Below are 115076 nucleotides of genomic sequence, written 5' to 3'. Positions count from 1 at the left end.
GCCCACTGGTTCGGCACCGTGCCTGCCGTGGTCATGGGCGGGATCGGCACGCTGGTGGTGACGGGGACGTGGATCAAGTTGTTTCCGACGCTGGCGAATCGGGCCCGGATGCATGTGCCGGTGGAAGAGACGAAGGTTTGAGTTCATCGGCAAAATCGGCAGGCCAAACACACATCAGATGAAAATGTGCGGTACATAGATACCGCACTGAGTGTAATGTATCGCCTTACACTCGCCCCATGATCAAATCCTTTCAGCACAAAGGCCTTCGCGGCTTCTATGAAACAGGTTCGACTCGCGGGATTCGTGCCGACCACGCAAAACGGCTATCGCGCATGCTGCAGTTCATGGATCGCGCTACGCTTCCCGGGGATCTGGATCTTCCGGGATGGCGTTTGCATTCATTGAAAGGTGAGCTGAACGAATACTGGTCGCTGAGCGTTTCAGGCAACTGGCGAGTGATCTTTCGTTTTGTCGGCTCGGATATCGAATTGGTCGATTATCTGGACTACCACTGACAGGAGGCAGGCTCATGCCCATGCACAACCCGCCACACCCCGGCGAAACACTGTTGATGGATGTTCTGCCCGATTTGGGCATCAGTGTTACCGAACTGGCACGGCATCTGGGTTTTGCGCGCCCACATCTTTCCCGTGTATTGCACGGTCATGCGCCGATCAGCCCGGATCTGGCTGTACGCCTGGAGCGTGCGGGCATTGGTAAGGCTCGCGTTTGGCTGGGTGTTCAAACTGATTACGATCTGTGGCAAGCAGAACATCGCGAGCAGCCGCCAATTCAACCGATCGCTGCACACGCCTGATCGACTCAGACCAACAACTCCCCCGCCACTTTCGCCCTGAGTGCCTTGCCCCCCAGTTGTTCAACCAGCGCCAAGGCGAATTCCAGCACCGCGCCAGAACCTTGCCCGGTGATGCAGTTGCCGTCGACCACTACCGGTTGATCAACAAACGTACAGCCCGACAGTTGATGACTGGCGCTGGGCAGACAGGTCATGCGGCGTTGGCGCAGCACGCCAGCAGCTTGCAGGGCGACGGACGGGGATTCGGCGATGGCGGCGAACAGGCGTCCGGCGCTGGATTGATCCTTAAGTATTTGTTGCAGAGGTTGGTGTGCGGCCAAGTGTTGGGCACCGACGGCGCCGCCGGGTAAAGCGATCAGGTCGAAGGTTTGCGCCAGTACATCGACGAGCATCCCGTCGGCGGTCAGGCGGGTGCCGCGCGCGCAGGTGAGCATGCGCCGGCCTTCGATGCTGGCCGCGACGACTTCGATGCCGGCACGGCGTAGCACGTCGATGAGGGTCACGCTTTGCAGATCATCGATGCCCTCGGCGAGGGTAATCAGGGCTCTAAAGGTCATAGGCTGTGTCCGCTGGGTGATCCTTTAAGCGTAGTCAGCTTCGCCTGGATCGCGCAGCGCCAGCCGTTACTTGATGTAAAGCTGCGTTGAAACCTTGTTGCCCGGCGCGTTAATAGACGTGTTGCTGTAGGTGAACGTGCCTTCCTGCTTGCCATCCAGATCAAAGATGTACAGCGTGCCGACGATCTTCGACGCGGCGCCGGTGCATTGCGTGAGGTTGCCGTTGCCGTAGGCGCAGACCTGGGTTTTCATTCCGTCCAGTTCGAAACCGTCCAGCGCGGCATTGGGAACGCGGCCGTAACCCATTTCCAGCACATACACCTTGATGTTGGCACCGCCGTGGTCGCAGGCCGTCTTGTCCTGCCCATCAGAAATATTTTCGATGCCGCAGGCCGCCGACTGCACCTTGAGCACCTGGACACTGGTCAACGGTGGCGCCGATGCCGCCATAACGGCTGGCACACTGGCCATAAACGTGCAAAACAACCCCAACGATCGAACGAAATTGCGCTTGACGCCCATCATGCCCCTCCCCCCAAAACAGGCGCGCAGTATGGCTCACTTCGCCTGACTGCAAAACATCGCCGACGATCGCAGCCAATCCCCCATGCTGCTGGTATGATGCGCGGCTTTTTCCGGCCCATCACAATTTCTCAGGCGCTTGCGACGGTCTGTGCTTTGCTGTTGAGGTCGATACATTCACGGCGCTACGCGCGCCACGGGGAGCAGACATGCTGGAAAGGCTGTTTCAACTCAAGGCACACAACACCAACGTGCGCACCGAGATTCTGGCGGGCATCACGACTTTCTTGGCCATGGCCTACATTCTGTTCGTCAACCCGAGCATTCTCGGCGAGACCGGCATGGACAAGGGTGCGGTGTTCGTCGCCACCTGTCTGGCCGCCGCGATCGGTTCGACGGTCATGGGCCTGATCGCCAACTACCCGATCGCCCTCGCACCGGGCATGGGCCTGAACGCTTTCTTCACCTACACCGTTGTTCTGCACATGGGCCACACGTGGCAAGTGGCGCTGGGCGCGGTGTTCATTTCGGCGGTGCTGTTCTTCCTGCTGTCGATCTTCCGCATCCGTGAATGGATCATCAACAGCATCCCGCTGCCGCTGCGCTCGGCGATTGCCGCCGGCATCGGCCTGTTCCTGGCGCTGATCGCCCTGCACAACGCCGGCATCGTGGTCAGCAACCCGGCGACCATGGTCGGCCTCGGTGACCTGAAACAACCGGCACCGATTCTCGCGACCCTCGGCTTCGCCCTGATCGTTGCCCTCGAAGCGCTGAAAGTGCGCGGTGCGGTGCTGATCGGCATTCTCGCGGTGACCATCACCTCCATCGTGATGGGCTTCACCCCGTTCGGCGGCGTGACGTCGATGCCACCTTCGCTGGCGCCGACCTTCCTGCAACTGGACATCAAAGGCGCACTGGACATCGGTCTGGTCAGCGTGATTTTCGCCTTCCTGTTCGTCGACCTGTTCGACAACTCCGGCACCCTGATCGGCGTCGCCAAGCGCGCCGGCCTGATGGGCAAGGACGGCCACATGCCGAAAATGGGTCGCGCACTGATCGCCGACAGCACCGCGGCCATGGCCGGTTCGCTGCTGGGTACGTCGACCACCACCAGCTACATCGAATCCGCCGCCGGCGTCAGTGCTGGCGGCCGTACCGGTTTGACCGCCATCGTTGTGGCGATTCTGTTCCTGCTGGCGCTGTTCTTTTCGCCTCTGGCAGCCAGCGTTCCGGCGTTCGCCACTGCACCAGCACTGCTGTTCGTCGCCGTGTTGATGACTTCGGGCCTGGCGGAAATAGACTGGGACGACATCACCGTCGCCGCGCCGGTTGTGGTGACCGCGCTGGCCATGCCGTTCACTTACTCGATCGCCAACGGCATCGCCTTCGGTTTCATCTCCTGGACGGTGATCAAGTTGCTGTCCGGTCGCGCCCGTGAGCTGAACCCGGCGCTGGTGATTCTGTCGATTCTGTTCGTGATCAAGTTGGGTTGGTTCAACGCATGACATTTGATTCCCAGGCTTACGCCGAGCAACTCGAAGCCAAGGTCACGCGCTTGCGTGACCTGCTGGCGCCGTTCGATGCCCCCGAGCCGACCGTGTTTGACTCGCCGCTGCAGAACTTCCGTCTGCGCGCCGAATTCCGCCTGTGGCGCGAGGGCGGCGATCGGCATTACGCAATGTTCGCTCAGGACGACAAACGCACGCCGATCCTGATCGAAGAATTCCCGATCGCCAGCCTGCGCATCAATCAGTTGATGCCGCAGCTGAAAGCGGCGTGGCAGGCCAGTTCGGCGCTGAGCCACAAGTTGTTTCAGGTCGAGTTTCTGACCACGCTGTCCGGCGATGCGATGATCACCCTGTGCTATCACCGTCCGCTGGACGAGCACTGGCACGCGGCGGCGACCAAACTGGCGGCGGATCTCGGCGTCAGCATCATCGGTCGCTCGAAAGGCAAACGCGAAGTGCTCGGCCTCGATTACGTGGTCGAGAAACTCGAAGTCGGCGGTCGCACCTTCAGCTATCGCCAACCGGAAGGCGCGTTCACCCAGCCGAACGGCACCGTGAACCAGAAGATGCTCAACTGGGCATACGAAGCGCTCGGTGATCGCACTGACGACTTGCTGGAGTTGTACTGCGGCAACGGCAACTTCACCCTGCCGCTCGCCACCCGCGTGCGCAAAGTGCTGGCCACCGAAATCAGCAAGACCTCGGTCAACGCGGCACTGAGCAACCTCAGCGAAAACGCTGTGGATAACGTCACCCTCGTGCGTTTGTCCGCCGAAGAACTGACCGAAGCGCTCAACGAAGTGCGCCCGTTCCGTCGCCTGCAGGGCATCGAGCTGAAGAGCTACGAGTTCGGCAGTGTCTTCGTCGACCCGCCACGCGCCGGCATGGATCCGGACACCTGCGAACTGACCCGGCGTTTCGACAACATCCTCTACATCTCCTGCAACCCGGAAACCCTGGCGGCGAACATCGCCCAGTTGCACGACACGCACCGCATCACCCAGTGCGCGTTGTTCGACCAGTTCCCGTGGACGCACCACATGGAATCGGGTGTGTTACTGACCCGGCGCTGAGTGCGAATGCCAGATACAAAAAAGCCGTCGTGATTGACGGCTTTTTTGTGGGTGTTTACAACGCGGGATCGGCCTTGCGTGGTCGCCCGCCCTTTTTGCCATTCGCTCGAGCAGCTTCGGACTTTGCAGCACTGCTTTGACGACCGTTACGCGATGCAACCACCGACGCAGCCATCTTCATGAGTGACGGGCTCGCTGAAATCATCCCGGCAATGGAAACGTCAAGGTCTTTGCCCTCATGGCAAAGCGCAGTGCCTGCGAACCCGACTGTCAGCCCCTCGTAATCGCCTGCATCAAACCCGTCAAACTCTGGATACTGGTTCACCGGAAGCAACACACCACTGCCATCCTCAAAACGGATGACCAGAGATGATTCTTCAAAGGTTACGGAGACCGCCTGCAAGCTACTCGCCCGGCGTGCCTCCCCTTGCAGGATGGCGGCGTCGATCATCTCCTCCGTCAGGGGGCGACGTGTGGATGGCTTAGCTTTGACGACTTTCATAGATCGATTTCCACTCCTTCCAATGCGCCTATCAATGTCAGAAGAGTTTTGCCCTCGTCTGGCAGATAACGCGCTGATCCCACTCTGTATGTCGCGTCAGTGACGAGTTTCATCCCCAGCACTTCGTTTGAATGGCTGTCCCACAATTGATTGTCGAGACAGACAGTTTGCAATCTTGACCACCAGATCCCGCGTGCTCGTCGCAGATGAGCAGGCTGCTCAAGAGATCGACACAAGCCTTCCAGCACGGTTAACGGTGGTCGACGAGAAAGCGGAACGACGTCCCAAAGCTCAATATCGTTGTGCCAGAAACTGAACTGGAATCGGGCACTCCAACTGCCCGCATTCACATGAACGTGCGGTGGGCAATGCTCATCTCGCAGCATGATGACAATCGACAATCCTTTGTAGCTGCACACCTTCATGCTAACCCATCCGTTAGGTTAATAAGTTTCAGGATTCGAGATTCCTTTCAAATCCGACGACTGGTGATCGGCACATGACGTTTCACCTCTTTTCAGGCTAGCGTCGGAACGGGTCATGAGCCGGTCAATCTCCGGTAAAAAACGTAAGCAAAGCTGTCGTCATATCTCGATCAATATTGCTTCTGTGCGATCACCGAACATAAAACGCCACGTGCATTTTTGTTCAATTGACCATGGTAACCATCTAGTACATTTTATCTCCACAGGCCGAATCCTATGGCCAAAGCCAAAAACAATAAGTGGAGTTACCCCTCATGCCCCCTATCGTTCTGGTGCTCAACGGCCCGAACCTGAACCTGCTTGGCACCCGCGAGCCGGCGACTTATGGTCACGAAACCCTGGCGGATATTTCGGCACTGTGCGGTCGTGCGGCTGAAGAATTCGGCCTGGCCGTGGAGTTTCGCCAGACCAATCACGAAGGCGAATTGCTCGACTGGATTCACGCGGCGCGCGGTCGTTGCGCCGGGATCGTGATCAACCCGGCAGCGTGGACGCACACGTCGGTGGCGATTCGTGATGCGCTGGTGGCCAGTGAATTGCCGGTGATCGAAGTGCATCTGTCCAACGTCCACGCCCGCGAACCGTTTCGTCATCACTCGTTTGTCTCGGCGATTGCCACGGCGGTGATGGCCGGGTTCGGCAGTCATGGCTATCGCCTGGCGCTGGAACATTTCAGTCAGCGGCTGAAGGGGTGAATCGCATGTCGCACTCCAACGTAATTCTCGCCGGGTTGATCGGTGCCGGTATTCAGGCTTCGCGCACACCGGCGCTGCATGAGCACGAAGGCGATGCGCAGGGCATGCGTTATCTGTATCGATTGATCGATCTCGATCAATTGCAAATGGACAGCACCGCCCTGCCCGATCTGCTGCTGGCAGCTGAGCGGATGAACTACACCGGGCTGAACATTACTTTTCCGTGCAAGCAGGCGATTATTCCGCTGCTCGATGAGTTGTCGCCGGAAGCGCGAGGCATTGGTGCGGTGAATACCGTGGTGCTGAGGGACGGCAAGCGCGTCGGTCACAACACCGATTGTCTGGGTTTCGCCGAGGGTTTTCGCCGTGGTTTGCAGGACGCTGCCCGCGAACGTGTCGTCCAGATGGGCGCAGGTGGTGCGGGCGCGGCAGTGGCCCACGCGTTATTGAGCGAAGGCGTGCAGCAACTGAGTATTTTCGACGTCGACAGTGAGCGTGCGGAAAGTCTGGCGAACAATCTGAATCAGCATTTCGGCTTCGGTCGTGCGGTGGCGGGTCGAGATTTGCCGAGTACGCTGAATCTGGCTGATGGTCTGGTCAACACCACGCCGATGGGCATGGCTAAACTGCCGGGCATGCCAGTGCCAGTCGAGTTGCTGCGCAAGGAATTGTGGGTGGCGGAGATTGTGTATTTCCCGCTGGAAACCGAGCTGCTGCGCAATGCTCGCGCATTGGGTTGCCGCACGTTGGATGGCGGCAACATGGCGGTGTTTCAGGCAGTGAAGGCGTTTGAATTGTTCAGCGGCGTGGTGCCGGATGCGCAGCGGATGCTGGCGCATTTTCAAAGCATGAATGGTTGAACTCTTTCCCCTGTGGGAGCGGGCTTGCTCGCGAAAGCGGTGTATCAGTCAGCAGATGTATGACTGACCGGACGCTTTCGCGAGCAAGCCCGCTCCCACAAGGGAACTGCGTCAGGCTTGCAGGTAGCGCAGCACCGATTCGCAAATCATCTCGCGATGACGCTGCTTGATGCTTTCATCCGGCAGGTCGATCTGGAAGATCTCGCCAAACGTGTGCCGGTTCGAGACGCGATAGAAGCAGAACGAACTGATCAACAAATGCACATCCAGCGCATCCAGCCCCGCACGGAACACACCTTCATCAGCACCGCGACGCAGAATCTCGCCGAGCGAATCGAGGATGGTGTTGTTCATCGCCTTGATCGCATCGGAACGCTTCACGAATTCAGCGTTGTGGATATTTTCGATGCTGACGATGCGCACGAAATCGACGTTGCGATCGTGGTGATCGAAGGTGAATTCGACCAATCGTCGAATCGCCACCTCTGGCGGCAACTCGGCCAGATGCAGGCGGTTTTCGGTGTTGCGAATATCGCCGTAAAGCTTCTCCAGCACCTCGACGTACAACTGCTCCTTACTGCCGAAGTAGTAATAGATCATGCGTTTGGAGGTGTGGATGCGCTCGGCGATCGCGTCGACGCGAGCACCGGACAAACCTTGCTGGACGAACTCGACGATCGCCTCCTGCAGGATGTTCTCGCGGGTCTTTTCCGGGTTGTTTTTGCGACTCTTGCGCGGCTCTACGACGGGCACGACAGTAGCTGCGGAAAGTTCTGAATTTATCGTCATTGCGGGCTCACGGCCATCACTGCACAGGCGGCGATTATGGGCCGCGCCGCACAGTGAAGGAAGCCGCGCGAGCCGTGTTTAATCCCGCGTTTACGAATTTCCTACAACTTCGCCTGGCGAACGGCGCCGCTGCGTGATTTGGCCATCGCCGCCAAACGCACCGCGACATTCGCTGCGCCGTAACCGGCATAACCGTTTTTGCGCTGGATGATCTCGAAAAAGAAGCGCCCTTCGAACGGCTCGGTGTAGACGTGAAACAGCTCGCCGCCCTGCGCGTCACGGTCATAAAGCACGTTGTAATACGCCAGCTCGCTGAGGAATTCATCGTCAAAATCGAAGCGTGCGGCGAGGTCGTCGTAATAGTTGAGCGGAATATCCAACAGCGGCACACCGGCCTCTTTGGCGCGACTGACTTCGGCGAAGATGTCGTCACAATCGAAGGCGATGTGATGCACACCGGAACCGCGATAACTCGACAGCGCATGAGAGATCGCGGTGTTGCGGTTCTCTGAAATATTCAGCGGCAAGCGGATCGAGCTGTCGCGACTGCGCAGTGCGCGGCTCTTCACCAGCCCGTACGGGTCGGGCAGCACCACTTCATCGTCCGCTTCGAAATCCAGCAGGCTCTTGTAGAACAGCACCCAACTGTCGAGGCTGTCGGCCGGCAGCGCCATGGCCATGTGGTCGATGCGCTTGAGGCCGCCACGGGCCGGCGCGTCGGCCAGCAGATTGAAATCGGTGCCGTAGACATCGGCCTGTTCATCGACCAGATAAATCAGGCTGCCATCCGGCGCGCGCACAGCCGCCAGTTCCAGTTCGTTGGGGCCGACCAGTCCGCGATAGGGCTGACCTTTGTAAGCCACGGCACGGGCCAAAGCACTGGCGCTATCCTTGACCCGCACGGCGGTGGCACACAGCGACGGGCCGTGGGCCTCGAAAAAACTGTGGGCGAAAGAGTAAGGCTCGGAGTTGAGAATCAGGTTGATATCGCCCTGACGCAGCAGGCTCACGCTCTTGGAGCGGTGCTGCCCGGCCTTGACGAAACCCAAGCGCTCCAGCCAGTTCGACAGCTTGGCACCGAGGCTTTCATCGACGGCAAACTCGAGAAACTCGATGCCGTTGTACTCGCTGGCCTGCGGCGTTTCAAAGAGGATTTCGCGGTTGGCCACAGGCGTCGCTTCCTGCTCCAGACGCTGGCGAGTCTTCTCCTCCAGGTACAGCAGCGAACGCAAACCGTCAGCGGCATTGGCCCGTGGCGGCGCGGCGCGGAAGCCGTCGTTGAAAATTTCCAGCGACAGCGGCCCGGTGTAACCGCTCTGGATGATCGGCGCGAGGAAGCCCGGTAGATCAAATTCGCCCTGCCCCGGGAAGCAGCGGAAATGCCGGCTCCACTCCAGCACATCCATCTGCAGAATCGGCGCGTCGGCCATTTGCACGAAGAAGATTTTGTCGCCGGGGATGTCAGCGATGGCGCGCGGATCGCCCTTCAGCGACAAGGTGTGAAAGCTGTCGAGCAGCACGCCGAGGCTCGGATGATCGGCCTGACGCACGATGTCCCAGACCTGTTGATAAGTATTGACGTGACGGCCCCAGGCCAGCGCTTCGTAACCAATGCGCAAGCCGCGCGCGCCGGCGTGTTCCGCCAGCAAGCGCAGGTCATCGACTAGAATTTGTTGATCGCCGACGCTGTCCGCCGAGGCGTTGCTGCAGACCAGCACCAGGTCGGTGCCGAGTTCCTGCATCAGGTCGAACTTGCGTTCGGCGCGCTCAAGATTGCGCGCCAGGCGATCGCGGCGGCAGCCTTCGAAATCGCGGAACGGCTGAAACAGGGTGATGGCGATGCCGAGATCGGCGCACATCTGTTTAATTTCGCGCGGACTGCCGTCGTAGTACAGGAGGTCGTTTTCGAAGATCTCCACCCCGTCGAACCCGGCGGCGGCAATGGCTTCGAGTTTTTCCGGCAGGGTGCCGCTCAAGGAAACGGTGGCAATGGAACGCTGCATGTTTCAACTCCCGGACTGCGCCGCTTGATCTTTACTGTAGGAGCTGCCGAAGGCTGCGATCGTTTGATCTTTATTCGTGGAAAGCAAAATCAACAGATCGCAGCCTTCGGCAGCTCCTACATGGGATGGGTTTTTATAGTGGGGAAATTATTGGCTGCATTGAACGCGGCAGCAATTTAAAGTGTACTACCCGGTTAGTTTTGCGTGCGATTATCGAACACAATGGCGGTTTGGCGAATTGACGATTTTTCGTCCACTGCCCACCATCGACCGCACATTGAGTCCGGATATGAACCACCGGTCGCAGCGTGCAAAGAAAAAAAGCACACCAAATAAAAAATCCAAAAACGGGTGGAACACATGATTCCTTCACAGACTTCCCGCATGGCTCCGGCCATGAGCACTGCCTCAGGTGGCATCGGCGACAAGATCCGCGGCGCCATGGCGGTCGGCAAAACCCGCTGGGGCATGCTGGCGCTGGTGTTTTTCGCCACCACCCTGAACTACATCGACCGCGCCGCCCTCGGCGTCATGCAGCCAATCCTCGCCAAGGAAATGAGCTGGACGGCGATGGATTACGCCAACATCAACTTCTGGTTTCAGGTCGGCTACGCGATCGGTTTCGTCCTGCAAGGTCGACTGATCGACCGGGTCGGCGTCAAACGCGTGTTCTTCTGCGCCGTGCTGCTCTGGAGCCTGGCCACCGGCGCCCACGGTCTGGCGACATCGGCGGTCGGTTTCATGGTCTGCCGATTTATCCTCGGCCTCACCGAAGCAGCTAACTACCCCGCCTGTGTGAAAACCACACGCCTGTGGTTCCCCGCTGGCGAACGTGCAGTCGCCACTGGCATCTTCAACGCCGGCACCAACGTCGGCGCGATGTTCACGCCAATGTTGCTGCCGCTGGTTCTCCACGTCTGGGGCTGGCAAGCCGCGTTCCTGTGCATGTCGGCGCTGGGCGGCATCTGGTTGCTGTTCTGGGGTTTGAAGTATTTCAACCCGGAAGATCACCCGAGCGTTAAGCAATCCGAACTGGACTACATCCAGCAGGAAGTCGAACCGGAACAGGCCCGCGTACCGTTCTCGAGAATCCTGCGGATGCGCGGCACCTGGGCGTTCGCCATTGCTTATGCGCTGACCGCGCCGGTGTTCTGGTTCTACCTGTACTGGCTGCCGCCGTTTCTCAATCAGCAATACAACCTGGGCATCAATGTCACCCAGATGGGGATTCCGCTGATCATCATCTACGTGACCGCTGACTTCGGCAGCGTCGGTGGCGGGATTCTGTCTTCGTTCCTGATCGGTCGCGGGATGAACTCGATCAAGGCGCGGCTGCTGTCGATGTTGCTGTTCGCCTGCTGCATCATCGGCGTGGTCATGGCGGCTGGCTCGGCCAATCTGTGGGTCGCGGTGGCGGCGATTTCTCTGGCGATCGGTGCGCATCAGGCGTGGACGGCGAACATCTGGAGCCTGGTGATGGACTACACGCCCAAGCACATGATGAGCACGGTGTTCGGTTTCGGCGGCATGTGCGCGGCGATCGGCGGGATGTTCATGACCCAGATCGTCGGCCACATCCTGACCGTGACCAACAACAACTACACCGTGTTGTTTACCCTGATTCCGGCGATGTATTTCCTTGCGCTGACGTGGATGTACTTCATGGCCCCGCGCAAGATCCCGACCGTCACCGAATAAATTCCTGTAGGAGCTGCGGCACGCTGCGATCTTTTGATCTTGATGTTGAAGATCAAAAGATCGCAGCCTCGTTTCACTCGTCAGCTCCTACAGGGGTTTGTGTTTCCGGCTTTGTTGCCACGCTGCTGCCAGTCCGCTGCAGCAGATCACCGCGATACCGATGATCGTCAATACACTCGGCGTGTGATTGAACAGCAGCCAGCCCAACAACCCCGCAAACACGATCTGGCAATACCCGAACGGCGCCAGCAGCGCCGGCGCGGCATGGCGGAACGCCTGGGTCAGGAACAAATGCGCGGTCATCCCGCAACTGCCCAGCGCCAGCATCAACCCGGCGTGGGTCAGCGTCGGCACCTGCCAGAAGAACGGCACCAGCGCACTCATCACCAACGTGTTGCACAACCCGGCGAAGAAGTTGCTGGTGGTCGGACTGTCGATCTCCGCGAGCTTGCGGGTGAGTAATTGATAGAAGCAGAAAAACAGCGCCGAGCAGAACGGCAACAGCACCGCCGGCGTGAACAGTTCACCGCCCGGGTGGACGATGATCAGCACGCCGATAAAGCCGCAAATGACGGCGATCCATTGGCCGCGTGTCACTCGTTCTTTGAGCAGCGGCACCGACAACGCCGTGACCAACACCGGTGCAAGAAAGTTGACCGCCGTGGCTTCCGCCAATGGGATGTACAGCAGCGCCGTGGTGAAAAACAGGCTAGTGCCGAGTAGGCAAAGTGCTCGAACCAACTGCCATAACGGCTTCTTGGTACGTAGGACGCGCAGCCCGGACTGCGGCAGAAAAATTCCCGCCATCAGTAAGGTGTGCACCAAATAACGCGCCCACACCACCATCACGATCGGATAGAAACCGGAGAGGTATTTCGACAGCGCGTCGTGGCTGGAGAACAGGAAAGTCGCCACGACAATCAGCAAGATCCCTTTGAAGGGTTGGTTGACACCGGAGAGCGGGGTGCTGACGGTCATTGGGTTTCCTTGTGTTGCCAAAAAAGATCAAAAGCTTCGCGGGCAAGCCTTGCTCCCACACGGTTTGCGTAAACCCCGTAGGAGCAAAGCTTGCTCGCGAACAGGTGCGCAGCACCGCTTACAGCCGCGCCAACAATTCCCGAGTCTTGTTGATCGCCATCTTCGCCCGATCCAATCCACTCACGCCCTGCTCCAGCAGTTTAACCGTAGGAATTTCCAGGCTCAGTGGGATATTAGCCGGCAGCGCTTTCAGCAACCCGAGCAAATCGCAATCACCCTCGCCGGGAAACCGTCGCTCGTTGCGCGCCTGACGCAAGATCTCGGCCATGTCTGACGGCCTCGGCCCTGCGACATCACATAACTGCGCATAACGCAGTCGCGACGATGGCACCTTCGCAAGATCCTCAAGCTTTGACGCCGAACGATCAAAGTGGAAGGCATCGACCAACACCGCAGCATTTTCCCGACTAGCGTTTTCCACAATCCGCAGCGCTTGCTCAAGGTTGCGCGCATCCGTCCAAGGCATGAACTCCAGATGCGGATGCAACCCGAGCGGCGCCGCCAAATCGCACAACGCGGCAAAGTTATCCGTGAGTCGCTGCTCGTCAGGATCGTTACCGGCGACGAGCAATTCAGTCGCACCAAACTCCGCGCCGACCGTAAGAAGCTTCTCGAAATCGGCAACAACGGTCTGCGGTTTCAGACGGAGGATTTCCACGTCGAGCACGCGGATGCCAGTGTCGCGCAATCGCTCCATCGTCCTACGCCGCAAATCGTTATCGGCTACCAGTGGGAAGTGATATTCCTCGGGCGTTGCCGGTTCCAGACGCAATCCGACATGGCTGTATCCGGCGCGAGCAGCGACTTCGACCATTTGCGGTGGCGACAACTCCAGCACGGTCAGGCTGGCCAGGGAGAGAATACGTTCGCTCATGTTCACGCCTCGATCAGTGCAGGGGCGCAAGCCCGGCCAGTGGCGGCGGCTTCGCGAATGGCTTCGATCAGCGCGAGGGTGCGTGCGGCATCAGCAGCACTGACCAACGGCTCGACTTCGCGCCGAGCCACGCGGACGAAATGCTCTAACTGCAAGCGTAAAGCTTCCTCACCGCTGTAGGACTCTTCCACACTCAACAACGGTTCATGCCAACCGGCATCCACCTGATCGGCGGCGTAATGCCAACGTTTGAGCTGCGGAATGCTCAACGCCCCGGCGGTACCCGCCAGCAGATAACACGGTTGATCCGCCTGACGCGGATACGCCGGGTTTTCACCGGAGGCCAGCTCCCAACTCCACGGTGCCGCCACCGCATCGGAGCCGCTCAACGTGCCCAGTGTGCCGGCGGCAAACTGCAGCAACACCGCCGCGCTGTCCTCGTTGGCGAAACCGCGCACCGAGTTGTCGGTGAACGCTTGCACCGAACGCACTTCACCGCACAGGTGACGCAACAAATCGAGGTCGTGAATCAGGTTGGTCAGCAACATCCCCGCCCCCGCCTCACGGCGCCACGGGATCTCGAAATAGCTGTCCGGTTTACGTACCTGAAACAGCGCAGTGACCGTGGTCAAACGCCCGAGCGCACCGCTTTGCACCAGCTCATGAGCGCGGACGATCAGCGGATTGTGGCGTCGATGATGGCCGACCAACACCGGCACGCCGCTGCGTTTAACCGCCGCGACCAGATCGCGCACTTCATCCAGATGCACGCCGACAGGCTTTTCCAGCAGCACCGGCACACCCGTCGCCAGACAATCGAGCGCCGTGCTGACATGTTGGTTGTTCGGATTGGCGACGATGACTGCGTCTGGCTTGATCTGATCAAGCATCTGACGGTGATCGGCGAAATGTCTGACACCCCACTCAGCCGCAAGAGTGGCGGCTTGCGGCCCGGGATCAGCCACTGCACACAGGCAGGCTTCGCTGAGGGTTTGCAGGTGCCGGTAATGTTGCTGACCCATATTGCCAGCGCCGATCAGAGCGATTCGAAGGGACGAATTCAAGGCGCGATCCTTTTGTGATTGTTGTCGGAAAAAACACTCCAGCAACAATTTAGAACCAAGTTCCAGAATCAAACACCCATCAACCTCAAAACCGTGCGAACACCGCACCCTTTCTGAATCACCAAAATCCAAATGTGGGAGCGGGCTTGCTCGCGAAAGCGGAGGGTCAGCCAACATCTATTTAGACTGACGCACCGCCTTCGCGAGCAAGCCCGCTCCACAGGGGATCTGTGTGTATTCCGATTACATGAACAATTCAGAGGCTAGGCTTGCCGCTGATAATTCTTCAGCAAACTTCAACAACAACGGCGCCAACTCATGCAACCGCGCCCCCGGCATCCGCGCACTCGGCCCGGCAATACTGAGCACGCCAATCACCCGACCATCCGCCGGATGTTTCACCACCGCCGCAATTGCCGACGTACCGACCGCCGAGCTTTCCTCGACCCACGCATACCCTTGCTCACGCGCCAGACGCAGGCGCTCCAACAACTCAATATTAGAGCGCGGCGCATTCGGCCCGATACCCACCGGCACCTCCGCCGCTTGCCGCTCAACCAGTGACAACGCCTCGGCATCGCTCATGCACGCCAGCCACGCATGCCCGGAAGCGGTGTAAAACAACGGCGCATCGCGGCCCATGTCCGGGTCATAACGCAGACCGGTACGCGCACCCTGCGCCTTGGCAATCCAGGTTTGCCGCTCGCCATCGATCACACCGAGACGCACCAGTTCGCCGGTTTCCTGCGCCAGCCGATCCAGCACGGGCTGAACAATATCGGCGCCACTGCTCGACAGGTATTGAAAGCCCATCGCGACCAGTTTGGTCGACAGGTGATAGCGCAAGGTCTCAGGATTCTGCCGCACGTAACCAAGACGAATCAGCTCGGCGAGCAAGCGGTGAGTCGCGCTTTTCGGGATGTCCAATTGCTCGGCAAGCGTCTGCATCGGCAGCCCGCGCGGATCACTGGTGAGGCTTTCCAGCACGCTGAAAACCCGTTCAATCTGACTGCCGGCCATAGGGAAATCCAAATGAAATTTCGCCGATTCTAGAAGACAACAGCGGTAAAGCGAAATCTGGAACCGGCTGTTCGATAACCGCCCGATTTGTCGTATCGAGGCTTGTAGGCCGACGGCAGCAATGGTTATTTTCTGGAATCGAATTCCAAAAACAATTCTGCGCTGGAGCCTTGTTTGATGCCTGCCGAACTTCCCGCTATCGACTGCGACGTTTTGATCGTCGGCTCCGGCGCCGCCGGATTGTCGGCAGCCGTCACTGCTGCGTGGCATGGCCTGAAGGTCATCGTCGTCGAAAAGGATTCGGTATTCGGCGGCGCCACCGCATGGTCGGGTGGCTGGGCGTGGGTGCCGTGCAATCCGCTGGCCCGACGCGCCGGCATCATCGAAGACGTCGAACAACCGCGCACCTATTTGCGCCATGAACTGGGCGAGCATTTTGACCCGGCGATGATCGATGCCTTCCTCGAAGCCGGGCCAAATATGGTCGCGTTTTTCGAGCAACACACCGCGCTGCAATTCGCCGACGGCAACGCGATTGCCGACATCCATGGCGACACCCCGGGCGCGGGCACCGGCGGGCGCTCAGTGATTGCCGCGCCCTACAACGGGCGCAAGGTCGGACGCTTGCTCAAGCGACTTCGTACGACCATGCGCGAAACGTCCTTCATGGGCATGCCGATCATGGCGGGCGCGGATCTCTCGGCATTCCTCAATCTGACCCGCTCATTGAAAGCCGCATGGCACGTGACGCGACGTTTCACCCGGCACCTGTTTGACCTCGCGACGCATGGCCGCGCGCTGCAACTGGTCAATGGCGTGGCACTGGTCGCGCGACTGGCGAAATCGGCCGAAGACCTTGGCGTGTTGCTGTGGGAATCGGCGCCGGTGACTGAGTTGCTGCGTGACGAAAACCGCGTTTGCGGTGCAGTGATCAACAGCAGCAAAGGCCCGATCCGCATCCACGCACGCAAAGCCGTGGTACTCGCAGCAGGTGGTTTCGCCAACGACATCGAACGGCGCAAAGCCCTGTTCCCGCGCACTCCCACCGGCCACGAACATTGGGCGTTGCCGCCGCTAGCCGTGAATGGTGATGGCTTGCGGCTGGGCGAAAGCGTCGGCGCGCGGGTCAACACCGACGTTGCGTCCCCCGTCGCGTGGGCACCCGTCTCGCAAGTGCCTCATTCCGACGGCAGCATCGGCCATTTCCCACACATCATCGAGCGCGGCAAACCCGGCATCATCGGCGTACTCAGCAACGGCCAGCGTTTCGTCAATGAAGCGAATGGTTACTTCGACTACGTCAGCGCCATGGTTAACGCGGCGCCACCAGGTGAAGAAGTCGCCTCATGGCTGATCTGCACCCACGCCTTTCAGCGCCGCTATGGCCTCGGCATGTCACGGCCGTTTCCGGTCCCGTTGTCAGAATTTATCCGCAGTGGTTATCTGAAAACCGGTAACACCGTTGAGGAATTAGCCAACGCTTGCGCCATCGACTCGAGCGGTTTGCGCCAAACCCTCGACGACTACAACCGCCATGCCCACAACGGCGAAGACCCGCAATTCGGGCGCGGCGCAACGCCCTACAACCGCAAACAGGGCGATCCGGCGAACCTTCCTAACCCCTGCGTTGCCCCAATAGAAACCGGCCCGTTCTACGCCGTGAAAGTACAACCGGGATGCTTCGGCACTTTTGCCGGGCTCAAGGTCAACCCACACGCGCAAGTGCTCGACGCCAACCAACACCCTATCGCCGGGCTCTACGCAGCGGGCGGCGACATGGCCAGCATCATGGGCGGCCACTACCCGGCGGGCGGAATCAACCTCGGCCCGGCGCTGACGTTCGGCTACATCGCCGCTCGCCACATCGCCGGCATCACTGCTTTCGAACAGGAGATCGACCATGCAGCACATCGTTAATGCCCAGGGTTTGAACATGCCGAAACTCGGTCTCGGCACGTGGCCGATGCTCGGCGACGAATGCACCCAGGCCGTGGAGCAAGCGCTGGAACTCGGTTATCGACACATCGACACGGCTGCGGCCTACAACAATGAGGACGCGGTCGGACAAGCCTTGTCGAATACGCCGACACCGCGCGAGCAGATTCACGTCACCACCAAGGTCTGGTGGGATCAGCTGCAACCCGACGCCATGCGCCACTCCCTGGATCGCAGCCTCAAGGCCTTGCGCAGCGACTACGTCGACCTGTTCATGCTGCACTGGCCCACCACCGATTGGGACTTGCCGCGCACCCTCGAGACGTTGGCCTCGTTCAAGGAACAAGGGCTGGCGCGCAATATCGGTGTGGCGAATTTTCCGCTGCCGCTGCTGCGCACAGTGGTCGAGGAATACGGCATCGATCTGTCAGCCATTCAGGTCGAGTACCACGTCCTGCTCGGACAAAACGCCCTGCTCGACTACGCTCGCCAACACAATCTGGCGCTGACAGCCTACACACCGCTGGCGCGTAACAAGGTTTCACACATTGCCGAGATCCAGCAGATCGCCGCCAAGCATGGCGTGCTGCCGACGCAGGTCGCGCTGAAATGGCTGCTCGATCAAGTCAACGTTGCAGCGATTCCCAAGGCGAGCAGCAAAGCCAATCAACTGGCCAATCTCGCGGCACTTGAGGTCAATCTCGACGATGAAGACCGGGCGCTGATTGCCAGTCTGTCGAAGCGCGAACGTCAGGTCAGTCCGGACTTCGCGCCGGTGTGGGACGCGTTTGATCAGTGAGTAGGAAAACAGCGTTTGCCCGGTTCGAGACGCCAGTTGCAGGATCGGTCTTACGCGCTCTTACACATCTGCCCTGCACAACCTGAGCTGTGCGGTTATTCATAGGCGAGGCGAAAACGCCCCATCAACCTATGAGAGACCGCACCATGCTATGGAACAAGGCAAGACGCAGCGACAACGTCAACGACACGCGAGAGGGCAAGGACGCCCGCACACTGACAGGGAAAAAACTCGGCGCCGGGCTGGCCGCCGCCGCACTGACAGGCGTGGCGCTCTATTCGAGCTACAACACCGCGCCGCAGACGCCTGCTTCAGAGGTTTCCATCAGTCAGGAGATCGCGCCGGTCGACGACCCCCAACTCAAATTCATCGAATCGATACTCGGCGACACCGAAGACACCTGGAAACAGGTATTTGCCAATACCGGGCAACACTACCCGGCGCCCACATTGACCCTGTTCAGCGATGGCATCGCGTCGGGCTGCGGCTTTGCCAGTGCGTCAAGCGGCCCCTTTTATTGCCCCACCAACCAAAACATCTACATGGATCCGGCGTTCTTCGAACAAATGGCCGAGCGCTTTTCGGTGGTCGGTGACTTCGCTCAGGCTTACATCCTCGCCCACGAAGTCGGCCACCACGTGCAAATTGCCCTGGGTATGTCCGCACCGTTTGAAAGCGCGTTGTCCGCCAGTCAGCCTGTGACCGGCGACTCAGGACTGGAGGTGCGCGCCGAACTGCAGGCCGATTGTCTGGCCGGGGTCTGGGCTCACCATGCGCAACAACGCCATGCGTGGCTGGAACCGGGCGATATTGACGAAGCACTGAATGCTGCCAGCGTGCTCGGCGATGATGCGCTGCAACGTGCGCGAAACCAGACAGTACGTCCCGAGACCTTCAGCCACGGCACATCACAACAGCGCAGTGCCTGGTTCAGCGCAGGATTCGATAGCGGCCGCGTCGAAGCGTGCGATACCTTCAACGCCGCGCAGTTGTAAGCTTGGCGATATCGGCATCTGCTTTAGAACCGGCGTCGATCACGATGGTCTGACGACCGGACTGGCGCCACCGTCGTGCACCAGCAACACTCATCACCACGTACAACAGAGGATTCCCACATGCTATGGAAAAAAGGCCGACGCAGTGACAACGTCGTCGACGCCCGGGGTGATGATGCAGGCGGTGGCGGTGGCGGCATGCGCTTTGGTGGCGGCAAAGGTCTGAGCCTGGGGGCGATTCTGCTGATCGTCGGGATCGGCTGGATCACCGGGCAGGATCCGATGCAGATCCTCGGCCAGCTCGCCGGGCAATCGAGCCCGCAGACCGCACCGACTTCGCAGACCCGTCAGGCGCCGCCGGCCAACGATGAGCAGGCTGAATTCGTCCGCTCGATCCTCGGTGATACCGAAGACACCTGGGGTTCGATTTTCCAGCAGGCCGGTCGCCAATATAAGGATCCGACCCTGGTGCTGTTCAGCAACCGGGTCAATTCGGCGTGCGGTCTGGCCACCTCCGCCACCGGCCCGTTCTATTGCCCGGCCGACCAGAAGGTCTATCTGGACATGGCGTTCTTCCAGGAAATGTCGCAACGCTTCAAGGCGGCCGGCGATTTCGCTCAGGCCTACGTGATTGCGCACGAAGTCGGACACCATGTGCAGACGCTTCTCGGCGTCTCGGCGAAAATTCAGACAGCGCGCCAGCAAGGTCGGCAGATGGAAGGCGACGGCGGTTTGCTGGTGCGTCAGGAATTGCAGGCCGATTGCCTCGCCGGTGTCTGGGCTTACAACGCGCAAAAACGTCTGAACTGGCTGGAACCGGGCGACATCGAAGAAGCCTTGAACGCGGCTAACGCCATCGGTGATGATCGCCTGCAACAACAGGGTCAGGGCCGTGTGGTGCCGGACTCGTTTACCCACGGCACGTCGGCGCAAAGGGTGCGCTGGTTTAAAACCGGATTCGCGCAGGGCCAGGTCGGCCAGTGCGACACCTTCGCGGCGAAAAACCTGTAAATGCATAAATGGCTTTTGGCGTTACTGATCGTTGGCAGCACCGCGCACGCCGCAGGTGTCGATGCGATCAGCCCCGGTCGCTTGCAACTCAAGGCCGGGGAAATGGCGGTGGGCATTGGCCCGGCGCCGGAAAAAATCGAGCGTGTGCTGATCGTCATTCATGGCCGTTTGCGCAACGCCGAGACCTATCGCAAAAGTGCCGAAAGCGCCGCCGAACTGGCCGGACAGACCGCACACACGCTGGTGATCGCCCCGCAGTTTCTCAATGAAAGCGATGTCGCCCTGTACTCGTTGCCCGCCACGCTGCTGCGTTGGCAAGGCAATGAATGGATGGGCGGCGGCTTATCCACAGGGCCGAATCCGTTGAGTTCCTACGCGGCACTGGATGAAATCGTCGCGCGTATCACCGATCGCAAACAGTTTCCCGACGTGAAGCAGATCGTGATTTTCGGCCACTCCGGCGGCGGCCAGGTGGTGCAGCGCTATGCCCTTCTGGCCAAGGATCAACCGGCGCTGAAGGCCAACGGCATTCGTCTGCGTTATGTGGTGGCGAATCCGTCGTCGTATGCGTATTTCAATGAACAGCGGCCGGCGGCGTTCGATCACGCCAAGTGCCCGGGTTTCAATCGCTGGAAATATGGGCTGGCAGACATGCCGGTGTACGCCGGTGGGCAAACGCCGCTGCAGCTTGAAAGCAGTTACGTCAAACGCGAGGTGATTTATATGCTGGGCCAGCAGGATATTGATCCGCAGCACCCGGCGCTGGACAAGAGTTGCGCGGCGGAAGCGCAGGGTGCGTACCGTCTTGAGCGTGGGAAATCTTACTTCGGCTATTTGCTACGCCGACACCCGGAAGGGATCAATCAGCGGCTGGTTGAAGTGCCGGGGGTTGGGCATAACGGCGATGGGATGCTGACGTCGCCGGAGGGGCAGAAAGCCCTGTTTGAGCCGTGAGTTTTGGGGTGGCGGGTCTGGCCTCTTCGCGAGCAAGCCCGCTCCCACACTAGATCTTCAGTGCACAGAGATTTTGTGCATTACACAGATCCAATGTGGGAGCGAGCTTGCTCGCGAAAGCGTCCTTTCAGACAGCAAAAATCTCAGACCAAAAGCATCCGCCGCAACTCAACACAATCGCGCGCATGCCAATCCGCCAACTCCGGCCACGGGTTATCCGGCAAATTCACCAACACCGTCCGCGCCCCTGCTGCTCTCCCGCAATCCAGATCAAACCGGTAATCACCGACCATCACCATCTCGCTGGCCGGCACGTCCCAGGCGTCTGCCAGTTTCAGCAACCCACCCGGGTGCGGCTTAGGCGGCGCTTCGTCGCGGCCCAAAACGTCTTCGACAGCAAAGCAGTCAGCCAGGCCAATCGCTTCCAGCGTCACATGCGCCAGCTCCCGCGCATTGCGGGTCAGAATGCCGAGGCGATAACCGCGCGCATGCAGATCACGCACCAGCTCAACCGCGCCGGTGGCCGGGGTCGAACCCAGCGCCAGATCGCGTTCATGCTCCAACAACCACGCGTGTTTCGCCGCCGCTTCATCCGCCGGTAGCGCCGCAAGATGCGTGAGGATGTCGTCCTCCGGCGGAATCGCCAGCGCCACGCGAATCGCCGCAAAATCATGCACGGCCACGGTCAGCGTGCCGTCCATGTCGAACACCCAGTGCTTCACCTCTTTCAGGCTCATGCCCAATCCTTGCGATGACGAATCAAGCCTTCCTGCGTCACCGAAGCGACCAGTTGGCCGGCGCGGTTGTACACGCTGCCACGGGAGAAACCACGGGAATTGCCGGCCCACGGGCTGTCCATCGCGTAGAGCAGCCAGTCATCGGCACGCAGATCATTGTGGAACCACAACGCGTGATCGAGGCTGGCGACCTGCATGTCTTTCTGCCAGACCGATTTGCCGTGGGGCAGCATCGAAGTGGTCAGCAGACCGAAGTCGGACGCGTAGGCCAGCAAATATTTGTGCAGCGCCGGAATATCGGCCAACGCACCGTCAGCACGGAACCACACGTACTTCACCGGATCGGCCGGTTGCGGGTTGTACGGGTCTTTTTCGGTGACCGGGCGCACTTCGATCGGTTTCGGGCACAGCAGCTTTTCACGCATGTGCTCGGGGATCAGTTGCGCACGTTGCTGGAACAATTCCAGTTCCGACGGCAAATTTTCCGGGCCGACCACAACCGGCATCTGGCTCTGGTGTTGAAAACCTTCTTCGTCGTACTGAAACGACGCGCTGCAGGTGAAAATCGGATGGCCCTTCTGGATCGCGGTCACCCGGCGCGTACTGAAACTGCCGCCGTCACGCACGCGATCAACCGAATACACCACCGGCAACTTGGCGTCGCCCGGACGCAGGAAATAACCGTGCATCGAATGCACGTGACGCGCTTCTTCAACCGTCTGACTGGCCGCCGACAACGACTGACCGAGCACCTGACCACCGAACAACTGACGGAAACCCAAGTCCTGGCTGCGGCCACGGAAGAGGTTTTCTTCGATCGGTTCCAGGGTCAGCAGGTCGACCAGATCTTCCAACACTTGGCTCATTCAGACTCTCCTCACACAAAGCAATGCCGTGCAGTCTTGGCTGCGACGGTCGATTCAGGTTCTGGCGCGAGCCACTATCGCGCCATTGTAAACGTCTGTGTCTGCTTATCCATGCAAGGTTTCCAGCCACTGCTCCCGCGTGATGCGGTACAGCACGTGGCGGCGCAGCGGATGATCGACGGCGAGCTTGGGGTGATCGAAATCATCGTCAGGGGCGTGATGCATGCCAATCGCCTGCATGACTTTCTCCGACGGCAGATTGATTTGCGCGGTGAACGAGACGATTTCTTTCAGGGCCATCCGGTCAAAGCCGCAGCGCAGAGCCGTCCACGCCGCTTCGCTGGCATAGCCCAGCCCCCAATGTTCCTTGGCCAGACGCCAGCCGATTTCCACCGCCGGAGTAAACGGCGCGTCGAAACCGACCACGCCGAGCCCGGTGAAACCGATAAATTCGCCACTGTCCTTGCGCTCTAGCGCCCACAAGCCGAAACCGTGTTCGGCAAAATGCCCGCGAATCCGCCCGATCAGCGAGGCGCTTTCCAGTCGGCTCAACGCTGCCGGAAAATAACGCATGACTTGAGGATCGGCACACATCGCCGCAAATGCCGGCAAATCTTCGTCCTGCCACTGGCGCATCAACAAGCGTGCGCTTTGCAGTTCCAGTATCGGCTCCATCGTGCCCCTCCGTTTCCATGCCGCAAGTCTACATCGCTGGTAGGATCCTTCACTCTTTCCGACATTTCCTACATGAATACGCCATGCCACTGCCGCTGATCTACCACGAAGACTACAGCCCCGAGTTTCCGGCGGATCACCGCTTTCCGATGGACAAGTTTCGTTTGCTGCGCGATCACCTGGTCGACAGCGGGCTGACCCGCGATGCCGATCTGCTGCGCCCGGACATCTGCCCCAACGATATCCTCGCCCTCGCCCATGACCGTGCGTATATCGAACGCTACATGAGCGGCGAGTTGTCCCGCGAAGACCAACGGCGTCTCGGCCTGCCGTGGAACGACGCCTTGGCGCGACGCACGGTGCGCGCGGTTGGCGGTTCGATTCTGGCGGCGGAAAAGGCCTTGGAGCATGGTTTGGCTTGTCATCTGGCTGGCGGCACGCATCACGCGCACTACGATTACCCGGCGGGTTTCTGCATCTTCAATGACCTGGCGATCATCAGCCATTACCTGCTGCAAAGTGGCCGGGTGAATCGCGTGCTGATCTTCGATTGCGACGTGCATCAGGGCGACGGCACGGCACGGATTCTTCACGACACGCCGGAGGCGATTACCGTTTCCCTGCACTGCGAGAAGAATTTTCCTGCACGCAAAGCGGAAAGTGACTGGGACATACCGCTGCCGAAAGGCATGGGCGATGCCGACTATTTGAAAGTGGTCGATGACACGCTCAACTATTTGCTGCCGCTGTATCAACCGGATCTGGTGCTGTACGACGCCGGTGTCGATGTGCACAAGGACGACGCCCTCGGTTATTTGCAACTGACCGACGCAGGCGTCGCCGCCCGTGATGAAAGTGTGATGCGCCATTGCCTGGGTCGCGACATTCCGGTGATGGGCGTGATTGGTGGCGGCTACAGCAAGGATCGCCACGCCCTCGCCCGCCGCCACGGCATCCTCCATCACAGCGCGCAACGAGTCTGGCAGTCACACGGTTGTCATTGAGCTGTGCTGCGTTACCCACAATCGCTGTGGAACTGCCTGTGGATAACCTGCGTGAAAGGGCCTACAGGCCATACCGCCCAAGGCCTACAGCGCACTGATCATTTTTCAACCAACATTCTGAGCCAACACTATCCTGTAGGAGTGAGCCTGCTCGCGATAGCGTCAGCACCTTCAACATTAACTTGGCTGACACACCGCTATCGCGAGCAGGCTCACTCCTACAAAAGAGCTGCGCTGTTAGAATGCGCGCCTTATCCCGCCATACCGCAGCGCACGCCATGACCCAGAATTCCGCCTCCTCCCCCGCTCACGTCGCCATCATCGGCGGTGGCCCCGCCGGCCTGATGGCCGCCGAAGTGCTGAGCCAGGCCGGAATCCGCGTCGATCTTTACGACGGCATGCCCTCGGTGGGCCGCAAATTCCTGCTCGCCGGCGTCGGCGGCATGAACATTACCCACTCCGAAGCCTACCCGGCGTTCCTCTCGCGCTACGCCGAACGCGCACCGCAAATCGCCCCGCTGCTGCGCAACTTCGACGCCGACGCGTTGTGCACATGGATTCACGATCTGGGCATCGAAACCTTTATCGGCAGTTCCGGCCGCGTGTTCCCCACCGACATGAAAGCCGCGCCACTACTTCGCGCCTGGCTCAAACGCCTGCGCGACAGCGGCGTGGTTATCCACACCCGCCATCGCTGGCTCGGTTGGGATGAACACGGCGCACTGCGCATCGACAGCCCCGAAGGCGAAATCACCGTCAACCCCGACGCTACCCTGCTCGCCCTCGGCGGCGGCAGCTGGTCGCGCCTCGGTTCCGACGGTGCATGGATGCTGGCGCTGGAGCAACGCGGTGTAGGACTTGCGCCGTTGCAGCCGAGTAATTGTGGCTTTGAGGTGCAGGCCTGGAGCGAATTGATGGTCAGCAAATTCGCCGGCGCGCCGTTGAAAAATATCGCCATTGGTTTGAACGACGACATTCCGCGCTTGGGCGAATGCGTGATCACTGCGACCGGGATTGAGGGCAGTTTGATTTACGCGCTGTCGGCGCCGATTCGTGAGGCGATCAATCAATACGGCGCGGCGGTTATCCACATCGATCTGCTGCCCGGCCGGCCTGTGGATAAATTGCAGGCGGCGTTGAGCAAACCACGCGGTTCGCGCTCGATGGCCAAGCATCTGCACAGTCAGGTCGGAATTGATGGGGTGAAAGCGGCGTTGCTGCGGGAGCTGACGGATGCGGCGACTTTCGCTGATCCGGCGTTGTTGGCGCGGGCGATCAAGGCGTTGCCGCTGACGCTGGTGAAAACGCGGCCGTTGGACGAAGCGATCAGCAGTGCGGGCGGCGTGACGTTTGAGGCGATGGATGAGCGTTTGATGCTCAAGGCGTTGCCGGGGGTTTTCTGCGCGGGGGAGATGCTCGATTGGGAAGCGCCAACGGGTGGGTATTTGCTGACAGGGTGTTTTGCCAGCGGGCGAGCGGCAGGGTTGGGGATACTGCAATGGCTCAAACACCCCCTACCTCTGTAGGAGCTGACGAGTGAAACGAGGCTGCGATCTTTTGATCTTCAAAAGCAAGATCAAAAGATCGCAGCGTGCCGCAGCTCCTACAGGAGCTACGGTTTACGCTTACGCGGCCCAGTGTTAAACACCGGCACCTTACGCACAGGCTTGACCGAAGGCTCCGGCGCCTGCGTCTCGCCGCTGTCCACCCACTTGCCCAGATTACGCTTGCCGCCACCGCCAGAAGCTTTCGGCTTCTTCGGTTTTTTCGGCTTCTTGATCACCTGACCGCTGGCATCGGTGTCCGGCACGCGGTGCTCAGGTTCGAAATCCGGCTCGTTCTGACGCTTCAAGGTCTGGCGCGTGAGCATTTCAATCGCCGACAACATGTTCACTTCATCCGCGCACACCAGCGAGATCGCCTCACCGGTCGCACCTGCACGGCCAGTCCGGCCAATACGGTGGATGTAATCCTCAGCCACAATTGGCAGATCGAAATTGATCACCAATGGCAAATCTTCAATATCCAGACCCCGCGCAGCAACGTCGGTCGCGACCAGAATCTGCACTTCACTGAGCTTGAACCGATCCAGTGCACGCTGACGGGTCGCCTGCGGCTTGTCGCCGTGGATACCGTCGGCGTTCACACCGAGGCCCTGAAGTTTTTCCACCAGCGCATCAACGCCGTTGCGGGTCTTGGCGAACACCAGCACCTGCTTCCACTTGTTCTTGCGCATCAGGTGCACGAACAGTTCGGCCTTGCGCTTCTTGTCGACCGTGACGATCCACTGCTTGACGGTGTTGGCGGCGACATTGCGCGGGCTGACTTCAACGGTCAGCGGATCGTCGAGCATCTGCCCGGCGAGCAGGCGGATGTCGTCGGAGAAGGTCGCGGAGAACAGCAGCGTCTGACGCTTCTTCGGCAGTGCGCGGTAGATGTTCGACAGTTCTTCGGAGAAGCCTAGGTCGAGCATGCGATCGGCTTCGTCGAGCACCAGGGTTTGCAGCTGATTGAATTTCAGCGCCTTCTGACGGAACAGGTCGAGCAGACGGCCCGGCGTCGCCACCAGCAGGTCAACACCGCCGCGCAGCTTCATCATTTGCGGATTGATGCTGACGCCGCCGTACACCGCGTACGTGCGCAGCGGCAGGTTTTCGGCGTACTGGCGCACGGCTTCGTGAACCTGCTCGGCCAGCTCGCGGGTCGGCACCAGAATCAGTGCGCGCACCGAGTTGGCGGCGACTTTCGGCCCTTCCATGGCCAGCAACTGCAGCAGTGGCAAGGCGAAACCGGCGGTTTTGCCGGTGCCGGTCTGGGCCGCTGCCATCAGGTCACGACCGGCCAGCACGGCCGGAATGGCTTGCGCCTGAACCGGCGTCGGGGTCTGGTAGCCGAGCTTCTCGAGGGAGCGCAGCAAGGGTTCGATCAGGCCAAGGGTGGCGAAAGTCATGGAAGTACCGTAGGAAAAAATAACGCAGGCATGCAATGCCGCGCAGTTTACCCTAATTCGTACGCGTTTCTGTGGGAACGGCTGTCGGCGCCACGACTGGCGGCTGCACCGGACGACGCCACTGCGGCAGACCAATCAGCACCACGGCGCTGATGATCACCAGCATCGCCAGCGCTTCTTCGATGCCGATGGTCTCGCCGACAAACACGATCCCGAGCAACACCGCCACCGCAGGGTTGACGTAGGCATAACTGGTCGCCGCCGCCGGACGCACGTGCTTGAGCAGGTACATATAAGAATTGAAGGCGATGATCGAGCCGAAGAAAATCAAGTACGCCAGCGCCAGCCAGCCTTCCATCGGCGGCACGGCTTGCAGGCGTTCACCGGTCATCGCGCTACCGATCAGCAGCACCACGCCGCCGACCAACATCTCCACTGCACTGGCCATCGCGCCCTGCGGCAACGGCAAATGTCTGCTCCACACCGAACCGAACGCCCAGGTCGCCGCCGCAAAAATCAGCAACGCCGCGCCCAGCGGACTCGATTGCAGGTTGGAGCCCATGTTGAGCATGGCGATGCCGATAATCCCCAACGCGACCCCGGCCCATTCCAGACGCGTATTGCGTGCGCCCCAGAAATAACCAAACAGCAACGTGAACAACGGCACCGTCGCCACCGCCAATGCCGCCACGCCCGAAGCCACACCGGTGTGTTCGGCCACACTCACCGCGCCGTTACCAAAACTGAGCAACAAAATCCCGATGATCCCCGCCGCTTTCCACTGCGCCCACGTCGGCGCCGGCGCCCCACGCCAACGCAGGAACGCGTACATCAACGTGCCCGCAATCACGAAGCGCACACCACCGAGCATCAACGGCGGCCAGTATTCAACGCCGATGCGGATCACCAGATAGGTCGATCCCCAAATCACGTACAGCGCAAAAAAAGCGGCGATCAACGGTAGGGAAAAACGGCGCAGGGCGGACATGAGCAGCTCGACAGTCAGAGTCTTGGGATTGGATATTCTAGAAAGGCTGGCGGGCAAAAATAAGTTACAAAACCAGCGAAACACGCCAGTACACTTTTCAGAAGCCGACACCGAATAAATGTGGGAGCGGGCTTGCTCGCGAATGCGGTGGGTCAGTCACAAAAAAGTTAATGACACACCGCATTCGCGAGCAAGCCCGCTCCCACAGGGGTTGCGTGTTGGGCTGGGGGTTAGCGATAGCGCAGCAGGTGTTCGCTGACTTTCGCGGCGGGGACTTTCTGCAGTTTGCACAGTAGGTCGTGCGATAGCTCGCGCACGCCATGCTTGCCGCGCAATTCTTCAGCCAGATGGGCCATCAGGTTGGCCGCCATCTCGGCATCGGCCATGGCCCGGTGAGCCTGGCCCGTGTGCGGCAGGCGCGCGAAGGTGGTGAGCGTGCCGAGCTTGTGATTCGGCGCTGCCGGCATCAAGCGTCGGGCCAGCAGTAACGAGCAGGCAAAATTCTGCAACCGCGTGCGCTTGATTCGCCCCAGTTCGAAGTCCCAGAACTTCTGGTCAAACGAGGCGTTGTGCGCCACCAGCGGCGTGCAGCCGACAAACTCGTTGACCTCGTTCATCACCTGCTCAGCCGGCGGTGCGGTGCGCAGCATGGCGTTGCTGATGCCGGTCAGTTGTTCGATAAACGCGGGGACGCGTACTCCGGCGTTCATCAGGCTCTGGTAACGCTCGACGATGCGGCCGTTTTCCAGCATGACCACGGCGATTTCCGTGGCGCGACAGCTGCTGTTCGGCGAGAGGCCGGTGGTTTCAAAGTCGATGACTGCAATGCGTTCCAAACCGGGTTCAACTCCGTTCAAATCAATTCTTGAGCAACAGTGCGCCTTCGATCGGCACGTAACGGCTGGCGGCGCGGATCAGCGAATTGGCGGTCAGGCCGGGCACACCATAGGCGACCGCTTGCACGCCGTGTTTGCTGATGATGCGTTCGAGCAGCATGTCGAAATCGCCGTCACCCGAGGCCAGGACGATTTCGTCGACGTGGTCGGCGGCGTCCATGATGTCGAGGGTGATGCCGACGTCCCAGTCGCCTTTGGCCGAGCCGTCGCTGCGCTGGATGTAAGGCTTGAGCTTCACGGTGAAGCCGAGGTTGCGCAGGATCTGCTGGAACTGCTGTTGTTTGCTGTCGCCACGGTCGATCGCGTAGGCATAGGCCTCGACGATCTGCCCGTCCTTGCTGATATCGGCCCACAGCGCGGCATAGTTGAAATGGCAACCATAGGCCTGACGCACGGTGTAGTAGAGGTTCTGCACGTCGGCGAACACTGCGATTTTTTTCACCGGAGTTCCTGTGGGCGCGCAAGCGCACGAAGCGGGATCAGGCGCGGGGCCCGAAAAAGGCGCTCAGTATGCCAGCCAAGAGGAAGGTTCAGCGAATAATCACCGGCAGGCGCCGAGGTGCTACTGACGAGTGGTGAATGTGGTGAGGGGATTTTTCCCCGATGGGCTGTGGAGCAGTCCCAAAAACTGGGGCCGCTCCGCTGCCCAACGGGGCGGTGCGACGTTTCGCTAAATCCCCTCGCCACAGAGTTAGCGTGAAGTTTAGAGATGGGTCAGACGAAGGAATCGTCATCATCGAAGAACGATGAGCTGTCGTCGTTGCTGTAGTCGGTGTCGGTGAATCCGCCCTGATCGTTGCCGGCCATGCGCTGATCATCGCCCCAGCCGTTGTTGCTCTGGTCGGCCACCTGCGCCGGCTCTTCCTTGATCACTTCAACGATTTCTTCCGGCTGCTGGTTGTGATGGAACAAGCTGCTGATGCCTTGCGCCAGCATCACGCCACCCGCCACACCGGCGGCGGTTTTCATGGCGCCGCCGAGGAAGCTGCTGCCGGCCGCCGGCGCCGCTTGTTGCGCGTAGTTTGGTGGTGGTGCACCGACATTCTGTTGTGGCGCGGGCGCCGCATAATTCTGCTGCGGTGCCGGTTCGCGCCAGCCGCCAGTCGACGATGGGGCTGCACTCTGGGTCGGCGCCGGACGCGGGCTGCCACCAAAGATACTCGACAGAAAACCACCGCCACCGCTCGAAGCAGGCGCAGCACTCTGCGCCTTGGCCGATTGCAATTCAGCCTGCAAACGCTGGACTTGCTGGGTCAGTTGCTTGTTCTGCTCATCAAGGCTCTTCAGCGCAGCCTCTTGCACCAGAATCGCCTGGGTCATGAAATAACCTGCCGCCGGTTGGCGTGTCAGGTGATCCTTGATCCGCGTCTCGGCCTGGGCGTCGCGCGGGGCTGCCTCCGTTTCGGCCTGTTGCAGCCGGGAAAACAGTCCATCGATCAGGGTTTGCTCTTCGCTGTTCATGGCGACCTCGTAGATTGCCGGGGATAACGTTGCCCTCGTCCACGGTGGACAAGGTGCTCTCCTGTAATGGAGACAGTGACAGGATGTTTCAACGACCTTTACCGAATGTTTACGTTTGTGTCGCCCCGCGCCGCATCGGTTAAAGTGAGCCACTGTTTTCGACCTGCGATACCGACTGATGAATGCCTTCGAAGTGCTGCGCGACTCCCTGTATTTCTTCAAACGCCATTTGGCCAGCATCGTGCAGCTGTGCCTGCCGTTGGTGATCTTCGAAGCGCTGCTGCAACAAGTGGTCGATCACAACACCGACCCGGACAGTTTCTCCTCGGTCAGCGTGGTCGTCGGCCTGCTGGTGTATCCGCTGTACACCGCAGCCCTGATTTTGTTTCTCGATGCGCGCACCCGTGGCGAGTCGCCGCGCACCCTGGATCTGCTAGCGATGTCGGCGCGTCTGTGGCCGCGTTTCGCCCTGCTCACGGCACTCAACACCTTGCTGATCCTGCTCGGCCTGTCGCTGTATTTCCTGCCGGGCCTGATGTTGATGGTGATGCTCGCGTTCGGCGAGTACCTGCTGGTGCTGCGCGGCCTCGGCCCGTTGCAGGCGATGAAGGAAAGTCTGCGCCTGACCCGTGGGCATTTCTGGCGGATTCTGTTGTGCATTCTCTGTGTCATGACACCGCTGTGGCTGCTCAAAGGCGCGACGCTGGCGGTGTATCCGGAGCCGCAGAACCCGGCGATCGCCGTGTTGATCGACAGCGCTCACAGCTTCCTGCAACTGTTCACCAGTGTGGTCTTGTTCCGGCTTTTCATGCTGATCAGCGAATCGCCTGACAAAAGTGACAGAGCGGTCTGACACGGCAGCCCTTGGGCTTCGCGCCTGCCGTCAGGTATGCTCGGGGCCACTTTCTGTAACGCTATAAGCCGAGCCATGACCCGCCTACTGCGCTACACCGTTGCGCTTGCCCTGCTCGCCCTCGTCCTTGTCGGCGGGCTGATCTACAGCTTGACCTGGCGCCCCGACGCCCGCGAAACCTTGCCGGTCAGTTGCACCGGAACGCCGCCGACGCTGGTGCCGGGCCAGGCCCTGAAAGTCATGACCTGGAATGTGCAATACCTGGCCGGCAAGCGTTACGTGTTCTGGAATGATCTGGCGCAAGGCAACGATGAAGCGCCGACCACGGAAGACATGGCCTTCAGCCTCGACGAAGTGGCGCGGGTGATCCGCGACGAACAGCCCGATGTGGTGCTGTTGCAGGAACTCGATGACGGCGCCAAGGCCAGCGACTACCAGAACCAGCTCAAGCTGTTGCAGGAGCGCGTTTCCGATCTGTACCCGTGCAGCGCCCATGCCTTTGACTGGAAGGCCGATTTCGTCCCCGATCCGCACATCTTTGGCAGCGTTGGCCGGCAACTGGCAACCCTCAGCCGCTACCGCATCGAACACGCCGAACGCCTGCAACTGCCGGTGGCCCCGGCCAATTTCATCAGCCGTCAGTTTCAACCGAAAGATGCCTTGCTCGCGACCAAACTGCCGCTCAGCGATGGCGGGCAACTGACGGTGTTCAACACCCATCTGGAACGCGCCAGCCAACCGGACGACACCTTGCAGGCGCAGGTGACAGCGATGACCAAGGTGCTCGACAAGTACGAAAGTCAGGGTTTGCCGTGGGTCATCGGCGGCGACTTCAATCTGTTGCCGCTCGGACAATACCGGCGCCTGCCCGCCGAACAACGCACGCCCTACTCCGCCGACAGCGAACTGCATCTGCTGTGGGACAAGTACCCGATGATCCCGAATAACAATGAAGCCAGCGGCATCGACCGCGCGCAGTGGCTGACCCACTACCCCAACGACCCCGGCCTGAGTGGCCCGGATCGCACGGTCGATTACCTGTTCTACAGCCCGAAAATCAAACGGGTGGAAGCGACGGTGCGGCAGGACGATACGTTGCGCATCTCCGACCACCTGCCAGTAATCGCCCGCTTCCTGCTCCCTGCCACTCCATAAATCATTGGCACACTACAGATCCCTGTGGGAGCGGGCTTGCTCGCGAAGACGGTGGATCAGTCACACAAAAGTTGAATGACACACCGCATTCGCGAGCAAGCCCGCTCCCACAGGGGGACGTGTTGAATTGGTGATCAATGCACTTCTTCGAGGTCGTCATGCAGCAACCCGAAGATCTGCCGTTTCATGTCGATAAACGAGCGCTCCATCACCATGTCCAGTGAACGCGGGCGTTCGATCGGCACGTCGAGAATCTGTTTGATCCGCCCCGGTTTCGCGCCCATCACATAGACCCGGTCGCCGAGCAAAATCGCCTCATCGATGTCATGGGTGACGAACAACACAGTCTTCTTCGTGTTGCCCCAGACCCGCAGCAACAACTGCTGCATCTGCAAGCGCGTCTGGCTGTCCAGCGCACCAAACGGTTCATCCATCAACAGAATCTGCGGATCATTGGCCAGTGCACGGGCAATCGCCACGCGCTGCATCATCCCGCCTGACAGCTGTTTGGCGTAGTTGTCGGCGAACCCGGCGAGACCGACTTCGTTGACGTAGTAATCAACAATCTCCTTGCGCCGCGCCGCCGGCATGCCGCGACGTTTCAACCCGAACTCGACGTTCTGCCGCACCGTCAGCCACGGGAACAGCGTGTAACTCTGAAAGACCATCCCACGATCGGCGCCTGGCCCCTGCACTTGCTGGCCGCCAACATAGATTTCGCCGGAGGTCGGTTCGGCCAGGCCTGCGGTCAAATACAGCAGGCTGGATTTACCGCAACCCGATGGCCCGACCAGCACCGCAAACTGCTGATCCGGCACTTCGAACGAGACCTCTTCCAGCGCGCTAAATGTGCCGCCGTCGGGCTTCTTGTAACGCAGGCTGACCTTGTCCACCTGCAAACGCGGCGCGGCTTGCGCAGGGGTGGCAACGGGTTCGATAAAACGATGATTGGCAGCAGTCACTGAGCCCATGCGGCAACCCTCAGTCGGAGAAAACGGAACAGTTGATCGGTGACCAGACCGAGCAGGCCGATGATCGCGATGGCGAGGAAAATCACGTCCACCTGAAAACCGCGCATGGCTTTCAGGCTCAAGTAACCCAAACCGCTGGACGCAGCGACCAGTTCAGCCACCACCAGATACGTCCAGGCCCAACCCATGGTCACGCGCAAAGTGTCGAGCACACCCGGCACCGAGGCCGGGGCGATCACATGCAACACCGCATCGCGGCGGCTGGAGCCCAAGGTGTAGGACGCGTTGATCAGATCCTTGGAAATGCCCTTCGACACATCAGCGATCATCACCAGTTGCTGAAAGAACACGCCGAAAATAATCACCGAAACCCGCTGCTCCAGACCGATGCCGATCCACAAAATAAACAGCGGCACAAACGAGGTCACCGGCAGGTAACGAATGAAGTTCACCAGCGGCTCAAGGAATGCCTGAACGATACGGAAGCTGCCCATCAGCAACCCCAACGGCACCGCCACCAACGACGACACGATGAAGCCGACCATCACCACTTCGACACTCGCCCACACATGTGTGCCGAGCGTGCCGTCGCGGCTCAGGCGCACGGCGGCTTCAACCACCGCGCCCGGTGTCGGCAAAAACATTCCCGGCACGATGCCGCCATAAGAAAGTCCGGCCCATAGACCGACCAACAACACCCAGGCCAGAGCGCTGGCGCTCCACACCACTTGCACCGGCAATGCGGTTTTCGGCGTGAGGCTGCGGCTCAGCCACGAATTGCGCTTGAACATTGCAGGCCTCCTAGAGCGGGGTGACGAAGCGGTTGTCGACCAGCTCGTCGTTGCTGACGTTGTACGGTTTGCCCTGCAATTCGCTGGCGGTTTCGTTGGCCAGTTTGATCAGCGGCGCGCTGTCGCCCGGTTTGCCCGGTGAGCCGAGCAGTTTCTCGCTCATCGCCTGATCGTAGAAACGCACGCCTTGCGCAGCGGCGGCCAGTTCCTTCGGATCGGAGAGGTAGCCGCCGACGCCTTTGGCCATGATTTTGTAGGCGTCCTCCGGATGATCCTTGGTGTATTGCACGGCTTTGTACAAACCGGCGACCAGCGCCTTGACGTCTTCCGGTTGCTTGTCGATCACGCTGCAATTGAGCGCGACCACATCGACGATCACGCCGGGGGTGCTGCTGCTGTCGATCAGCACCTTGCCCTGCTGCTTGTCGCGCACCATCGACAGGTGCGGTTCCCAGGTCACGGCGGCGGGCACGCGACCGGCGATGAACGCGGTGGCGGCATCGTCAGCGGTCATGTTCTGCACGGTGATGTCGCTCATGCTCATGCCGTTCTTTTTCAGCAGGTACGAGAGCCAGAACTGCGAGGTCGAACCTTCGTTGACCGCCACGGATTTGCCCTTGAGTTCTTGCAGGCTCTTCACGTCTTTGCCGACCAGCACGCCGTCGCCGCCATGGCTGTCATCCAGTGCCGCGACCGCTTTGAAGCAAAACTGCGGACGGTACTTGAGCACTTCATCGATGGTCGACGCCGAACCGGACAATTGCCCGGACGCTTGCGCGGCCATGTACATCGACGCCTCTTCGACCACTGGCAATTCGACGGTCAACCCGTTCTCCTTGAAGTAGCCCAGATCCTGAGCCAGATAAAGCGTGCCGTAACCGACCCACGTGGTATGGCCGATGGACAGGGTGCCGGCCTGCGCACTGGTTGCGACCGTAGCGGCAAGGGCGGTGATTGCCAGAGGGTGAGTGAGACGGAGACACAAGGACTTGATCATGGAGCACTCCCGACGCTGTTGATTTAGTTTTGTCATGGGCAGTACGGTCGCCGGCCGTTGTGCAGTTGCCACCGTTGGTCTCTCGCGGACGCTTGGGCAGACAACATTCGGCTGGCGGGCAAGATCGATGGTGGCCCATGTGCGCGGTGAGGAAAATCAGGAAATTGTTGGCTGCAAATGATGAAAAAACTGGGTAGTGCGCACTGCCAAGGGGCGGTGTTGGCGGGGATGCTCAAAGGGGGTGCAGATCGGGGATTTTCGGTGGCTGACCCACCGCATTCGCGAGCAGACTCGCTCCCACAATGATCTCGAGCGAACCCTGGATTTGTAGACGCCACTGAACCTGTAGGAGTGAGCCTGCTCGCGATGGCGGGGTGTCAGACACAGATGTATTAACTGAAAGACAGCTATCGCGAGCAGGCTCACTCCTACAGGGGATCTTCGGTGTGACATAGATCCCGTGTGGGAGCGAGCCTGCTCGCGAAGGGGTCGACTCGGTATCAGCGCAACTGAAACCAGGTGGTTTTCAGTTGGGTGTACTTATCGAAGGAATGCGGCGACAAATCGCGACCAAACCCCGACTGTTTACCGCCGCCAAACGGCACCGTCACATCCAGCGCATCAACGGTATTCACCGACACCGTGCCCGCGCGCAACTGCCGCGCCACGCGATGTGCGCGGTTGAGGTCATCCGTCCACAACGAAGCAGCCAATCCGTAAACACTGTCATTGGCCAAGCGCAGCGCCTCTTCCTCAGTGTCAAACGGCACCACCGCCAACACCGGGCCAAACACCTCTTCACGAAACAGCGGCATATCCGCCGTCACACCGGTAAAAATCGTCGGCTCAATAAAATTGTCCGACCCGTTAAACCGCCGCTGCTGCCCGCCACAAATCCGCGTCGCCCCAGACTGCTCGGCACTGCGAATAAAACCCATAATGCTCGCCGTCTGCTTGCTATCGACAATCGCCCCCGCGCTGCTCTGCGGATCCAGCGGATCGCCCGGCAACCAACGTTCAGCCTGCGCTTTCAGCCGTTCAACAAACTCATCATGAATCGAACGCTCCACCAGCAACCGCGAGTTGGCCGAGCAGACTTCGCCCTGATTGAAGAAGATCCCGAACGCGGCTTTTTCCGCCGCCAGATCGAGATCCTGGCAATCGGCGAACACCAGATTGGCGCTCTTGCCGCCGCACTCCAGCCACACCTGCTTGAGGTTCGACTGCGCGGAATATTCCATGAAATATTTGCCGACCTGGGTCGAGCCGGTGAACACCAGACAATCGACGTCCGCGTGCAAACCCAACGCCCTGCCAGTCTGCTCGCCAAGACCCGGCAACACGTTGAGCACACCCGCCGGCAACCCTGCTTCCAGCGCCAGCTCACCCAGACGCAACGCCGAAAACGGCGACTGCTCCGCCGGTTTTAAGATCACCGAATTACCCGCCGCCAACGCCGGGGCGAGTTTCCACGCGGCCATGTCCAACGGGAAATTCCACGGCACTACCGCCGCAACCACACCGAGCGCCTCGCGAGTAATCGTTGCCAATACATTCGGCCCACTGGGCGCGACTTGGTCGTAGAGCTTGTCGATGGCTTCGGCGTACCAACGGAACACCCCGGCGGCGCCCGGCACGTCGATGTTGTAGGCGTCCATCACCGGTTTGCCCATGTTCAGCGAGTCGAGCAAGGCCAGTTCTTCGCGATGGGTCATCAGCAAATCCGCCAAGCGCAGCAACACTTGCTTGCGCTCGGCAGGCGGGCGTTGCGACCAGGTGCCCGCCTCAAACACTTGCCGCGCATTGCGCACGGCTGCGTCGACATCCTCCTCGCCACACGCAGCAACATTCGCCAGGCACTGCCCGGTCGCCGGATTGATTGCGGCGAAGGTCTGCCCCGACTGCGCGGCGCAATGTTGGCCGTCGATCACGGCTTGATCGGGAAAATTCAACGCAACGGCACGGCGCTGCCACTCTGCAAGCTCGAACACGACGGATGCTCCTGAGACGTTATTGTGAATCGATGGTCGCTCAGGCCCGTGCGGGCTAAAAATAGTAAAAATATCTTCGCAGGCAATAAAAACACTGGGCAATGACTTCCCCCAATCGCTGCGCAGGTGGCTATGGTTGAAGGATAAAAACATCGTCGCGCCATGGACGTGGCGGCGCACAAATTGCTTTGAAGTCGAGTCCGCTCGTCCTGAGGTTTGCCGTGGCCGCCTACAATTTGCGTCAGTTGAAATACTTCATCACCACCGTCGAATGCGGCAGCGTTGCCGAAGCCTCGCGCAAGCTGTACATCGCGCAACCGGCGATTTCCACCGCGATCAAAGGTCTGGAAGACAGCTTCGGCGTGCAACTGCTGATCCGTCATCACGCCCAAGGCGTGTCACTGACGCCCAGCGGCGCGCGGTTTTTCCGCAAGGCACAAGAACTGCTGCGCATGGCCAAGGAGTTCGAACAGAACGCACTGGCCGACAACGACATTGTCGCGGGACAAATCGATATCGGCTGCTTCGAAACCGTCGCGCCGCTGTACCTGCCGCAATTGATCGCCGGGTTTTCCGCACTGTATCCGGGAGTGAAAATCCGCATTCGTGATGGTGAGCAGCAAGAGCTGGTGCAAGGTCTGACCGCCGGTGCGTTTGATCTGGCCATCCTCTACGAACACGACCTCGATGCGACTATTCAGACCGAGCCGTTGATGCCGGCGCAACGGCCTTACGCGCTGCTGCCCGCCGACCACCGCTTCGCCGAATACAAACAGGTTTCGCTGAGGGATTTATGCCTGGAACCGATGATTTTACTGGATGTACAACCGAGTCGAACCTACTTCGTCAGCCTGTTTGAAGAGTTGGGTCTGACGCCGCGCATCGAATTCAGCTCGCCGTCGATCGAGATGGTGCGCGGGATGGTCGGTCAGGGGTTTGGTTTTTCGATTCTGGTGACCAAACCTCACTCCGAATGCACCTACGATGGCAAGAAAGTGGTGTGCGTGGAGATTGCCGAGGACGTCACCGGGTCGGGTCTGGTGGCCGCGTGGCTCAAGCGTGGGCAACTGACTAAACCGGCGCAGTTGTTTGCCGATTATTGCCGCGAACACCTGACGGCCAAAGCCGCGGGCTGAAGCCCCAAGCCCGCGCGGACTTCAAGTGCGGCGCTTGACTACGCGACGGTGGCAATCCGCCGGGCTCAGCACCTTGCCCGCCCTGGAACGCACAGCAATGGTCTCGACCGGCTCCGCGTGATCATTGTCCAGAAGCACTGAATAGCTCTCGCCCTTGCTGAACAAGTAACGCTCCCCCCACTGACGCATGCTGATCACGATGGGAAACACCGCACGCCCCATCTCGGTCAGCACGTATTCCTTGTAGGCCGTGCCGTCGGAAGCGGGCTGGATGTCGAACACACCCAGCTCGACCAGCCTCTTGAGTTTCACCGTGAGGATGTTCTTCGCCAGGCCCAGACGCTTCTGGAATTCACTGAAGCGACGCACATCATCAAACGCGTCACGGATGATCATCAACACCCAGCGATCGCCGATAGCCTCAAGCGTGCGGGCCACAGGACATTCGCTTTGTGCCAGTAGCTGCTGTCTGGCCATGTTTCTCCAATTTAAGGGAAGTGCGTTGCAAAAGAGTTCTAACGTCAGACAAAAATATTTTGAAAAACTAGTTGTAGATTAAAACCAGTTTTGCTAAAAATCAACGCATCGGTTTCGTTTAGAAACCAGTTATTCCCAAGGATGGAATGATGTCGCTGAACCCTCAAAAGCCTTCGAAGATGGACGTCGAAGCCGAAAACACGGGCGCCGGAGCCGCCGCTTGCGCGCCTTTACAGAGTCCAGATCGTGCCGGTTTAAGTCGTTACCAGACATTTCTCTTCGCCATTACCTGCGCCATGGCCGTGGCCAACGTCTACTTCGCTCAACCGTTGCTGGAGTCGATGGCTGCCAGCCTTTCGGTCGCTCCGAGCACGATTGGTATCGTGGTCACAGCGACACAGGCTGGTTACGCAGTGGGTCTGTTGTTCATCGTGCCGCTGGGCGACTTGCTCAACCGAAAAGGCCTGATCCTCACGCAGATGTTGCTGAGTGCCGTGGCGCTGTGTGCGGTCGGGCTGGCTCAGGACTGGGGCATGCTGCTCGGCGCGATGGTGCTGGTCGGTTTGATGGCGGTTGTGGTGCAAGTGGTGGTCGCCTACACCGCGACTCTCGCCAGCCCGGATCAACGTGGTCAGGCCATCGGCACCGTGACCAGCGGTGTGGTGCTGGGCATTCTGCTCGCGCGCTTCGTTTCTGGCGCAGTAGCTGACCTCGCCGGCTGGCGCGGCGTCTACTTCGTGTCGGCGGCCTTGATGGTCGGCATGGCGCTGGTGCTGTATCGAACGATGCCGGCCTCGACCACGCCGCCCACCAAAGGCAGCTACTGGCGCCTGCTCGGCTCGGTGTTCCAGTTATATCTCAGCGAACCCACGCTGCGCGTCCGCGGCACGTTTGCTCTGCTGATCTTCGCCGCCTTCAGCGTGTTGTGACCGCCATGGTCTTGCCACTGAGCGCGCCGCCATTGTCACTTTCACACACGCAGATCGGTCTGTTCGGTCTGGCCGGCGTGGCGGGTGCGCTGGCGGCGGCACGCGCCGGACGTCTGGCCGACCAGGGTCTGGGCAATCGCACCACCGGCATTGCCCTGGCACTGTTGACGCTGTCCTGGTTGCCGACTGCATTTGTTGAAAGCTCGTTGCTCGCCATGGTGGTCGGTGTGGTGCTGCTGGACTTCGCCGTGCAAGCGGTACACGTGACCAACCAGAGCCTGATTTTTGCCGCACGGCCCGACGCGCAAAGCCGTCTGGTGGGCGCCTATATGTGTTTCTACTCGGTGGGCAGTGGTGCCGGTGCAATTGCAGCCACTTACACCTATGCGCATTGGGGCTGGGTGGCTGTTTGTATATTAGGTGCAACTTTCAGCGGCATTGCTTTGCTCTACTGGATGTACCTGACGCTGAGCTCTCGATAACCATTCCATCGTCACCAGCAAGAGTTGGCCATCAGCCGACATCGCCCAATCTGCTGACCCGCTGTTCACCCACCACTATCAAGGCAGATCATTCATGAGACCACTGCACGTCGTATTGGCTGTACTGATTACGGCAATCTGGGGCGTCAATTTCTCGGTGATCAAGCTGGGACTGACCACCGTAGATCCCTTCACCCTCGCGGGGATTCGCTTCAGCCTTTGTGCGTTACCGGCGATCTTTTTCATCCGCAAACCGAATGTGCCGTGGCGCTACATCATCGGTTACGGACTGGTGTTCGGCATCGGCCTGTGGGGCATCGTCAACCTCGGTATCAAGGCCGGGCTGTCGGCGGGGATTGCTTCGCTGATCCTGCAATTCAGCGCCTTCTTCACTCTCCTCCTCGGTGGTTGGGTGTTCAAGGAAGCGCTGACGCGTTTTCAGGTGCTGGGCATGCTGATCGCGCTCGGCGGTTTGCTGTGCATCATCCTGATCAGCGACGGCTCGGTGAGTCTGCCCGGCGTGCTGCTAGTACTGCTGGGTGCCGTGTCGTGGAGCATCGCCAATATCATCAACAAAAAGGCCAGCACCAAGGAGGTTTTTGCTTTCCTCGTCTGGTTCAGCGCCTTCGCGCCGATTCCGTTATTCGCCCTCGACTACGCGGTTAACGGCAGCGCCGGCTACACCACGTTCGTCAGTCAGGTTGATACGACCGCTGTGCTGTCGATCCTGTTTCAGGTTTACCCCAACACGCTATTCGCCTACTGGATCTGGAACTCGTTGCTCAAGACTTATCCGGTATCGACCGTCGCGCCGCTGTCGTTGCTGGTACCCATCTTCGGCATGCTCGGTTCGGTGGCGATCTTTCACGAAAGCGTGCCGGCGAGCAAAGTCCTCGCAGTGGTTCTGATCGTGCTCGGCCTGGCCGTCGGCCTCTATGGGCAGCGTATTTTCAATGCCATACGGACTAAGTACCGCGCGGCTTCGCCCGCGCAGTAGCCTCCGCCACCAACGGATCATCCGGCCAGTAATGCTTCGGATACCGCCCCTTCAAATCCTTCTTCACCTCGGCATAAGTGCTGCGCCAGAAGTTGGCGAGATCCTGCGTCACCTGCACCGGACGTCTTGCTGGCGACAGCAGATGCAACTTGACCACCTGGCGCCCGCCGGCGATCCGTGGCGTATCGGCGAGCCCGAACAACTCCTGCAAACGCACCGCAAGAATTGGCGGAGACTCGCTGTAGTCCAGCCGAATCGACGACCCCGACGGCACGCTCAGATGATGCGGCGCCAGCTCGTCAAGCTTCTGCGGCAGCGGCCACGGCAGCAGATTACGCACGATGCTCGACAGATCCAGATTGGCAAAATGGCTGAGCCGCGAGACCTTGCCCAGATAAGGCATCAGCCAATCTTCGAGGGTGTTGAGCAAGGTTGCATCGCTGACGTCCGGCCACTGACTGTCGTTCTGATTAGTCAGATCAAGTTGCCGCAACAGCGCCACTCGCGCCTGCCACTGACGCAGCTCCGGCGTCCACGGCAGCAGCTCCAGACCTTTGCGTCGCACCAGATTCACCAGCGCCTGACTGCGCGCATTTTCGTCGAGACCGGTCAGCGGTTCACGGCTGAGAATCAGCTCGCCGACCTTGCGCTGACGCTCGGCGCGCAGCACGCCTTCGCGCTCGTCCCAGTCGAGTTGATCGACGTTGCGCACTTGTTCGGCGAGCACGGAATCGAACAGCGCCGGATCAAAATCCGCTGCCAGATAAATACGTTCTTCACGCTGGCCCTGCCGGCTGCCGAGGTCGGCGATGACGATCCACGGTTCTTTCATCAGGCTGTCGGCTTCCGCAAACAGCGCCGCACGACCATTGGCCAGACGATATTCGGCGCCACCGGCACGCCGTTGTTGCGCGACGCGATCGGGATAGGCCAGCGCCAGCAACGCACCGAGCCAGCGTGGATGATCGGGATCGCTGACCGGCTCACTCGCCTTGCCACGCAGATATCCACGATATTGCCGCGCCAGTTGCCGGGCACGCTGCACACCGCCCTGCGCACCACGCGCAGCGCGTTCTTCGCCGGACAGCAACACCAGACGACTGTGCAAATCCGCGCCGGCACCGCGCAAGATATCGCGCTCGCCGAGCAACGCGGCGACATCGCACGCCATGTTCGCCAGCCCCAATGCCTGACCGCGCAACAACAAATGACCGATGCGCGGATGCGCCGGTAACTCAGCCATGGCCTGACCGTGGGTCGTCAGCGCCTCGCCTTCCAGCGCGCCGAGCCGCTGCAACAAATCCTGCGCCTGTGCATAAGCTGCCGCTGGCGGAACGTCGAGCCACACCAGTTCGCCCGGCGTCACGCCCCAACGTCCCAGTTGCAGCGCGAGGCTGGCGAGATCCGCCGAAAGAATTTCCGCACTGCCATAAGCGGCGAACTGTTCGTGCTGATCCTGCGACCACAAGCGATAACAAACGCCCGGTTCCAGACGCCCTGCCCGGCCCGCACGCTGAGTGGCGCTGGCCTTGGAAATCCGCTGAGTGTCGAGCCGGGTCATGCCGCTGCCCGGATCGAAACGCGGCACCCGCGCCAGCCCGGCATCGATCACCACGCGCACGCCGTTGATGGTCAGACTCGTTTCGGCAATGTTGGTCGCCAGCACCACTTTGCGCTGACCGGGCGGCGCCGGATCGATCGCCGCGCGTTGCGCATTGAGGTCGAGTTCGCCATGCAACGGGCAGAGCAACACATCGCTGCGCTCACCCATCGCGTCGACCAATTGTTGATGCACGCGACGGATTTCCGCCTGCCCTGGCAGGAACACCAAGACACTGCCGGTTTCATCGTGCAGCGCTTCGAGCACGGTTTGCGTAACGCGCTGATCAATGTATTCGCCGGGCTGAAACGGCCGGCCCCAGCGCATCGTCACCGGGTACATGCGGCCTTCGCTGCGCAGGATCGGCGCGTCATCGAGCAACCCGGCCAGGCGCTCGCCTTCGAGGGTGGCCGACATCAGCAGAATCTTCAGCGGCTGTTCAGCTCGAAATAGCTCGCGACCGTTCAGACTCAAGGCCAGCGCCAGGTCGGCATCAAGACTGCGTTCGTGGAATTCGTCGAAGATCAGCAGGCCGACGCCTTCCAGCGCAGGATCATCTTGCAAACGCCGGGTGAGAATGCCTTCGGTGACCACTTCGATACGCGTATTGGGGCCAACCTTGCTGTCGAGACGAATGCGATAACCGACGGTTTCCCCGACCTTCTCGCCCAACTCGCTGGCCAGCCGTTCTGCGGCTGCACGCGCGGCGAGGCGGCGCGGTTCGAGCATCAGAATGGTCTGCCCGGCCAGCCACGCTTCATTGAGCAACGCCAACGGCACGCGGGTGGTTTTACCGGCGCCGGGCGGTGCTTGGAGCACGGCTTCATGGCGAGTCGCCAAGGCTTCACGCAGGGCGGGTAAAACTTCATCAATCGGCAAAGAATTCATGCTGGCTCACCAGGGCGTGCCCACAGTAAATTGCGAGTCGCGTTAAAGCTGTGAGCGTGCCAGGCAAGGCGCGGGACGCAGGTAAGGGTCGTTTCCTTGCCAAGTCTCGCAACGCAGCATGGCGCGCTCACAGCTTTAGCCCGGAGGGCCGAACCCCGACAGGATTCATTAGCCTTCACGCGGTGTCGATCTGGAGAAAACAACTTCAATCCTCAACGTATTTCGGTAGGGGTGAGACGAGGCCGCAATTTACTGTGGGCACGCCCTGCCAGGCCGAGTATAACGGCGAACTGCAAGGCGTTCGTCAGGGTCTTAACTTCACTCGACGACTCTTCGTTCTTAGATCAATCAGGAGATTTCCCATGCGCTTACCTTTTCGCCTGATCGGCGGTGTACTGGTCGCCACCCTGCTCACGCAAATCACGGCGTGCGGTTCGATTTTCTACCCGGATCGTCGCGGTCAGATTGACGGCAAAGTCGACCCGGCGATTGCCGTGCTCGATGCCGTGGGCCTGCTCTTCTACATCATCCCGGGCCTGATCGCGTTTGCCGTCGACTTCGCCACTGGCGCGATTTATTTCGAACCGGGCCACACCGCGCAGATCGATCCGGCCAAACTCAAACAAGCCATCGGCCCGGACGGTCAGGTCGATAACCACAAGTTGCAGGCTATTCTCGAAAGCGAGCTGGGCAAGGACTTCCCTCTGGATGACCCGCGCCTGATTCAACACAAGGGCAGCACGCAGCAACTGGCGATGTTCGGCCTGCAACCTGCCGCTTAAAAAGGAAACGCAATGACCTCCAGCCCCGAACACGCTCGCCTGCTACGGCTGGCGACCCGCGCCTCGGTGGCGGTCGCCTGCATGCTGATCGTCGCCAAAGCCATCGCCTGGTGGCTAAGCGGTTCGGTGGCCATGCTCGCCGGGCTCACCGACTCGGCGCTGGATGGCATCACCTCGATGCTCAACCTGCTGGCGGTGCATTACGCACTGCGTCCGGCGGATGACGATCACCGTTATGGCCACGGCAAGGCAGAGTCGCTGGCGGGCATGGCGCAGGCGCTGTTCATCGGTGGCAGTGCGGTGTTGATTGCGTTTCAGGCGTACGAACGACTGCACGATCCGCAGCCGCTTGGCGCGCCATGGCTGAGCATCGGCGTGATTGTGTTTTCGCTGCTGCTGACGGCGGCGCTGCTGGTGTTGCAGCATCGGGTGATCAAGCAGACTGGCTCTAATGCCGTGCGCGCGGATTCGCTGCACTATCGTTCGGACATGTTGCTCAACGGCAGCATTCTGATTGCGCTGATTTTGGCCGGGTTTGGTTTTGATCAACTGGATGCGTGGTTCGGTCTGGGGATCGCTGCGTACATTCTGTGGAGCGCGATCCAGATCGCCCGGGAAAGTTTTTCGGTGTTGATGGATGAAGAGCTGCCGGCGGACGTCAGTCAGCACATGCTCGAACTGGCGTGCAGCGTGCCGGGGGTATTGGGTGCGCATGACTTGCGCACGCGGATCTCCGGCAACCATTGGTTTGTGCAGTTGCACCTGGAATTGCCGGGAGAGTTGACGCTGTCAGTGGCACACGGCATCAGCGATCAAGCCGCCGATGCCATCCACCAAGCCTACCCGCGCGCCGAAGTGCTGGTGCACGCCGATCCGATAAAAGCAGCGACAAGTCGCGAGCCGCAAGCTTCAAGCTTGTAGCTCGAAACGTGCAGCTCGCAGCTGCTTTTACTGAACCTGATAACCGCGACTGCTCAGGCAATTGCCCTGAGCTTGTCGGTACGCCTGAACCACTTCGGGCGCCGGTTGATAGGTCGCGGTGCGCGGGTCGAAACCGCTTTGCTGCACTGCGTACTGATAGCACTGATAACCGTCCTGCTGCACTTGCTCCGGCGACTGACCGTTGGCCGGATAGGCTTCGACGTCATAGCCTTGGGATTGCGGTTGCGGCTGTTGCTGCACGGGCGGCTCGACCACCACGTAATCCTGCGTCGCTTCTTGATAGGCGTAGTAGGAACCGGCGGCGAGAAACAGTAGCGAACCACCGATCCACACTTCTCGCGAATAGTCCGGCAAGTACTGAATGCGGATCCCGCGCGGTGGTTGCACGACGATGTAGCGCGGGCCTTGCGGGCGGTACCAGTAGCCACCGGAATAGAAATAATCCTGCCCGCGATACGGCACGCGATAGTCGCGATCCGGGAAGCGGTCGATCACATGCCCCGGCCGATATTGCGGGCCCGGCCCCCAACCGTTGCCATGCCCGTCCGGACGTCCCGGCCAGCGATTGTCGTTGGGCCGGTAGTCATTGGGCCGGTTGTTGGTCTGCCAATGTTGGTTGTTATTGTTGTAACCATTTTGCGAACGCTCGTCGCGGTAGTAACCCTGACGCGGTTCCTGAGTCTGGCGCACGGTGTCGGGCCGCGACTGGATCGGCAAACTGTTGGCCGGCATTTGTGGCGGCGGTGGCGGCTGACGCACCGGGTTGGGGTTATAGCCAGGCCGATTCTGGTCATGGTTTTGCCATTGGCCATTGTTATTGTGCGGCTGGCCGTTGTGTTCGAACTGACGGCTGTTGTCGCCACGAATGACTTCGTTGTTCTGCGGGCGCGGTTGATTCTGCGGCGGCTGATTTTGCGGACGCGCCTGGTTTTGCTGCGGATTGTTTTGTGGACGCGGCTGATTTTCGCCGCCATGCCCTTGGTTATTGCCTTGATGCCCCTGCCCGTGCTGCCCGCCATTCGGGCTGCGGCTCTCTGGATCATCGGCCAGCGCTTGCACACTGACACTCACACACAACACACCAACACCGGCCAGACGCCAGATGCGCGACTTCATGCTTTTCCTCACTGAGGCCTGTAATTAAGGGCGGCCTGTAACTAAGACCGGGTCGGGAACATCCGGTTCTGCAACAGGTTATCAGTCGCGCAACTTATTTATTGAGCGCCGCAAGATGAAATCGCAGGCAAGAAAAAAGGGAGACCCGTCGGCCTCCCTTTAGAGAACTTCGTCCTGGCTCGACGCTTATGACGTCGGCTCACCTCACGCCGTCTTCTGGACAGTGTGCAGCTCGGGGGCCGGCACAACCCCGGTGGGGGTGGCGGCCGCGGCAGGCCTTATAGGGCGGGCCGCGTGGACTGTGTTACCGAGCAGTGATTCTGGTGATAAGAATAGGCCTGAGGCCGCGACAGAGGATTGCGAAGATTGCTGAAATAAACACCACTTGCGCAATTTTTAACCCTGGATAGATAATCCGCCGCAATAGTTACAACCAAGGACAGATTGATGAGCAAACTCGACCGTTACGACCTGAGCATTTTGGCGGAATTGCAGCGCGACGCCCGCATCTCCAACCAGGAGTTGGCCGAGCGCATCGGTCTGTCGCCCTCGCCTTGCTCGCGCCGGGTCAAGCAACTGGAAGACGACGGCTATATCTCGCGTCAGGTCGCGTTGCTGGATCGCAAGATGCTTGGGCTGAGTTTGACTGCCTATGTGCTGATCGGCATGGATCGGCATACGCCGGAGCGCTTCGAGAATTTCGAAGCGGCGATTCGCACGTTACCGCAGGTGTTGGAGTGCAGCCTGGTCACGGGTGTGGATGCCGATTACCAGTTGAAAGTGGTAGTGCCGGATATGGATCACTATCAGAAGTTGTTGCTCGGCCACCTCACACGCATTGAAGGCGTGACCAGCGTGCGCTCGAGTTTTGTGCTGAATCAGGTGCTCAACAGCACTGAATTGCCGTTGACTCATTTGCGTAGCTGAGGACGCCTTCGCGAGCAAGCCCGCTCCCACATTTGGAATGCATTCCCCTGTGGGAGCGGGCTTGCTCGCGAAGAGTCCAGCACAGGCGACAAATGACTGCGGCACACCGACGCAGGTCAATGCCCCGCCATCCGCCCTTGGCGTATACTCGCCGCGCCCTTTTAGCCGCGCCCATGCCGGAGAACCCCAATGGATCCAGCCGTATTTGAAGAGTGGATGATGACCGGTCTGGTCAGCATCCTGATCATTTTCATGGGTTTTATCGTCTGGGATCTGGCGAAGAAGTCCAAGGCCGGGCGCTTTGGTTCGTTCATTTTGTTCTTCGTGCTGGGCTTGGGCGTGGCCGCGTTCATCATCAAAAGTGTGGTGATCGGCCTGATCGAATCCGGCGCTCTATAAGCGCGCCGGCACTTCCTTCCACTGGCCCTGATCGAGCCCTTCGATCGTCCAGTCACCAATCTTCACCCGCACCAGCCGCAACGTCGGCAACCCGACCGCCGCGGTCATGCGTCGTACCTGACGGTTGCGCCCTTCCCGAATCACCAACTCCAGCCACGACGTCGGTATGGACGCGCGAAAACGCACCGGCGGGTTGCGCGGCCACAGCTCAGGCTCGTCCAGCTGCCGCGCTTCAGCGGGCAAGGTCATGCCGTCGTTCAACTCAACGCCATCACGCAGACGCTGTAACTGCTCATCCGTCGGCACGCCCTCAACCTGTACCCAATAGGTCTTCGCCAGTTTGTGTTTCGGATCAGCGATGCGCGCCTGCAACTGCCCGTCGTTGGTCAGCAACAGCAATCCCTCACTGTCGCGATCCAGACGTCCGGCCGGGTAAATGCCGGGCACATCAATGTAATCCTTGAGCGTCGCCCGCCCTTCGCCATCGCTGAATTGCGTCAGCACATCGAATGGTTTGTTGAACAGGATCAGTTTCGGCTCGGCCGGAGGTGCCTTGGCAACACGGCGTGGCGAAGACGACTGAGGCTTCGCGCCAGGGCGGCGGGAAGGTGGACGCGGGGGACGAGACATAGGGAGGGCAAACATTTAGCGATCAGGGCTGACAATGCTAGTGCCCCGACCGCCAAATGACCACGACTAACCGTTAACGGAACGGCGGTTCGTCGAAGCTACGCAGTTTGCGCGAGTGCAGCGAGTTGAGTTCGGTGCGCAGCAGATCGACCGCTTCGATGCCGATCTTCAAGTGCTGGCTGACCGCGCGCTCATAGAACGCGTTGGCCGAACCCGGCAGCTTGATTTCACTGTGCAGCGGTTTGTCCGAAACACACAACAACGTGCCGTACGGCACCCGCAAGCGGTAACCCTGCGCGGCAATCGTGCCGCTTTCCATGTCCACCGCGACGGCGCGGGACAGGTTGATCAACGGTCGTTCCTGCGCCCAACGCAATTCCCAGTTACGGTCGTCGTAGGTCAGCACGGTGCCGGTACGCAGGCGTTTTTTCAGATCGTCGCCCTTCTCGCCGGTGACGTTGGCCGCTGCCTGTTGCAGCGCCATTTGCACTTCGGCCAGTGCCGGGATCGGAATGTTCGGCGGTACAACGCGGTCAAGAATGCCGTCGCGACGCATGTAAGCGTGGGCCAGCACGTAGTCGCCAATGGTCTGCGACTGACGCAGGCCACCGCAGTGACCGATCATCAGCCAGCAGTGCGGACGCAGCACGGCCAAGTGGTCGGTGATGTTCTTGGCGTTAGACGGGCCGACGCCGATGTTGACCAGCGTCACGCCGTGGCCATCGTTGGCGATCAGGTGATAGGCCGGCATCTGATAACGGTGCCAAACCACACCGGCAGCGATTGCCGAGGCTTCGCCGTGATCCATGCTCTTTTCGATGATCACGTTACCCGGCAAGACCATGCGCACGAAACGCGGATCGCTGCGCAACTGCTCCAGACCATGAACGATGAACTGGTCGACGTAGCGGTGATAGTTGGTCAGCAGAATCCACGGTTGCACATGACGCCAGTCGCTGCCGGTGTAATGCACCAGACGACGCAGGGAGAAATCCACGCGCGCCGCATCGAACAAGGCCAGCGGCAGCGGATCGGTGTTTTCCCAATCGTAGAGACCGTCGGCGATGCCATCGGTGGCGGCGGACAGGTCGGTACTCGGGAACACCCGCGCCAGCACGGCAGCGGTAACGCCGGAACCGGCCAGTTCATCGCCCTGCTCGACCACGTACGGATACGGAATGTTTTGCTGGCTGACGCCGACTTCCACGGTCACCGTGAAATCGTGCATCAACGGTACAAGCTGTTCGAGCAGATATTTGCGGAACGCCGCCGGGTGGGTGACGGTGACGCTGTAAGTGCCCGGCAATTGCACCTTGGCGTACGCGCGGGTGGTCTGCGGCACTTCGCCCTGGCAATGGTAGGTCAGACGCAGTTCGGGATAACGAAACAGAGCACGCTGCGCAGCGTCGGGTTCGACGCGATCTTTCAGGTAACGCTTGAGCGCCGAGTTCAGCGCAGTGGTGGCCCGCTCATGCAGCTCGGCGAGACGATCCACGGCTTGTTCGGCGGTTTGAACAACAATAAACGCTTCGGTCACGATCAGCTTCCTGTGTTCTGACTTGCAGAGCTTCATCTTGCCTGCATCGTGGCGTCACGGGAACAGTGGCATGTTGGCAACCGCACAATATAAGCGCCACCCCAATCCCTGTAGGAGCTGCCGAAGGCTGCGATCTTTTGATCTTGCTGTTTATAAGATCAAAAGATCGCAGCCTTCGGCAGCTCCTACAGGGGATTTGTGGGGGGTCAGAGGATTTGTGGGGTTGAGCGGGCGACGAGGGCTTCGATGTCGAGGCCGCGTGGCAAGGCGCCGTAGGCGCGGCCACCACCGCTCAGCCGGCTGGCGATGAAGGCATCGCTGACGGCTGAGTTCCCGGCCTCCAGCAATAGCTTGGCCTGCAAACCGAGCGCGATGTCCTCAGTCAACTGCCGCGCCCGATACTGAATGTCGCTCGTATCCTTGAACTGCGCCTGCAACTGTTGAATATGCGCGGCCAGGCGTTTGTCGCCGTGGCCATCACCGAGCTCGCTGAACAACACATCCAGCACACCCGGCTCTTTCGACAACGCGCGCAGCACGTCGAGGCATTGCACATTCCCCGAACCTTCCCACGTCGAGTTCACCGGCGCCTCGCGGTACAAACGCGGCAGGATGCTCTCTTCAACATACCCGGCGCCGCCCATGCATTCCGCCGCTTCGTTGATCATCCCCGGCGCGCGTTTACAGATCCAATACTTGCCCACCGCTGTCACCAGCCGCGCAAACTGCGCTTCGTGGCGATCGTCGAGATGATCCAGCGCCTTGCCCATGCGCAAGCTCAGGGCCAGCGCGGCTTCGCTTTCCAGGGCCAGATCGGCCAGCACGTTTTGCATCAATGGCTGTTCGCTGAGCAGTTTTCCGCCGACCTTGCGGTGCGCGCAGTGATGGCTGGCCTGGGTCAGCGCCTGACGCATCAGCGAGCTGGAACCGACCATGCAATCGAAACGGGTCATCGCGACCATCTCGATAATGGTCGGTACGCCGCGCCCTTCTTCGCCGACCATCCACGCCAGCGCGCCACGGAATTCCACTTCGCTGGAAGCGTTGGACTGGTTGCCGAGTTTGTTTTTCAGGCGCTGGATATAGAACTGATTGCGCGTGTCGTCCGGGCGATGGCGCGGCAGCAGGAAGCAGCTCAAACCCTTGTCGGTCTGCGCCAAGGTCAGGAACGCGTCGCACATCGGTGCCGAGCAAAACCATTTGTGTCCGACCAACTCATACGCCTCGCCCGGGCCACTCGCGCCGACCGGATACGCCTTGGTGGTGTTGGCGCGCACGTCGGTGCCGCCCTGTTTCTCGGTCATGGCCATGCCGATGGTCACGCCAGCCTTGTGCGCCATGCCGACGTTGCGTGGGTCGTATTCCGTGGCGAGGACTTTTGGCAGCCATTGCTCGGCGAGATTCGGTTGCAGACGCAGGGCCGGCACGCTGGCGAAAGTCATGGTCAGCGGGCAACCGCTGCCGGCCTCGGCCTGGCTGTGCAGATAACTCATCGCGGCGCGGGCGACGTGGGCGCCGTCCTGTGGATGCGTCCACGGCATCGAGTGCAAACCATGCTCGATCGCCGTGCGCATCAGCTCGTGATAAGCCGGATGAAATTCCACCAGATCGATACGATGGCCGTAGCGATCATGGCTGACAAATATGGGTTTGTTTTGGTTAGCGAGGAACCCGGCTTCCATCAACGGCCCGCCGGCCAGCGCGCCGTAGGCATCGATCCGCGACTCGGCCCAACCGGCGCCGAACCTGCGCGACCACTCCTGCAACGGCAGGTCGATGCGGTACAGGTTGGTGCCGTCCAGCGACGGCGGCTGGTTGGTGACTTCGTGGGTTTCGGCGAACTGATGCAGGTTCATGACGGGCTCCTTGGCTCTCCAGAAAGCTCAGTTAAGCACCGGCTCCCTGTCGATCAAAGTGTCATAGGCGCCGAATTCGCGGCGCTTTTACCCTGTCAGCAGCTCAACACTCGACGCTCCAGCGCCGACTGCAAATCCTCGAATTTCACTGGTTTGTTCAGGTAATCGACCGCGACGCCCGTGGCGCATAGCTCTCGATCTGCGTTCAACGCCAACATGAACACCGGCAAGTTCGCACAACCCGGCAGCGCGTGAATCTGGCAGCACAATGACGCGCCTTCGTGGCTGGGCAACTGACAATCGATCAGCACCGCGTCGAAGGTTTCTCGCCGCAGGCAGTCCAGCGCCGTCGCGCCGCTGTCGGCGGTGCGCACGCGGAAACCGAGCTTGAGCAGCATGCCGCGCATCACCAGTTGGTTGACGCTGTTGTCGTCGACCAGCAACACCGTGCAGTCCTGCGGCGCGCGAATGCAATCACCGCCAGGCGCAGGATTCGGCGCGGCCTCAACCACCGGCAATTCAAACTCGACATCCAGCTGAAAGCGACTGCCGCTGCCAGGTTCGGAACGGTGCGTGAGTTTGCCGCCGAGCAGTTCCACCAATTGTCGGCAGATCGCCAGACCGACGCCGAGGCCACCGTATTCGCGGGTCATCGAACCGTCGAGCTGGAAGAAGCGCTGGTACATCGTCGCCTCGCCCAGATCGGTGAAACCGATACCGGTGTCGATCACCGCAAACGACAGCGCCAGACGATTGCCCGTCGACGGTTTGCCGGTGACCCGCAACGCCAGCCCGCCCACGCGGGTGAACTTGATCGCGTTATCCAGCAGGCATTCGAGGCATTGCGCGAGTTTGGCGCTGTCGCCGTGCAGACGATCAGGCAGGGTTGGCAGCACGTCGACCTTGAAGTCCAGCGACTTGCTCGCCGCGTTGCCGTCGAACTGCGCGCGCAACGATTCGACCACGCCACGCAAACTGAAACTGCCCGGCGAGGCCTTGAGCTTGCCGGCCTGCAATTCGGTGAGGGTGAGGATGCCGTTGACCATGCGCATCATGTCACGCGCGGAACCGGCGGCGGTTTGCTGATATTGCTCCAGCTCCGGATCCATCTCGACGGTCTGCATCAATTCCAGCGAACCGATCACACCGTTCATCGGCGTGCGCAGTTCGTGGGTCAGAGTCGCCAGAAATTCATCTTTGAGCTTGTTGCTGTGGGCCAGTTGCTGGTTGAGCACTTCGAGTTTCTGCCCGGCGTCGTACAGGGTCTGCGCCTGTTGCTCGCGCATCGCGTTGATGCGGTCGGCCAGCGCCAGCGACAGCAGCGCCACTTCGATGGCCGAACCGATCTGGCTGGCGTACATGGTCAGGAACACGTTTGGCAGAAGGCCCAGCACCATCAGCGTGTTGACGATACCGCCGAGCAAAAACGCCGACCAGGCAATGATGAAGTACCGCGCCACCCGCAAACCGCGCCACCAGGCCAGAATCCCTGCGGCAAAAATCACCACGGTGAAGGTCAGTGCCAGCGTCGTCGCCAGGCGCAGGGCCAGCGCGTAACTGGTCATCAAGGACAGACCGATGACCAGCGCACCGAACGCGATCAGGCCGATCAAGACGCGATCGAGCCCACGGCTATGGGTTTTGGTCTGCAGGAAACTGCGCGCGAACTGGCTGCCGAACAGGCCGGCGCAACCGATGAAGAACGGGGTCGCGGCGTTGGCCCACCACGGATTGTTCGGCCAGAAGTACTCGACCGCCGCGCCGTTGACCGACAGTTGATAGAGGCCAAACGAGGCGATGTAGAAGATGTAATAGAGGTAGCTGGTGTCGCGCACGCTGAGGTAGATGAACAGGTTGTAAACCACCATCCCCAGCAGCACGCCATAAATAATACCGAGCACATACAGGCGCACGGGTTGGTCTTCGAGATACGCAGTGCTCGACCACAACGTTACCGGTGCCTGGATCGAGCCTTCGCTGGCCAGTCGCAGGTACACGGTTTGTTGTTGGTCGGGTTCGAAGACGAGGTCGAACAGGTAGTTGTTCTGGCGGATTTCGCGGCTGGCAAACGGCAAAGCGTCGCCGGTCTGACGGATCAGTTGATAATCGCCATTGGCGTCGGGCAAGTACAGATCAAGATGATCGAGCGGCGGATAAGCCAGCTCGAGCAACCAGGTGCGCTGGGCGGCGGGGTTGCTCGGGCGGTAATGCAGATCGATTTTCAGCCAGAACGCCGAACGCGAATAACCGGCGTTGAGCGTGGCTTTGTCATGGGCTTTGAAATTGCCGGCAGCGGCCTGCGCGCGGACGTCGGCAATGCTCGCCTGACCACTTGGGTCTTCGAACACTTGCAGCGACCGGCCCAAAGGCAGGTTCTGGGTGAATTCGTCGAATTCGACGGCGCTCGCCATGAGGGGCAAGCAAAACAGCAACATCAGCAAATAGCGCATTGAAGCCCCAGCGTGGCTCGTCCGGTTATGTCAGGAAGCCCCCCCATTCCTTGAGTAGACGTAAAACCGGTATTACCTGTTATTGGTTTGGATCCAGACTAGCATAGCCGCTGCTGGCCATTGAGCACCATCGAAATTTTTCCTACAAAGGCTCTAGAACGGGCGTTTCAGAGCAAAGCAGCGGACTAGAGCTGTTGGGTTGGTCAGGTAGATCAAAAGATCGCAGCCTGCGGCAGCTCCTACATTGATCTGGATTTTCCTGTAGGAGCTGCCGAAGGCTGCGATCTTTTGATCTTGCTCCGCCAGCCACACCCGTAAATCAGCTTTGGTGGTAAGCTCGCGCACCATGAATATCTACAGCTCCCGCCCCGTTGTCCTCTGTCTCTCCGGCCACGACCCAAGTGGTGGCGCCGGCTTGCAGGCAGATATCGAAGCCCTGCTCGCGCAGGGTTGCCATGCGGCTCCGGCCGTCACCGCCCTGACCGTGCAAGACACCGTCAACGTCACTGACTTCCGCGTCCTCGACCGTGAGTGGGTACTGGCTCAAGCCAATGCCGTGCTCAACGATTCCGAAGTCGCTGCAGTGAAACTGGGCATGCTCGGTTCGCTGGAGATGGTCGACACCGTTGTCGAACTGCTCTCGGCGCACCCGCACTTGCCGGTGGTCTGCGACCCGGTGCTGCGCGCCGGCGGCGGCGGTCGCCTGGGCAAGGACGAGGTCGGCTATGCGATGCGCGAGCGTCTGCTGCCGCTGTCGATCATTGCCACCCCTAACCTCCCTGAAGCGCGCATCCTCGCCGAACTGCCCGAAGGCACCGCCGACGAGTGCGCTGAAAAACTCCTGCCGTTCGTCAAAAACCTGCTGATCACCGGCGGCCACGGCGACGAAACTGAAATCCACAACCGCGTGTACAGCCGCGACGGTCTGCGTGAAACCTTTATCTGCCAGCGCCTGCCGGGCAGCTATCACGGTTCCGGTTGCACACTGGCCAGTGCTTTGGCCGGTCGACTGGCGCAAGGCGAACACCTGGCCAGCGCCGTGCGCAGTGCACTCGATTACACCTGGCGCACCCTGCGCGATGCCGAACAACTGGGCAAAGGCCAGTTCGTCCCGCGTCGCCTGCCGCTGGATTTCTGCTCGTAACGTCGTGAGGTCTGCCCGATGAAACTACGTGGCCTGTATGCCATTACCGACAGCGAATTGCTGGCCGGCAAGTTTCTGTCTTATGTGGAGGCGGCGCTGGAAGGTGGCGTCACCCTGCTGCAATACCGCGACAAGAGCAACGACGAGGCCCGCCGTCTGCGCGAGGCCGAAGCGTTGCGCGATCTGTGCGAGCGCTACAAAACGCAACTGATCATCAACGATGACGCCGAACTGGCCGCGCGCCTCAACGTCGGCGTGCACCTCGGCCAGACCGACGGCCCGCTGTCGCCGACCCGCGCCCTGCTCGGTTCAAAAGCCATCATCGGCTCGACCTGCCATGCGCAAATCGCCTTGGCCGAACAAGCCGCCAAAGAAGGCGCGAGTTACGTCGCCTTCGGCCGCTTCTTCAATTCCAACACCAAGCCTGGCGCGCCGACCTGCAGCCTCGACCTGCTCGACGAAGCCAAACGCACGCTGCACCTGCCGATCTGCGCGATTGGCGGCATCAGCCTCGACAACGCTGCGCCGCTGGTGGCCCACGGCGTCGACCTGCTTGCCGTGGTTCACGGTTTGTTCGGTGCCGAGAGCACCGCCGAAGTGACCCGCCGCGCCCGCGCGTTCAACGAATTGTTCAAATCCTGAAGATTGAGAGCCCGATCATGTCTCGTTCCGAAACCCTGTTTGCCAACGCCCAGAAACACATTCCCGGTGGCGTGAACTCGCCAGTCCGCGCATTCAAGAGCGTGGGCGGCACGCCGCTGTTCTTCAAGCACGCTGAAGGCGCTTACGTCACTGATGAAGACGACAAGCGTTATGTCGATTACGTCGGTTCGTGGGGCCCGATGATCCTCGGCCACAGCCACCCGGACGTGCTCGACGCGGTGCGCAATCAGCTGCAACACGGCTTGTCGTACGGCGCGCCGACCGCGATGGAAACCGAGATGGCCGACCTGGTCTGCTCGCTGGTGCCTTCGATGGACATGGTGCGCATGGTCAGCTCCGGTACTGAAGCGACCATGAGCGCAATCCGTCTGGCCCGTGGTTACACCGGCCGCGACAGCATCATCAAGTTCGAAGGCTGCTACCACGGCCACTCCGACAGCCTGCTGGTCAAGGCCGGTTCCGGCGCGCTGACCCAAGGCGTACCGAGCTCGGCCGGCGTGCCGGCGGCGTTCGCCAAACACACCCTGACCCTGCCGTTCAACGACATCGACGCCGTTGAAAAGATGTTGGCGGAAGTGGGCGACGAAGTGGCATGCATCATCGTTGAGCCGGTAGCCGGCAACATGAACTGCGTGCCGCCAGCGCCGGGCTTCCTCGAAGGCTTGCGTTCGCTGTGCGACAAACATGGCGTGGTGCTGATTTTCGACGAAGTGATGACCGGTTTCCGCGTTGCCCTCGGCGGTGCTCAGGCTTACTACGGCGTAAACCCTGACCTGACTACTTTCGGCAAGATCATCGGTGGCGGCATGCCGGTTGGCTGCTTCGGCGGCAAGCGTGAAATCATGGAACGCATCGCGCCGCTGGGCCCGGTGTATCAGGCCGGTACGCTGTCGGGTAACCCGCTGGCCATGGCCGCCGGTTTGACCACCCTGCGTTTGATCAGCCGTCCGGGTTTCCACGCCGAGCTGACCGACTACACCACGCGTCTGCTCGACGGTCTGCAACAACGCGCCGATGCCGCTGGCATTCCGTTCGTGACCACCCAGGCCGGCGGCATGTTCGGTCTGTACTTCAGCGGCGCCGACGACATCGTCACTTTTGAAGACGTGATGGCCAGCGACGCGGCTCTGTTCGGTCGCTTCTTCCACCTGATGCTGGAAGGTGGCGTGTACCTGGCACCGAGTGCCTTCGAAGCCGGTTTCACCTCGATCGCTCACGGCGAAGCCGAGTTGCAACTGACGCTGGAAGCTGCCGAACACGCCTTCGCTGCACTGAAGTAATTGCCGTACCGCTGACGTTGGCTATCGCCAGCGTCAGCATTCACCTACATCCGCGCTGTTTTTCCGATGCTCCTGCTAAAAATCTTCCCTAAAGTGGGCGATATATTCCCCGCGCAGCAGAAAAACGAGTAAAGACTTTGTAAGGTTGGCCCTGCTTATTTCATAATGCGCGCTTATTGGATCCCTCGATGGGTCCGCGTGCCCTTCAGAGGTAAGTCGATTCCCATGAACCGCACCGGCCGCACCCTTGCCTTGGGCTGCCTGTTGCTCCTTCAGCCCCTGCTCGCGCATGCACAAGCAGGCGGCAACTCGTTGTTGATCCCGGCGATGGGTCGTTGCACCCTCAATACTCAGCCGCAAGACGTCACGCAGGCACTGGCCGCCTGCCAGAAAGCGGCGGACGAAGGGGATGCGCAAGCGCAATACGAGTTGGGTGAGTTCTACTACGACGGCAAAAATGCGCCGCGCGACCTCAATCAAGCCCTGAGCTACTTCGAAAAAGCCTCGTTGCAAGGCCACGCTCAGGCGCAATTCAAACTCGGCACGATGTTCTTCCACGGTGAAGGCGTGCAGGCCAACAACATTCAGGCGTATATCGTTCTGAAGATGGCTGCGGTCAACGGCGCGGAAGATGCGCTGGATACGGCCGACGAAGTGTCCGAAAAAATGTCCCGCGAAGACCTTGAGACTGCCACGCAGGTGCTTGGGCAAATTTTCCGTAAATACCTGATGGAATTGCAGAGCGCCGATGGGCGTACGCCGTTCTCGCCCCTTCCCTGATTTTTGCATCGACCTTTCTGACCTCTTCGCGAGCAAGCCCGCTCCCACATTGGAATGCATTCCCCTGTGGGAGCGGGCTTGCTCGCGAATGAGGCGACTCGGTCTTACGGCTTACTTCTCAGGCATCGGCATCGGGAACGGCATCACATTGCCGACCGCGCCGCGGGCTTCGCTGATTTTCGGGGTGCCCAGACGTTCCACTTCGTCGATGCGCACAATCGAATGCATCGGCACAAAGCTGCGTACCACGCCTTCAAACTGCGCCTTGAGCTTTTCTTCGCTCGGGTCGACGACCACTTGCGTGCGCTCGCCAAAGACGAACTCTTCCACTTCCAGAAAACCCCACAGATCACTTTGATAGATCTGCTTGGCGTACATTTCGAACACCTGGCCCTGGTTGAGGAAAATCACCTTATAGATTGGAGCTTCGCGTTTGGTCATGGCGGGGGGATAACATCGGGGATAAAAATGAGGGCGCAAACTATAGCATAGCCTCCGGACGCACAGCGGTAGGAACCTGAGGGCTTGTTCCCTATAATGCCGGGTTCTTTGAATCACGTGACGACACTAATCCATGGCCAAGAAGCTTTACATCGAAACCCACGGTTGCCAGATGAACGAGTACGACAGCTCGCGCATGGTCGATCTGCTGGGTGAACATCAGGCCCTGGAAGTCACCGCGCGCGCGGAAGACGCCGACGTGATTCTGCTCAACACCTGCTCGATCCGCGAGCGCGCACAAGATCGCGTGTACTCGCAGCTCGGCCGCTGGCGCGAACTGAAACTCGCCAACCCGGACATGGTGATCGCCGTCGGCGGTTGCGTGGCCAGCCAGGAAGGCGCGGCGATCCGTGATCGCGCGCCGTACGTTGATGTGGTGTTCGGCCCGCAGACCCTGCACCGCCTGCCGGAAATGATCGACGCAGCACGCATCACCAAGCTGCCGCAGGTCGACGTGTCGTTCCCTGAAATCGAAAAATTCGACCACTTGCCCGAGCCACGCATCGATGGCCCGAGCGCTTATGTGTCGGTGATGGAAGGCTGCAGCAAGTACTGCACGTTCTGCGTGGTGCCGTACACCCGTGGCGAAGAAGTCAGCCGGCCGTTCGATGACGTGATCGCCGAAGTGATTCACCTCGCTGAAAACGGCGTGCGCGAAGTGACGCTGCTGGGGCAGAACGTTAACGGTTATCGCGGCACGACCCATGATGGTCGTCTGGCTGATCTGGCTGAACTGATCCGCGTCGTCGCCGCGATTGATGGCATCGATCGCATTCGCTACACCACTTCGCACCCGCTGGAATTCTCCGACAGCCTGATCCAGGCCCACGCCGATGTGCCGGAATTGGTGAAGCATCTGCACTTGCCGGTGCAATCGGGCTCCGACCGGATTCTCGCGGCGATGAAGCGCAACCACACCGCGCTGGAGTACAAATCCAAGCTGCGCAAATTGCGTGCGGCGGTGCCGGGGATCTGCATCAGCTCGGACTTCATCGTCGGTTTCCCCGGCGAGACCGAGAAAGATTTCGAACAGACCATGAAGCTGATTGCCGACGTCGGTTTCGACTTTTCCTACTCGTTCGTTTACAGCCAACGCCCGGGCACCCCGGCTGCCGATCTGGCTGACGAGACCCCGGAAGAGTTGAAAAAGGAGCGCCTGAACGCGCTGCAACATCGCCTGAATCAGCAAGGTTTCGAGATCAGCCGACAAATGGTCGGTTCCGTTCAGCGCATTTTGGTGACCGATTACTCGAAGAAAGACCCGGGCGAGCTGCAAGGGCGCACCGAGAATAATCGTATCGTCAACTTCCGCTGCGACAATCCAACCCTGATCGGCCAGTTTGCTGATGTGCACATCGATGCCGCACAGCCGCACTCGCTGCGCGGCTCGTTGATTCAGTAACACCACATTTCCCTTGTGGGAGCGGGCTTGCTCGCGAAAGCGGTGTATCAGCAACGTTTATGGTGGCTGACACGACGCTTTCGCGAGCAAGCCCGCTCCCACAGGTACAGCGTCAGAGTCTGAAACCGGGCAACCTTATTTAAGAGCTTTCGCACCCAAGCCTCTGGCGTTATCCTTGATTTCATCTTAATTGCCCCAGGGCGGCTAAATACGACCTTGAACGCACCCATAGAACCACATCGTTTTATCCTCGAGCCCTTTGAGGCTCGCCGCTTCGCCAATCTGTGCGGGCAATTCGACGAGCATTTGCGCTTGATCGAACAGCGCCTGACGATCGAGATCCGCAACCGCGGAAACCAGTTCGAGCTGATCGGCGACCCCAAACACACCACGTCTGCGGAAAATCTGATTCGTCGCCTGTACCGGGAAACCAAAGGTTCAGAGCTGTCGCCAGATACGGTGCACCTGTTCCTGCAGGAATCGGCCGTCGTCGAGCTGGACAATCACGCCCCCGCCGAAGCCTCCGTCGCCCTGCGCACCAAGAAAGGCATGATTCGCCCGCGCGGCTTGAATCAGTTGCGCTACGTGAAGGAAATCCTCGGTAACGACATCAACTTCGGCATTGGCCCGGCCGGTACCGGCAAGACCTATCTGGCCGTGGCTTGCGCTGTCGATGCACTGGAGCGTGAGCAGATCCGCCGCATCCTGCTGGTGCGTCCGGCGGTTGAAGCGGGTGAGAAACTCGGCTTCCTGCCCGGCGATCTGTCGCAGAAGATCGACCCGTATCTGCGCCCGCTCTACGACGCGCTCTACGAGATGCTCGGCTTCGAATACGTCGCCAAGCTGATCGAACGCCAGGTGATCGAAGTTGCGCCGCTGGCCTACATGCGCGGTCGCACGCTGAACAACAGCTTCATCATTCTCGACGAGAGCCAGAACACCACCGTTGAACAGATGAAAATGTTCCTCACGCGGATTGGCTTTGGTTCTACAGCGGTCATCACCGGTGACATCACCCAGGTCGACCTGCCGAAAGGCACCAAATCGGGGCTGCACCATGTGATCGAAGTGCTCAAAGACGTGCCAGGCATCAGTTTCACGCACTTCCAGCCGAAAGACGTCGTGCGCCATCCTTTGGTACAGCGGATTGTCGAAGCCTACGAGCGCTTCGAAAACCGTGACGAAGCACCCAAGGACACCTCGCGAAATGCTTGAGCTAGACCTGCAAATCGCGACTGAAGCGAACGCGCCGAGTGAAGCCGACTTCCGTCTGTGGTGCGAACTGGCCCTGCGCCAGCGCACCGCTGACTCGGAAATGACCATTCGTCTGGTCGACGAGGAAGAAGGCCGCGAGCTCAACCACACCTGGCGCCAAAAGGATTACGCGACCAACGTCCTGTCGTTCCCTGCTGACGTGCCCGACGAGTTTCTCGACATCCCGTTGCTCGGCGATCTGGTGATCTGCGTGGCGGTGGTTGAGCGCGAAGCCGCCGAGCAAGGCAAGGAACTAAAGGCCCACTGGGCGCATCTGGTCATTCACGGCTGCTTGCATCTGCTTGGTTACGACCATATAGATGACGACGAAGCCGAAGAAATGGAAGCACTGGAACGCGAGTTGCTTGCCGAATTGGGCTATCCCGATCCGTACGCGGACGACGAAACCGAAACATCCCCTATCGTTACAACAAAGGATTCAGAGTAATCGCTATGAGCGAAGATCGATCGAGCAACGGGCAGAAGTCATGGCTGGGTAAACTCACCCAGGCTTTTGCCCACGAGCCGAAGAACCGTCAGGAGCTCCTCGAGCTGCTGCGTGATGCACATCAGAACAAACTGCTGGACAGCGAAGCGCTGGCCATCGTCGAAGGCGCCATTCAGGTGGCTGACCTGCAAGTACGCGACATCATGGTGCCGCGCTCGCAGATGATCAGCATCAAGGCGACCCAGACACCCCGTGAATTCCTCCCGGCCGTGGTCGACTCGGCCCACTCGCGCTACCCGGTCATCGGCGAAAGCCATGACGACGTGATGGGCGTGCTGCTGGCCAAGGATCTGCTGCCGCTGATCCTCAAGGAAAACGGCGACAGCTTCAACATCAAGGATCTGCTGCGCCCGGCCACGTTCGTGCCGGAGTCCAAGCGTCTGAACGTGTTGCTGCGTGAATTCCGCGCCAACCACAACCACATGGCCATCGTCATCGACGAATACGGCGGCGTGGCCGGTCTGGTAACCATCGAAGACGTGCTGGAACAGATCGTCGGCGACATCGAAGACGAGCACGACGTCGAAGAAGACAGCTACATCAAGCCGCTGCCCAGTGGTGATTTCCTGATCAAGGCCCTGACGCCGATCGAGAACTTCAACGAGTTCTTCGACAGCGAGTTCTCCGACGACGAGTTCGACACCGTCGGCGGTCTGGTGATGAGCGCGTTCGGGCACTTGCCAAAACGCAACGAAATCACTGAAATCGGCGCCTATCGTTTCCGCATCCTGAACGCCGACAGCCGTCGGATTCATTTGCTGCGACTCACGCCAATCGCCCGGTAATACCTCTAAGGATTGAAATGCGCTGGACAACCCGCCCCGGCTGGCCCGGTAACCTGCTGGCCGTGGCGGCCGGTGCAATCACCACCTTCGCTCTTGCGCCTTTCAACATCTGGCCGCTGGCACTGCTCGCAGTCGGCTTGTTCTACGCCGGACTGCGCGAGCTGAGCCCGCGCCAGGCGCTGGGCCGTGGCTGGTGCTTCGGTTTCGGCCTGTTCGGCGCCGGCACCAGTTGGATCTATTACAGCATCCACCATTTCGGCGGCGCTTCGGTGCTGCTGGCCGGGTTCCTGATGCTGCTGTTTACCGCCGCGATTGCCTGGTTCTTCGCACTGCCCGCCTGGATTTGGGCGCGCTGGTTGCGTCGCAACGAAGCGCCGCTGGCCGATGCCCTCGCGTTTGCTGCGCTGTGGGTTGGTCAGGAAATGTTTCGTGGCTGGTTCCTGACTGGTTTCCCGTGGTTGTACTCGGGTTACAGCCAGCTCGACGGCCCGCTAGCGGGGCTCGCGCCGGTCGGTGGCATGTGGCTGGTGGGGTTCGTGCTGGCACTGACCGCTGCGCTGATCTACAACGCGCCGCGTTTGCTGCAAAGCCGCCGTAAAGCTTTTGTTGTCGCCGGTCTGGTGCTGTTGGTCGGGCCTTGGGTGGCGGGTTTCGCGCTTAAGGGTCACGCCTGGACGAGTCCGTCGGGCGCGCCTTTGAGCGTTGCTGCGATTCAGGGCAACGTCGCGCAAAGCATGAAATGGGATCCGGCTGAACTCAATGCACAACTGGCGTTGTACCGCGATCTGAGCTTTCGTTCGAAACCGGTTGATCTGCTGATCTGGCCGGAAACCGCTGTGCCGGTGCTCAAGGAATCTGCCGAAGGCTACCTGAGCATGATGGGCAACTTCGCCGCCGAGCGTAAATCCGCATTGATTACCGGCGTGCCGATCCGCGAAATGGTTCGTCACGAAAAACGCTTCTTCAACGGCATCACCGTGGTCGGCGAAGGCGATGGCACTTACCTGAAGCAGAAACTGGTGCCGTTCGGCGAGTACGTGCCGTTGCAGGACGTCCTGCGTGGGTTGATCGCGTTCTTTGATTTGCCGATGTCTGACTTCGCCCGTGGCCCGGCCGACCAGGCGTTGCTGCAAGCCAAGGGTTATCAGATCGCGCCGTTCATCTGCTACGAAGTGGTGTACCCGGACTTCGCTGCCGGCCTGTCGGCGCGCAGTGATTTGCTGCTGACGATCAGCAACGACACTTGGTTCGGCACCTCGATCGGCCCGCTGCAACATTTGCAGATGGCGCAGATGCGCGCACTGGAAGCGGGTCGCTGGATGATCCGCGCGACCAACAACGGCGTGACCGGTTTGATCAACCCGTTCGGGCAGATCACCGAGCAGATTCCGCAGTTTGAACAGGGTGTGCTGTACGGCGAAGTGGTGCCGATGCACAACCTGACGCCGTATCTGCAATACCGCTCGTGGCCGCTGATGATTTTGTGTTTGCTGCTGTTTGGCTGGGCACTGATGGCTAGCCGGATCTCAAAAACCCTTTAAAGCAAAAGATCGCAGCCTTCGGCAGCTCCTACAGGGAAAAACACAAATCCCTTGTAGGAGCTGCCGCAGGCTGCGATCTTTTGATCTTCAGCGGTAAAACAGTGAATACCCCACCTGCCCCACCGCTTCATTCAGCAACTGCCCGCTTTGCCAGATCGATTTGAATTCCGGCAACCAGCCACCAAACGGTCTCGCGTTATCAGTGCCCAAAAAGCCCACCGGCGCCGGCACCACTTCAAATCCTGCCTGTTCAAAACTCCATACCGAGCGCGGCATGTGCCACGCCTGCGTCACTACAACCACGCGCTTGATCCCCTGTGGCAACAGAATGTCAGCACTTAGTTTTGCGTTCTCCCACGTCGTACGGCTTTCCCCTTCCTGCCAACGCACGGTCACGCCGAAATCATCACGCAGCGAATCGGCCATCAACTTCGCCTCGGTCGGCGGAGTGCCGTAATGCAGGCCGCCCGAAGTCAAAATCGGCAAGCCCGAGGCCTTGGCCAGGCGCGCCGCATAACGCTGACGTTCAAGCCCGACGCCGGTCGGCTGGTCTTCGCCCCAGGCCAGATCGCCACGCTCACGTCCGGAGCCCAACACCACAATCGCGTCAGCCCGTTGCGCCAGTGTCGCCCATTCCTCACGCGCCAGCGGCGGCTCCCGCTCCAGCGCCTTCGCGCCCCATTGCACAACCACCGGCAGGCTCATCAGCCAGAACCCGCCAAAACCAATGGCAAAACACAATCCAGCCAATCTCGGTCGCGAGCGGCGCAGCCACCACGCAGCCAGCAACAGCAGCAAAAGAATGCCGGGCGGCAATAGAAGTTGTTTGATGAAATAGCGAAAGGGCATCGGGCATCTCCAAAGATGCCCGAAGCCTAAGAGTGTTAATAACGCGTTACAACCAGTAGGTGGGATCCCGTTGAAAAAGATCCGTTTCTTGACCTGCCATGCGCTTACTTGGCCTGCATAGCCCGTACTTTGACGGTGTCTCTGCCGGGCGCCTTGTCCTTGAGCCAGATGACCTTGGCCGAATGTGCTGCATCGAGCTGCTTCACTGCTTGTGACAGGCAGCCGTGCGTTTCACGCTCACTGCGATCCAGATAGGCCTTGACCAGTTTGAACTCAGCGGGGCTCAAGCCACGCAATTCCAGTTCCAGGGGGCGCTCGTCGCGCAGCCGGTCAGCGGTTTTTACTGCGTCCAGGGCCATACCCAGACGGTCGATCAACCTCTCGTACAACTCGGGTTTATTCACGTTTTTTTGCCGTTGCTCCACCATCCCTCACCTCATTGAAGATAAGACTCACTCCCCAGTTAGAGCTTAGCTTCGCTGCACAAACCGGCTGTACGCCGCGACCAACGGCCCCAACGCAAGTATTGCGGGACATGTAGCTGTAATCAGGGTTTCCCTAGGCCAAGCGCGGTCATGTATGCTACGGCGCTTCCTGTAATTCCACTTCCAGCTCGTCCGGGCCAACCCCGGAACCTGCGTTGAAGAGGATTAGGCCACCCCTATCCAGTACAAAAGTAGCCATGCACGAACAATATCAGCCCCGTGAAATTGAAGCCGCCGCCCAGTCGTTCTGGGATGAGCAAAAGTCCTTTGAAGTCAGTGAACAGCCAGGCAAGGAGACTTTCTACTGCCTGTCGATGTTCCCTTACCCCAGCGGCAAGCTACACATGGGGCACGTGCGCAACTACACCATCGGCGACGTGATCTCACGCTACCAGCGCATGCTCGGCAAGAACGTTCTGCAACCGATGGGTTGGGACGCTTTCGGCATGCCGGCAGAAAACGCCGCAATGAAGAACAACGTAGCCCCGGCCAAGTGGACCTACGAAAACATCGCCTACATGAAAACCCAGCTGCGCAGCCTGGGTCTGGCGGTCGACTGGTCGCGCGAAGTCACCACCTGCAAGCCGGATTACTACCGTTGGGAACAATGGCTGTTCACTCGCCTGTTCGAAAAAGGTGTGATCTACCGTAAAAACGGCACCGTGAACTGGGATCCGATCGACCAGACCGTTCTCGCTAACGAACAGGTGATCGACGGTCGCGGCTGGCGTTCCGGCGCGCTGATCGAAAAGCGCGAAATCCCGATGTACTACTTCAAGATCACCGCTTATGCGGATGAGCTGCTGGAGAGCCTCGACGAACTGACTGGCTGGCCTGAACAGGTCAAGACCATGCAGCGCAACTGGATCGGCAAATCCCGCGGCATGGAAGTGCAGTTCCCGTACAACGTCGATTCGATCGGCGAAGCCGGCACCCTCAAAGTCTTCACTACCCGTCCGGACACCCTGATGGGCGCGACCTATGTCGCCGTGGCCGCAGAGCACCCGCTGGCCACCCTGGCCGCGAAAAACAACCCTGAGCTGCAAGCGTTCATCGCTGAATGCAAGGGCGGCAGCGTCGCTGAAGCCGACGTCGCCACGCAGGAAAAGAAAGGCCTGCCGACCGGCCTGTTCGTCGAGCACCCGCTGACTGGCGAAAAACTGCCGGTGTGGGTCGCCAACTATGTGCTGATGCACTACGGCGACGGCGCTGTGATGGCGGTACCAGCGCACGACGAGCGCGATTTCGAATTCGCCCACAAGTACAACCTGCCGGTGAAATCGGTCGTGCGTACCAGCTCTGGCGACAGCAACCCTGCGCCGTGGCAAGACGCCTACGGCGAGCACGGCACACTGATCAACTCCGGCGAGTTCGACGGTCTCGACTTCGCTGGCGCGTTCGACGCCATGGAAGTCGCCCTGATCAAGAAAGAACTGGGCGCCTCGCGCACTCAGTTCCGCCTGCGCGACTGGGGCATCAGCCGTCAGCGCTACTGGGGCTGCCCGATCCCGATCATCCACTGCGATGCGTGCGGTGACGTGCCGGTGCCGGAAGATCAACTGCCGGTAGTTCTGCCGGAAGACGTGGTGCCGGACGGCGCTGGTTCGCCGCTGGCGCGCATGCCAGAATTTTACGAATGCAGCTGCCCGAAATGCGGCCAGCCTGCCAAGCGTGAAACCGACACCATGGACACCTTCGTCGAGTCGTCGTGGTACTACGCCCGTTACGCCTCGCCGCACTTTGAAGGCGGTCTGGTGGAAAAATCCGCAGCTGATCACTGGCTGCCGGTCGATCAGTACATCGGCGGTATCGAACACGCGATTCTGCACCTGCTGTACGCGCGCTTCTTCCACAAGCTGATGCGCGATGAAGGTCTGGTGAGCTCCAACGAGCCGTTCAAGAACCTGCTGACCCAAGGCATGGTGATCGCCGAAACCTACTATCGTCGCGAAGCCAACGGTGCTTACACCTGGTTCAACCCGGCGGACGTAGAACTCGAGCGTGACAGCAAAGCCAAGGTCATCAGCGCCAAGCTGAAATCCGACGGTCTGCCGGTGGAAATCGGTGGCACCGAGAAAATGGCCAAGTCGAAAAACAACGGCGTCGACCCTCAGTCGATGATCGATCAATTCGGCGCTGACACTTGCCGTCTGTTCATGATGTTCGCCTCGCCGCCTGACATGAGCGCCGAATGGTCGGACTCCGGCGTTGAAGGTTCGCACCGTTTCCTCAAGCGCGTCTGGCGTCTGGCGCAAGCCCACGTTGGTCAGGGCTTGCCGGGCAAACTCGACATCGCGAGCCTGAACGACGAGCAGAAAGCCGTTCGCCGTTCGATCCATGTGGCCATCAAGCAAGCCAGCCACGACGTCGGCCAGAACCACAAATTCAACACCGCCATCGCTCAGGTGATGACGCTGATGAACGTGCTGGAAAAAGCCGCCCAAGGCACCGAACAGGATCGCGCGCTGGTTCACGAAGGTCTGGAAGCCGTAACGCTGTTGCTGGCACCGATCACCCCGCACATCAGCCACGAGCTGTGGAATCAACTGGGTCACGCCGATGCAGTGATCGACGCCGGTTGGCCAGCCGTGGACGAAAGCGCGCTGGTGCAGGACAGCCTGACCCTGGTGATCCAGGTCAACGGCAAGCTGCGCGGCCAGATCGAAATGCCGGCCAGCGCCACCCGTGAAGAAGTTGAAGCGGCAGCCCGTGGCAACGAAAACGTTCTGCGTTTCGTCGACGGTCTGACTATTCGTAAAGTGATCGTTGTGCCGGGGAAACTGGTCAACATCGTCGCCAGCTAATTGGATCGGGCGTCAGGTTCGCCTGACGCCGAGTAAAACCTTTCGGGCCGCACGGTCGGCCCACCTGGTTTCAAGGGGAGCAACACAATGATCAAACGCAATCTGCTGGTGATGGGCCTCGCCGTTCTGTTGAGCGCCTGCGGTTTCCAGCTGCGCGGCACCGGCACCAACGAACTGGCGATCAAGGAACTCGATCTGAGCGCCCGTAACGCTTACGGCGAGACCGTGACGCAACTGCGCCAAGTGCTGGAATCCAGCGGCGTGAAGGTTGTTTCCGGCGCGCCGTACAAGCTGTTCCTGTCCAACGAGCAGGAAAACCAGCGCATCCTCAGCTACTCGGGTAACGGCACCACCGGCGAATATCAGGTGAGCACCGTGCTCAGCTACGACATTCTCGGCGCCAACAACCTGAACCTGCTGAGCGACAAGCTTGAAGTGCAGAAGGTGTTCATTCACGACGGTAACAACCTCGTCGGTTCCGATCAGGAAGCCAACGACGCCCGTCGCGAAACCCGTCGCGAACTGGTACAGCGCATGATGCTGCGTCTGCAACAGCTGACTCCGGCGCAACTGGATCAACTGCAAGCGACCGCCGATGCCCGCGCCAAGGCAGAAGCCCAGGCCCTGGAAGCGGCGCAGAAAGCTGAAGCGGAAACCCCGCGTCAGTCGCCGCTCGAAGTACCGCAGCAGTAAGATGTTCGGGGCGCTCAGGCGCCCCGTTCGACCTTTCTTATGAAGCTCGCCCCCGCCCAACTCGGTAAACACCTGCAAGGCGCCCTCGCGCCGGTCTACATCATCAGCGGCGATGACCCGCTGCTGTGTCAGGAAGCTGCCGACGCCATCCGCCGTGCTGCCCGCGAGCAAGGTTTCGACGAACGCCAGGTCTTTGCCGCCGACGCCAATTTCGATTGGGGTACGTTGTTGCAGGCCGGTGCCAGCATGTCGTTGTTTGCGGAAAAACGCCTGCTGGAACTGCGTCTGCCCTCAGGAAAACCCGGTGACAAAGGCGCTGCCGCTTTCATCGAATATTGCTCGCGCCCCGCTGAAGACACGGTGCTGCTGATCAGCTTGCCCAAGCTCGATGGCAGTGCGCAGAAAACCAAGTGGGGCAAGGCGCTGGTCGAAGGCCAGCAGACCCAGTTCATTCAGATCTGGCCGGTGGATGCCAATCAGTTGCCGAGCTGGATTCGTCAGCGTCTGTCACAGGCCGGGTTGTCGGCCAGTCAGGACGCGGTCGAATTGATTGCCGCGCGTGTCGAGGGCAACTTGCTCGCCGCCGCGCAGGAAATCGAAAAGCTCAAGCTGATGGCGGAAGGCGGACAGATCACCGTTGAAACCGTGCAGGCCGCCGTGGCCGACAGCGCACGGTTTGACGTATTCGGCCTGACCGACGCTGTGCTCAACGGCGAACCGGCGCATGCTCTGCGCATGCTCGAAGGCTTGCGCGGTGAAGGTGTCGAGCCGCCGGTGATTCTCTGGGCACTGGCGCGGGAGTTGCGCCTGCTGGCCAATATCTCGCTGCAGTACAGTCAGGGCACGCCGCTGGACAAGTGCTTCAGTCAGGCGAAACCGCCGGTCTGGGACAAGCGCAAACCGCTGATGAGCAAAGCCCTGCAACGCTACACGGCGCAACGCTGGGCGCAGTTGCTGCTGGAAGCTCAGCGCATTGATGCGCAGATCAAGGGCCAGGCGGCGGGTTCGCCGTGGATGAGCCTGAGCCGATTGGCATTGTTGATGGCTGGCCAGCGTCTGACACTGCCTGCTGAATAAGAGCAAAAGATCGCAGCCTTCGGCAGCTCCTACACCGATCCTTGTAGGAACTGCGGCACGCTGCGATCTTTTGCTCTTGTTTCCTACAATGCGCGCCCACATTTGCCCTATAGACAGACGCCCAACATCGGCAGATTATTTCCCCCGCAAACCCCACCCCAATGAGAGAATCCTCATGAGCAAAAAGCCAGCAAAGCATGGCCCCAACAAGGCCAAATCCATCGTCGCCCAGCCCCTGTTCCGCAGTCGCCAGGAACGACCAACCAAGGGTAAAGGCAGCTACCGCCGCGAAGCCTTCCAGTCTGACAGCTGGGAGGCTTCTTACTTTCTGGCTGCTTAAAGCGCAGTACCCCCTGCTCATGTTAAGGTCTGCACTTGACTCGTTTCCCCTGGAACTGTGCATGCCCCTAAGTCTTTCCCATCGTTGGCCTGTTCGCCAATTGATCGCTGCCTCCAGCTTCATCCTGCTTGTCGCCTGCGCGGAAAAACCCACCGCCGCCGATGCGCAACCTCTTCAAGCTGCCCCTGTCGCCACGGCCCCAGCGATCATCCCGCCGGTAGTGCCGTCCGCCGACCCTCTCGATCTTCAGCCGACCCAGACCTTTGCCGAATGGCAAGCAGGCTTCCGTAAGGATGCCTTGGCCGCCGGCATCAGCCCTGAGCTGTTTGATCGCGCATTTGCCAACGTCAGCTTCGACGCAAGCATCATCCGCGCTGACCGCAGCCAGCCTGAGTTCTCCCGCCCGGTGTGGGAATACCTCGATGGCGCGCTGTCGCCGTTGCGCGTACGCAAAGGTCAGGCGCTGATCAATCAGTACGCCGACATTCTGCAAAGCATCGAACAGCGTTACGGCGTCGACCGTCAGGCGCTGGTGTCGGTGTGGGGCATGGAAAGTAACTTCGGCCAGTTCCAGGGCACAAAGTCAGTGATCAATTCGCTGGCCACCCTCGCCTACGAAGGTCGCCGTCCTGGCTTTGCCCATGCGCAATTGATTGCCGCGCTGCAGATCCTGCAACAGGGCGATATCACGCCGGAGAAGATGCTTGGCTCCTGGGCTGGCGCGATGGGTCAGACCCAGTTCATTCCGACCACCTACAACACGCACGCCGTGGATTTTGACGGTGATGGTCGCCGCGACATCTGGGGCAGCCCGGCCGATGCGCTGGCCTCGACCGCGCACTACCTGCAAAGCTCCGGCTGGCAGCGGGGTCAGCCGTGGGGCTTCGAGGTGCAACTGCCGAGCGGTTTCAACTACACACTGGCTGACGGTGTGATGCGCAAAAGCGTTGCTGAATGGCGCCAACTGGGTGTGATTCTGCCGAATGGCGGTCAGGCTCCGGCGGGCTCCGAGCAATTGTCCGCCGCACTGCTGCTGCCGGCCGGTTATCGTGGCCCGGCGTTTCTGGTGCTGGATAACTTCCGCGCGATCCTCAAATACAACAATTCTTCGTCGTATGCGTTGGCGGTTGGTTTGTTGTCTGAGCGCTTCAGTGGCGGTGGTCTGATTAACGGCACCTGGCCGAAAGATGACATGCCGCTGAGCCGCAGCGAGCGCATTGAACTGCAGAACCTGTTGAGCGCGCGCAACTTTGATGCGGGCACGGCGGACGGGATTATCGGCGCTAACACGCGCAAGGCGATCCGCAGTGCGCAGCAGTCGTTTGGCTGGCCGGCGGATGGGTATCCGACGCATAAGCTGCTTGAGAGCTTGCGTACCCGGTAGTGGCTCGGTTGTATGGCGACTGACGCCTTCGCGAGCAAGCCCGCTCCCACAGTTGATCGAGTTTCAGCATAAGAACACGGTCGAATGTGGGAGGGGGCTTGCTCCCGAAGACTGACTGTCAGGCGACTTATTTCTAAGCCTTGATCACTACATCCTGCTCCAGCATCAATTCCTTCTTCCCGGCATCCAGCCGCACCAGCGCGCCCATCGGCAGCGTCAGGTTCGGATCACAATGCCCGCTGCGCCACCCCGACAACACCGGAATCCGTAACGGCTCGAACGTCTGCTTGAGCAAACGGTTCAACGCATCCATATCCACCCCCGCCACATCGCCAACCAACACCCCGCGCAACCTCGCCAGCTTCCCGGCCAGGCGCATCTGCGTCAGCAGCCGATCGATGCGATACAGCGGCTCGTTGATGTCTTCGATCAGCAGAATCACCCCTTCGACATCAATTTCGTAAGGCGTGCCCAACGTCGCCGCGATCATCGCCAGATTGCCACCGAGCAAACGCCCATGGGCAATGCCGGGCTCAACCGTGGTCAACGGATATGCCACCGGGTGGCTGAGCACACTCCCCGCTTTCAACTGACCGCGCAGCATGGCGAAGAATGACGTCACGGTCGGTGGCTCTTTGTCACCAAGCAGGTCAGCGTTGAGCAGCGGCCCGTGAAAGGTCACAAACCCGGCGTAACGGCTGATCGCGAGGTGCAGCGCGGTAATGTCGCTGTAACCGACAAAGGGTTTGGCGTTTCGGCTGAGCAGGTCGTAGTCGATCCGATCCAGCAGGCGCGGCGTACCGTAGCCGCCGCGCAGGCAAATGATTGCATCGACCTCGGCATCGGCGAACGCTGCGTGCAGATCGTTGAGCCGCACCTCATCGCTGCCAGCCAGATAGCCATCCTTTTCATAGACGCCGGGAAACACCTTCAGCGCATAACCGCGAGCGCGCATCCACTGCACAGCCTTGTCGGTGTCCAGCGCACCCGGCCCGGCAGGCGCGATAACGCCGATCACGCCCTCTGACGGCAGTGCCGGCACGGGTTTATGCGGAAAAAGGCTGTGGGTCGGTCGAACGGTCATCCATGGGGCTCCCAGTGTGAAGTCATGCGCACACAGTAGTCAGGAAAGCAGGCAAAAAAAAGCCCGCCGGACTTAAAGCCACGGCGGGCATTTTATTCAGTGCTGAATCAGGAACCCATCAACTCAGCCTTGACCAGCTTCGCTTGCTCGTCAGCGTGATACGAAGAACGCACCAGCGGGCCCGAGGCGACGTTTTTGAAGCCCATCTTGTAACCTTCTTCGGCGAACCAGGCGAAGGTGTCCGGGTGCACGAAACGCTGCACCGGCAGGTGGCTGCGCGACGGTTGCAGGTACTGGCCGAGGGTCAGCATGTCGATGTCGTGTTCGCGCATGCGCTTCATGACTTCGATGACTTCTTCGTCGGTCTCGCCCAGACCCAGCATCAGGCCGGATTTGGTTGGAATGTGCGGCATCATCTGCTTGAAGCGTTGCAGCAGGGTCAGCGACCACTGGTAATCCGAACCCGGACGCGCAGCCTTGTACAGGCGCGGCACGGTTTCCAGGTTGTGGTTGAACACATCTGGCGGCTCGGCGGCGGTGATTTCCAGCGCGACGTCCATGCGGCCACGATAATCCGGCACGAGGGTTTCCAGTTGCACGTTCGGCGACAGCTTGCGGATTTCGCGGATGCAGTCGGCAAAGTGCTGGGCACCGCCGTCACGCAGGTCGTCGCGGTCAACCGAGGTGATCACCACGTACTTGAGCTTGAGGTCGGCGATGGCGATGGCCAGGCTTTCCGGCTCGTTGACGTCCAGTGGCTTCGGACGACCGTGGCCGACGTCGCAGAACGGGCAGCGACGGGTGCAGATGTCGCCCATGATCATGAAGGTCGCGGTGCCGCCGGAGAAACACTCGCCGAGGTTCGGGCAGGACGCTTCTTCGCAAACGCTGTGCAGCTTGTGTTTGCGCAGCAGGCTCTTGATCCGGTCGACTTCCGGCGAAACCGGGATGCGCACACGAATCCAGTCAGGTTTCTTCGGCAGTTCGGTGGTCGGAATGATCTTTACCGGGATGCGTGCAACCTTCTCGGCGCCGCGCAGCTTGACGCCCGCTTCTACCTTGGGACGCGGGGCCGGGCGCTCGGTCACGTCGAGCGTCGGGATCATGGTTTGCACTGCATCAGTAGTCATATCAGTCGATTCCGCCCGTCAGGGTCGTCTGCTCAGCATAGTCGAGGTGTTTGACGAGCTGCGCGCGCAGCCGGGCACTTACCTCGGCAAATTCAATCGATCCTGCGTGGTCGCTCAGCTGGGTCATCGCCAGCCCGGCATAGCCGCAGGGATTAATCCGTCGAAACGGTTCCAGGTTCATATCCACGTTCAGGGCCAGGCCATGAAAGGAACAACCGTGGCGAATCCGCAAACCCAGAGAAGCGATTTTCGCTCCGTCGACGTAGACGCCGGGAGCATCTGGCTTGGCCGCTGCGGTTACCCCGTAGCTGGCCAGCAGTTCGATCAGGCAAAGCTCCATGCGGCTGACCAGATCACGCACGCCGAAACCCAGCTTGCGTACATCCAGCAACAGATAAGCGACCAATTGGCCGGGGCCATGATAAGTCACTTGCCCGCCGCGATCGACCTGCACCACCGGGATATCACCCGGCAGCAACAAGTGTTCGGCCTTGCCGGCCTGGCCCTGAGTGAACACCGGCGGGTGTTCGACGAGCCAGATTTCGTCGGCGGCATCGCTGCCGCGTTCGTTGGTAAAGCGTTGCATGGCATGCCAGACCGGCTCGTACGCCATCTGGCCGAGCTCACGAAAGCCCAGCGTGCCGGACATCACAGCACCATGTGCACGAAACCGGTTGCCCGCAGTTCGCTGTTGATGTTGTACAGCTGATCCTGATCGGTCGCCACGATGTGCAACTGGATGGTGGTGTATTTGCCGTTGGTGCTTTGACGCTCGTCGATGCGCTCATCATTGATGGTCGCGTGTTTTTTGACGATGTCGATGATCTTGTCTTTGTTGCCCACACCGGTATCGCTGATCACCTTAACGGGATAATCCGTTACAGGGAATTCGATCTTTGGCGCCTTTACTTCGGTATCGGTCATGGCGTAACGGCCTCTAGAGCGCAAGCCGTGTTAACGCGCATGGCCCCGCACCGGATCGGGGCGGGGCCATGCAGGTCAACACAAATCAGTTGAACAAGCCGAAGAAGAATAGACGGATGCTATCCCACATGCGGCGGAAGATACCACCCTCCTCGACGCCATCCAGAGCGATCAGGTCAGCGCTGTGCACCACCTTGTCTTCCAGTTTGACTTCGACTTTACCGATCACGTCGCCCTTGGCGATTGGCGCGATCAGTTGCGGGTTCATGGTCATGCTCGCAGCGAGCTTCTTCAGCTGGCCTTTTGGCAGGGTCATGGTCAGGTCTTCAGCCAGGCCGGCCTTGACTTGATTGGTGGTGCCTTTCCACACCGGGGCTTGAGCCAGTTCGGTGCCCTTCTGATAGAAGGTCTGGGTTTCGAAGAAGCGGAAACCGTAAGTCAGCAGCTTCTGGGTTTCAGCGGCGCGGGCCACTTCGCTGTTGGTGCCGAACACCACGGCGATCAGACGCTGGCCGTCACGTACAGCCGAGGACACCATGCAGTAGCCGGCTTCGTCGGTGTGACCGGTTTTCAGACCGTCAACGGTCTTGTCGCGCCACAGCAGCAGGTTGCGGTTAGGCTGCTTGATGCCGTTCCAGAAGAACTCTTTCTGCGAGTAGATCGCATAGTGAGCCGGGTCTTCGTGGATGATCGCGCGGGCCAGAATCGCCATGTCGTGAGCCGACGAGTAGTGCTCAGGGTTTGGCAGACCGGTCGGGTTCATGAAGTGGGTATTGGTCATGCCCAGATCGGTGACCGTCTTGTTCATCAGGTCGGCGAACGCATCTTCGCTGCCGGCGATGTGCTCGGACAACGCGACGCTAGCGTCGTTGCCGGACTGGATGATGATGCCGTGCAGCAGGTCGCTGACAGTCACCTGCGAGCCAACCTTGATGAACATCCGCGAACCGCCGGTGCGCCAGGCGTTTTCGCTGACGGTCACCGGATCGTTTTCACCGATCTGGCCGCGACGGATTTCCAGGGTCGCGATGTACGCGGTCATCAGTTTGGTCAGGCTGGCCGGTGGCAGACGCTGGTCACCATTGTTCTCTACCAGCACGTTGCCGCTGCTGGCGTCCATCAGAACGTAGGCTTTGGCGGCCAGTTGTGGTGGCGACGGCATCATCTCGGCCGCGAAGGCGGCTGGCGAGAGGAGCAGCGGGACTAGCAGACACAGGCGTTTGGCAAAGGTGGTGATGTTCATCCGTCTCTCGAAATCGCTAATGGAAACTGCCCTTGCGGACAAAATTTAATCAGATGGCTTTCTAACGGGCCATCGCGGGTTCAGTTGCTCACTCCAGTCACCCTTGCCGGGCTTTTGTTCTTCGACGAGCCAACAACCTGGTTCACCCCCCAATCGCTGGTGAACCGTCAATCAAGTTCTACGTTGCTACTTATTCAGTGACCACACTTGGCGAACCAAGGTTGGCCAGGCGCACGCTGTTCTGCACCTGGGCAATTTCACCCGGCGAGCCGATCGGCCCCAGACGTACCCGATGCAGGGTCTGCTGATTGCGCACGATCGAGCTGATAAACACCGGAGCGCTCACCATCCCGCTGAGCTTCGACCTCAGGAGTTCTGCAGCGTCCGGGTTGGCGAACGCGCCCACCTGCAGATACTGGCCAGTTGCTGTTGCAGAAGCGTTTTTTTTTGCACTCATCGGCACAGGGACGGTGTCGGAGGCATGTTGCTGCGGTGGCGGCGTCCATTGCTCGACGGTGCCGGCCGAGGCCGTGATCACCGGCGCGCTGTTCTGCGCGACCTGCGGCTCGTTGAGCATAAGCGGTGCCGGACGGCCCTTGGCGGCCCAGTATTGCTGCGGATCGATGCCTTCGACCTTGACGCGCGCAGTGCCGGTTTCGGCGTAACCGAGTTTTTTCGCGGCGGCGTAGGACAAGTCGATGATGCGATCGGAATAGAACGGCCCACGGTCATTGACGCGCAGAATCACCGTGCGGTTATTGTCCAGGTTGGTCACCCGAACGTAACTTGGCAGTGGCAATGTCTTGTGGGCGGCACTCATGCCGTACAGGTCGTAGACCTCGCCGTTGGCGGTGTTCTGACCGTGAAACTTGGTGCCGTACCAGGACGCCGTGCCAGACGCGACGTAGGTCTTGGATTCCTGCAACGGGAAGTAGGTTTTGCCCAGTACGGTGTACGGGTTGGCCTTGTACGGGCCGGTGTGCAGGGTCGGCGTGGCATCGGGAATACGCGAGACATCGACGTCCCACCACGGTGCGCCGTCTTTGTGCGCACGGTTGATGTCCAGACCCGGCTGCGCACGCACAGCAGTGGATGAGGTTGTTTTCGGCGTCGGCGAACGGCTGGTCGTGCAACTGGCGACCAGTACTGCCAACGCAGCGAAGGCCACCAGCTTCAGGGGTTTATTGTTAGGCAATGCCTGCATTACTTGACGCCCCGTGCTTGTACCAGCTGTTCAGACAGTTGATGTACGGCCATGGCGTACATCACGCTGCGGTTATAACGCGTGATCGCGTAGAAATTCTTCAGGCCCATCCAGTATTCAGGGCCGTTCTCGCCTTCGAGGCGAAATGCAGTAACCGGCATATCATCGCGCAGCGCATCATGACTTGACCAGCCCAGCGCCCGCAACTCTCCGACCGTTTTTGTCGGCTCGATGCCGGTGGTCAGGCCTTCATCGACCTGCTCGCCACGGACATCGGCGCGGCTGACCACCGGCTCACCCGCAACCCAGCCGTGACGCTTGAAATAGCTGGCAACGCTGCCGATCGCATCGTCCGGGTTGTTCCAGATATTGATGTGGCCGTCACCGTCAAAATCCACCGCGTAGGCGCGGAAGCTGCTCGGCATGAACTGCGGCAGGCCCATTGCCCCGGCGTACGAGCCTTTGAGGGTCAATGGATCGACCTGTTCTTCACGCGCCAGCAGCAGGAACTCACGCAGTTCCTTGCGGAAAAATTCGGCACGGGGAGGATAGTCGAAACCGAGCGTCGACAAGGCATCGATCACCCGGAAATTACCGGTATTACGTCCGAAAAAGGTCTCGACGCCGATGATCGACACGATGACTTGTGCCGGTACGCCGTATTCCTGCTCGGCACGGGCCAGCGTAGCCTCGTGCTGCCGCCAGAAGTCCACACCACGGGCGATGCGCGCGTCGGTGATGAACATCGGGCGATATTCTTTCCACTGCTTGACCCGCTCGGCAGGTCGGGAGATGGCGTCGAGAATCGACTGTTTGCGCTGCGCCTCGCGGAACACACCCATCAGTTGTTCACCGGCGAAACCATAATCGCGGGTCATTTCACCGACGAACTCGGCCACCTGAGGTGAGCCTTCGTATTCGCCGGCCAGCGCTTCCTGCACGCTCCCAAGGAGGCCAACCAGGCCAACCCACGGCGCGCATCGAGTCGCCCAGCCACGCATTACTTGCATTGAACTCTTCACCTTATTCAAACCTGTGCGATCCACTTGCGATGGGTATGGATCGACATCAAAACCCCAAACGCTGACAGCAGCGTCACCAGCGAAGTTCCTCCGTAGCTAATGAACGGCAACGGCACCCCTACAACCGGCAACAGGCCACTGACCATACCGATGTTGACGAAAACGTAAACAAAAAACGTCATGGTCAACGAACCGGCAAGCAATTTACCGAACAGCGTTTGCGCCTGAGCGGTGATCACCAGCCCCCGGCCAATCAGCAATAAATAGATCAGCAACAACGCGCAGATGCCCACCAGGCCGAACTCTTCGCCCAGTACGGCAATGATGAAGTCGGTGTGGCTTTCCGGCAGAAAATCCAAGTGAGACTGGGTGCCGAGCAGCCAGCCTTTGCCGAACACGCCGCCGGAACCGATCGCCGCTTTCGACTGAATGATGTTCCAGCCGGTGCCTAACGGATCGCTTTCCGGGTCGAGGAACGTCAGGATCCGTTGCTTCTGGTAGTCGTGCATGATGAAAAACCACATCGCCACCGACACCGGAATCGCCGCCGCCAGCACGCTGAGAATCCAGCGCCAGCGCAAGCCACCCATGAACAATACGAAAGCGCCGCCAGCAAGAATCAGCAGCGAAGTCCCCAGGTCAGGCTGGCGGACGATCAGCACAAACGGCACACCGATCAGCATCAAACTGATACCGACGTGCTTGAGTTGCGGCGGCAAGGTGCGTTTGGACAGATACCAGGCAATAGTTGCCGGCATCAAAATCTTCATGAACTCCGAGGGCTGGAAGCGGATCACCCCGGGAATGTTGATCCAGCGCGTTGCGCCCATGGCGTTGTGGCCCATGATGTCCACGACCATCAGCAGCACCACCCCGACCACATAACCGAGCGGCACCCAACGCGCCATGAACCGCGGTTCGAGCTGGGCGATGACGATCATCGAGACCAGACCGATACCGAACGACGTGGCTTGTTTGGCCAGCAGATCCCAGCTCTTGCCACTCGCTGAATACAGCACGAACAGGCTGCCGGCGGCGAGGATCAGCAACAGAATCAACAACGGGCCATCGATGTGCAGACGTTGCAGCAACGTCGCACGACGACGCATCACATCCTCGCTAGAGAGCATGCGATCAAAATTATTCATCACGGGCCGTAGCCTCCGCACTGATTGGGCTGGCGTATTCGGCCTTCAATCGACCTTCGGGATCGAGCAGCCAGGCGTCCATGACCTGACGCACCACGGGCGCGGCAACGCCGGAACCGGACTCACCGTTCTCGACCATCACCGAAACAACGATTCGCGGATCGTCAGCCGGGGCGAAACCGACGAACAAGGCGTGGTCGCGGTGGCGCTCCTGAACCTTGGAGCGGTCGTATTTTTCACCCTGCTTGATCGCCACAACTTGCGCGGTACCGGACTTGCCGGCAATGCGGTATTGCGCGCCGATCGCAGCTTTACGCGCAGTCCCCCGCGCGCCGTGCATCACTTGCTGCATGCCGTGGTTGACCTTGTTCCAGTCCGACGGATCGCGCAGAACAATGTCCGGCATCGGGTTTTCGTCCACCGGTTTCTGCCCTTCGAGGGATTTGGCCAGGTGCGGGCGGTTCCAGATGCCTTTATTGGCGACCAGCGCGGTGGCTTGCGCCAGTTGCAGCGGGGTCGATTGCATGTAGCCCTGGCCGATCCCGAGGATCAGGGTTTCGCCCGGGAACCAGGCCTGCTTGCGCGTCGCTCGCTTCCATTCGCGCGATGGCATCAGGCCAGGGGATTCTTCGAACATGTCCAGCGAGACCTTCTGGCCAATGCCGAACTTGTTCATGTAAGCCGACAACCGATCGATGCCGAGCTTGTGCGCCAGGTCATAGAAGTAGGTGTCGTTGGAACGCATGATCGCCGTGTCGAGGTCGACGAAGCCGTCACCGGTGCGGTTCCAGTTACGGTATTTGTGATCGTAGTTGGGCAGCATGTAATAACCCGGGTCGAACACTCGGCTCGACGCCGTAATCACACCGGAATCGAGGCCGGCAATCGCCACCGCCGGTTTGATCGTCGAGCCCGGCGGGTACAGACCACGCAGTACGCGGTTGAACAGCGGCCGGTCGATGGAATCGCGCAACTCGGCGTAAGCCTTGAAGCTGATGCCGGTGACGAACAGGTTCGGGTCGAAGCTCGGCTGACTGACCATCGCCAGCACTTCGCCGGTCTTCGGATCGAGCGCCACCACCGCGCCACGACGACCGCCCAGTGCAGCTTCGGCGGCTTCCTGCAATTTGATGTCCAGGCTCAGAACGATGTCTTTGCCGGGAATCGGATCGGTACGCTTGAGCACGCGCAACACGCGGCCACGGGCGTTGGTTTCCACTTCTTCGTAACCGACCTGACCGTGCAATTCCGGCTCGTAGAAACGCTCGATGCCGGTTTTGCCGATGTGGTGGGTGCCGCTGTAGTTGACCGGATCGAGGCTCTTCAGCTCTTTCTCGTTGATCCGCCCCATGTAACCCACCGAGTGCGCAAAATGCGCGCCCTGCGGGTAGTGACGAACCAGTTGCGCCACCACTTCGACGCCCGGCAGACGGAACTGATTCACCGCGATGCGGGCGATCTGTTCTTCGCTCAGCTCGAACAGAATCGGCACTGGCTCGAACGGCCGGCGCCCCTGACGCATGCGCTTCTCGAAAATCACCCGGTCTTCCGGCGTCAGCTCAAGCACTTCGACGATGACGTCGAGCACCTGCTGCCAGTCGCCGGAACGCTCGCGGGTCATGCTCAGGCTGAAGCTCGGACGGTTGTCCGCCACCACCACGCCGTTGCGGTCGAAAATCAACCCGCGCGTAGGCGGAATGGGCTGCACATGGACGCGGTTGTTCTCCGAGAGCGTCGAGTGATAGTCGTACTGGATCACCTGCAAGTAATACAGCCGCGCGATCAACACGCCAATCAACAGCACAATCGCCACGGCCCCGAACACGACGCGGCTACGCACCAGGCGTGCGTCCTTTTCGTGGTCCTTGATGCGGATCGGCTGAGACATGAGGGCAGGATTACTTGTGGTAAGGGTGGCCGGACAGCACGGTCCAGGCACGGTACAACTGTTCGCCGATCAGAATCCGCACCAGCGGGTGCGGCAACGTCAGCGGCGACAACGACCAGCGTTGATCAGCGCGGGCACAAACTTCCGGCGCCAGCCCTTCCGGGCCACCGACCATGAAATTGACCGTGCGCGAATCCAGCCGCCAACGGTCGAGTTCAACCGCAAGCTGCTCGGTGCTCCAGGGCTTGCCATGGACTTCGAGGGTCACAATTCGCTCATTCGGCCCGACCTTGGCCAGCATGGCTTCGCCTTCCTGACGGATGAAGCGGGCCACGTCGGCATTCTTGCCACGGGTGTTGAGCGGAATTTCCACCAGTTCCAGCGCCAGCTCGGAAGGAAGACGCTTGGCATATTCATGCCAGCCTTCTTCCACCCATTTGGGCATGCGTGAACCGACGGCGATCAGGCGCAGTCGCACAGCAATCCCTTACAGCTGGTCTTTGTTGAGCTTGGTGAAATGCTCGTGGGTGTTTTCCGGGCTGTGATGCTTGGCATCGGCCGCACGGCTTTGTTCGGCACCGGCCCACAGACGCTCCAGGTCGTAGAACTGACGCGCCGAGGCGGTCATCATGTGCACGATCACGTCGTCCATATCCAGCAGAACCCAGTCGCTGTCGCCCTTGCCTTCTTCACCCAATGGCTTGACGCCCTGGGCTTTGACCGCTTCGCGAACCTTGTCCAGCATCGCGCCGATCTGGCGGTTGGAGGTACCGGTGGCGATGATCATGAAGTCGGTGATGCTTTGCTTGTCGCGAACATCCAGGATCTGGATGTCTTGCGCCTTGACGTCTTCAAGGGCAGCGACAGCGACTTTGACCAGCTCTTCGCCAGCCAGCTCTGGGCCGGTTTTTACTTCGACCGGCAGCGGTGCGCTCTTGAACGTGCCTTTGCGCTTAACTTTGCTTACGTCTTTGTCAGTCATATAAAACTCGTTTTGCTCGTGTATTCGGCGGCTTGGGGACACGGTGATTCGTATCAGTGAAGCACGCCTTGTTCAGTTCGACGCACGGTATAGACCGTGCGCATCGATGTAGGCCAGGACCGCGTCGGGCACCAGGAAACGTACCGACTTACCGCTGGCCAGCAGTTGACGGATCTGGGTGGCGGAAACCGCGAGCGGTGTCTGCCAGACGAATGCAATCTGTCCGCTCGGCCCTTTCAGGGCCAGCGGGTCGCTCACCGAACGCGCTGCCAGCAGGTTGCGCAAGGCATCCGGCGGTTCGCTGTCGGCGTCCGGGCGCTGTAGCACCAGGATGTGGCAATGCTGGAGCAACTCTTCCCAGCGATGCCAAGTGGGCAGGCCGCAAAATGCGTCCCAGCCCAAAAGCAGAAAAACCTGGGTCTCGGCGGGCATTTCGGCGCGCATCAACTCCAGGGTATCAATAGTCCAGGACGGCTTGTCCCGCTGTAACTCACGGGCGTCCACCACCAGTGGCGGCACGCCGGCCACTGCGCATTCAACCATCGCCAGCCGATCCTGCGCCGACACCTGCGGCATGCCGCGATGCGGTGGCCGCGCGTTCGGCATCAAGCGCAACTCGTCGAGCGCCAGCGCTTCGGCAACTTCCAGCCCACCGCGCAAATGGCCGATGTGCACCGGGTCGAACGTACCGCCCAGAACGCCAATGCGTTGAGGTCGAACGTCGCTGCCGGCGGGCACCGTGGTCAGGTCGAGGTCGGTCAAGTCAGACCGTCGCCTGGCCGCGCAACTGGCCATCACCGACCACGATGTACTTCTCGCAGGTCAGTCCTTCGAGGCCCACCGGGCCGCGGGCGTGCAGCTTATCAGTAGAAATGCCGATCTCGGCACCCAATCCGTATTCAAATCCATCGGCGAAGCACGTCGGGGTGTTGATCATCACCGACGCCGAGTCGACTTCCGCCACAAACCGGCGGGTGTCGGCGAGGTTTTCGCTGACGATCGAGTCGGTGTGATGCGAGCCGTAATGGTTGATGTGTTCAATTGCCTGATCCAGCCCGTCGACCACGCGGATCGACAAAATCGGCGCCAGATATTCGGTATTCCAGTCTTCTTCGCTGGCCGCGACCGCTTCGATGATTGCCCGGGTGCGCTCGCAGCCACGCAGCTCGACGCCTTTTTCGCGGAACTGGGCGGCCATCGCCGGCAGGAAATCCTTCGCAACTGTTTGATCGACCAGCAACGTCTCCATCGCACCGCAAATACCGTAACGATAAGTCTTGGCGTTGAAGGCAATGCGCTGGGCTTTCGCCAGATCGGCGTGGGCACTCACGTAAACATGGCAGATGCCGTCCAGGTGTTTGATCACCGGCACACGGGCATCGCGGCTGATGCGTTCGATCAGGCCACGGCCACCGCGCGGCACGATCACGTCGACGTACTCGGGCATGGTGATCATCGCGCCAACGGCGGCACGGTCGGTGGTTTCGACCACTTGCACCACGGCGGCGGGCAGTTCGGCCTCGGCCAGACCGCGCTGAATGCACGCAGCAATTGCGCGATTGGAGTGAATCGCTTCGGAGCCACCACGCAGAATCGTCGCGTTGCCGGACTTCAGGCACAGACTGGCGGCATCAATGGTCACGTTGGGCCGGGACTCGTAGATGATCCCGATCACGCCCAGCGGCACGCGCATCTTGCCGACTTGAATGCCCGACGGACGGAAACTCATGTCACGGATCGCGCCGACCGGATCCGGCAGCGCAGCCACCTGACGCAGACCGACGATCATGCCGTCGATGCGCGCCGGGGTCAGTTCCAGACGCTCCAGCAGTGCCGGTTCCAGACCATTGGCGCGACCGGCGGCCAAATCCTGCTCATTGGCTGCAGCAAGCTCGGCGCGAGCGGCGTCCAAGGCATTGGCAGCAGCCTGCAGGGCGCGGTTTTTCTGCGCGGTGCTGGCACGGCCGATGACCCGGGAAGCTTCGCGGGCGGCGCGACCCAATCGGGTCATGTAGTCAAGAACGGACTCAGTCATGGTCTGCTGGGGTCTTGGCAAAGAGGAAAGCGGCAGATTATAGCTGTCGCGTCCCGGGACTAACAGCGGTGACAGGCGGATGGTCGAAATGGACTGCAATTTGCCGACGTTCAGCCGTAATTAAGCATTGAATTGTTATCATCACGACCTCATCAGCCCGGATAAACATCGCTTGCCATGTCCAACCTGACTGTTCGCGCCAGCGCCGAGCGCCAGCCTGCGGGGCTTGCCGACGCTTTTTTCGACCGTGACGCACAAGTCCTCGCCAAGGATCTGCTCGGCAAAGTCATTCGCCATCGCGTTGGCGGTCTGTGGCTGAGCGCGCGGATCATCGAAACCGAAGCCTATTACTGCGCGGAAAAAGGCAGCCATGCCTCGCTCGGCTACACGGAAAAGCGTAAGGCTTTGTTTCTGGATGGCGGACACATCTATATGTATTACGCCCGTGGCGGTGATTCGCTGAACTTCAGTGCGCAAGGGCCGGGCAATGCCGTACTGATCAAATCGGCCTATCCGTGGGTCGATGAAGTCAGCGGGCCGGCGAGTCTGGCGCAGATGCTGCTGAACAATCCTGACGCTCAAGGGCGTGCGCGACCGTCGCAGAAACTCTGTGCCGGGCAGACGCTGCTGTGCAAGGCGCTTGGGTTGAAGGTGCCGATGTGGGACGCCAAGCGTTTCGATCATGAACTGATTCTGGTCGAGGATACCGGCCCGGCGCCCTCACAGATTATTCAAACCACGCGACTGGGCATCCCCCATGGCCGTGACGAACACTTGATGTACCGCTTTGTCGACGCCGCTTATGCGCAATGGTGCACGCGGAACCCGCTGCGCCGCGGTCAGGTCGAAGGCCGGGATTATTTTTTGCTGCCGTGAAATGACACAAATTTTGAAATAAATGAATCCCCATGTGGGAGCGGGCTTGCTCGCGAAGGGGCCGTGTCAGAAACGCATAAGTTGAATGACCCAGCGCCTTCGCGAGCAAGCCCGCTCCCACAGGGGAACTGAGTGCTGTTGAAGATTGCCTGCATCCTTTGGGATCAATTGAAGTTTTGATGGAGTGGTTTTATGGGCCCATGGCTCGATAGCGTGACCGGTTGGCTGGCGGCCAATCCGCAGTGGCTGGCCGTAGCGGTGTTCATTGTTGCCTGCGTGGAATGCCTGGCGATTGCCGGATTGATCGTGCCCGGCACGGTGTTGTTGTTTGCCGTGGCCGTACTGGCCGGCAGCGGTGCGCTGTCGTTGAGCGAAACCCTGTTGCTGGGTTTCCTCGGCGGGATTCTCGGCGATGCGATTTCGTATTTCCTCGGTCGCCACTTCCACCAGAACATCCGCCGTCTGCCGGGCTTGCGCCATCACCCGGAATGGATGGCCGGCGCAGAAAGCTATTTCCAGCGTTATGGCATCGCCAGTTTGCTGGTCGGTCGCTTTATCGGCCCGTTGCGACCAATGCTGCCAATGGTCGCCGGCATGTGCGACATGCCGTTCCCGCGTTTTGCCGCTGTCAGCCTGTTGGCCGCCGCCGGCTGGAGCGTCGCCTATCTGCTGCCAGGCTGGGCCACTGGCGCGGCGATTCGTCTGCCGCTGCCGGAAGGTTTCTGGCTACAGGCCGGGATTGTCGCCGCGAGCATTGCGGTCATGGTCGGCCTCAGCGTCAACAGCAGCCTGCGCCGCCATCGCCGCGCGACGATCTGGATCAGCAGCATGAGCCTGTTGATTCTGATTGGCCTGTTCATTGGTTACCCGTACCTGACGGCGCTCGACCAAGGCGTGATGACGCTGGTGCAGGAACACCGCCAGCCGCTGCTCGATGAGATCGCGGTGACGTTCACCCTGATCGGCGAATTCCGCAACATGCTGATGTTCAGCGCCCTGCTCACCGGTCTGTTGCTGCTGTGCCGGCAATGGCGCCAGGCAATCTTTGCCGGCGGCGTGTTGCTCTGCACAGCGATGCTCAATACCGGCACCAAGATGTTTTTTGCCCGGGTGCGTCCGGAAGTACTGAGTGATCCGCTGACCAGTTACAGCATGCCGAGCGGCCACGCGTCGGGGTCGTTCGCGCTGTTTCTGGTGCTCGCGGTGTTGGCTGGTCGCGGCCAACCGCCACGCATGCGCCTGACCTGGCTCTTTGTCGGTTGCATTCCGGCTCTGTCGATTGCCTTGTCGCGGGTGTATCTAGGGGCGCATTGGCCGACGGACATTCTCGCCGGCGCGATGCTCGCGGCGTGCGTGTGTGCGGCGGGGTTGTGGTTGAGCCAGCGCAAAGAGCCGCTGAATGCCATGCCGTTCAAGGTCTGGTGGCTGGTTCTGCCGGCGATGCTCGCTTTGTTCGGTTTCTTTGTATTGCGGCATTTGCCACATACATTGCTGCGTTATTCGTACTAAATGGCAGAAGACGTCAACAACAGCCAAGTACCAGAAACAAACGACACGGGCACAGGTTTGCAAGCATAGTGCCCGGCGTCGTTTGATCGCAGCTTAAAAGACAGGGTTATCTATCATTAAAATACATCAGGCATGCAACTTTCCCCCCGTGTAATCCGCCGTCAAATCAAGACTCACACATCGCCATCAAACTTTTTGCAATACAACTACAAGATACCTTCTCATTGTTATAAAACATCAACTTACTTTCACCACCGATAAAACCTCGCGCCGCGCAAGCCAAACTTCACCCTAATTGAAAAACACTACACAAACCACTTCAGACACAATACAAAATTCAACCATACAACCAGAAAAACAATAACCAATGAAGCCTGCCGCTCTTCGTGTCAGATTCCATCGACACATCACAACAGAGTATCAATTTTGGCCGAACCCATTACAACCCGCGCTGAAACTATTCATGCAGCGCCAATAACCATTTCCGACATCGACACTGAAGCGACGCCATCGACTGCGCAAGCGGGTGCCTATCCTGCCAATCAACCCAGCCTGAGAGATCTGGATCAATTGTTCGGAGCGCTTCGATTTGGTGAGTTGACCGTCAGCCGCCAGGAACTTCAGGCGCTTGGAGCACGAGTCAGCGGCGAGTTCATTACAGCGGCTGACACCTATTTTTCCGAGCCCTCCCAGACTTTTACCGACGCTCTGGAACTCGACTCGGTTCAGATCGAGCAACGAATCAAATCCGTCGATGCGCAAGACCGCCAGCGAATACCGCAATTGCTTTATGAAATCGTCACGCAGCGCTCCACAGATGCGGCGCCACTGCTGAGAGATCTTCCCTCGAGCACCGCTACCGACCCCCTCCGCAAAATCAGCAATCTGTTAACCGCGACCCAACGCCTGGATATCCATCGCAGCCCGTTACCCGAGCACTTGCCAACCTGGGTCAACAAAACCAAAAGTCGCGGCATGACCAGCATGGGCGCGGGCCTGCAAGCCTATGGCCTGTACAGTGCCTACATTGGCAGCATCGACGCTCTGAAGAGGGGTGATACCGCTGAGGTGCTGATCAATACCGGCGGCGGCGTTGCGGAGATAGGCTCACTGGGCCTGGAATATGCCCTGACCAAAACCGGCGACAAGATGCTGCGCCAAGGCGCCCTGGCCTTTGAACAGTTCGGCAAGACCAGCATGGGCAAATGGCTGTGTCGCGGCGCGGGGCTGATCGCCAGTGTGCTGACGCTGCCTTTTGACCTGTATACGGCCATCAAGTCTTTCAGCGATGCAGCCAAAGCCGAGGGCAAAGAAGCTCAGGATTTGTACGTCACCGGTGGCTTGAGTGTATTCAGTGCCGGGCTCTCACTCATGCTCGGCGCCGCTGCGCTGATGGGTTTTCAAAGCGCTGGCCCGGTCGGCCTTGCCGCTGCCGCGATCCTGATTGTCGGCGCGCGTATCTACGGCGCGGCCCGAGTGGTCGATGACATGGACGACTACATCGAGTTGACGATCAATGAACGCTGGCGCGCCGGCTGGTTCGCCTTTACCGGGCAAGAACAGGACGCAGATGTCATGGATCGTTTTACCGCGGCCAAGACTTACAGCGACTACGAAAAGGCACTCAAGAGCAGCAGCCTCAGCTGGCTCAAAAACGAACTGAAAGAAAGTGTCGATTCAGTGGTGATTGGCCGGTTCGAAGTTCATCTGCAGCCGACCCGTGTCTATAAACACCAGTGGGACGAGGACAGCGGTGAATCGGCCTACCTGACCGTCAATACGCCGGTCATACATGAAATCGACGATGTCTACGATGCCCGGGAAGGTCTGCCATCCGCCGACGCCAACATTATCAGTGTGCAGAGCGACCCGGCCAAAGGCGTGCTGTGGAACCTGGGGGGAGGTGACGACCGGGTTTACGGCGTGCGAAACAAGTCCAATCACTTTAACTTTGGCGCCGGTGAAAAACGCCTCAGCGGCGGTGACAAAGATGATTCATTTCTCTTTCAGGCGGGTTCTGCAGGACTGACCTCGGCCCCGAAACGGGTCAATCACTTGAGCGGCGGCGACGGCACTGATCTTCTGTGGCTACAAGGCAAACACATCCACCAGGAGCCCAAACCTGGTGCCCCGGACTACATCGGTTACGACTTCGACCTGAAGAACGGCAAACTCGGCTTGCGCTCATCCGACAAGGCAGCCGAATCCGTTCCACACTCGACTTTCGACTCCATAGAAAGAGTCGAAACCCTGGCCGGCGCAGCCAACCGGGTAACCGGCTCGGACAAACCAGACATCATTACTGCCAACGGTGCAGACCATATCGATGCTGGTGCCGGCGATGATCAGATTTCAATCCGGGGCACCCACGCCCGTGTCAACGGCGGTAGCGGAGCCGACATCTATCACATCGACCCGATGAGCCTCGATGTGTCGATCACCGATGACGATCAGGAACAAAGCACTGTGTACCTCGGCGTGCAACTGGAGGCCATCCAGCGCTGGTACGTCCGTGGCAATTCGCTGGTGATCGAGAGCCTGCGTGACGAAGACCCGCAAGTGTCGCAGCGCACTCTGACGATCGAAGCGGTGTTCCAGACGATCAATGGCAAGCGCAGGCTGCTCAACGACAAATGGCTTTTCGTCACACAGGACGGCTACCACCTGCAACCGGACTGGCCAGTTGAAACCGAGGATCTGACGGAGCACACGCTCGACGCCGTCGTCATTAACGCAGGTGTCAGCAAAACATCGCCATTCCTGTTACACGACCGCCCACAGACTGTCTCGAACAGTCCGCATTCTTACTACTACGTTTCACGCGATACCCGTCACACCACCCTGCGGGCAAGCAAACGCCCCGCAGTTGCTCACAGCACGCTGTATGTCGACTACGACAGTACGGAAATAGATGAAGTCAGGGCCAATTACATCGTGGAGACAACGAAGCGAGGCGCCTACACAGTACTGAGTTATGAAAGCCTGCACTTCACTCTTACCTTTACTCAAGGAGGCGGGCTGCTCTCGTTGTTCGGCGCGATGAGTGAACAGACCAACAAGACAGTCGACATGGGTGCCGGCATTCTGGCCTCGCCTTGGCAGCTTGATCACACGTTCATTTTGGTCATGCGCGACGGCGTTTCCTACCACCTCGATTACCCTCATAACAATTATCGGGAAGATGCAAAAAAAGCCGGTTACCACACGATTCAAACACGCGAATCGCTGCGTAAGCGTGCCGGGAAATACACCTTCGTCCAACCAGCACTCGACCAGCGAACGCTGAAGAACAGCGCGCAACGTATCGACTTCAGATCCGCACCGCACACCGCCGTTTATGCACTGGAAGGCAGGTCAGCGCACTACGCAATCTACCCGGCGAGCAACATGTCCATTCGGTTATCGACCAAGGCGGGCGATGCCAGGCTGACGGGGTCTTCGACCTGGGAGATCCACACACAGCAATTGCCAGAAAAGATCACCCGCGGCCAACTGAGCATCAACAACAACCTGTTGAAGATCGGCAGTATCCATATTCATCTGCCAGACAGCAGCGACCCGGCACTACCCCTGGAGAGTGTTGATGTGTTCGTTTCTGCCGGACATCGTTATCGGATCAACGCCTTGTTTGAAGTCATCGGTCTGCACACCATCAATGCATTGGCTTGTGTATCGCCTCAGGCAATTGTTGCGCTGATCGAAGAGCACAAAAAGCAGGATGATCTCGAGAGTGATGAAGTGCACATTGAGAACATTCGACTGACGGATTCCACACCAGGACAGATTTTTTACAACGCTGACACTCGCCACTGGCAGATCAGCAGCGACCCGGCACGTCGTATCACCGCTGAACACCTGATCATTCAGGATTTGTCGTTAGCCGAAAAGCAATCACGCGCCTGAGCGCTATTCAATTGTCAAGGAATGACCCCATGCGACCGAAACCCCCTGCGCGCGCCAACAGCCCGAAACCAAGAGTGCCGACGCAATCTGATCCGGGATCAAACCGAGTCCGCGCGGACGCCAGTCCGCCTTTGCTCCATCAGCCCCAATTGACCGGCACCCGTAGACCCGATGGCGACCGTCAGCCTCAGATGAGTGCTGGAAATGGCCCAGGCCCATCGAGTGTTGAAATCACCGATATTCACAGCGCTCAACCCGCACTCTCCCATGAACTGCACCGTTACCTGCTGAACCCGGCTTTGCTGCGCAACATGGGCGCTGCCGATGACCAGGGTATTCACTATTTGGTCGGGCGTGGATTCGCCGACATCGAGGGCATAGGCACCGTGCACGTGACGCTTGATAGCGCCACGGGTGAATATCGGGTAATGGATCTCTACAAGAAGCTGCCACCCGGCCCGGTACTGGTCAAAAATAGCGGCGAAGCCACCTGGCGACTGGCCGCACCCGTTGAGTCATCAAAGCCACCGAAACGTCCAGCTCCCGTTGTCGACGACAGCGATTCAACAGTACCGAATAAAAAACTACGCGACTCGCCGGTGTCGGTAAATGAGGCAACCTCCCGACTGACAGGCAACTTTCTGGTTGGCTTGTACCCGCACATGACTCACGGCCAGCGCGTCGAACATCTGCGCTCTTACAATCTTTCGCCCGGACAACATGTGCAGTTACACGACGACTTGAACCTCAATCCCGGTGAGATGCCAAGTTGGGCCAACCAGCACCAGTTGCGCTCGATGGATACAACTGCTCCGAACCGGTTCGACCCGTTGTATGCAGAAATCGAACCCCTGCTTCTGTCCGTGAGAAACGGAGCATCGCATAGCCATCTGGTGGACTTTGATAAAAGTGTCAGCCCTGCGTTTCTCGACGCCTTTCTCGCCAAAACCGGCTATTTGCGCAATGCAAACGACTGCCTCGCGCAGCCAAGGTAGACGACGTGGCTGCCGAAGCCCAGAGCAGCGATTGGGGCAGCGAGATTGAAGCGCGTACCCACAGCGGGGTTAACAACCAGCGCGAATACGATGCACTGATTGACGCCGTTGCGAAGGCTGGTAAGCCCGTGCTGACCTTGTCTGCCGGGAAAGACTGGTTCGCCAACGATATTGTCTGGCCGGAATAATCGAACGTCAGGCAAACAACTCACCCTGCAATTCATCAAGCAGCGCCTGGATCGCATCCAGTCGCTGCTGCGGATCATCGAGTTGCAGCAGATCGATCTTGTCTTCTTCAGCGAACGGCAGCAGATACGCCAACTGATTGGCCAACGACTGCTGACCGAGCGCGTCAGTGCCCATGTTCAGCGCTTCAACCATCGGGTGTTCGGCCAGCGCTTTGAGCAGCGCGACCAGATCGGCATCCTCGTCCTGCAGCGGTTGCTCGGGTTCATCGTCGAGCCATTCGACGTCGGCAAGAATCAACTGATCGCGCTGCACTTCAGTGCGCAACACGTTGAAACGCCGCCCGCCCTGCACGCGAATCCCCAGCAAGCCGTTGTCCTGTTGCTGGAAATCGGTGATGCGCGCCTCGCAACCGACCAGCGCATAGCCCTCCGGCGCCAACCCGACTTCGCTGCCCTGCAGAATGCACACCACGCCGAAACCGCCGCCCTGCTTCATGCAGCGGCCGATCATATCGAGGTAGCGCGCCTCGAAGATCTGCAAGTCGAGGTTGCAGCCGGGAAACAGCACTGTGTTCAGCGGAAAAAGCGGCAGACTCATAGACATTTCCTTACACCACCATCGACACCGCCAACGGCAGGAACACCGCCGTGGCCACGCCCATCAGACTCATCGCCAGCGCCGCAAACGCGCCGCACTCATCACTTTCCTGCAACGCCACCGAGGTGCCGACCGCGTGGGCGGTCATGCCCAGCGCCATGCCGCGCGCTTCGGGGCTGTGTACACCCAGACGGGTCAACAGCGCCGGGCCGAAAATCGCGCCGATCACCCCGGTGATCAACACAAACACCGCCGCCAGCGCCGCGACGCCACCGATCTGTTCGGCCACCAGCATCGCAATCGGCGAGGTTACCGACTTCGGCGCCATGGTCATCAGAATCATGTGCTCGGCGCCAAACCACCAACCCAGCAGCACGCCCATCCCCGTCGCCACTACCCCGCCTATCACCAGCGTAGTAAAAATCGGCCAGAACAATTGGCGGATGCGTTTGAGGTTGAGATACAGCGGCACTGCCAGCGCCACCGTGGCCGGGCCGAGCAGAATACTGAGGATCTCGGTGCTCTTGCGGTACTCGGCGTAGGTCAGGCCGCAGCCGAGCAATACGCCGATCACCAACAGCATGGAGACCAGCACTGGTTGCAGAAAGATCCAGCGGGTTTTCTCGAACGCCGCCAGCACCAGTTGATAGGCACCGAGAGTGATGCCGATGCCGAACAATGGATGATGGATTACCGAGGCCCAGGCACCTTGCCAATCGAAGAGCATCAGGACTCCTCCGACGGCGGCGCGTGACGCTTGACCATGCGCTGCATCAGCACACCGGCGAAGGCCATCGACAAGACCAGCGACAACACCAGCGCACCGGCGATTGCCCAAAAATCAGCGGCAATGTCGCTCGCATACACCATCACGCCCACCGCCGGCGGCACCAGCAGCAATGGCAGATAACGCAGCAGACTGCCGGCCGCGAGGTTCAGCGGCTCGCCGACTTCACCACGAACGATCAGGAAGATCAGTAATAACAGCAGGCCGATGATCGGCCCCGGCAGCACCGGCAACAGCAAATGATTGAGTGCCGTGCCGAGCAATTGAAACAGCACCAGCATGGTCAGGCCACGTAACAACATCCGACTTCTCTCCCCGTCTCTCTCCCGTTCATCGCCGGCATTATAAGCACGCCTGCGCTATGGATCGGCATTCGCCAAAAGCATGGTCAGTTGACCGGAGCAAATTGCCATGTTGATCTACAGTGGTTCGCAGGGCGGTCAAATCCCCCACCTGAAAAACTATAAAACGATGAACCCAAGGAGAGTCTCAATGCCCTACGTTCCAGTTGCAGAGCTCAAAGATTATGTCGGCAAGGAACTCGGACGTTCCGAATGGCTCACCATCGATCAGGAGCGCATCAACCTGTTCGCCGAAGCCACCGGGGATTTTCAGTTCATTCACGTCGACCCGGTCAAAGCCGCGCAAACGCCATTTGGCAGCACCATTGCCCACGGTTTCCTGTCGTTGTCGCTGATCCCGAAATTGATGGAAGACATCCTCGTCCTGCCGCAAGGCGTGAAGATGGTCGTCAACTACGGTCTGGACAGCGTGCGTTTCATCCAGCCAGTGAAGGTCAATTCGAAAGTTCGTCTCAAGGTCGATCTGGGCGAAGTGACCGAGAAAAAACCCGGCCAATGGCTGCTCAAAGCCACCGCAACACTGGAGATAGAAGGCTCGGACAAACCGGCCTATATCGCTGAGCCACTGTCGCTCTGCTTCGTCTAAGCGTTCCGGATGCGAAGCAGCGCACGCTGTTTCGCGTCACGTCTCTATATATGCGACGCATAGCTGCGGCATACTCGGTCGCCTAATTGCCCGGATCCCGCTATGCGCTCACTCGCTTCCCTCGCACCCATTGCCTTGACCCTGATGCTCACCGCGTGCGGCGACGGCGAATCGCTGTTGCCCCCGGATGCGCGCCTGCCGGACGGCGGACGCTATCGTGGCGAACTGGTCGATGGCTTGCTGCAAGGTCAGGGGCGCGTCGATTATCCCAATGGCAGTTGGTACGCCGGGCAATTCGACAAAGGTCAGTGGCATGGTCAGGGCGAATGGCACGGCAGCAATGGCGAGGTCTACCGCGGCCAGTTTCAGCAAGGGCTGTTCGACGGTCAGGGCAGCCTGACCACCAACGCCAGCAGTTACACCGGCGGTTTCAAACAAGGCCGACGCGATGGCGAAGGCACGCTGAAAGAAAACGCCATGACCTACCGTGGCGAATTCAAGGCTGACCAGTATTCCGGGCTCGGTCGTCTGGAAATGGACGACGGCAGCTCCTATCAAGGCCAGTTCGCCCACGGCAAACCCAACGGCGAAGGCCAGCGCGGCGACTCCAGCGGCAACACGTTCAGCGGGCATTTCGTCAACGGTCAGCTGGAAGGCAACGGCACGTTCAACAGCGCTGACGGTGACATCTACGTCGGCGGCTTCAAGAACAATCAATTGCACGGCAAGGGCCGCTACGAAAACGCTGACGGCGATGTCTGGCTCGGCCAGTTCAAAGAAGGCGCGCTGACCGGCAAGGGCGAACTGATCGGCGCCGACGGCAGCCATTACATCGGCTCGTTCAGCGATTGGCGCTTCAGCGGGCCGGGCCGTTTGAATCTGTCTGATGGCAGTTTCTACATCGGCGGTTTCGACAACGACAGCTACGCAGGGCGCGGCACGTTGGTGCTGACCGATGGCAGCGTCATGAGCGGCACCTGGATCAACGGCCAGCGCGTGCGTGACGCCGATGGCAAGTTGCTGCCCGACACCCTCGAACTCGGTTTGCTCGCTCAGGGCCGTTTGCTCGATGAAGCGTTGGCCGCCATCCCGGCGTCAACGCCAGCGGTCGAGTTGTACACGCTGACTCTCGGCGGCGACGGCAAGCAAAGCGTGTTCCTGCGCGAATCGGACTTCGTCGCCAATATGCTCCGCACGCGCTTCGGTGCTTATGGCCAGATCCGTCTGGTCAACCATCGCGACCACCTCGCCGACCGACCGATGGCCACCCGCGAAAACCTGCGTCGTGCCGCGCAAACCCTCGCCGAACGTACTGGCCCGGAAGATCTGCTGTTTATCTACCTGACCAGCCACGGCACCGCCGAACATGAACTGGTGCTCGACCAACCGCGCATGGAACTGGCCGACCTGCCCGCTGACGAACTCGCCGCCGTGCTCGCGCCGCTGAAAAATCGCGACAAGATCATTGTGATTTCCTCGTGCTACTCCGGCGGTTTCATCCCGGCGCTGAAAGACGAACGCACGCTGATCATGACCGCCTCGCGCGCCGATCGGGTGTCCTTCGGTTGCTCGGAAGAGGCCAACTTCACCTACTTCGGTGATGCGCTGTTCGCCCAGGCGCTGAACCAGACCGATGATCTGGAGCAAGCCTTCAAACTGGCCAAGGCCACCGTCGCCGAGCGTGAACTGGCGGACAATTTCGAAGCCTCGGAGCCGCAGATCTGGGCGCCGAAAACCGTGCTGTCGCACTGGCAACTGCTGCGTAAACAACAAGCAAGAAAAGCTTTGCAAAGTGCTGCGTTGAACGACGGAGCGACAAAGAGCAACTAAGCTGAACAGTATCAAGGGAGAGACACTATGTACTTGACGCCTCAGCACGTATTGCTTGCCGGAGCCACCGGTTTGACCGGTGAACATCTACTCGACCGTTTGCTCAACGAGCCAACGATTTCACGCGTGCTCGCCCCTTCGCGTCGGCCATTGGCGGAACATCCGCACCTGGAAAACCCGGTCGGCGATCCACAGGCGTTTCTGCCGCAGCTCAGCGGCCGCGTCGATATCGCCTATTGCTGCCTCGGCACCACGATCAAACAGGCAGGCTCCGAAGCGGCGTTTCGCGCGGTCGATCTGGACATGGTCGTGGCGTTTGCCAAGCGCGCGCGGGAGATGGGCGCGCGGCATCTGATCGTGATCAGCGCGATCGGCGCGGATCCGAAGTCATCGGTGTTCTATAACCGCGTCAAAGGCGAAATGGAGCAGGCACTGCGCGCGCAGGACTGGCCGCAGCTGACCATTTGCCGGCCTTCGCTGTTGTTGGGCGAACGCACTGAACCGCGTCTGGCCGAGCAGTTGGCCGGACCGTTGTCGAAGCTGATTCCCGGCAAATATCGCGGCATCGAGGCGTGCCAACTGGCGCGGGCGATGTGGCGATTGGCGCTGGAAGAACAGGATGGGGTTCGGGTGATTGAGTCGGATGATTTGCGCAAGCTAGGCAAATAAAGCAAAAAATCGCAGCCTTCGGCAGCTCCTACAAGTTCAAGTCGAACCCCCTGTAGGAGCTGCCGAAGGCTGCGATCTTTTGATGTTTACAATCCGCCAGTCGCCTGAAAACTCACGCCGATCACCGTCAGCAATGACAACGGCAACAACAGCGTATCGAGCAACGCACTCCCCGGCAGATCCACTCCCGGATAGCTCGGCGCCTCAGCCCCGAACCGATCCATCGCGCAGCATCCGCCATTCATCGCGTACAAATCCAGCCGCGTCCCGGAGTACACCACCGGCGCGCCCGGTTTCGCCGCATCCAAGGTGCGCGCCGTGGCGCACCCGGTCAGCAACACCACCAGCCCGATGACCAGCAGCTTATTCATCGCTGCTCAAATGATGCTCACCCCAACGCGGCAGCATGTCCTGCGGGATCCCCAGCAGATTGAGAATCCGCGCGACGACGAAATCGATCAAATCATCAATCGTCTGCGGCTGGTGATAAAAACCCGGTGACGCCGGCAGAATGGTCACGCCCATGTTCGACAGTTTGAGCATGTGCTCCAGATGAATGCTCGAATACGGCGCTTCACGCGGCACCAGAATCAACTGGCGACGCTCCTTCAACGTCACATCCGCAGCGCGCTCGATCAAATTGTTGCAGGCGCCCGTGGCAATCGCCGACAACGTGCCCGTCGAGCACGGCACCACGACCATCGCCGCCGGTGCGCCAGAGCCCGAAGCCACCGGCGACATCCAGTCTTCCTTACCATACACACGGATCTGCCCGGCCGCCGCCCCGGTGTATTCGGTGAGGAACGCCTGCATCATCTGCGGTTTCGGCGGCAGCGTGACATCAGTCTCGGTTGCCATCACCAACTGCGCAGCCTTGGAGATCAAAAAGTGCACTTCGCGATCTTCGCGCACCAGACAATCGAGCAGACGCAAACCGTACTGCGCGCCCGAGGCGCCGGTCATCGCCAGCGTGATGCGCTCCGGGCCGTTGCCCTGCGAAAAAGTGTTCATTGCAGCGCCTCGGCGAGTTTGCCGTGCAGGCCGCCGAAGCCGCCGTTGCTCATGATCACCACGTGAGTGCCGGGCTGGGCCTGGCTCTTCACGCGTTCGATGATGCCTTCCAGCGAATCGCTGACAATCGACGGCACGGTGCACAACGCGGCGGTGCCAGCCAGATCCCAGCCGAGGTTGGCCGGGGCGTACCAGATCACTTGGTCGGCATCGACCACGCTGGCCGGCAAGCCGTCACGATGCGCGCCGAGCTTCATCGAGTTGGAGCGCGGTTCGATGATCGCGATCAGTGGAGCATCGCCGATGCGTTTGCGCAGGCCGTCGAGGGTCGTGGCGATGGCCGTCGGGTGGTGGGCGAAGTCGTCGTAAATAGTGATGCCGCGCACTTCGGCGACTTTCTCCATACGACGCTTAACGTTCTTGAACGCGCTCAAACCGGCGATGCCCATCGATGGCACCACGCCAACATGCCGCGCCGCTGCCAAAGCCGCCAAGGCGTTGGCAACGTTGTGCTGGCCGGTCAGCTCCCATTCGACAGTGCCTTGCGACACGCCTTCAAACATCACCTCAAATGCCGAACCGTCTTCGCTCAACAGTTTGACCTGCCACTGGCCGCCAGCACCGGTGGTCTGCACCGGTGTCCAGCAACCCATTTCGATCACCCGCTGCAAGGCAGGCTCGGTGGTCGGATGGATGACCAGGCCTTCACTCGGAATGGTGCGCACCAAGTGATGGAATTGCCGCTCGATCGCCGGCAGATCCGGGAAGATGTCGGCGTGATCGAACTCAAGGTTATTGAGGATCGCGGTGCGCGGACGGTAGTGAACGAACTTCGAGCGTTTGTCGAAGAACGCGCTGTCGTACTCGTCGGCTTCGATCACGAAGAACGGCGTGCCGCCCAGTCGCGCCGATACCGAGAAATTCTGCGGCACGCCACCGATGAGGAAACCCGGGCTCATGCCGGCGTGTTCTAGCACCCAGGCGAGCATGCTGCTGGTGGTGGTTTTGCCGTGCGTGCCGGCAACCGCCAGCACCCAGCGACCTTGCAGCACGTGATCAGCCAGCCACTGCGGGCCGGAAACGTACGGCAGGCCTTTGTTCAGCACATATTCCACCGCCGGATTGCCGCGCGACATGGCATTGCCGATAACCACCAGATCCGGTGCCGGATTGAGTTGCGCCGGGTCGTAACCTTGCGTCAGTTGAATGCCTTGGGCTTCAAGCTGCGTGCTCATCGGCGGATAGACGTTGGCGTCGGAGCCGGTCACGTGATGGCCCAGCTCTTTGGCCAGAACCGCCATCGAGCCCATGAAAGTCCCGCAGATACCCAGAATATGAATGTGCATAGTCGACCTCGTAAAACATGGCCGCAGGTTAGCGTAGGGAGGGGGAAATCGCACTCTTTAGGTGATCACCGCCCCCATCTCCTCCACCTGTAGGACTGTAGGAGCTGACGAGTGCAACGAGGCTGCGATCTTTTGATCTTAAAAATAACAAGATCAAAAGATCGCAGCCTTCGGCAGCTCCTACAGGGGGATTTATGCAGTTCGGACGATGCCGTGTTTGCGCAGCTTTCTGTAGAGGGTGTTGCGACTCACGCCGAGTTGCTCGGCGGTGTGGGTCATATGCCAGCGCGTGCGCTCCAGTGTACTGAGCAATGCCAATCGTTCGGCATCTTCAAGTGGTTGCTCGGACAGAGCGGACTCCACCACTGGTGGGCGCACCTGCCGAATCATCACCGGCAAATCGTCCAGCCCGATCCGCCCCTCATCACACAACGCCGCCAACGTGCGCAACACATTACGCAACTGCCGCACATTCCCCGGCCAGTTGAACGCCAGTAACGCCTGCCGCGCCGGCTCTTCGATCAGGATCGTTTCGCCGCCCGCCTCTTCGGCCAGCAGAAAATCCAGCAGCTGCGATTTATCACTGCGTTCACGCAGCGCCGGCAGCGCCACTTCCAGCCCGTTCAAGCGGTAATACAAATCCTCGCGAAAGCTGCCGTCCTCAACCCGCGCCAACAGATTGCGGTGCGTCGCGCTGATGATGCGCACGTTGACCGATTCCGGTTCGCCACCGATCGGCACCACCTGCCGATCCTCCAGCACCCGCAACAAACGCGTCTGCAAGGCCAACGGCATATCGCCAATCTCATCGAGGAACAACGTGCCGCCATCGGCCTGCTGCAACTTGCCGCGCATGCCATCCTTTCTTGCGCCGGTAAAGCTGCCGCCGCGATAACCGAACAGCTCGCTTTCAATCAGGCTTTCAGGGATCGCCGCACAGTTGAGCGCGACAAAAGCTTTGTCCGAGCGCTGACTGGCTTGATGTACAGCTTTGGCAAAGGCTTCTTTACCCGAGCCGGTTTCGCCATTGATCAGCAGCGGCACATCCCGCTCGAACACGCGCAGTGCTTTGCGAAAATCCGCTTGCAGCGCGGCGTCACCCAGACAAATCCCGGACAGGCGCGGCGCTTCGATAATTTTTGCCAGCGGCATGAGCGGCGCGGGTTTACGCGATTCACCGCGCAACACAGCAAACAGATGGCGCCCGTCACGGGTGCGCAGCGGCCAACTGGCGCTGGCATTCGCGCTGGCGCGGCCAAGCAACTCATCCAGCGAACAATCGAAAAACGCCTCGACCGGTTTCCCCAATAGCCCGCCGCGAATATGCCCGAGCAGGTTCAGCGCACTCTGATTAACCGCGCTGATCCGTCCTTCGCCGTCAAACGCCAGCAAGCCTTCGCTGAACAGCCCGACGGACTCGGCCTGCAAGTGGAAACGCAGCAACCATTGGTTATCGAAGCAACGCAGGAAGTAGCAGCTCTCGATCATCTTCGCCGACAGACTGACCAGCGCCATGGTGTGGAACTGGCTCTGCCGCGAGACATCGTGACGGGCCGAGGACACGTCGAGCACCGCCAGCAGTTCGCCATGCGGATCAAACACCGGGCTCGCCGAACAGGTCAGGCCGGTGTGGCGACCGCGAAAGTGTTCGTCCTGATGAATGGTCAGCGCCTGACGTTCGACCAGGCAGGTGCCGATGCCATTGGTGCCTTCGCAGGCTTCGCTCCAGTCGGCACCGAGCCAGAGGCCGGCGCATTCGAAAATTTTCCGTTCAGCGGGTGCGGTGACGCAATTGAGGATCACCCCGCGCGCGTCGGTCAGCAGCACCGCATGGCCGGCACCGGACAGTTGTTGATGGAGGCTGCTCATTTCATTGCCGGCGATCTGCAGGACTTGTTGCAAACGCTCACGGCTTTCGAGGACGCGCCCGTGTTCAAGCACGGTCGGCGCGATGCTTAGCGCCGGGTCGAGGTGATAGTCCTCAAGACAGCGCAGCCACGAGCGGGCAATCGACGGATCAGCTCCAGGCCCGTGCAGGTGCGGTTTGCCCTGACTGACGGTGAGAACCTGCTGGGCATGGCGACTCAAATGGTTGTCGTGCATTTCTTATTGTTCTCCCCGAAAGGTCGACGCAAACCTCATGTAGGATCTGCCGAAGGCTCGGGCCGCGTTCGGACGATCTTTTGATCTTGATCTGCAAAAAAGCAAAATCAAAAGATCGCAGCCTTCGGCAGCTCCTACGGGGTTGCTGTGGGTTGAGCATCCTCTAGCTCAAGCACCATTGCAATGCTGGCAAGACTGCCCGGTCACAGGCTGTGCCAAAAGCGGTACAAACTGTCACCCCACCTGTACCGATAGCGTCACAGCGCCATTCCGCTCGTCCGACAAAAACCTGCCAACCCCTTGATTTCACGGCTCCTCACGGCGGTGGCCCGACCCTTGCTCTACGCTTATAGCAAGCGCACTTGCGCGTTTCTCTAATAAGTACAAAGCCAAGGAGAACATCATCATGCGTTACGCTCACCCCGGTACTGAAGGCGCCAAAGTCTCGTTCAAGAGCAAGTACGGTAACTACATCGGCGGCGAGTTCGTCGCGCCTGTCAAAGGTCAGTACTTCACCAACACCTCGCCAGTGAATGGCCAACCGATTGCCGAATTCCCGCGCTCCACTGCCGAAGACATCGACAAGGCACTGGACGCCGCTCACGCCGCTGCCGATGCGTGGGGCTCCACTTCCGTGCAGGCACGCTCGCTGATCCTGCTGAAAATCGCCGACCGCATCGAACAGAACCTCGAGCTGCTGGCGATCACTGAAACCTGGGACAACGGCAAAGCCATCCGCGAAACCCTCAACGCCGACATCCCGCTGGCCGCCGACCATTTCCGCTACTTCGCTGGCTGCCTGCGCGCCCAAGAAGGCAGCGCTGCCGAAATCGACGGCAACACCGTGGCTTATCACATTCATGAACCGCTGGGCGTGGTCGGCCAGATCATCCCGTGGAACTTCCCGATCCTGATGGCCGCGTGGAAACTCGCACCAGCGCTGGCCGCCGGTAACTGCGTGGTGCTCAAGCCTGCCGAACAAACCCCGCTGGGCATTACCGTGTTGCTGGAACTGATCGGCGACCTGCTGCCGCCGGGCGTGCTGAACATTGTTCAGGGCTATGGCAAAGAGGCCGGCGAAGCACTAGCCACCAGCAAACGCATCGCCAAGATTGCCTTCACCGGCTCGACCCCGGTTGGCTCGCACATCATGAAATGCGCGGCAGAGAACATCATTCCGTCGACCGTGGAACTCGGTGGCAAGTCGCCGAACATCTTCTTCGAAGACATCATGCAGGCCGAGCCGACGTTCATTGAGAAAGCCGCTGAAGGTCTGGTGCTGGCGTTCTTCAACCAAGGCGAAGTCTGCACCTGCCCATCGCGCGCACTGGTACAGGAATCGATCTACGACGAGTTCATGGCCGTGGTGATGAAGAAAGTCCTGCAAATCAAACGTGGCGATCCGCTGGACACCGACACCATGGTTGGCGCGCAGGCCTCCGAGCAACAATTCGACAAGATTCTTTCGTACCTGGAAATCGCCAAGGGCGAAGGCGCCGAGCTGTTGACCGGCGGCAAGGTGGAAAAACTCGAGGGCAATCTGTCGACCGGCTATTACATCCAGCCGACCCTGCTCAAGGGCACCAACAAGATGCGCGTGTTCCAGGAAGAAATCTTCGGGCCAGTGGTGAGCATCACCACGTTCAAGGACGAAGCCGAAGCGCTGGCGATCGCCAACGACACCGAGTTCGGCCTCGGCGCCGGTCTGTGGACTCGCGACATCAACCGCGCCTACCGCATGGGCCGCGCGATCAAGGCCGGTCGTGTGTCGAGCCAACTGCTACCACCTGTATCCGGCGCATGCCGCGTTTGGCGGGTACAAGAAGTCCGGCGTGGGGCGTGAGACGCACAAGATGATGCTCGATCACTATCAGCAAACGAAAAACCTGCTGGTGAGCTACGACATCAATCCGTTGGGTTTCTTCTAAACCTTCGGGCGACACAGATATTTCTGTGTCGCCCTCTCAATTGCTATCGCGAGCAGGCTCACTCCTACATTTGCACCGCATTCCTACTGTAGGAGTGAGCCTGCTCGCGATCAGCATCCTGAATGACACAACACAAAAGGGCTGGCCGCTCTGGCACGGCCCTTGCGTACCCGTCATTCAGGATTTGCAGAAAAACTGCCGCTGCGTGAACAGCCCCATCCACCCCAACCGCATCACCCGAAAGTCCAAAAAATCGAACAATAAAAAGACAGCGAGGACTTATGACTTCAACCACACAGCTCAAACCCACACTCGGCACCCTGCACCTCTGGGGCATTGCCGTCGGCCTGGTGATTTCCGGCGAGTACTTCGGCTGGAGTTACGGCTGGGGCACCGCCGGCACCCTGGGTTTTCTGGTCACGGCGTTGATGGTCGCGACCATGTACACCTGCTTCATCTTCAGCTTCACCGAATTGACCACCGCTATTCCACACGCCGGCGGGCCGTTTGCCTACAGCCGTCGGGCGTTCGGCGAGAAAGGCGGATTGATCGCTGGCATCGCCACGCTGATCGAGTTTGTCTTTGCGCCCCCCGCCATTGCCATGGCCATCGGCGCCTATCTAAATGTGCAATACCCGGAGCTTGATCCGAAGATCGCGGCGGTCGGCGCGTATTTCGTGTTCATGACCCTGAATATACTCGGCGTCAGCATCGCCGCGACCTTCGAACTGGTGGTCACAGTGCTGGCCGTTGCCGAGCTTTTAGTATTCATGGGCGTGGTGGCGCCGGGCTTCAGCTTCAGTAATTTTGTATTGAATGGCTGGTCGGGCTCCAACGAATTCACCATGGCCTCGATCCCCGGGATCTTCGCGGCGATACCGTTCGCGATCTGGTTCTTCCTCGCCATCGAGGGCGCGGCGATGGCCGCCGAAGAGGCCAAAGACCCGAAACGGACGATTCCCAAGGCTTACGTCAGCGGCATTCTGACCCTGGTATTTCTGGCCATCGGCGTGATGGTCATGGCTGGCGGCGTTGGCGACTGGCGTCAGCTGTCGAACATCAACGATCCGCTGCCGCAGGCGATGAAAGCCGTGGTCGGCAATAACTCGACGTGGATGCACATGCTGGTGTGGATCGGCCTGTTCGGGCTGGTGGCGAGTTTCCACGGGATCATCCTCGGTTACTCGCGACAGTTCTTCGCTCTTGCCCGCGCCGGTTATCTGCCTAAAGGGCTGGCCAAACTCTCGCGCTTCCAGACCCCGCACCGGGCGATTCTGGCCGGTGGCGTGATCGGCATTGCGGCAATCTACAGCGATGGTTTGGTTAACCTGCAAGGCATGACCCTGACCGCCGCGATGATCACCATGTCGGTGTTCGGCGCGATCGTGATGTACATCATCAGCATGCTCAGCCTGTTCAAATTGCGCAAAACCGAGCCGAACCTGGAGCGCACCTTCCGTGCGCCGGGTTATCCGGTGGTGCCGGCGATTGCACTGTTTCTGGCGGTGGTGTGTCTGGTGGCGATGGCGTGGTTCAACACGCTGATCGGCTGTGTGTTCCTTGGTTTCATGGCCGCTGGCTATCTGTATTTCCAGCTGACCGCCAAGCAACGCGCCGATGCACCGACAGACGCTATGCTCGAAGGTATCTAGCTGACATATAAAAGTGCACAGCGCCCATTCAGGCACTGTGCTGGAACCCTGTAGGAGCTGCCGCAGGCTGCGATCTTTTGATCTTTTAAAAGCCAGATCAAAAGATCGCAGCCTTCGGCAGCTCCTACAGGGATTATCGATTACAGGAGGATATCGTGGCCGCATTCGCCCATTCCGTCGGCGCCCAGACCTATCGCTTCGACAACCTCAAGGACGTCATGGCCAAGGCCAGCCCGGCGCGCTCCGGAGATTTCCTCGCCGGTGTCGCCGCGCTCAATGATGGCGAACGCGTAGCAGCACAAATGGCGCTGGCCGACATCCCGCTCACGCATTTCCTGCAAGAAGCGCTGATCCCCTACGAATCCGATGAAGTCACCCGACTGATCATCGACACCCACGACAAACAGGCTTTCGCCGTGGTCAGCCACCTTACCGTGGGCGGTTTCCGCGATTGGTTGCTCAGTGACGCCGCCGATGAAACCAGCCTGCGCGACCTCGCCCCCGGCCTGACGCCGGAAATGGTCGCCGCCGTGTCGAAAATCATGCGCGTGCAGGATTTGGTATTGGTCGCGCAGAAGATCCGCGTGGTGACGAAATTTCGCGGCACTCTCGGCCTGCGCGGGCGCCTGTCCACGCGTCTGCAACCGAACCACCCGACCGACGAACCGTCCGGCATCGCCGCGAGCATTCTCGACGGTCTGCTCTACGGCAATGGCGATGCGATGATCGGCATCAACCCGGCCACCGACAGCATTGCCTCGATTTGCGCGATGCTGGAAATGCTCGACGCGATCATCCAGCGCTACGACATTCCGACTCAAGCCTGCGTGCTCACCCACGTCACCACCTCAATCGAGGCGATCAACCGGGGCGTGCCGCTGGATCTGGTGTTCCAGTCGATTGCCGGCACCGAAGCGGCCAACGCCAGTTTCGGTATCAATCTGAATGTCTTGCAGGAGGGTTATGACGCGGGACTGAGCCTTAATCGCGGCACCCTCGGGCAAAACCTGATGTATTTCGAAACCGGTCAGGGCAGCGCGCTGTCGGCCAACGCTCATCACGGTGTCGATCAACAGACCTGCGAGACCCGAGCCTATGCCGTGGCACGGCATTTCAAACCGTTTCTGGTGAACACCGTCGTAGGATTTATCGGCCCGGAATACCTCTACAACGGCAAACAGATCATCCGCGCCGGCCTTGAAGACCACTTCTGCGGCAAGCTCCTCGGCGTGCCGATGGGTTGCGACATCTGCTACACCAACCACGCCGAAGCCGATCAGGACGACATGGACACCCTGCTGACTCTGCTCGGTGTCGCCGGGATCAACTTCATCATGGGCATCCCCGGCTCCGACGACATCATGCTCAATTACCAGACCACTTCGTTTCATGACGCGCTCTACGCTCGCCATACACTGGGCCTGAAACCGGCGCCGGAATTTGAACAATGGTTGGCCAATATGGGCATCTTCACGCAGGCGGACGGCAAGGTTCGCTTCGGTAACAACCTGCCGCCGGCCTTCCGCCAAGCGCTGGCGCAACTGGGATGAGTCGCATGGATAAACCGCCCGTCGATCCGCAAAACCCTTGGCTGGAACTGCGCCGCCTGACCCCGGCGCGGATTGCCCTTGGCCGCACCGGCACCAGTCTGCCGACCAGCGCGCAACTGGATTTCCAGTTCGCTCACGCTCAGGCGCGGGATGCGGTGCATTTGCCGTTTGATCACGCGGGGCTCAGTGCGCAATTAAGTGAACGAGGGCGTGAGAGTTTGCTGCTTCACAGTGCGGCGCTGGATCGCAACAGCTACCTGCAACGCCCGGATCTGGGACGCAAACTCAGCGATGACTCGGCGCAAAGTCTTCGCGACTACTTGGCCGCGCACCCCGGCGGGGTCGATCTGGTGATTGTCGTCGCGGATGGCTTGTCGGCACTGGCAGTGCATCGCCACACGCTGCCGTTTATCACCCGGCTGGAAGAACAAATGAGCGGCGATGGCTGGTCAATCGCCCCGGTGGTCTTGGTGGAACAGGGTCGCGTCGCCATCGGCGATGAAATCGGGCAATTGCTCGGCGCGAAAATGGTGGTGATGCTGATTGGTGAGCGCCCGGGGCTCAGTTCGCCGGACAGCTTGGGGCTGTATTTCACCTACAACCCAAAAGTCGGTCTGACCGATGCCTATCGCAACTGCATTTCCAATGTCCGGCTGGAGGGTTTGAGCTATGGCATGGCGGCGCATCGCTTGCTGTACCTGATGCGCGAAGCGTGCCGGCGGCAGCTGTCGGGGGTCAACCTGAAGGATGAAGCGCAAGTTCAGACGCTGGAGTCGGACGCTGATAAGGACATGAAAGGAAACTTCCTACTGGATCCGCCGCCAAACTGAACCGTTTCTGCATTGCGTTTCTGATCCTGTTTGAGGCAGGATCGATGCACGGCCGCCAGGGTTTACCGTCGCCGTCACAACACGTGAAGACAGCCACTTGAAGGACGAGACCTGACATGCGGATTATCCAAGCGACTCTTGAACACCTCGATTTGCTCACGCCGTTGTTCGTCAAATACCGCGAGTTTTATGGCTCCCTGCCTTATCCCGACTCGTCCCGCGCCTTCCTCGAAAAACGCCTGCGCCGCAAGGAATCGGTGATTTATCTGGCGCTGGCGGATGATGACGACAAAAAGCTCATGGGTTTCTGTCAGCTCTATCCGAGCTTTTCATCGCTGTCACTCAAGCGTGTGTGGATCCTCAACGACATCTACGTCGCCGAAGACGCCCGCCGCCAACTGGTCGCCGACAACCTGATCCGCACTGCGAAGAAGATGGCCAAGGAAACCCAGGCTGTGCGCATGCGCGTCTCGACCAGCAGCAACAACGAAGTGGCGCAGAAAACCTACGAATCGATTGGGTTCAAGGAAGACACCGAGTTCAAGAACTACGTGTTGCCGATCAGCGACGAGCTCTGAAGTCAAAAGATCGCAGCCTTCGGCAGCTCCTACGGGGCTGCGATCAACTGCCTGACAATTACTCACACACCGACATCCCTCGCTACAAAACCAACGCGCTTTTGATGTTTCAGGCCGTATAATCTCGAGCTTCCCAGCTTGTAAGAAAAACTACACCTCGCTGTAGGCTTACACGAAGTTATCCGCACAGGCCTGCCGAGTCGGGCCGCCATACAGGTGCCTCCATGGATTTCAACCCGCTCGACCTGATCCTGCATCTCGACGTTTATCTCGATTTGCTGGTTAACAACTACGGGCCGTGGATCTACGCCATCCTGTTTCTGGTGATTTTCTGCGAAACCGGTCTGGTGGTGATGCCATTCCTGCCGGGTGATTCACTGCTATTCATCGCCGGCGCTGTAGCGGCCGGCGGCGGCATGGATCCAGTACTGCTGGGGGGTTTGCTGATGCTCGCGGCGATTCTCGGCGACAGTACCAATTACGTGATCGGACGAACGGCCGGCGAGAAGCTGTTCAGCAATCCGAACTCGAAAATCTTTCGTCGTGACTATTTGCAAAAGACCCATGATTTCTACGACAAGCACGGCGGCAAAACCGTAACGCTGGCGCGCTTTCTGCCGATCATCCGTACCTTCGCTCCGTTCGTGGCGGGCGTTGCGCGTATGCCGTATCCACGTTTCTTCGGTTTCAGTGTTCTGGGTACGATCCTCTGGGTGGGCGGCCTCGTGACGCTGGGCTACTTCTTCGGCAACGTTCCGTTCATCAAGAAGAACCTGTCGTTGCTGGTTGTTGCGATCATCTTGCTGTCTCTCATTCCGATGATCATCGGCGTGGTGCGCAGCCGTTTTGGCGGCACTAAAGCCCAATCGCACTAAGCGATGTGGTCGCTAAGCGCCTGGCGGCGTCGACGCATCCTCGCCAAGCACCCGATTGCCGACGATATGTGGCAACGGGTGCGGCATCACTTGAGTTTTCTTGACGGCATCACTGCTGCCGAAGATCAGTGGCTGCGCGAAGCCTGCGTCCTGTTCCTCGAAGAAAAACACCTGACCGCCCTGCCCGGCGTCGAACTGCATCAGGAACAACGCCTGCTGCTTGCCGCGCAGGCGCAATTGCCGCTGCTGAATCTTGGCGATCTGAACTGGTATCAAGGCTTCCACGAAATCGTCCTTTATCCCGATGACTTTGTCAGCCCGCAACGACACCGCGATGCCAGCGGCGTCGAGCACGAATGGGACGGCGAACACAGCGGCGAAGCCTGGCAGCAGGGGCCGATTATTCTCGCCTGGCCTGGGGTGATGGCCAGTGGTGGCTGGGAAGGTTACAACCTGGTGATCCACGAGCTGGCGCACAAACTCGACATGCTCAATGGCGATGCCAATGGCCTGCCACCGCTGCACGCGGACATGCGCGTCAGCGACTGGGCCGCGGTGATGCAGGCCGCTTACGATGATCTTGACGGTCAACTGGAGCGCGATCCTGACGCCGAGACCGCGATCGATCCTTACGCGGCTGAGAATCCGGCAGAGTTCTTTGCCGTCACCAGTGAGTACTTCTTCAGCGCACCCGATCTGCTCCATGAGACTTATCCACAGGTCTATGAGCAGTTGCGACTTTTCTATCGTCAGGATCCATTGAGCAGGTTGCGGCAACTTCAGGCCAGCGACCCGGTCTATCAGGCTCACGACTAAGGTCTGCACGACCTTCAGGACTTTCGGTGAATGGCGTCGTCGGCAGAATATGCCTATAATCGCCGCCACTTTTTGGCAATCCGGCCAAGTGTTTTTGGTCAACTACGGGGGCAACGCCCAATGAGCTACAGCAAGATTCCGGCTGGCAAAGACCTGCCGAACGACATCTACGTCGCGATCGAGATTCCGGCCAACCACGCGCCGATCAAATACGAAATCGACAAAGACAGCGATTGCCTGTTCGTTGACCGTTTCATGGCCACCCCAATGTTCTACCCGGCCAACTACGGTTACATCCCGAACACCCTGGCTGACGACGGTGATCCCCTCGACGTGCTGGTTGTAACCCCTTACCCGGTTGCGCCAGGCTCGGTTATCCGTGCACGTCCGGTTGGCATCCTGAACATGACCGACGACGGCGGCGGCGATGCCAAAGTCATCGCAGTGCCACACGACAAGCTGTCCCAGCTGTACGTGGACGTTAAGGAATACACCGACCTGCCGCCTCTGCTGATCCAGCAGATCGAGCACTTCTTCGCGAACTACAAAGATCTCGAAAAAGGCAAATGGGTCAAGATCGAAGGCTGGGCTGGTGCAGACGCCGCCCGCGAAGCAATCACCAAGTCGGTTGCAGCCTACAAAGGCTAAGACGCTTCGACTCGGGTGATGCTTGAAGAAAACCCCGGATATCCGGGGTTTTTTTATCGACGTGAACCAGCCGCTTAAACAGGCTGTTTATCGCTCTCTTGATATTGTTGTGACCTGTTTAATTTCCCACAAGAACGTCTTACATCCCGTCGTAAAATTCAGCCTGCTTTTGAACGCCCGGTTTATTCAAACCGCTCTGGCACGGCCGTAGACTCCGTGTTTATGAGAAAGAACACGAGCGGTCCAAGATTCAAGGCACTCCTGGAAGCAGCGAACATCTCCACCACGGGATTCGCAAAGTTCTGGGGCACGGAAGCCCAAAATGTCCACAACTGGTACACCCGGGGCGTCCCGGCGTATCGCATGGAAGAGGTCTCACGCCTGCTGTCCGTGAACAGCGAATGGCTGAAAACTGGGGAGGGCCACAAGGAGTCGCCACGTCTCCATGCCCCTGCCAGCAATGGCGACACCTTCGACGCCCAATCTGTGCGCGGCGTCTATACGGTCATTGATCCCAACGACATTGACCTGGTGTTTTTCAATGAGAAACCTCTCACCGATACCGGCAAAACACACGTCATCGAAGATACGGATCAATCCATCCGCCTGCTTCGCGCACAGCTGGATCAACTTGAAATAAAACACTCTGACGCTATCTGTGCACGCATGATCGGCAACAGCATGGCCGAGCGAATCGAAGACGGATCCATCGTTGCCATTGATCGAGGACTGACTCAGGTCGTCGATGGCGAGATCTATGCGATCGAACACGACGGGATGTTGCGCATCAAGTATCTGCATCGCATGCCGGGCAATGGCTTGCGCCTGCGTAGCCACAACAGTGCCGAGTACCCGGACGAGATCTTCCGTGCAGCGCAACTGGACGAGCAGCGGATTCATATTCTGGGCTGGGTGTTCTGGTGGTCGACACTGAGCAAGCGTCGGCCTGTGGTGCCGTTTCTCTAATGATCGTCAGTGCACAACGCTATTTCTGATGCTTTGACAGCTCTAATCCGCACTTCGGCCTGGGAATCTGCGGTAAAAATCAGTATCCTTCGCCCCACATTTGCGCATCGACCCGCCCTACGGTTCTGATAGCGCCCGACGCGGCAGACCAACCTCTGACCAAGTCCCACAGCCGGACGCAAGATCCGGGTGTACGTTTTGAAGGCTGGCGCGGTTTACCAAAAATGAACCAAGCCAGTCCCCGAGAAGCCGGCCACAAGCCGGCTTTTTAATGCCTGCCAGAAAGACACTCACCTGTTAATTCGCTCGCTGCTAGCTCACTTCGGCCTGTCAGGTTGCGGCGCGCTGGGTGGCGCCTGTCCATTGTCTTGTTAAAAACTCTTTCGGTGACTTTCCTGCGGGCAAAACAAAACCCCAACTGCTTTCGCAATTGGGGTTTCGGAATTCAATCTTGACGATGACCTACTCTCACATGGGGAAACCCCACACTACCATCGGCGATGCATCGTTTCACTGCTGAGTTCGGGATGGGATCAGGTGGTTCCAACGCTCTATGGTCGTCAAGAAATTCGGGTACTGAATCGTGACCAGATGGCCTCGCTTCAGCAAATTGGGTATGTGATAGCTTTCGGTGTTTTGTGAACATCGAACTTTCGGTTCGTTTCGTCTTCACACACCGCAATCTGATGCTCTTTCGAGTAGTCAAATTGCTTGGGTGTTATATGGTCAAGCCTCACGGGCAATTAGTATTGGTTAGCTCAACGCCTCACAGCGCTTACACACCCAACCTATCAACGTCGTAGTCTTCGACGGCCCTTCAGGGAACTCAAGGTTCCAGTGAGATCTCATCTTGAGGCTAGTTTCCCGCTTAGATGCTTTCAGCGGTTATCTATTCCGAACATAGCTACCCGGCAATGCCACTGGCGTGACAACCGGAACACCAGAGGTTCGTCCACTCCGGTCCTCTCGTACTAGGAGCAGCCCCTCTCAAATCTCAAACGTCCACGGCAGATAGGGACCGAACTGTCTCACGACGTTCTAAACCCAGCTCGCGTACCACTTTAAATGGCGAACAGCCATACCCTTGGGACCGGCTTCAGCCCCAGGATGTGATGAGCCGACATCGAGGTGCCAAACACCGCCGTCGATATGAACTCTTGGGCGGTATCAGCCTGTTATCCCCGGAGTACCTTTTATCCGTTGAGCGATGGCCCTTCCATACAGAACCACCGGATCACTAAGACCTACTTTCGTACCTGCTCGACGTGTCTGTCTCGCAGTCAAGCGCGCTTTTGCCTTTATACTCTACGACCGATTTCCGACCGGTCTGAGCGCACCTTCGTACTCCTCCGTTACTCTTTAGGAGGAGACCGCCCCAGTCAAACTACCCACCATACACTGTCCTCGATCCGGATAACGGACCTGAGTTAGAACCTCAAAGTTGCCAGGGTGGTATTTCAAGGTTGGCTCCACGCGAACTGGCGTCCACGCTTCAAAGCCTCCCACCTATCCTACACAAGCAAATTCAAAGTCCAGTGCAAAGCTATAGTAAAGGTTCACGGGGTCTTTCCGTCTAGCCGCGGATACACTGCATCTTCACAGCGATTTCAATTTCACTGAGTCTCGGGTGGAGACAGCGCCGCCATCGTTACGCCATTCGTGCAGGTCGGAACTTACCCGACAAGGAATTTCGCTACCTTAGGACCGTTATAGTTACGGCCGCCGTTTACCGGGGCTTCGATCAAGAGCTTCGCGTTAGCTAACCCCATCAATTAACCTTCCGGCACCGGGCAGGCGTCACACCCTATACGTCCACTTTCGTGTTTGCAGAGTGCTGTGTTTTTAATAAACAGTCGCAGCGGCCTGGTATCTTCGACCGGCATGAGCTTACGGAGCAAGTCCTTCACCCTCACCGGCGCACCTTCTCCCGAAGTTACGGTGCCATTTTGCCTAGTTCCTTCACCCGAGTTCTCTCAAGCGCCTTGGTATTCTCTACCCAACCACCTGTGTCGGTTTGGGGTACGGTTCCTGGTTACCTGAAGCTTAGAAGCTTTTCTTGGAAGCATGGCATCAACCACTTCGTGTTCTAAAAGAACACTCGTCATCAGCTCTCGGCCTTAAGATCCCGGATTTACCTAAGATCTCAGCCTACCACCTTAAACTTGGACAACCAACGCCAAGCTGGCCTAGCCTTCTCCGTCCCTCCATCGCAATAACCAGAAGTACAGGAATATTAACCTGTTTTCCATCGACTACGCTTTTCAGCCTCGCCTTAGGGACCGACTAACCCTGCGTCGATTAACGTTGCGCAGGAAACCTTGGTCTTTCGGCGTGGGTGTTTTTCACACCCATTGTCGTTACTCATGTCAGCATTCGCACTTCTGATACCTCCAGCAAGCTTCTCAACTCACCTTCACAGGCTTACAGAACGCTCCTCTACCGCATCACCCGAAGGTGATACCCGTAGCTTCGGTGTATGGTTTGAGCCCCGTTACATCTTCCGCGCAGGCCGACTCGACTAGTGAGCTATTACGCTTTCTTTAAAGGGTGGCTGCTTCTAAGCCAACCTCCTAGCTGTCTAAGCCTTCCCACATCGTTTCCCACTTAACCATAACTTTGGGACCTTAGCTGACGGTCTGGGTTGTTTCCCTTTTCACGACGGACGTTAGCACCCGCCGTGTGTCTCCCATGCTCGGCACTTGTAGGTATTCGGAGTTTGCATCGGTTTGGTAAGTCGGGATGACCCCCTAGCCGAAACAGTGCTCTACCCCCTACAGTGATACATGAGGCGCTACCTAAATAGCTTTCGAGGAGAACCAGCTATCTCCGAGCTTGATTAGCCTTTCACTCCGATCCACAGGTCATCCGCTAACTTTTCAACGGTAGTCGGTTCGGTCATCCAGTTAGTGTTACCCAACCTTCAACCTGCCCATGGATAGATCGCCCGGTTTCGGGTCTATTCCCAGCGACTAGACGCCCTATTAAGACTCGCTTTCGCTACGCCTCCCCTATTCGGTTAAGCTCGCCACTGAAAATAAGTCGCTGACCCATTATACAAAAGGTACGCAGTCACAGAACAAAGTCTGCTCCCACTGCTTGTACGCATACGGTTTCAGGATCTATTTCACTCCCCTCTCCGGGGTTCTTTTCGCCTTTCCCTCACGGTACTAGTTCACTATCGGTCAGTCAGTAGTATTTAGCCTTGGAGGATGGTCCCCCCATATTCAGACAAAGTTTCTCGTGCTCCGTCCTACTCGATTTCATGACTAAGAGATTTTCGCGTACAGGGCTATCACCCACTATGGCCGCACTTTCCAGAGCGTTCCGCTAATCTCAAAGCCACTTAAGGGCTAGTCCCCGTTCGCTCGCCACTACTAAGGGAATCTCGGTTGATTTCTTTTCCTCAGGGTACTTAGATGTTTCAGTTCCCCTGGTTCGCCTCTTGCACCTATGTATTCAGTACAAGATAACCATCTTATGATGGCTGGGTTCCCCCATTCAGACATCTCCGGATCAAAGTCTGTTTGCCGACTCCCCGAAGCTTTTCGCAGGCTACCACGTCTTTCATCGCCTCTGACTGCCAAGGCATCCACCGTATGCGCTTCTTCACTTGACCATATAACCCCAAGCAATCT

The 115076-nt window shown here is 59.5% G+C and carries 106 protein-coding genes, 2 rRNA genes and 2 pseudogenes (1 of these 110 cut by a window edge); 55 read left to right on the top strand and 55 right to left on the bottom strand.

Annotated elements, in window-relative coordinates:
* The 3 genes from ACZZ0D_RS00565 to ACZZ0D_RS00555 form a co-directional block, all read left to right on the top strand.
* Nucleotides 1-141, top strand: partial view of an MFS transporter gene (locus tag ACZZ0D_RS00565; protein WP_463552226.1) — the 3' portion only. 1098 nt of this gene lie to the left of the window's left edge; only the last 141 of its 1239 coding nucleotides appear in the window; its start codon lies beyond the left edge, outside the window; its stop codon occupies nt 139-141.
* A gap of 98 nt (nt 142-239) precedes the next feature.
* Nucleotides 240-518, top strand: a complete 279-nt coding sequence (locus ACZZ0D_RS00560) for a type II toxin-antitoxin system RelE/ParE family toxin (protein ID WP_401242705.1) — start codon at nt 240-242, stop codon at nt 516-518.
* A gap of 14 nt (nt 519-532) precedes the next feature.
* A complete protein-coding gene (locus tag ACZZ0D_RS00555) occupies nt 533-820 on the top strand; it encodes a HigA family addiction module antitoxin (RefSeq protein ID WP_212545787.1) in 288 nt (95 codons plus the stop codon).
* A 5-nt stretch (nt 821-825) separates the two neighbouring features.
* Here ACZZ0D_RS00555 and ACZZ0D_RS00550 read toward each other — a convergent pair whose 3' ends face one another.
* The gene (locus ACZZ0D_RS00550) at nt 826-1377 is read right to left on the bottom strand and encodes a DJ-1 family glyoxalase III (RefSeq protein ID WP_463552225.1); all 552 of its coding nucleotides are present in this window, start codon (nt 1375-1377) and stop codon (nt 826-828) included.
* A gap of 66 nt (nt 1378-1443) precedes the next feature.
* Complete coding sequence (locus ACZZ0D_RS00545) at nt 1444-1848, bottom strand: DUF4879 domain-containing protein (protein WP_249342569.1); 405 nt, start codon at nt 1846-1848, stop codon at nt 1444-1446.
* A gap of 260 nt (nt 1849-2108) precedes the next feature.
* On the opposite strand from ACZZ0D_RS00545, the gene ACZZ0D_RS00540 reads away from it, so the two are divergent.
* Both ACZZ0D_RS00540 and trmA read left to right on the top strand, forming a co-directional pair.
* The gene (locus ACZZ0D_RS00540) at nt 2109-3404 is read left to right on the top strand and encodes an NCS2 family permease (RefSeq protein WP_053124049.1); all 1296 of its coding nucleotides are present in this window, start codon (nt 2109-2111) and stop codon (nt 3402-3404) included.
* Nucleotides 3401-4480, top strand: coding sequence for a tRNA (uridine(54)-C5)-methyltransferase TrmA (gene trmA / locus ACZZ0D_RS00535; RefSeq protein WP_463552224.1), 1080 nt, complete (start codon nt 3401-3403; stop codon nt 4478-4480). The genes ACZZ0D_RS00540 and trmA overlap by 4 nt, the downstream gene beginning before the upstream one ends.
* Nucleotides 4481-4535: 55 nt before the next feature.
* On the opposite strand, the gene ACZZ0D_RS00530 is transcribed toward trmA, so the two are convergent.
* Both ACZZ0D_RS00530 and ACZZ0D_RS00525 read right to left on the bottom strand, forming a co-directional pair.
* On the bottom strand, nt 4536-4982 hold the full coding sequence (locus ACZZ0D_RS00530) for a DUF2442 domain-containing protein (RefSeq protein WP_159813614.1): 447 nt from the start codon (nt 4980-4982) through the stop codon (nt 4536-4538).
* Complete coding sequence (locus ACZZ0D_RS00525) at nt 4979-5407, bottom strand: DUF4160 domain-containing protein (protein ID WP_463552223.1); 429 nt, start codon at nt 5405-5407, stop codon at nt 4979-4981. Before ACZZ0D_RS00525 ends, ACZZ0D_RS00530 begins: the two co-directional genes overlap by 4 nt.
* Nucleotides 5408-5721: 314 nt before the next feature.
* On the opposite strand from ACZZ0D_RS00525, the gene aroQ reads away from it, so the two are divergent.
* Both aroQ and ACZZ0D_RS00515 read left to right on the top strand, forming a co-directional pair.
* Nucleotides 5722-6162, top strand: coding sequence for a type II 3-dehydroquinate dehydratase (gene aroQ / locus ACZZ0D_RS00520; protein ID WP_008084592.1), 441 nt, complete (start codon nt 5722-5724; stop codon nt 6160-6162).
* A 5-nt stretch (nt 6163-6167) separates the two neighbouring features.
* Complete coding sequence (locus tag ACZZ0D_RS00515) at nt 6168-7022, top strand: shikimate dehydrogenase (protein WP_463552222.1); 855 nt, start codon at nt 6168-6170, stop codon at nt 7020-7022.
* Nucleotides 7023-7133: 111 nt separating this feature from the next.
* Here the strand turns inward: ACZZ0D_RS00515 and ACZZ0D_RS00510 are convergent, their stop codons facing one another.
* Nucleotides 7134-7811, bottom strand: a complete 678-nt coding sequence (locus ACZZ0D_RS00510) for a TetR/AcrR family transcriptional regulator (RefSeq protein WP_463552221.1) — start codon at nt 7809-7811, stop codon at nt 7134-7136.
* Between the two features lie 101 nt (nt 7812-7912).
* Complete coding sequence (quiC, locus tag ACZZ0D_RS00505) at nt 7913-9814, bottom strand: 3-dehydroshikimate dehydratase QuiC (RefSeq protein ID WP_053124058.1); 1902 nt, start codon at nt 9812-9814, stop codon at nt 7913-7915.
* 360 nt (nt 9815-10174) lie between these two features.
* On the opposite strand from quiC, the gene ACZZ0D_RS00500 reads away from it, so the two are divergent.
* Nucleotides 10175-11512 carry an MFS transporter gene (locus ACZZ0D_RS00500; protein ID WP_212550823.1) on the top strand — a complete coding sequence of 446 codons (1338 nt, stop codon included), beginning with the start codon at nt 10175-10177 and terminating at the stop codon, nt 11510-11512.
* An 87-nt stretch (nt 11513-11599) separates the two neighbouring features.
* On the opposite strand, the gene ACZZ0D_RS00495 is transcribed toward ACZZ0D_RS00500, so the two are convergent.
* The 4 genes from ACZZ0D_RS00495 to ACZZ0D_RS00480 all read right to left on the bottom strand — a co-directional run bounded on the left by ACZZ0D_RS00495 (nt 11600) and on the right by ACZZ0D_RS00480 (nt 15508).
* Nucleotides 11600-12490, bottom strand: a complete 891-nt coding sequence (locus ACZZ0D_RS00495) for a DMT family transporter (protein WP_159813620.1) — start codon at nt 12488-12490, stop codon at nt 11600-11602.
* Nucleotides 12491-12608: 118 nt separating this feature from the next.
* Nucleotides 12609-13424, bottom strand: a complete 816-nt coding sequence (locus ACZZ0D_RS00490; protein ID WP_463552220.1) for a sugar phosphate isomerase/epimerase family protein — start codon at nt 13422-13424, stop codon at nt 12609-12611.
* 2 nt (nt 13425-13426) lie between these two features.
* Nucleotides 13427-14488 carry a Gfo/Idh/MocA family protein gene (locus ACZZ0D_RS00485; RefSeq protein WP_463552219.1) on the bottom strand — a complete coding sequence of 354 codons (1062 nt, stop codon included), beginning with the start codon at nt 14486-14488 and terminating at the stop codon, nt 13427-13429.
* 243 nt (nt 14489-14731) lie between these two features.
* The gene (locus ACZZ0D_RS00480; protein WP_463552218.1) at nt 14732-15508 is read right to left on the bottom strand and encodes an IclR family transcriptional regulator; all 777 of its coding nucleotides are present in this window, start codon (nt 15506-15508) and stop codon (nt 14732-14734) included.
* Nucleotides 15509-15685: 177 nt separating this feature from the next.
* On the opposite strand from ACZZ0D_RS00480, the gene ACZZ0D_RS00475 reads away from it, so the two are divergent.
* The 5 genes from ACZZ0D_RS00475 to ACZZ0D_RS00455 all read left to right on the top strand — a co-directional run bounded on the left by ACZZ0D_RS00475 (nt 15686) and on the right by ACZZ0D_RS00455 (nt 21202).
* Nucleotides 15686-17425, top strand: coding sequence for an FAD-dependent oxidoreductase (locus ACZZ0D_RS00475; RefSeq protein ID WP_463552217.1), 1740 nt, complete (start codon nt 15686-15688; stop codon nt 17423-17425).
* The gene (locus tag ACZZ0D_RS00470) at nt 17409-18242 is read left to right on the top strand and encodes an aldo/keto reductase (RefSeq protein ID WP_463552216.1); all 834 of its coding nucleotides are present in this window, start codon (nt 17409-17411) and stop codon (nt 18240-18242) included. Before ACZZ0D_RS00475 ends, ACZZ0D_RS00470 begins: the two co-directional genes overlap by 17 nt.
* A 146-nt stretch (nt 18243-18388) precedes the next feature.
* Nucleotides 18389-19237 (top strand): KPN_02809 family neutral zinc metallopeptidase, encoded by an 849-nt coding sequence (gene ypfJ / locus ACZZ0D_RS00465; protein ID WP_463552215.1) that lies wholly within the window; start codon nt 18389-18391, stop codon nt 19235-19237.
* 120 nt (nt 19238-19357) lie between these two features.
* On the top strand, nt 19358-20248 hold the full coding sequence (gene ypfJ / locus ACZZ0D_RS00460) for a KPN_02809 family neutral zinc metallopeptidase (protein ID WP_463552214.1): 891 nt from the start codon (nt 19358-19360) through the stop codon (nt 20246-20248).
* Nucleotides 20249-21202 (top strand): alpha/beta hydrolase family protein, encoded by a 954-nt coding sequence (locus ACZZ0D_RS00455; RefSeq protein WP_463552213.1) that lies wholly within the window; start codon nt 20249-20251, stop codon nt 21200-21202. It abuts the gene before it with no gap.
* 143 nt (nt 21203-21345) lie between these two features.
* Here the strand turns inward: ACZZ0D_RS00455 and ACZZ0D_RS00450 are convergent, their stop codons facing one another.
* From ACZZ0D_RS00450 to ACZZ0D_RS00440, 3 genes are all read right to left on the bottom strand, one after another.
* Nucleotides 21346-21939: an HAD family hydrolase gene (locus ACZZ0D_RS00450; protein ID WP_463552212.1), complete on the bottom strand. Its 594-nt coding sequence runs from the start codon at nt 21937-21939 to the stop codon at nt 21346-21348.
* The gene (tesB, locus tag ACZZ0D_RS00445) at nt 21936-22805 is read right to left on the bottom strand and encodes an acyl-CoA thioesterase II (RefSeq protein WP_053124082.1); all 870 of its coding nucleotides are present in this window, start codon (nt 22803-22805) and stop codon (nt 21936-21938) included. Before tesB ends, ACZZ0D_RS00450 begins: the two co-directional genes overlap by 4 nt.
* A 105-nt stretch (nt 22806-22910) precedes the next feature.
* Nucleotides 22911-23480, bottom strand: a complete 570-nt coding sequence (locus tag ACZZ0D_RS00440; protein WP_053124084.1) for a GNAT family N-acetyltransferase — start codon at nt 23478-23480, stop codon at nt 22911-22913.
* An 83-nt stretch (nt 23481-23563) separates the two neighbouring features.
* Between ACZZ0D_RS00440 and ACZZ0D_RS00435 the strand changes: the two genes are divergently transcribed.
* Together ACZZ0D_RS00435 and ACZZ0D_RS00430 are read left to right on the top strand one after the other, a co-directional pair.
* On the top strand, nt 23564-24484 hold the full coding sequence (locus tag ACZZ0D_RS00435; RefSeq protein WP_463552211.1) for a histone deacetylase family protein: 921 nt from the start codon (nt 23564-23566) through the stop codon (nt 24482-24484).
* Between the two features lie 278 nt (nt 24485-24762).
* Nucleotides 24763-26010: a TIGR03862 family flavoprotein gene (locus ACZZ0D_RS00430; protein WP_463552210.1), complete on the top strand. Its 1248-nt coding sequence runs from the start codon at nt 24763-24765 to the stop codon at nt 26008-26010.
* 86 nt (nt 26011-26096) lie between these two features.
* Here the strand turns inward: ACZZ0D_RS00430 and ACZZ0D_RS00425 are convergent, their stop codons facing one another.
* The 5 genes from ACZZ0D_RS00425 to ACZZ0D_RS00405 all read right to left on the bottom strand — a co-directional run bounded on the left by ACZZ0D_RS00425 (nt 26097) and on the right by ACZZ0D_RS00405 (nt 30779).
* Entirely contained in the window at nt 26097-27434 is a 1338-nt protein-coding gene (locus ACZZ0D_RS00425) for a DEAD/DEAH box helicase (RefSeq protein WP_007909704.1), read from the bottom strand.
* 52 nt (nt 27435-27486) lie between these two features.
* Nucleotides 27487-28422, bottom strand: a complete 936-nt coding sequence (gene yedA / locus ACZZ0D_RS00420; RefSeq protein ID WP_212550835.1) for a drug/metabolite exporter YedA — start codon at nt 28420-28422, stop codon at nt 27487-27489.
* 230 nt (nt 28423-28652) lie between these two features.
* Nucleotides 28653-29258: a 3'-5' exonuclease gene (locus tag ACZZ0D_RS00415; protein WP_401242662.1), complete on the bottom strand. Its 606-nt coding sequence runs from the start codon at nt 29256-29258 to the stop codon at nt 28653-28655.
* Between the two features lie 22 nt (nt 29259-29280).
* On the bottom strand, nt 29281-29760 hold the full coding sequence (locus tag ACZZ0D_RS00410) for a LabA-like NYN domain-containing protein (RefSeq protein ID WP_007949802.1): 480 nt from the start codon (nt 29758-29760) through the stop codon (nt 29281-29283).
* A gap of 272 nt (nt 29761-30032) precedes the next feature.
* Nucleotides 30033-30779, bottom strand: coding sequence for a DUF2076 domain-containing protein (locus tag ACZZ0D_RS00405; RefSeq protein WP_463552209.1), 747 nt, complete (start codon nt 30777-30779; stop codon nt 30033-30035).
* A 178-nt stretch (nt 30780-30957) separates the two neighbouring features.
* Between ACZZ0D_RS00405 and ACZZ0D_RS00400 the strand changes: the two genes are divergently transcribed.
* Together ACZZ0D_RS00400 and ACZZ0D_RS00395 are read left to right on the top strand one after the other, a co-directional pair.
* Complete coding sequence (locus ACZZ0D_RS00400; RefSeq protein WP_212545766.1) at nt 30958-31632, top strand: YciC family protein; 675 nt, start codon at nt 30958-30960, stop codon at nt 31630-31632.
* A gap of 75 nt (nt 31633-31707) precedes the next feature.
* Nucleotides 31708-32787 carry an endonuclease/exonuclease/phosphatase family protein gene (locus ACZZ0D_RS00395; RefSeq protein ID WP_463552208.1) on the top strand — a complete coding sequence of 360 codons (1080 nt, stop codon included), beginning with the start codon at nt 31708-31710 and terminating at the stop codon, nt 32785-32787.
* A gap of 134 nt (nt 32788-32921) precedes the next feature.
* Here the strand turns inward: ACZZ0D_RS00395 and ACZZ0D_RS00390 are convergent, their stop codons facing one another.
* From ACZZ0D_RS00390 to ACZZ0D_RS00375, 4 genes are all read right to left on the bottom strand, one after another.
* Nucleotides 32922-33758 (bottom strand): ABC transporter ATP-binding protein, encoded by an 837-nt coding sequence (locus ACZZ0D_RS00390; RefSeq protein ID WP_463552207.1) that lies wholly within the window; start codon nt 33756-33758, stop codon nt 32922-32924.
* A complete protein-coding gene (locus tag ACZZ0D_RS00385) occupies nt 33746-34549 on the bottom strand; it encodes an ABC transporter permease (protein ID WP_008081110.1) in 804 nt (267 codons plus the stop codon). Before ACZZ0D_RS00385 ends, ACZZ0D_RS00390 begins: the two co-directional genes overlap by 13 nt.
* Before the next feature lie 10 nt (nt 34550-34559).
* Nucleotides 34560-35546: an ABC transporter substrate-binding protein gene (locus tag ACZZ0D_RS00380; protein WP_463552206.1), complete on the bottom strand. Its 987-nt coding sequence runs from the start codon at nt 35544-35546 to the stop codon at nt 34560-34562.
* A 500-nt stretch (nt 35547-36046) separates the two neighbouring features.
* Nucleotides 36047-37537 (bottom strand): aldehyde dehydrogenase, encoded by a 1491-nt coding sequence (locus ACZZ0D_RS00375; RefSeq protein ID WP_463552205.1) that lies wholly within the window; start codon nt 37535-37537, stop codon nt 36047-36049.
* 221 nt (nt 37538-37758) lie between these two features.
* On the opposite strand from ACZZ0D_RS00375, the gene ACZZ0D_RS00370 reads away from it, so the two are divergent.
* Nucleotides 37759-38673: a LysR family transcriptional regulator gene (locus ACZZ0D_RS00370; RefSeq protein WP_212545762.1), complete on the top strand. Its 915-nt coding sequence runs from the start codon at nt 37759-37761 to the stop codon at nt 38671-38673.
* A 21-nt stretch (nt 38674-38694) separates the two neighbouring features.
* Here the strand turns inward: ACZZ0D_RS00370 and ACZZ0D_RS00365 are convergent, their stop codons facing one another.
* Entirely contained in the window at nt 38695-39150 is a 456-nt protein-coding gene (locus ACZZ0D_RS00365) for a winged helix-turn-helix transcriptional regulator (protein WP_053124106.1), read from the bottom strand.
* A gap of 149 nt (nt 39151-39299) precedes the next feature.
* Between ACZZ0D_RS00365 and ACZZ0D_RS00360 the strand changes: the two are divergent.
* A pseudogene (locus ACZZ0D_RS00360) lies at nt 39300-40561 on the top strand (MFS transporter).
* A 94-nt stretch (nt 40562-40655) separates the two neighbouring features.
* Entirely contained in the window at nt 40656-41558 is a 903-nt protein-coding gene (locus tag ACZZ0D_RS00355; RefSeq protein ID WP_463552204.1) for an EamA family transporter, read from the top strand.
* Here ACZZ0D_RS00355 and hrpB read toward each other — a convergent pair.
* The gene (hrpB, locus tag ACZZ0D_RS00350; RefSeq protein ID WP_463552203.1) at nt 41527-44046 is read right to left on the bottom strand and encodes an ATP-dependent helicase HrpB; all 2520 of its coding nucleotides are present in this window, start codon (nt 44044-44046) and stop codon (nt 41527-41529) included. The two genes, ACZZ0D_RS00355 and hrpB, sit on opposite strands and share 32 nt — an antisense overlap.
* A 362-nt stretch (nt 44047-44408) precedes the next feature.
* Here hrpB and ACZZ0D_RS00345 point away from each other — a divergent pair, with 362 nt between their 5' ends.
* Nucleotides 44409-44828 carry a hypothetical protein gene (locus ACZZ0D_RS00345; RefSeq protein WP_008081098.1) on the top strand — a complete coding sequence of 140 codons (420 nt, stop codon included), beginning with the start codon at nt 44409-44411 and terminating at the stop codon, nt 44826-44828.
* 12 nt (nt 44829-44840) lie between these two features.
* Complete coding sequence (locus tag ACZZ0D_RS00340) at nt 44841-45749, top strand: cation diffusion facilitator family transporter (RefSeq protein WP_463552202.1); 909 nt, start codon at nt 44841-44843, stop codon at nt 45747-45749.
* A 27-nt stretch (nt 45750-45776) separates the two neighbouring features.
* Here the strand turns inward: ACZZ0D_RS00340 and ACZZ0D_RS00335 are convergent, their stop codons facing one another.
* The gene (locus ACZZ0D_RS00335; RefSeq protein ID WP_463552201.1) at nt 45777-46886 is read right to left on the bottom strand and encodes a DUF6515 family protein; all 1110 of its coding nucleotides are present in this window, start codon (nt 46884-46886) and stop codon (nt 45777-45779) included.
* A 447-nt stretch (nt 46887-47333) separates the two neighbouring features.
* Between ACZZ0D_RS00335 and ACZZ0D_RS00330 the strand changes: the two genes are divergently transcribed.
* Nucleotides 47334-47813, top strand: coding sequence for an Lrp/AsnC family transcriptional regulator (locus ACZZ0D_RS00330; protein WP_007909658.1), 480 nt, complete (start codon nt 47334-47336; stop codon nt 47811-47813).
* A gap of 189 nt (nt 47814-48002) precedes the next feature.
* Nucleotides 48003-48212, top strand: coding sequence for a DUF2788 domain-containing protein (locus ACZZ0D_RS00325; protein WP_003228500.1), 210 nt, complete (start codon nt 48003-48005; stop codon nt 48210-48212).
* On the opposite strand, the gene ACZZ0D_RS00320 is transcribed toward ACZZ0D_RS00325, so the two are convergent.
* The 5 genes from ACZZ0D_RS00320 to ACZZ0D_RS00300 all read right to left on the bottom strand — a co-directional run bounded on the left by ACZZ0D_RS00320 (nt 48207) and on the right by ACZZ0D_RS00300 (nt 55033).
* Nucleotides 48207-48842 (bottom strand): pseudouridine synthase, encoded by a 636-nt coding sequence (locus tag ACZZ0D_RS00320; RefSeq protein ID WP_463552200.1) that lies wholly within the window; start codon nt 48840-48842, stop codon nt 48207-48209. The genes ACZZ0D_RS00325 and ACZZ0D_RS00320 overlap by 6 nt on opposite strands.
* 73 nt (nt 48843-48915) lie before the next feature.
* Entirely contained in the window at nt 48916-50415 is a 1500-nt protein-coding gene (gene amn / locus ACZZ0D_RS00315; RefSeq protein WP_162130776.1) for an AMP nucleosidase, read from the bottom strand.
* 170 nt (nt 50416-50585) lie between these two features.
* Nucleotides 50586-52235 carry an acyl-CoA dehydrogenase family protein gene (locus ACZZ0D_RS00310; protein WP_463552199.1) on the bottom strand — a complete coding sequence of 550 codons (1650 nt, stop codon included), beginning with the start codon at nt 52233-52235 and terminating at the stop codon, nt 50586-50588.
* 95 nt (nt 52236-52330) lie between these two features.
* The gene (locus ACZZ0D_RS00305) at nt 52331-54685 is read right to left on the bottom strand and encodes a 7TM diverse intracellular signaling domain-containing protein (RefSeq protein WP_463552198.1); all 2355 of its coding nucleotides are present in this window, start codon (nt 54683-54685) and stop codon (nt 52331-52333) included.
* Between the two features lie 153 nt (nt 54686-54838).
* A complete protein-coding gene (locus ACZZ0D_RS00300; RefSeq protein WP_282356945.1) occupies nt 54839-55033 on the bottom strand; it encodes a hypothetical protein in 195 nt (64 codons plus the stop codon).
* On the opposite strand from ACZZ0D_RS00300, the gene ACZZ0D_RS00295 reads away from it, so the two are divergent.
* From ACZZ0D_RS00295 to ACZZ0D_RS00280, 4 genes are all read left to right on the top strand, one after another.
* A complete protein-coding gene (locus ACZZ0D_RS00295; RefSeq protein ID WP_007909650.1) occupies nt 55032-55829 on the top strand; it encodes a hydroxymethylpyrimidine/phosphomethylpyrimidine kinase in 798 nt (265 codons plus the stop codon). The two genes, ACZZ0D_RS00300 and ACZZ0D_RS00295, sit on opposite strands and share 2 nt — an antisense overlap.
* An 18-nt stretch (nt 55830-55847) precedes the next feature.
* Nucleotides 55848-56471, top strand: a complete 624-nt coding sequence (thiE, locus tag ACZZ0D_RS00290; protein ID WP_008081079.1) for a thiamine phosphate synthase — start codon at nt 55848-55850, stop codon at nt 56469-56471.
* Between the two features lie 17 nt (nt 56472-56488).
* Nucleotides 56489-57772: a glutamate-1-semialdehyde 2,1-aminomutase gene (gene hemL / locus ACZZ0D_RS00285; RefSeq protein ID WP_463552197.1), complete on the top strand. Its 1284-nt coding sequence runs from the start codon at nt 56489-56491 to the stop codon at nt 57770-57772.
* 225 nt (nt 57773-57997) lie between these two features.
* Nucleotides 57998-58552, top strand: a complete 555-nt coding sequence (locus tag ACZZ0D_RS00280; protein ID WP_003228518.1) for a tetratricopeptide repeat protein — start codon at nt 57998-58000, stop codon at nt 58550-58552.
* Between the two features lie 111 nt (nt 58553-58663).
* On the opposite strand, the gene ACZZ0D_RS00275 is transcribed toward ACZZ0D_RS00280, so the two are convergent.
* Entirely contained in the window at nt 58664-58993 is a 330-nt protein-coding gene (locus ACZZ0D_RS00275; RefSeq protein WP_003185742.1) for a DUF1820 family protein, read from the bottom strand.
* A 133-nt stretch (nt 58994-59126) separates the two neighbouring features.
* Here ACZZ0D_RS00275 and miaB point away from each other — a divergent pair, with 133 nt between their 5' ends.
* From miaB to lnt, 5 genes are all read left to right on the top strand, one after another.
* The gene (gene miaB / locus ACZZ0D_RS00270; RefSeq protein ID WP_122592708.1) at nt 59127-60455 is read left to right on the top strand and encodes a tRNA (N6-isopentenyl adenosine(37)-C2)-methylthiotransferase MiaB; all 1329 of its coding nucleotides are present in this window, start codon (nt 59127-59129) and stop codon (nt 60453-60455) included.
* Between the two features lie 216 nt (nt 60456-60671).
* Nucleotides 60672-61670 (top strand): PhoH family protein, encoded by a 999-nt coding sequence (locus ACZZ0D_RS00265; protein WP_038361873.1) that lies wholly within the window; start codon nt 60672-60674, stop codon nt 61668-61670.
* Entirely contained in the window at nt 61663-62157 is a 495-nt protein-coding gene (ybeY, locus tag ACZZ0D_RS00260) for an rRNA maturation RNase YbeY (protein WP_053124144.1), read from the top strand. The genes ACZZ0D_RS00265 and ybeY overlap by 8 nt, the downstream gene beginning before the upstream one ends.
* A gap of 5 nt (nt 62158-62162) precedes the next feature.
* Nucleotides 62163-63002, top strand: a complete 840-nt coding sequence (locus ACZZ0D_RS00255; RefSeq protein ID WP_007909641.1) for an HlyC/CorC family transporter — start codon at nt 62163-62165, stop codon at nt 63000-63002.
* Between the two features lie 17 nt (nt 63003-63019).
* Nucleotides 63020-64543, top strand: coding sequence for an apolipoprotein N-acyltransferase (lnt, locus tag ACZZ0D_RS00250; RefSeq protein WP_212545748.1), 1524 nt, complete (start codon nt 63020-63022; stop codon nt 64541-64543).
* A gap of 87 nt (nt 64544-64630) precedes the next feature.
* Here lnt and ACZZ0D_RS00245 read toward each other — a convergent pair whose 3' ends face one another.
* Complete coding sequence (locus ACZZ0D_RS00245; RefSeq protein WP_053124148.1) at nt 64631-65392, bottom strand: YdcF family protein; 762 nt, start codon at nt 65390-65392, stop codon at nt 64631-64633.
* A 104-nt stretch (nt 65393-65496) separates the two neighbouring features.
* Nucleotides 65497-65820, bottom strand: coding sequence for a hypothetical protein (locus tag ACZZ0D_RS00240; protein WP_053124151.1), 324 nt, complete (start codon nt 65818-65820; stop codon nt 65497-65499).
* Nucleotides 65821-66074: 254 nt separating this feature from the next.
* Between ACZZ0D_RS00240 and leuS the strand changes: the two genes are divergently transcribed.
* The 5 genes from leuS to ACZZ0D_RS00215 all read left to right on the top strand — a co-directional run bounded on the left by leuS (nt 66075) and on the right by ACZZ0D_RS00215 (nt 72175).
* The gene (leuS, locus tag ACZZ0D_RS00235) at nt 66075-68681 is read left to right on the top strand and encodes a leucine--tRNA ligase (RefSeq protein ID WP_159814955.1); all 2607 of its coding nucleotides are present in this window, start codon (nt 66075-66077) and stop codon (nt 68679-68681) included.
* 87 nt (nt 68682-68768) lie between these two features.
* A complete protein-coding gene (locus tag ACZZ0D_RS00230; protein ID WP_053124154.1) occupies nt 68769-69374 on the top strand; it encodes an LPS-assembly lipoprotein LptE in 606 nt (201 codons plus the stop codon).
* Between the two features lie 39 nt (nt 69375-69413).
* Nucleotides 69414-70451: a DNA polymerase III subunit delta gene (gene holA, locus ACZZ0D_RS00225; protein WP_212550853.1), complete on the top strand. Its 1038-nt coding sequence runs from the start codon at nt 69414-69416 to the stop codon at nt 70449-70451.
* A gap of 175 nt (nt 70452-70626) precedes the next feature.
* Entirely contained in the window at nt 70627-70791 is a 165-nt protein-coding gene (gene arfA, locus ACZZ0D_RS00220) for an alternative ribosome rescue factor ArfA (RefSeq protein ID WP_053124158.1), read from the top strand.
* A gap of 61 nt (nt 70792-70852) precedes the next feature.
* Nucleotides 70853-72175 (top strand): lytic murein transglycosylase, encoded by a 1323-nt coding sequence (locus ACZZ0D_RS00215; RefSeq protein ID WP_463552196.1) that lies wholly within the window; start codon nt 70853-70855, stop codon nt 72173-72175.
* 133 nt (nt 72176-72308) lie between these two features.
* Here ACZZ0D_RS00215 and ACZZ0D_RS00210 read toward each other — a convergent pair whose 3' ends face one another.
* The 13 genes from ACZZ0D_RS00210 to ACZZ0D_RS00150 all read right to left on the bottom strand — a co-directional run bounded on the left by ACZZ0D_RS00210 (nt 72309) and on the right by ACZZ0D_RS00150 (nt 84835).
* Nucleotides 72309-73259, bottom strand: a complete 951-nt coding sequence (locus ACZZ0D_RS00210) for a S66 peptidase family protein (protein ID WP_463552195.1) — start codon at nt 73257-73259, stop codon at nt 72309-72311.
* A 107-nt stretch (nt 73260-73366) separates the two neighbouring features.
* A complete protein-coding gene (gene lipA / locus ACZZ0D_RS00205; protein WP_161806657.1) occupies nt 73367-74365 on the bottom strand; it encodes a lipoyl synthase in 999 nt (332 codons plus the stop codon).
* A gap of 25 nt (nt 74366-74390) precedes the next feature.
* Entirely contained in the window at nt 74391-75038 is a 648-nt protein-coding gene (gene lipB / locus ACZZ0D_RS00200) for a lipoyl(octanoyl) transferase LipB (protein WP_038361904.1), read from the bottom strand.
* Nucleotides 75038-75313, bottom strand: coding sequence for a DUF493 domain-containing protein (locus ACZZ0D_RS00195; protein WP_039761816.1), 276 nt, complete (start codon nt 75311-75313; stop codon nt 75038-75040). Before ACZZ0D_RS00195 ends, lipB begins: the two co-directional genes overlap by 1 nt.
* A gap of 85 nt (nt 75314-75398) precedes the next feature.
* Nucleotides 75399-76556: a D-alanyl-D-alanine carboxypeptidase family protein gene (locus ACZZ0D_RS00190; protein ID WP_053124166.1), complete on the bottom strand. Its 1158-nt coding sequence runs from the start codon at nt 76554-76556 to the stop codon at nt 75399-75401.
* Nucleotides 76557-76746: 190 nt separating this feature from the next.
* The gene (locus ACZZ0D_RS00185) at nt 76747-77760 is read right to left on the bottom strand and encodes a septal ring lytic transglycosylase RlpA family protein (RefSeq protein ID WP_159814959.1); all 1014 of its coding nucleotides are present in this window, start codon (nt 77758-77760) and stop codon (nt 76747-76749) included.
* Nucleotides 77760-78770, bottom strand: coding sequence for a lytic murein transglycosylase B (gene mltB, locus ACZZ0D_RS00180; RefSeq protein WP_053124170.1), 1011 nt, complete (start codon nt 78768-78770; stop codon nt 77760-77762). The genes ACZZ0D_RS00185 and mltB overlap by 1 nt, the downstream gene beginning before the upstream one ends.
* A gap of 17 nt (nt 78771-78787) precedes the next feature.
* Nucleotides 78788-79891: a rod shape-determining protein RodA gene (gene rodA, locus ACZZ0D_RS00175; RefSeq protein WP_053124173.1), complete on the bottom strand. Its 1104-nt coding sequence runs from the start codon at nt 79889-79891 to the stop codon at nt 78788-78790.
* 31 nt (nt 79892-79922) lie between these two features.
* Nucleotides 79923-81818: a penicillin-binding protein 2 gene (mrdA, locus tag ACZZ0D_RS00170; RefSeq protein ID WP_053124174.1), complete on the bottom strand. Its 1896-nt coding sequence runs from the start codon at nt 81816-81818 to the stop codon at nt 79923-79925.
* Nucleotides 81819-81828: 10 nt separating this feature from the next.
* The gene (gene rlmH, locus ACZZ0D_RS00165) at nt 81829-82296 is read right to left on the bottom strand and encodes a 23S rRNA (pseudouridine(1915)-N(3))-methyltransferase RlmH (protein ID WP_003185785.1); all 468 of its coding nucleotides are present in this window, start codon (nt 82294-82296) and stop codon (nt 81829-81831) included.
* A 9-nt stretch (nt 82297-82305) separates the two neighbouring features.
* The gene (gene rsfS, locus ACZZ0D_RS00160; protein WP_053124176.1) at nt 82306-82800 is read right to left on the bottom strand and encodes a ribosome silencing factor; all 495 of its coding nucleotides are present in this window, start codon (nt 82798-82800) and stop codon (nt 82306-82308) included.
* Nucleotides 82801-82872: 72 nt separating this feature from the next.
* Complete coding sequence (gene nadD, locus ACZZ0D_RS00155; RefSeq protein WP_159814960.1) at nt 82873-83595, bottom strand: nicotinate-nucleotide adenylyltransferase; 723 nt, start codon at nt 83593-83595, stop codon at nt 82873-82875.
* Nucleotides 83564-84835, bottom strand: a complete 1272-nt coding sequence (locus ACZZ0D_RS00150) for a glutamate-5-semialdehyde dehydrogenase (protein WP_463552194.1) — start codon at nt 84833-84835, stop codon at nt 83564-83566. The genes nadD and ACZZ0D_RS00150 overlap by 32 nt, the downstream gene beginning before the upstream one ends.
* 177 nt (nt 84836-85012) lie before the next feature.
* Between ACZZ0D_RS00150 and ACZZ0D_RS00145 the strand changes: the two genes are divergently transcribed.
* From ACZZ0D_RS00145 to ACZZ0D_RS00125, 5 genes are all read left to right on the top strand, one after another.
* Nucleotides 85013-85711 (top strand): DNA-3-methyladenine glycosylase, encoded by a 699-nt coding sequence (locus ACZZ0D_RS00145; protein WP_159814962.1) that lies wholly within the window; start codon nt 85013-85015, stop codon nt 85709-85711.
* Between the two features lie 192 nt (nt 85712-85903).
* On the top strand, nt 85904-87220 hold the full coding sequence (locus tag ACZZ0D_RS00140; protein WP_053124184.1) for a bifunctional DedA family/phosphatase PAP2 family protein: 1317 nt from the start codon (nt 85904-85906) through the stop codon (nt 87218-87220).
* 426 nt (nt 87221-87646) lie between these two features.
* The gene (locus tag ACZZ0D_RS00135; protein WP_463552193.1) at nt 87647-91123 is read left to right on the top strand and encodes a calcium-binding protein; all 3477 of its coding nucleotides are present in this window, start codon (nt 87647-87649) and stop codon (nt 91121-91123) included.
* A gap of 29 nt (nt 91124-91152) precedes the next feature.
* Nucleotides 91153-92118, top strand: a complete 966-nt coding sequence (locus ACZZ0D_RS00130) for a hypothetical protein (protein WP_463552192.1) — start codon at nt 91153-91155, stop codon at nt 92116-92118.
* Nucleotides 92119-92123: 5 nt separating this feature from the next.
* Nucleotides 92124-92306 (top strand): hypothetical protein, encoded by a 183-nt coding sequence (locus tag ACZZ0D_RS00125; protein WP_463552191.1) that lies wholly within the window; start codon nt 92124-92126, stop codon nt 92304-92306.
* Between the two features lie 7 nt (nt 92307-92313).
* Here ACZZ0D_RS00125 and ACZZ0D_RS00120 read toward each other — a convergent pair whose 3' ends face one another.
* Genes ACZZ0D_RS00120 through ACZZ0D_RS00110 form a run of 3 tightly spaced genes read right to left on the bottom strand, consistent with a single transcriptional unit; the run spans nt 92314 to nt 93993 of the window.
* Complete coding sequence (locus ACZZ0D_RS00120) at nt 92314-92904, bottom strand: LON peptidase substrate-binding domain-containing protein (RefSeq protein WP_053124190.1); 591 nt, start codon at nt 92902-92904, stop codon at nt 92314-92316.
* Between the two features lie 10 nt (nt 92905-92914).
* Complete coding sequence (locus ACZZ0D_RS00115) at nt 92915-93631, bottom strand: LrgB family protein (protein WP_008085111.1); 717 nt, start codon at nt 93629-93631, stop codon at nt 92915-92917.
* Nucleotides 93631-93993 carry a CidA/LrgA family protein gene (locus ACZZ0D_RS00110; protein ID WP_212550862.1) on the bottom strand — a complete coding sequence of 121 codons (363 nt, stop codon included), beginning with the start codon at nt 93991-93993 and terminating at the stop codon, nt 93631-93633. Before ACZZ0D_RS00110 ends, ACZZ0D_RS00115 begins: the two co-directional genes overlap by 1 nt.
* Nucleotides 93994-94183: 190 nt before the next feature.
* Between ACZZ0D_RS00110 and ACZZ0D_RS00105 the strand changes: the two genes are divergently transcribed.
* From ACZZ0D_RS00105 to ACZZ0D_RS00095, 3 genes are all read left to right on the top strand, one after another.
* Nucleotides 94184-94639, top strand: coding sequence for a MaoC family dehydratase (locus ACZZ0D_RS00105; protein ID WP_285418414.1), 456 nt, complete (start codon nt 94184-94186; stop codon nt 94637-94639).
* Between the two features lie 102 nt (nt 94640-94741).
* A complete protein-coding gene (locus tag ACZZ0D_RS00100; RefSeq protein ID WP_463552190.1) occupies nt 94742-96469 on the top strand; it encodes a C13 family peptidase in 1728 nt (575 codons plus the stop codon).
* A gap of 27 nt (nt 96470-96496) precedes the next feature.
* A complete protein-coding gene (locus tag ACZZ0D_RS00095; protein WP_053124198.1) occupies nt 96497-97138 on the top strand; it encodes an oxidoreductase in 642 nt (213 codons plus the stop codon).
* Between the two features lie 86 nt (nt 97139-97224).
* Here ACZZ0D_RS00095 and ACZZ0D_RS00090 read toward each other — a convergent pair whose 3' ends face one another.
* From ACZZ0D_RS00090 to ACZZ0D_RS00075, 4 genes are all read right to left on the bottom strand, one after another.
* Nucleotides 97225-97509: a YceK/YidQ family lipoprotein gene (locus ACZZ0D_RS00090; RefSeq protein WP_400649795.1), complete on the bottom strand. Its 285-nt coding sequence runs from the start codon at nt 97507-97509 to the stop codon at nt 97225-97227.
* Nucleotides 97502-98149 (bottom strand): flavin prenyltransferase UbiX, encoded by a 648-nt coding sequence (ubiX, locus tag ACZZ0D_RS00085; RefSeq protein WP_053124202.1) that lies wholly within the window; start codon nt 98147-98149, stop codon nt 97502-97504. Before ubiX ends, ACZZ0D_RS00090 begins: the two co-directional genes overlap by 8 nt.
* Complete coding sequence (mpl, locus tag ACZZ0D_RS00080; protein WP_463552189.1) at nt 98146-99495, bottom strand: UDP-N-acetylmuramate:L-alanyl-gamma-D-glutamyl-meso-diaminopimelate ligase; 1350 nt, start codon at nt 99493-99495, stop codon at nt 98146-98148. The genes ubiX and mpl overlap by 4 nt, the downstream gene beginning before the upstream one ends.
* A gap of 192 nt (nt 99496-99687) precedes the next feature.
* A complete protein-coding gene (locus ACZZ0D_RS00075; protein WP_463552188.1) occupies nt 99688-101598 on the bottom strand; it encodes a sigma-54-dependent Fis family transcriptional regulator in 1911 nt (636 codons plus the stop codon).
* A 406-nt stretch (nt 101599-102004) separates the two neighbouring features.
* Here ACZZ0D_RS00075 and exaC point away from each other — a divergent pair.
* From exaC to ACZZ0D_RS00030, 9 genes and pseudogenes are all read left to right on the top strand, one after another.
* A pseudogene (exaC, locus tag ACZZ0D_RS00070) lies at nt 102005-103526 on the top strand (acetaldehyde dehydrogenase ExaC).
* A gap of 281 nt (nt 103527-103807) precedes the next feature.
* Nucleotides 103808-105178, top strand: coding sequence for an ethanolamine permease (eat, locus tag ACZZ0D_RS00065; protein WP_053124206.1), 1371 nt, complete (start codon nt 103808-103810; stop codon nt 105176-105178).
* Between the two features lie 155 nt (nt 105179-105333).
* A complete protein-coding gene (locus ACZZ0D_RS00060; protein WP_463552187.1) occupies nt 105334-106728 on the top strand; it encodes an ethanolamine ammonia-lyase subunit EutB in 1395 nt (464 codons plus the stop codon).
* Nucleotides 106725-107558: an ethanolamine ammonia-lyase subunit EutC gene (gene eutC, locus ACZZ0D_RS00055; protein ID WP_463552186.1), complete on the top strand. Its 834-nt coding sequence runs from the start codon at nt 106725-106727 to the stop codon at nt 107556-107558. The genes ACZZ0D_RS00060 and eutC overlap by 4 nt, the downstream gene beginning before the upstream one ends.
* A gap of 116 nt (nt 107559-107674) precedes the next feature.
* Nucleotides 107675-108136 carry a GNAT family N-acetyltransferase gene (locus ACZZ0D_RS00050; protein WP_003228592.1) on the top strand — a complete coding sequence of 154 codons (462 nt, stop codon included), beginning with the start codon at nt 107675-107677 and terminating at the stop codon, nt 108134-108136.
* A gap of 224 nt (nt 108137-108360) precedes the next feature.
* Entirely contained in the window at nt 108361-109011 is a 651-nt protein-coding gene (locus ACZZ0D_RS00045) for a DedA family protein (protein ID WP_053124211.1), read from the top strand.
* A 3-nt stretch (nt 109012-109014) separates the two neighbouring features.
* A complete protein-coding gene (locus ACZZ0D_RS00040; protein WP_463552185.1) occupies nt 109015-109827 on the top strand; it encodes a M90 family metallopeptidase in 813 nt (270 codons plus the stop codon).
* 120 nt (nt 109828-109947) lie between these two features.
* Entirely contained in the window at nt 109948-110475 is a 528-nt protein-coding gene (gene ppa, locus ACZZ0D_RS00035) for an inorganic diphosphatase (protein WP_003205933.1), read from the top strand.
* Nucleotides 110476-110697: 222 nt separating this feature from the next.
* Nucleotides 110698-111441: a S24 family peptidase gene (locus ACZZ0D_RS00030; RefSeq protein ID WP_053124215.1), complete on the top strand. Its 744-nt coding sequence runs from the start codon at nt 110698-110700 to the stop codon at nt 111439-111441.
* Between the two features lie 449 nt (nt 111442-111890).
* Here ACZZ0D_RS00030 and rrf read toward each other — a convergent pair.
* A 5S ribosomal RNA gene (rrf, locus tag ACZZ0D_RS00025) occupies nt 111891-112006 on the bottom strand.
* A 157-nt stretch (nt 112007-112163) separates the two neighbouring features.
* Nucleotides 112164-115057: ribosomal RNA gene (locus ACZZ0D_RS00020) — 23S ribosomal RNA — on the bottom strand.
* Between the last annotated feature and the right edge of the window lie 19 nt (nt 115058-115076).

The sequence above is a fragment of the Pseudomonas sp. AC193 genome, from assembly GCF_979258075.1.
This window is presented reverse-complemented; position numbering and strand designations above follow the sequence as displayed.

Coding starts and splice junctions, on each gene's coding strand:
- ACZZ0D_RS00560 (WP_401242705.1), top strand. CDS start 240: ATGATCAAATCCTTTCAGCACAAAGGCCTTCGCGGCTTCTATGAAACA.
- ACZZ0D_RS00555 (WP_212545787.1), top strand. CDS start 533: ATGCCCATGCACAACCCGCCACACCCCGGCGAAACACTGTTGATGGAT.
- ACZZ0D_RS00550 (WP_463552225.1), bottom strand. CDS start 1,377: ATGACCTTTAGAGCCCTGATTACCCTCGCCGAGGGCATCGATGATCTG.
- ACZZ0D_RS00545 (WP_249342569.1), bottom strand. CDS start 1,848: ATGGCCAGTGTGCCAGCCGTTATGGCGGCATCGGCGCCACCGTTGACC.
- ACZZ0D_RS00540 (WP_053124049.1), top strand. CDS start 2,109: ATGCTGGAAAGGCTGTTTCAACTCAAGGCACACAACACCAACGTGCGC.
- trmA (WP_463552224.1), top strand. CDS start 3,401: ATGACATTTGATTCCCAGGCTTACGCCGAGCAACTCGAAGCCAAGGTC.
- ACZZ0D_RS00530 (WP_159813614.1), bottom strand. CDS start 4,982: ATGAAAGTCGTCAAAGCTAAGCCATCCACACGTCGCCCCCTGACGGAG.
- ACZZ0D_RS00525 (WP_463552223.1), bottom strand. CDS start 5,407: ATGAAGGTGTGCAGCTACAAAGGATTGTCGATTGTCATCATGCTGCGA.
- aroQ (WP_008084592.1), top strand. CDS start 5,722: ATGCCCCCTATCGTTCTGGTGCTCAACGGCCCGAACCTGAACCTGCTT.
- ACZZ0D_RS00515 (WP_463552222.1), top strand. CDS start 6,168: ATGTCGCACTCCAACGTAATTCTCGCCGGGTTGATCGGTGCCGGTATT.
- ACZZ0D_RS00510 (WP_463552221.1), bottom strand. CDS start 7,811: ATGACGATAAATTCAGAACTTTCCGCAGCTACTGTCGTGCCCGTCGTA.
- quiC (WP_053124058.1), bottom strand. CDS start 9,814: ATGCAGCGTTCCATTGCCACCGTTTCCTTGAGCGGCACCCTGCCGGAA.
- ACZZ0D_RS00500 (WP_212550823.1), top strand. CDS start 10,175: ATGATTCCTTCACAGACTTCCCGCATGGCTCCGGCCATGAGCACTGCC.
- ACZZ0D_RS00495 (WP_159813620.1), bottom strand. CDS start 12,490: ATGACCGTCAGCACCCCGCTCTCCGGTGTCAACCAACCCTTCAAAGGG.
- ACZZ0D_RS00490 (WP_463552220.1), bottom strand. CDS start 13,424: ATGAGCGAACGTATTCTCTCCCTGGCCAGCCTGACCGTGCTGGAGTTG.
- ACZZ0D_RS00480 (WP_463552218.1), bottom strand. CDS start 15,508: ATGGCCGGCAGTCAGATTGAACGGGTTTTCAGCGTGCTGGAAAGCCTC.
- ACZZ0D_RS00475 (WP_463552217.1), top strand. CDS start 15,686: ATGCCTGCCGAACTTCCCGCTATCGACTGCGACGTTTTGATCGTCGGC.
- ACZZ0D_RS00470 (WP_463552216.1), top strand. CDS start 17,409: ATGCAGCACATCGTTAATGCCCAGGGTTTGAACATGCCGAAACTCGGT.
- ypfJ (WP_463552215.1), top strand. CDS start 18,389: ATGCTATGGAACAAGGCAAGACGCAGCGACAACGTCAACGACACGCGA.
- ypfJ (WP_463552214.1), top strand. CDS start 19,358: ATGCTATGGAAAAAAGGCCGACGCAGTGACAACGTCGTCGACGCCCGG.
- ACZZ0D_RS00455 (WP_463552213.1), top strand. CDS start 20,249: ATGCATAAATGGCTTTTGGCGTTACTGATCGTTGGCAGCACCGCGCAC.
- ACZZ0D_RS00450 (WP_463552212.1), bottom strand. CDS start 21,939: ATGAGCCTGAAAGAGGTGAAGCACTGGGTGTTCGACATGGACGGCACG.
- tesB (WP_053124082.1), bottom strand. CDS start 22,805: ATGAGCCAAGTGTTGGAAGATCTGGTCGACCTGCTGACCCTGGAACCG.
- ACZZ0D_RS00440 (WP_053124084.1), bottom strand. CDS start 23,480: ATGGAGCCGATACTGGAACTGCAAAGCGCACGCTTGTTGATGCGCCAG.
- ACZZ0D_RS00435 (WP_463552211.1), top strand. CDS start 23,564: ATGCCACTGCCGCTGATCTACCACGAAGACTACAGCCCCGAGTTTCCG.
- ACZZ0D_RS00430 (WP_463552210.1), top strand. CDS start 24,763: ATGACCCAGAATTCCGCCTCCTCCCCCGCTCACGTCGCCATCATCGGC.
- ACZZ0D_RS00425 (WP_007909704.1), bottom strand. CDS start 27,434: ATGACTTTCGCCACCCTTGGCCTGATCGAACCCTTGCTGCGCTCCCTC.
- yedA (WP_212550835.1), bottom strand. CDS start 28,422: ATGTCCGCCCTGCGCCGTTTTTCCCTACCGTTGATCGCCGCTTTTTTT.
- ACZZ0D_RS00405 (WP_463552209.1), bottom strand. CDS start 30,779: ATGAACAGCGAAGAGCAAACCCTGATCGATGGACTGTTTTCCCGGCTG.
- ACZZ0D_RS00400 (WP_212545766.1), top strand. CDS start 30,958: ATGAATGCCTTCGAAGTGCTGCGCGACTCCCTGTATTTCTTCAAACGC.
- ACZZ0D_RS00395 (WP_463552208.1), top strand. CDS start 31,708: ATGACCCGCCTACTGCGCTACACCGTTGCGCTTGCCCTGCTCGCCCTC.
- ACZZ0D_RS00390 (WP_463552207.1), bottom strand. CDS start 33,758: ATGGGCTCAGTGACTGCTGCCAATCATCGTTTTATCGAACCCGTTGCC.
- ACZZ0D_RS00385 (WP_008081110.1), bottom strand. CDS start 34,549: ATGTTCAAGCGCAATTCGTGGCTGAGCCGCAGCCTCACGCCGAAAACC.
- ACZZ0D_RS00380 (WP_463552206.1), bottom strand. CDS start 35,546: ATGATCAAGTCCTTGTGTCTCCGTCTCACTCACCCTCTGGCAATCACC.
- ACZZ0D_RS00365 (WP_053124106.1), bottom strand. CDS start 39,150: ATGGCCAGACAGCAGCTACTGGCACAAAGCGAATGTCCTGTGGCCCGC.
- ACZZ0D_RS00355 (WP_463552204.1), top strand. CDS start 40,656: ATGAGACCACTGCACGTCGTATTGGCTGTACTGATTACGGCAATCTGG.
- hrpB (WP_463552203.1), bottom strand. CDS start 44,046: ATGAATTCTTTGCCGATTGATGAAGTTTTACCCGCCCTGCGTGAAGCC.
- ACZZ0D_RS00345 (WP_008081098.1), top strand. CDS start 44,409: ATGCGCTTACCTTTTCGCCTGATCGGCGGTGTACTGGTCGCCACCCTG.
- ACZZ0D_RS00340 (WP_463552202.1), top strand. CDS start 44,841: ATGACCTCCAGCCCCGAACACGCTCGCCTGCTACGGCTGGCGACCCGC.
- ACZZ0D_RS00335 (WP_463552201.1), bottom strand. CDS start 46,886: ATGAAGTCGCGCATCTGGCGTCTGGCCGGTGTTGGTGTGTTGTGTGTG.
- ACZZ0D_RS00330 (WP_007909658.1), top strand. CDS start 47,334: ATGAGCAAACTCGACCGTTACGACCTGAGCATTTTGGCGGAATTGCAG.
- ACZZ0D_RS00325 (WP_003228500.1), top strand. CDS start 48,003: ATGGATCCAGCCGTATTTGAAGAGTGGATGATGACCGGTCTGGTCAGC.
- ACZZ0D_RS00320 (WP_463552200.1), bottom strand. CDS start 48,842: ATGTCTCGTCCCCCGCGTCCACCTTCCCGCCGCCCTGGCGCGAAGCCT.
- amn (WP_162130776.1), bottom strand. CDS start 50,415: ATGAAGCTCTGCAAGTCAGAACACAGGAAGCTGATCGTGACCGAAGCG.
- ACZZ0D_RS00310 (WP_463552199.1), bottom strand. CDS start 52,235: ATGAACCTGCATCAGTTCGCCGAAACCCACGAAGTCACCAACCAGCCG.
- ACZZ0D_RS00305 (WP_463552198.1), bottom strand. CDS start 54,685: ATGCGCTATTTGCTGATGTTGCTGTTTTGCTTGCCCCTCATGGCGAGC.
- ACZZ0D_RS00295 (WP_007909650.1), top strand. CDS start 55,032: ATGAATATCTACAGCTCCCGCCCCGTTGTCCTCTGTCTCTCCGGCCAC.
- ACZZ0D_RS00300 (WP_282356945.1), bottom strand. CDS start 55,033: ATGGTGCGCGAGCTTACCACCAAAGCTGATTTACGGGTGTGGCTGGCG.
- thiE (WP_008081079.1), top strand. CDS start 55,848: ATGAAACTACGTGGCCTGTATGCCATTACCGACAGCGAATTGCTGGCC.
- hemL (WP_463552197.1), top strand. CDS start 56,489: ATGTCTCGTTCCGAAACCCTGTTTGCCAACGCCCAGAAACACATTCCC.
- ACZZ0D_RS00280 (WP_003228518.1), top strand. CDS start 57,998: ATGAACCGCACCGGCCGCACCCTTGCCTTGGGCTGCCTGTTGCTCCTT.
- ACZZ0D_RS00275 (WP_003185742.1), bottom strand. CDS start 58,993: ATGACCAAACGCGAAGCTCCAATCTATAAGGTGATTTTCCTCAACCAG.
- miaB (WP_122592708.1), top strand. CDS start 59,127: ATGGCCAAGAAGCTTTACATCGAAACCCACGGTTGCCAGATGAACGAG.
- ybeY (WP_053124144.1), top strand. CDS start 61,663: ATGCTTGAGCTAGACCTGCAAATCGCGACTGAAGCGAACGCGCCGAGT.
- ACZZ0D_RS00255 (WP_007909641.1), top strand. CDS start 62,163: ATGAGCGAAGATCGATCGAGCAACGGGCAGAAGTCATGGCTGGGTAAA.
- lnt (WP_212545748.1), top strand. CDS start 63,020: ATGCGCTGGACAACCCGCCCCGGCTGGCCCGGTAACCTGCTGGCCGTG.
- ACZZ0D_RS00245 (WP_053124148.1), bottom strand. CDS start 65,392: ATGCCCTTTCGCTATTTCATCAAACAACTTCTATTGCCGCCCGGCATT.
- ACZZ0D_RS00240 (WP_053124151.1), bottom strand. CDS start 65,820: ATGGTGGAGCAACGGCAAAAAAACGTGAATAAACCCGAGTTGTACGAG.
- leuS (WP_159814955.1), top strand. CDS start 66,075: ATGCACGAACAATATCAGCCCCGTGAAATTGAAGCCGCCGCCCAGTCG.
- ACZZ0D_RS00230 (WP_053124154.1), top strand. CDS start 68,769: ATGATCAAACGCAATCTGCTGGTGATGGGCCTCGCCGTTCTGTTGAGC.
- holA (WP_212550853.1), top strand. CDS start 69,414: ATGAAGCTCGCCCCCGCCCAACTCGGTAAACACCTGCAAGGCGCCCTC.
- arfA (WP_053124158.1), top strand. CDS start 70,627: ATGAGCAAAAAGCCAGCAAAGCATGGCCCCAACAAGGCCAAATCCATC.
- ACZZ0D_RS00215 (WP_463552196.1), top strand. CDS start 70,853: ATGCCCCTAAGTCTTTCCCATCGTTGGCCTGTTCGCCAATTGATCGCT.
- ACZZ0D_RS00210 (WP_463552195.1), bottom strand. CDS start 73,259: ATGACCGTTCGACCGACCCACAGCCTTTTTCCGCATAAACCCGTGCCG.
- lipA (WP_161806657.1), bottom strand. CDS start 74,365: ATGATCCCGACGCTCGACGTGACCGAGCGCCCGGCCCCGCGTCCCAAG.
- lipB (WP_038361904.1), bottom strand. CDS start 75,038: ATGTCCGGCACGCTGGGCTTTCGTGAGCTCGGCCAGATGGCGTACGAG.
- ACZZ0D_RS00195 (WP_039761816.1), bottom strand. CDS start 75,313: ATGACCGATACCGAAGTAAAGGCGCCAAAGATCGAATTCCCTGTAACG.
- ACZZ0D_RS00190 (WP_053124166.1), bottom strand. CDS start 76,556: ATGAACATCACCACCTTTGCCAAACGCCTGTGTCTGCTAGTCCCGCTG.
- ACZZ0D_RS00185 (WP_159814959.1), bottom strand. CDS start 77,760: ATGCAGGCATTGCCTAACAATAAACCCCTGAAGCTGGTGGCCTTCGCT.
- mltB (WP_053124170.1), bottom strand. CDS start 78,770: ATGCAAGTAATGCGTGGCTGGGCGACTCGATGCGCGCCGTGGGTTGGC.
- rodA (WP_053124173.1), bottom strand. CDS start 79,891: ATGCGTCGTCGTGCGACGTTGCTGCAACGTCTGCACATCGATGGCCCG.
- mrdA (WP_053124174.1), bottom strand. CDS start 81,818: ATGTCTCAGCCGATCCGCATCAAGGACCACGAAAAGGACGCACGCCTG.
- rsfS (WP_053124176.1), bottom strand. CDS start 82,800: ATGACTGACAAAGACGTAAGCAAAGTTAAGCGCAAAGGCACGTTCAAG.
- nadD (WP_159814960.1), bottom strand. CDS start 83,595: ATGGCCAGTTGCGCGGCCAGGCGACGGTCTGACTTGACCGACCTCGAC.
- ACZZ0D_RS00150 (WP_463552194.1), bottom strand. CDS start 84,835: ATGACTGAGTCCGTTCTTGACTACATGACCCGATTGGGTCGCGCCGCC.
- ACZZ0D_RS00145 (WP_159814962.1), top strand. CDS start 85,013: ATGTCCAACCTGACTGTTCGCGCCAGCGCCGAGCGCCAGCCTGCGGGG.
- ACZZ0D_RS00140 (WP_053124184.1), top strand. CDS start 85,904: ATGGGCCCATGGCTCGATAGCGTGACCGGTTGGCTGGCGGCCAATCCG.
- ACZZ0D_RS00130 (WP_463552192.1), top strand. CDS start 91,153: ATGCGACCGAAACCCCCTGCGCGCGCCAACAGCCCGAAACCAAGAGTG.
- ACZZ0D_RS00120 (WP_053124190.1), bottom strand. CDS start 92,904: ATGAGTCTGCCGCTTTTTCCGCTGAACACAGTGCTGTTTCCCGGCTGC.
- ACZZ0D_RS00115 (WP_008085111.1), bottom strand. CDS start 93,631: ATGCTCTTCGATTGGCAAGGTGCCTGGGCCTCGGTAATCCATCATCCA.
- ACZZ0D_RS00110 (WP_212550862.1), bottom strand. CDS start 93,993: ATGTTGTTACGTGGCCTGACCATGCTGGTGCTGTTTCAATTGCTCGGC.
- ACZZ0D_RS00105 (WP_285418414.1), top strand. CDS start 94,184: ATGCCCTACGTTCCAGTTGCAGAGCTCAAAGATTATGTCGGCAAGGAA.
- ACZZ0D_RS00100 (WP_463552190.1), top strand. CDS start 94,742: ATGCGCTCACTCGCTTCCCTCGCACCCATTGCCTTGACCCTGATGCTC.
- ACZZ0D_RS00095 (WP_053124198.1), top strand. CDS start 96,497: ATGTACTTGACGCCTCAGCACGTATTGCTTGCCGGAGCCACCGGTTTG.
- ACZZ0D_RS00090 (WP_400649795.1), bottom strand. CDS start 97,509: ATGAATAAGCTGCTGGTCATCGGGCTGGTGGTGTTGCTGACCGGGTGC.
- ubiX (WP_053124202.1), bottom strand. CDS start 98,149: ATGAACACTTTTTCGCAGGGCAACGGCCCGGAGCGCATCACGCTGGCG.
- mpl (WP_463552189.1), bottom strand. CDS start 99,495: ATGCACATTCATATTCTGGGTATCTGCGGGACTTTCATGGGCTCGATG.
- ACZZ0D_RS00075 (WP_463552188.1), bottom strand. CDS start 101,598: ATGCACGACAACCATTTGAGTCGCCATGCCCAGCAGGTTCTCACCGTC.
- eat (WP_053124206.1), top strand. CDS start 103,808: ATGACTTCAACCACACAGCTCAAACCCACACTCGGCACCCTGCACCTC.
- eutC (WP_463552186.1), top strand. CDS start 106,725: ATGAGTCGCATGGATAAACCGCCCGTCGATCCGCAAAACCCTTGGCTG.
- ACZZ0D_RS00050 (WP_003228592.1), top strand. CDS start 107,675: ATGCGGATTATCCAAGCGACTCTTGAACACCTCGATTTGCTCACGCCG.
- ACZZ0D_RS00045 (WP_053124211.1), top strand. CDS start 108,361: ATGGATTTCAACCCGCTCGACCTGATCCTGCATCTCGACGTTTATCTC.
- ACZZ0D_RS00040 (WP_463552185.1), top strand. CDS start 109,015: ATGTGGTCGCTAAGCGCCTGGCGGCGTCGACGCATCCTCGCCAAGCAC.
- ppa (WP_003205933.1), top strand. CDS start 109,948: ATGAGCTACAGCAAGATTCCGGCTGGCAAAGACCTGCCGAACGACATC.
- ACZZ0D_RS00030 (WP_053124215.1), top strand. CDS start 110,698: ATGAGAAAGAACACGAGCGGTCCAAGATTCAAGGCACTCCTGGAAGCA.